Source organism: Streptomyces sp. NPDC052687 (assembly GCF_040678395.1).
Classification (GTDB): Bacteria; Actinomycetota; Actinomycetes; order Streptomycetales; family Streptomycetaceae; genus Streptomyces.
Window position 1 is genome coordinate 55,503 of the sequence record NZ_JBFATR010000010.1, and the last position, 95,982, is coordinate 151,484.

The 95,982-nt window shown below is 73.0% G+C and carries 84 protein-coding genes, 2 tRNA genes and 2 pseudogenes (1 of these 88 cut by a window edge); 34 read left to right on the top strand and 54 right to left on the bottom strand.

Annotated features, from left to right (window positions below):
* The 3 genes from aroA to AB0K92_RS12235 all read left to right on the top strand — a co-directional run.
* A protein-coding gene (gene aroA, locus AB0K92_RS12225; RefSeq protein ID WP_166002224.1) for a 3-phosphoshikimate 1-carboxyvinyltransferase crosses the window boundary here: on the top strand, positions 1 to 6 show its 3' end. 1,338 nt of this gene lie to the left of the window's left edge; 6 of the gene's 1,344 nt are visible here — the last part of the coding sequence; its start codon lies beyond the left edge, outside the window; the stop codon is at positions 4 to 6.
* A 16-nt stretch (positions 7 to 22) separates the two neighbouring features.
* A complete protein-coding gene (rsgA, locus tag AB0K92_RS12230) occupies positions 23 to 1,033 on the top strand; it encodes a ribosome small subunit-dependent GTPase A (RefSeq protein WP_365921931.1) in 1,011 nt (336 codons plus the stop codon).
* 145 nt (positions 1,034 to 1,178) lie between these two features.
* Positions 1,179 to 1,502 (top strand): multidrug efflux SMR transporter, encoded by a 324-nt coding sequence (locus tag AB0K92_RS12235; RefSeq protein ID WP_365921933.1) that lies wholly within the window; start codon positions 1,179 to 1,181, stop codon positions 1,500 to 1,502.
* Between the two features lie 7 nt (positions 1,503 to 1,509).
* Here AB0K92_RS12235 and AB0K92_RS12240 read toward each other — a convergent pair whose 3' ends face one another.
* Both AB0K92_RS12240 and AB0K92_RS12245 read right to left on the bottom strand, forming a co-directional pair.
* A complete protein-coding gene (locus AB0K92_RS12240; protein ID WP_365921935.1) occupies positions 1,510 to 2,136 on the bottom strand; it encodes a helix-turn-helix domain-containing protein in 627 nt (208 codons plus the stop codon).
* Between the two features lie 154 nt (positions 2,137 to 2,290).
* Positions 2,291 to 2,755, bottom strand: a complete 465-nt coding sequence (locus AB0K92_RS12245) for a hypothetical protein (protein WP_365921937.1) — start codon at positions 2,753 to 2,755, stop codon at positions 2,291 to 2,293.
* 77 nt (positions 2,756 to 2,832) lie between these two features.
* On the opposite strand from AB0K92_RS12245, the gene hisN reads away from it, so the two are divergent.
* Together hisN and AB0K92_RS12255 are read left to right on the top strand one after the other, a co-directional pair.
* Positions 2,833 to 3,633, top strand: coding sequence for a histidinol-phosphatase (hisN, locus tag AB0K92_RS12250; protein WP_365921939.1), 801 nt, complete (start codon positions 2,833 to 2,835; stop codon positions 3,631 to 3,633).
* Between the two features lie 134 nt (positions 3,634 to 3,767).
* Positions 3,768 to 4,178 carry a CBS domain-containing protein gene (locus AB0K92_RS12255; protein WP_166002219.1) on the top strand — a complete coding sequence of 137 codons (411 nt, stop codon included), beginning with the start codon at positions 3,768 to 3,770 and terminating at the stop codon, positions 4,176 to 4,178.
* 76 nt (positions 4,179 to 4,254) lie between these two features.
* Here the strand turns inward: AB0K92_RS12255 and AB0K92_RS12260 are convergent, their stop codons facing one another.
* A complete protein-coding gene (locus AB0K92_RS12260; RefSeq protein WP_365921942.1) occupies positions 4,255 to 5,709 on the bottom strand; it encodes a catalase in 1,455 nt (484 codons plus the stop codon).
* Positions 5,710 to 5,861: 152 nt separating this feature from the next.
* Here AB0K92_RS12260 and AB0K92_RS12265 point away from each other — a divergent pair, with 152 nt between their 5' ends.
* Positions 5,862 to 6,278: a Fur family transcriptional regulator gene (locus tag AB0K92_RS12265; RefSeq protein WP_166002217.1), complete on the top strand. Its 417-nt coding sequence runs from the start codon at positions 5,862 to 5,864 to the stop codon at positions 6,276 to 6,278.
* A 169-nt stretch (positions 6,279 to 6,447) separates the two neighbouring features.
* On the opposite strand, the gene AB0K92_RS12270 is transcribed toward AB0K92_RS12265, so the two are convergent.
* From AB0K92_RS12270 to AB0K92_RS12285, 4 genes are all read right to left on the bottom strand, one after another.
* Positions 6,448 to 6,521 (bottom strand) — tRNA-Met (locus tag AB0K92_RS12270).
* A 42-nt stretch (positions 6,522 to 6,563) separates the two neighbouring features.
* Positions 6,564 to 8,396, bottom strand: coding sequence for a tetratricopeptide repeat protein (locus AB0K92_RS12275; protein WP_365921944.1), 1,833 nt, complete (start codon positions 8,394 to 8,396; stop codon positions 6,564 to 6,566).
* 207 nt (positions 8,397 to 8,603) lie between these two features.
* Positions 8,604 to 8,677, bottom strand: a tRNA-Met gene (locus AB0K92_RS12280).
* A 43-nt stretch (positions 8,678 to 8,720) separates the two neighbouring features.
* Positions 8,721 to 11,711: a UPF0182 family protein gene (locus tag AB0K92_RS12285; RefSeq protein WP_365922059.1), complete on the bottom strand. Its 2,991-nt coding sequence runs from the start codon at positions 11,709 to 11,711 to the stop codon at positions 8,721 to 8,723.
* Positions 11,712 to 11,873: 162 nt separating this feature from the next.
* Here AB0K92_RS12285 and AB0K92_RS12290 point away from each other — a divergent pair, with 162 nt between their 5' ends.
* Positions 11,874 to 12,419: a PPA1309 family protein gene (locus AB0K92_RS12290; protein ID WP_166002215.1), complete on the top strand. Its 546-nt coding sequence runs from the start codon at positions 11,874 to 11,876 to the stop codon at positions 12,417 to 12,419.
* Between the two features lie 79 nt (positions 12,420 to 12,498).
* Here AB0K92_RS12290 and AB0K92_RS12295 read toward each other — a convergent pair whose 3' ends face one another.
* From AB0K92_RS12295 to AB0K92_RS12310, 4 genes are all read right to left on the bottom strand, one after another.
* Positions 12,499 to 13,593: a PDZ domain-containing protein gene (locus AB0K92_RS12295; RefSeq protein WP_365921947.1), complete on the bottom strand. Its 1,095-nt coding sequence runs from the start codon at positions 13,591 to 13,593 to the stop codon at positions 12,499 to 12,501.
* 55 nt (positions 13,594 to 13,648) lie between these two features.
* Positions 13,649 to 13,813: a hypothetical protein gene (locus AB0K92_RS12300; protein WP_166002213.1), complete on the bottom strand. Its 165-nt coding sequence runs from the start codon at positions 13,811 to 13,813 to the stop codon at positions 13,649 to 13,651.
* A 148-nt stretch (positions 13,814 to 13,961) separates the two neighbouring features.
* Positions 13,962 to 14,423, bottom strand: coding sequence for a molybdenum cofactor biosynthesis protein MoaE (locus AB0K92_RS12305; RefSeq protein WP_365921949.1), 462 nt, complete (start codon positions 14,421 to 14,423; stop codon positions 13,962 to 13,964).
* A 197-nt stretch (positions 14,424 to 14,620) separates the two neighbouring features.
* On the bottom strand, positions 14,621 to 15,733 hold the full coding sequence (locus AB0K92_RS12310) for an SDR family oxidoreductase (protein ID WP_365921951.1): 1,113 nt from the start codon (positions 15,731 to 15,733) through the stop codon (positions 14,621 to 14,623).
* Between the two features lie 194 nt (positions 15,734 to 15,927).
* On the opposite strand from AB0K92_RS12310, the gene AB0K92_RS12315 reads away from it, so the two are divergent.
* Positions 15,928 to 17,439, top strand: a complete 1,512-nt coding sequence (locus AB0K92_RS12315) for a zinc-dependent metalloprotease (RefSeq protein WP_365921953.1) — start codon at positions 15,928 to 15,930, stop codon at positions 17,437 to 17,439.
* A complete protein-coding gene (locus AB0K92_RS12320) occupies positions 17,436 to 17,975 on the top strand; it encodes an NUDIX domain-containing protein (protein ID WP_365921955.1) in 540 nt (179 codons plus the stop codon). The genes AB0K92_RS12315 and AB0K92_RS12320 overlap by 4 nt, the downstream gene beginning before the upstream one ends.
* Positions 17,976 to 18,030: 55 nt before the next feature.
* Here the strand turns inward: AB0K92_RS12320 and AB0K92_RS12325 are convergent, their stop codons facing one another.
* From AB0K92_RS12325 to AB0K92_RS12340, 4 genes are all read right to left on the bottom strand, one after another.
* Complete coding sequence (locus AB0K92_RS12325; RefSeq protein WP_365921957.1) at positions 18,031 to 18,786, bottom strand: AIM24 family protein; 756 nt, start codon at positions 18,784 to 18,786, stop codon at positions 18,031 to 18,033.
* 17 nt (positions 18,787 to 18,803) lie between these two features.
* Positions 18,804 to 19,484: an AIM24 family protein gene (locus tag AB0K92_RS12330; protein WP_166002207.1), complete on the bottom strand. Its 681-nt coding sequence runs from the start codon at positions 19,482 to 19,484 to the stop codon at positions 18,804 to 18,806.
* Between the two features lie 11 nt (positions 19,485 to 19,495).
* Positions 19,496 to 21,310, bottom strand: coding sequence for a TerD family protein (locus AB0K92_RS12335; protein WP_365921959.1), 1,815 nt, complete (start codon positions 21,308 to 21,310; stop codon positions 19,496 to 19,498).
* Between the two features lie 214 nt (positions 21,311 to 21,524).
* Positions 21,525 to 22,121, bottom strand: coding sequence for a M48 family metallopeptidase (locus AB0K92_RS12340; protein WP_365921961.1), 597 nt, complete (start codon positions 22,119 to 22,121; stop codon positions 21,525 to 21,527).
* Positions 22,122 to 22,430: 309 nt separating this feature from the next.
* Between AB0K92_RS12340 and AB0K92_RS12345 the strand changes: the two genes are divergently transcribed.
* Together AB0K92_RS12345 and AB0K92_RS12350 are read left to right on the top strand one after the other, a co-directional pair.
* On the top strand, positions 22,431 to 23,642 hold the full coding sequence (locus tag AB0K92_RS12345) for a TOMM precursor leader peptide-binding protein (RefSeq protein ID WP_365921963.1): 1,212 nt from the start codon (positions 22,431 to 22,433) through the stop codon (positions 23,640 to 23,642).
* Positions 23,635 to 25,002, top strand: a complete 1,368-nt coding sequence (locus AB0K92_RS12350) for an AarF/ABC1/UbiB kinase family protein (RefSeq protein WP_365921965.1) — start codon at positions 23,635 to 23,637, stop codon at positions 25,000 to 25,002. Before AB0K92_RS12345 ends, AB0K92_RS12350 begins: the two co-directional genes overlap by 8 nt.
* A 58-nt stretch (positions 25,003 to 25,060) precedes the next feature.
* On the opposite strand, the gene AB0K92_RS12355 is transcribed toward AB0K92_RS12350, so the two are convergent.
* The 5 genes from AB0K92_RS12355 to AB0K92_RS12375 all read right to left on the bottom strand — a co-directional run bounded on the left by AB0K92_RS12355 (position 25,061) and on the right by AB0K92_RS12375 (position 29,025).
* On the bottom strand, positions 25,061 to 25,270 hold the full coding sequence (locus tag AB0K92_RS12355) for a hypothetical protein (RefSeq protein ID WP_365921967.1): 210 nt from the start codon (positions 25,268 to 25,270) through the stop codon (positions 25,061 to 25,063).
* A gap of 137 nt (positions 25,271 to 25,407) precedes the next feature.
* The gene (locus AB0K92_RS12360) at positions 25,408 to 25,731 is read right to left on the bottom strand and encodes a hypothetical protein (RefSeq protein WP_365921969.1); all 324 of its coding nucleotides are present in this window, start codon (positions 25,729 to 25,731) and stop codon (positions 25,408 to 25,410) included.
* Complete coding sequence (locus tag AB0K92_RS12365; protein WP_019072119.1) at positions 25,728 to 26,096, bottom strand: WhiB family transcriptional regulator; 369 nt, start codon at positions 26,094 to 26,096, stop codon at positions 25,728 to 25,730. The genes AB0K92_RS12360 and AB0K92_RS12365 overlap by 4 nt, the downstream gene beginning before the upstream one ends.
* A 179-nt stretch (positions 26,097 to 26,275) precedes the next feature.
* Positions 26,276 to 26,602: a hypothetical protein gene (locus AB0K92_RS12370; protein ID WP_365921971.1), complete on the bottom strand. Its 327-nt coding sequence runs from the start codon at positions 26,600 to 26,602 to the stop codon at positions 26,276 to 26,278.
* 164 nt (positions 26,603 to 26,766) lie between these two features.
* Positions 26,767 to 29,025 (bottom strand): ATP-dependent DNA helicase UvrD2, encoded by a 2,259-nt coding sequence (locus AB0K92_RS12375; protein WP_365921973.1) that lies wholly within the window; start codon positions 29,023 to 29,025, stop codon positions 26,767 to 26,769.
* 110 nt (positions 29,026 to 29,135) lie between these two features.
* Here AB0K92_RS12375 and AB0K92_RS12380 point away from each other — a divergent pair, with 110 nt between their 5' ends.
* A complete protein-coding gene (locus tag AB0K92_RS12380; RefSeq protein WP_166002200.1) occupies positions 29,136 to 29,378 on the top strand; it encodes a mycoredoxin in 243 nt (80 codons plus the stop codon).
* 119 nt (positions 29,379 to 29,497) lie between these two features.
* Here AB0K92_RS12380 and nudC read toward each other — a convergent pair whose 3' ends face one another.
* From nudC to AB0K92_RS12405, 5 genes are all read right to left on the bottom strand, one after another.
* Positions 29,498 to 30,442: an NAD(+) diphosphatase gene (nudC, locus tag AB0K92_RS12385; protein WP_365921975.1), complete on the bottom strand. Its 945-nt coding sequence runs from the start codon at positions 30,440 to 30,442 to the stop codon at positions 29,498 to 29,500.
* 156 nt (positions 30,443 to 30,598) lie between these two features.
* On the bottom strand, positions 30,599 to 32,002 hold the full coding sequence (locus AB0K92_RS12390; RefSeq protein ID WP_365921977.1) for a dipeptidase: 1,404 nt from the start codon (positions 32,000 to 32,002) through the stop codon (positions 30,599 to 30,601).
* 10 nt (positions 32,003 to 32,012) lie between these two features.
* Positions 32,013 to 35,768: a UvrD-helicase domain-containing protein gene (locus AB0K92_RS12395; protein ID WP_365921979.1), complete on the bottom strand. Its 3,756-nt coding sequence runs from the start codon at positions 35,766 to 35,768 to the stop codon at positions 32,013 to 32,015.
* Positions 35,769 to 35,876: 108 nt separating this feature from the next.
* On the bottom strand, positions 35,877 to 39,533 hold the full coding sequence (locus AB0K92_RS12400; RefSeq protein WP_365921981.1) for an ATP-dependent DNA helicase: 3,657 nt from the start codon (positions 39,531 to 39,533) through the stop codon (positions 35,877 to 35,879).
* Positions 39,534 to 39,790: 257 nt separating this feature from the next.
* Complete coding sequence (locus tag AB0K92_RS12405) at positions 39,791 to 40,177, bottom strand: MGMT family protein (protein ID WP_365921983.1); 387 nt, start codon at positions 40,175 to 40,177, stop codon at positions 39,791 to 39,793.
* Positions 40,178 to 40,362: 185 nt separating this feature from the next.
* Between AB0K92_RS12405 and AB0K92_RS12410 the strand changes: the two genes are divergently transcribed.
* The 3 genes from AB0K92_RS12410 (at position 40,363) to AB0K92_RS12420 (ending at position 46,609) form a co-directional block, all read left to right on the top strand.
* Positions 40,363 to 43,278 carry a lysylphosphatidylglycerol synthase domain-containing protein gene (locus tag AB0K92_RS12410; protein WP_365921985.1) on the top strand — a complete coding sequence of 972 codons (2,916 nt, stop codon included), beginning with the start codon at positions 40,363 to 40,365 and terminating at the stop codon, positions 43,276 to 43,278.
* Positions 43,279 to 43,418: 140 nt separating this feature from the next.
* A complete protein-coding gene (locus AB0K92_RS12415; protein ID WP_365921987.1) occupies positions 43,419 to 44,963 on the top strand; it encodes an alpha/beta fold hydrolase in 1,545 nt (514 codons plus the stop codon).
* Between the two features lie 134 nt (positions 44,964 to 45,097).
* Positions 45,098 to 46,609 carry an alpha/beta hydrolase gene (locus AB0K92_RS12420; RefSeq protein ID WP_365921989.1) on the top strand — a complete coding sequence of 504 codons (1,512 nt, stop codon included), beginning with the start codon at positions 45,098 to 45,100 and terminating at the stop codon, positions 46,607 to 46,609.
* A gap of 310 nt (positions 46,610 to 46,919) precedes the next feature.
* Here the strand turns inward: AB0K92_RS12420 and AB0K92_RS12425 are convergent, their stop codons facing one another.
* The 9 genes from AB0K92_RS12425 to AB0K92_RS12465 form a co-directional block, all read right to left on the bottom strand.
* Positions 46,920 to 47,387 carry a DUF4240 domain-containing protein gene (locus tag AB0K92_RS12425; RefSeq protein WP_365922061.1) on the bottom strand — a complete coding sequence of 156 codons (468 nt, stop codon included), beginning with the start codon at positions 47,385 to 47,387 and terminating at the stop codon, positions 46,920 to 46,922.
* 149 nt (positions 47,388 to 47,536) lie between these two features.
* Complete coding sequence (gene moeZ / locus AB0K92_RS12430) at positions 47,537 to 48,715, bottom strand: adenylyltransferase/sulfurtransferase MoeZ (RefSeq protein WP_166002192.1); 1,179 nt, start codon at positions 48,713 to 48,715, stop codon at positions 47,537 to 47,539.
* 62 nt (positions 48,716 to 48,777) lie between these two features.
* Positions 48,778 to 49,527: a spherulation-specific family 4 protein gene (locus AB0K92_RS12435; RefSeq protein ID WP_365921991.1), complete on the bottom strand. Its 750-nt coding sequence runs from the start codon at positions 49,525 to 49,527 to the stop codon at positions 48,778 to 48,780.
* A complete protein-coding gene (locus AB0K92_RS12440) occupies positions 49,515 to 50,555 on the bottom strand; it encodes an NAD-dependent epimerase/dehydratase family protein (RefSeq protein WP_365921993.1) in 1,041 nt (346 codons plus the stop codon). Before AB0K92_RS12440 ends, AB0K92_RS12435 begins: the two co-directional genes overlap by 13 nt.
* Before the next feature lie 370 nt (positions 50,556 to 50,925).
* Positions 50,926 to 51,168 carry a hypothetical protein gene (locus tag AB0K92_RS12445; RefSeq protein ID WP_365921995.1) on the bottom strand — a complete coding sequence of 81 codons (243 nt, stop codon included), beginning with the start codon at positions 51,166 to 51,168 and terminating at the stop codon, positions 50,926 to 50,928.
* Positions 51,162 to 52,535, bottom strand: a complete 1,374-nt coding sequence (locus AB0K92_RS12450) for a hypothetical protein (protein WP_365921997.1) — start codon at positions 52,533 to 52,535, stop codon at positions 51,162 to 51,164. The genes AB0K92_RS12445 and AB0K92_RS12450 overlap by 7 nt, the downstream gene beginning before the upstream one ends.
* The gene (locus tag AB0K92_RS12455; RefSeq protein ID WP_365921999.1) at positions 52,532 to 54,496 is read right to left on the bottom strand and encodes a DUF3492 domain-containing protein; all 1,965 of its coding nucleotides are present in this window, start codon (positions 54,494 to 54,496) and stop codon (positions 52,532 to 52,534) included. The genes AB0K92_RS12450 and AB0K92_RS12455 overlap by 4 nt, the downstream gene beginning before the upstream one ends.
* Before the next feature lie 200 nt (positions 54,497 to 54,696).
* Positions 54,697 to 56,376, bottom strand: a complete 1,680-nt coding sequence (locus AB0K92_RS12460) for a DUF3152 domain-containing protein (protein WP_365922001.1) — start codon at positions 56,374 to 56,376, stop codon at positions 54,697 to 54,699.
* Positions 56,377 to 56,804: 428 nt separating this feature from the next.
* Positions 56,805 to 57,794, bottom strand: coding sequence for an alpha/beta hydrolase (locus tag AB0K92_RS12465; RefSeq protein ID WP_365922003.1), 990 nt, complete (start codon positions 57,792 to 57,794; stop codon positions 56,805 to 56,807).
* A 253-nt stretch (positions 57,795 to 58,047) separates the two neighbouring features.
* On the opposite strand from AB0K92_RS12465, the gene AB0K92_RS12470 reads away from it, so the two are divergent.
* The 4 genes from AB0K92_RS12470 to AB0K92_RS12485 all read left to right on the top strand — a co-directional run bounded on the left by AB0K92_RS12470 (position 58,048) and on the right by AB0K92_RS12485 (position 59,996).
* The gene (locus AB0K92_RS12470) at positions 58,048 to 58,272 is read left to right on the top strand and encodes a hypothetical protein (protein WP_166002185.1); all 225 of its coding nucleotides are present in this window, start codon (positions 58,048 to 58,050) and stop codon (positions 58,270 to 58,272) included.
* 197 nt (positions 58,273 to 58,469) lie between these two features.
* A complete protein-coding gene (locus AB0K92_RS12475; RefSeq protein ID WP_166002184.1) occupies positions 58,470 to 59,132 on the top strand; it encodes a TetR/AcrR family transcriptional regulator in 663 nt (220 codons plus the stop codon).
* 145 nt (positions 59,133 to 59,277) lie between these two features.
* Positions 59,278 to 59,505, top strand: a complete 228-nt coding sequence (locus AB0K92_RS12480; protein ID WP_073940165.1) for a DUF3107 domain-containing protein — start codon at positions 59,278 to 59,280, stop codon at positions 59,503 to 59,505.
* 221 nt (positions 59,506 to 59,726) lie between these two features.
* Positions 59,727 to 59,996, top strand: coding sequence for a hypothetical protein (locus AB0K92_RS12485; RefSeq protein ID WP_365922006.1), 270 nt, complete (start codon positions 59,727 to 59,729; stop codon positions 59,994 to 59,996).
* A 160-nt stretch (positions 59,997 to 60,156) separates the two neighbouring features.
* On the opposite strand, the gene AB0K92_RS12490 is transcribed toward AB0K92_RS12485, so the two are convergent.
* Positions 60,157 to 60,918, bottom strand: a complete 762-nt coding sequence (locus AB0K92_RS12490; RefSeq protein ID WP_166002182.1) for a ferritin-like fold-containing protein — start codon at positions 60,916 to 60,918, stop codon at positions 60,157 to 60,159.
* Positions 60,919 to 61,446: 528 nt separating this feature from the next.
* Here AB0K92_RS12490 and AB0K92_RS12495 point away from each other — a divergent pair.
* Together AB0K92_RS12495 and AB0K92_RS12500 are read left to right on the top strand one after the other, a co-directional pair.
* Positions 61,447 to 64,170: a DEAD/DEAH box helicase gene (locus AB0K92_RS12495; RefSeq protein ID WP_365922009.1), complete on the top strand. Its 2,724-nt coding sequence runs from the start codon at positions 61,447 to 61,449 to the stop codon at positions 64,168 to 64,170.
* A gap of 85 nt (positions 64,171 to 64,255) precedes the next feature.
* Positions 64,256 to 65,134, top strand: a complete 879-nt coding sequence (locus tag AB0K92_RS12500) for an alpha/beta hydrolase (protein WP_365922011.1) — start codon at positions 64,256 to 64,258, stop codon at positions 65,132 to 65,134.
* A 27-nt stretch (positions 65,135 to 65,161) separates the two neighbouring features.
* Here AB0K92_RS12500 and AB0K92_RS12505 read toward each other — a convergent pair whose 3' ends face one another.
* The gene (locus tag AB0K92_RS12505) at positions 65,162 to 66,067 is read right to left on the bottom strand and encodes an NYN domain-containing protein (RefSeq protein WP_365922013.1); all 906 of its coding nucleotides are present in this window, start codon (positions 66,065 to 66,067) and stop codon (positions 65,162 to 65,164) included.
* A gap of 227 nt (positions 66,068 to 66,294) precedes the next feature.
* Here AB0K92_RS12505 and AB0K92_RS12510 point away from each other — a divergent pair, with 227 nt between their 5' ends.
* Positions 66,295 to 66,447 (top strand): hypothetical protein, encoded by a 153-nt coding sequence (locus AB0K92_RS12510; protein ID WP_166002179.1) that lies wholly within the window; start codon positions 66,295 to 66,297, stop codon positions 66,445 to 66,447.
* Between the two features lie 117 nt (positions 66,448 to 66,564).
* Here AB0K92_RS12510 and AB0K92_RS12515 read toward each other — a convergent pair whose 3' ends face one another.
* The 4 genes from AB0K92_RS12515 to AB0K92_RS12530 form a co-directional block, all read right to left on the bottom strand.
* A complete protein-coding gene (locus tag AB0K92_RS12515) occupies positions 66,565 to 67,170 on the bottom strand; it encodes a MarC family protein (protein ID WP_166002176.1) in 606 nt (201 codons plus the stop codon).
* A 70-nt stretch (positions 67,171 to 67,240) separates the two neighbouring features.
* On the bottom strand, positions 67,241 to 68,101 hold the full coding sequence (locus tag AB0K92_RS12520) for a PHP domain-containing protein (RefSeq protein WP_365922016.1): 861 nt from the start codon (positions 68,099 to 68,101) through the stop codon (positions 67,241 to 67,243).
* A 180-nt stretch (positions 68,102 to 68,281) separates the two neighbouring features.
* Positions 68,282 to 68,935 carry a DUF6758 family protein gene (locus AB0K92_RS12525; RefSeq protein ID WP_365922018.1) on the bottom strand — a complete coding sequence of 218 codons (654 nt, stop codon included), beginning with the start codon at positions 68,933 to 68,935 and terminating at the stop codon, positions 68,282 to 68,284.
* A 238-nt stretch (positions 68,936 to 69,173) separates the two neighbouring features.
* Positions 69,174 to 69,758, bottom strand: a complete 585-nt coding sequence (locus AB0K92_RS12530) for a suppressor of fused domain protein (RefSeq protein WP_365922020.1) — start codon at positions 69,756 to 69,758, stop codon at positions 69,174 to 69,176.
* Between the two features lie 517 nt (positions 69,759 to 70,275).
* Here AB0K92_RS12530 and AB0K92_RS12535 point away from each other — a divergent pair.
* Both AB0K92_RS12535 and AB0K92_RS12540 read left to right on the top strand, forming a co-directional pair.
* Entirely contained in the window at positions 70,276 to 71,391 is a 1,116-nt protein-coding gene (locus AB0K92_RS12535) for a magnesium and cobalt transport protein CorA (protein ID WP_365922022.1), read from the top strand.
* A 37-nt stretch (positions 71,392 to 71,428) separates the two neighbouring features.
* Complete coding sequence (locus tag AB0K92_RS12540) at positions 71,429 to 71,941, top strand: hypothetical protein (RefSeq protein ID WP_365922024.1); 513 nt, start codon at positions 71,429 to 71,431, stop codon at positions 71,939 to 71,941.
* 71 nt (positions 71,942 to 72,012) lie between these two features.
* Here AB0K92_RS12540 and AB0K92_RS12545 read toward each other — a convergent pair whose 3' ends face one another.
* A complete protein-coding gene (locus tag AB0K92_RS12545) occupies positions 72,013 to 72,762 on the bottom strand; it encodes a hypothetical protein (RefSeq protein WP_365922026.1) in 750 nt (249 codons plus the stop codon).
* Between the two features lie 266 nt (positions 72,763 to 73,028).
* On the opposite strand from AB0K92_RS12545, the gene AB0K92_RS12550 reads away from it, so the two are divergent.
* The 3 genes and pseudogenes from AB0K92_RS12550 (at position 73,029) to AB0K92_RS12560 (ending at position 76,086) form a co-directional block, all read left to right on the top strand.
* Complete coding sequence (locus tag AB0K92_RS12550) at positions 73,029 to 74,312, top strand: CBS domain-containing protein (RefSeq protein WP_166002169.1); 1,284 nt, start codon at positions 73,029 to 73,031, stop codon at positions 74,310 to 74,312.
* A pseudogene (locus AB0K92_RS12555) lies at positions 74,302 to 74,909 on the top strand (DUF1003 domain-containing protein). The gene AB0K92_RS12550 and the pseudogene AB0K92_RS12555 overlap by 11 nt, the downstream one beginning before the upstream one ends.
* A 43-nt stretch (positions 74,910 to 74,952) precedes the next feature.
* The gene (locus AB0K92_RS12560; RefSeq protein WP_365922028.1) at positions 74,953 to 76,086 is read left to right on the top strand and encodes an Mrp/NBP35 family ATP-binding protein; all 1,134 of its coding nucleotides are present in this window, start codon (positions 74,953 to 74,955) and stop codon (positions 76,084 to 76,086) included.
* Positions 76,087 to 76,180: 94 nt separating this feature from the next.
* On the opposite strand, the gene AB0K92_RS12565 is transcribed toward AB0K92_RS12560, so the two are convergent.
* The 5 genes from AB0K92_RS12565 to sigE form a co-directional block, all read right to left on the bottom strand.
* On the bottom strand, positions 76,181 to 76,843 hold the full coding sequence (locus tag AB0K92_RS12565) for a hypothetical protein (RefSeq protein WP_365922030.1): 663 nt from the start codon (positions 76,841 to 76,843) through the stop codon (positions 76,181 to 76,183).
* A gap of 252 nt (positions 76,844 to 77,095) precedes the next feature.
* Positions 77,096 to 77,539 (bottom strand): sec-independent translocase, encoded by a 444-nt coding sequence (locus tag AB0K92_RS12570; RefSeq protein WP_365922032.1) that lies wholly within the window; start codon positions 77,537 to 77,539, stop codon positions 77,096 to 77,098.
* A 157-nt stretch (positions 77,540 to 77,696) separates the two neighbouring features.
* Positions 77,697 to 79,889, bottom strand: coding sequence for a trypsin-like peptidase domain-containing protein (locus AB0K92_RS12575; RefSeq protein ID WP_365922063.1), 2,193 nt, complete (start codon positions 79,887 to 79,889; stop codon positions 77,697 to 77,699).
* A 493-nt stretch (positions 79,890 to 80,382) separates the two neighbouring features.
* Positions 80,383 to 81,261 carry a zf-HC2 domain-containing protein gene (locus AB0K92_RS12580; RefSeq protein WP_365922065.1) on the bottom strand — a complete coding sequence of 293 codons (879 nt, stop codon included), beginning with the start codon at positions 81,259 to 81,261 and terminating at the stop codon, positions 80,383 to 80,385.
* Positions 81,262 to 81,329: 68 nt separating this feature from the next.
* Positions 81,330 to 82,040: an RNA polymerase sigma factor SigE gene (gene sigE, locus AB0K92_RS12585; protein ID WP_166005228.1), complete on the bottom strand. Its 711-nt coding sequence runs from the start codon at positions 82,038 to 82,040 to the stop codon at positions 81,330 to 81,332.
* Positions 82,041 to 82,275: 235 nt separating this feature from the next.
* Here sigE and AB0K92_RS12590 point away from each other — a divergent pair, with 235 nt between their 5' ends.
* Entirely contained in the window at positions 82,276 to 82,992 is a 717-nt protein-coding gene (locus tag AB0K92_RS12590; RefSeq protein WP_166005226.1) for an O-methyltransferase, read from the top strand.
* A 160-nt stretch (positions 82,993 to 83,152) separates the two neighbouring features.
* Here the strand turns inward: AB0K92_RS12590 and AB0K92_RS12595 are convergent, their stop codons facing one another.
* Positions 83,153 to 83,320, bottom strand: coding sequence for a DUF3117 domain-containing protein (locus tag AB0K92_RS12595; RefSeq protein ID WP_003966491.1), 168 nt, complete (start codon positions 83,318 to 83,320; stop codon positions 83,153 to 83,155).
* Between the two features lie 370 nt (positions 83,321 to 83,690).
* Between AB0K92_RS12595 and AB0K92_RS12600 the strand changes: the two genes are divergently transcribed.
* Positions 83,691 to 84,494, top strand: coding sequence for an enoyl-CoA hydratase-related protein (locus AB0K92_RS12600; protein WP_365922034.1), 804 nt, complete (start codon positions 83,691 to 83,693; stop codon positions 84,492 to 84,494).
* Between the two features lie 40 nt (positions 84,495 to 84,534).
* Here the strand turns inward: AB0K92_RS12600 and AB0K92_RS12605 are convergent, their stop codons facing one another.
* Together AB0K92_RS12605 and AB0K92_RS12610 are read right to left on the bottom strand one after the other, a co-directional pair.
* Positions 84,535 to 85,125: a DNA-3-methyladenine glycosylase I gene (locus tag AB0K92_RS12605; protein ID WP_365922036.1), complete on the bottom strand. Its 591-nt coding sequence runs from the start codon at positions 85,123 to 85,125 to the stop codon at positions 84,535 to 84,537.
* A complete protein-coding gene (locus tag AB0K92_RS12610; protein ID WP_365922068.1) occupies positions 85,122 to 85,541 on the bottom strand; it encodes a DivIVA domain-containing protein in 420 nt (139 codons plus the stop codon). Before AB0K92_RS12610 ends, AB0K92_RS12605 begins: the two co-directional genes overlap by 4 nt.
* Positions 85,542 to 85,695: 154 nt before the next feature.
* Between AB0K92_RS12610 and folP the strand changes: the two genes are divergently transcribed.
* Positions 85,696 to 86,556, top strand: a complete 861-nt coding sequence (folP, locus tag AB0K92_RS12615; RefSeq protein WP_365922038.1) for a dihydropteroate synthase — start codon at positions 85,696 to 85,698, stop codon at positions 86,554 to 86,556.
* Between the two features lie 42 nt (positions 86,557 to 86,598).
* On the opposite strand, the gene AB0K92_RS12620 is transcribed toward folP, so the two are convergent.
* Together AB0K92_RS12620 and dapE are read right to left on the bottom strand one after the other, a co-directional pair.
* A complete protein-coding gene (locus AB0K92_RS12620; protein WP_166002158.1) occupies positions 86,599 to 87,357 on the bottom strand; it encodes a TIGR00730 family Rossman fold protein in 759 nt (252 codons plus the stop codon).
* A 120-nt stretch (positions 87,358 to 87,477) separates the two neighbouring features.
* A complete protein-coding gene (dapE, locus tag AB0K92_RS12625; protein WP_365922041.1) occupies positions 87,478 to 88,557 on the bottom strand; it encodes a succinyl-diaminopimelate desuccinylase in 1,080 nt (359 codons plus the stop codon).
* A 124-nt stretch (positions 88,558 to 88,681) separates the two neighbouring features.
* On the opposite strand from dapE, the gene AB0K92_RS12630 reads away from it, so the two are divergent.
* Entirely contained in the window at positions 88,682 to 89,650 is a 969-nt protein-coding gene (locus AB0K92_RS12630; protein ID WP_365922043.1) for a heavy metal transporter, read from the top strand.
* A gap of 280 nt (positions 89,651 to 89,930) precedes the next feature.
* Positions 89,931 to 90,368: an ATP-binding protein gene (locus AB0K92_RS12635; RefSeq protein ID WP_365922045.1), complete on the top strand. Its 438-nt coding sequence runs from the start codon at positions 89,931 to 89,933 to the stop codon at positions 90,366 to 90,368.
* A gap of 81 nt (positions 90,369 to 90,449) precedes the next feature.
* Here the strand turns inward: AB0K92_RS12635 and AB0K92_RS12640 are convergent, their stop codons facing one another.
* Together AB0K92_RS12640 and fdxA are read right to left on the bottom strand one after the other, a co-directional pair.
* Entirely contained in the window at positions 90,450 to 91,547 is a 1,098-nt protein-coding gene (locus AB0K92_RS12640; protein ID WP_365922047.1) for a bifunctional succinyldiaminopimelate transaminase/glutamate-prephenate aminotransferase, read from the bottom strand.
* A 122-nt stretch (positions 91,548 to 91,669) separates the two neighbouring features.
* The gene (fdxA, locus tag AB0K92_RS12645) at positions 91,670 to 91,990 is read right to left on the bottom strand and encodes a ferredoxin (protein ID WP_043503874.1); all 321 of its coding nucleotides are present in this window, start codon (positions 91,988 to 91,990) and stop codon (positions 91,670 to 91,672) included.
* 140 nt (positions 91,991 to 92,130) lie between these two features.
* On the opposite strand from fdxA, the gene AB0K92_RS12650 reads away from it, so the two are divergent.
* The gene (locus AB0K92_RS12650) at positions 92,131 to 93,180 is read left to right on the top strand and encodes a GNAT family N-acetyltransferase (protein WP_365922049.1); all 1,050 of its coding nucleotides are present in this window, start codon (positions 92,131 to 92,133) and stop codon (positions 93,178 to 93,180) included.
* A gap of 16 nt (positions 93,181 to 93,196) precedes the next feature.
* Positions 93,197 to 94,048, top strand: coding sequence for a transglutaminase-like domain-containing protein (locus AB0K92_RS12655; RefSeq protein WP_365922070.1), 852 nt, complete (start codon positions 93,197 to 93,199; stop codon positions 94,046 to 94,048).
* Between the two features lie 280 nt (positions 94,049 to 94,328).
* Here the strand turns inward: AB0K92_RS12655 and AB0K92_RS12660 are convergent.
* A pseudogene (locus AB0K92_RS12660) lies at positions 94,329 to 95,885 on the bottom strand (hypothetical protein); the annotation flags it as partial.
* Positions 95,886 to 95,982 lie beyond the last annotated feature (97 nt).

Genomic DNA, 95,982 nt, shown 5'->3' on the forward strand with positions numbered 1-95,982 from the left:
GCGTAGGGACGCGGGGAAAGTCATGCGCCGCTACGGCAAGCACACCGACGAGGACGACATCCGCAGCCGCCCCAACCGCAAGGGGAACCGGCCGCGCACGCACATCCGGCCCAAGCACGAGGACGCCGCCGAGGGCATGGTCCTCACCGTCGACCGGGGCCGTCTGACCTGCCTGGTCGAGGACCGGACGGTCACGGCGATGAAGGCCCGCGAACTGGGCCGCAAGGCGGCCGTGGTCGGCGACCGGGTCGCCCTGGTCGGCGATCTGTCCGGCACGAAGGACACCCTCGCGCGGATCGTGCGGATCGAGCCGCGCACCTCGGTGCTGCGCCGCACGGCCGACGACGACGACCCGTACGAGCGGGTGGTCGTCGCCAACGCCGACCAGCTCGCCGTCGTCACCGCCCTGGCCGACCCCGAGCCGCGCCCGCGGCTGATCGACCGCTGCCTGGTCGCGGCGTACGACGGCGGCCTCACCCCGCTGCTGGTGCTGACGAAGTCGGACCTGGCCCCGCCGGACACACTGCTGGAGCTGTACGGCGACCTGGACATCCCGTACGTCGTGACCAGCCGTGAGGAGCTGGAGAACGGCGACGCGGCGGACCGGGTGCGCGAGCATCTGAACGGCAAGATCACCGCCTTCGTCGGCCACTCCGGTGTCGGCAAGACGACCCTGGTGAACGCGCTCGTCCCGCGGGACCGGCGGCGGCTGACCGGCCATGTGAACGCGGTGACGGGCCGCGGCCGGCACACCACGACCTCCGCGCTGGCGCTGCCCCTGTCCGGCGCCGACGGCTGGGTGGTCGACACCCCGGGCGTACGGTCCTTCGGCCTGGCCCACATCGATCCGTCGCGGGTGATCAACGCCTTCCCCGACCTGGTGCCGGGCACCGAGGGGTGTCCGCGCGCGTGCGGTCACGACGAGCCGGACTGCGCGCTGGACGACTGGGTCGCCCAGGGTCACGCCGACCCGGCGCGCCTGTACTCGCTGCGCCGGCTGCTCGCCACGCGGGAGCGGCGGGAAGGCGACTGACCTCCGCGTTGTTTGTCCGTGGGACGGTCCGGTAAGGGCATAATCGCACCGAGCCACCATCAAGCTTGGCCAAAGTCGAGCGAAGCGGTCACAGTGCGTAACGGGGATTGACGGGGATCCACGGGGACAAACGGGAGGACAGCACATGGCGTGGCTGCTGGTCATCGTGGCCGGATTGCTCGAAACCGGTTTCGCCGTCTGTCTCAAGCTGTCCCACGGTTTCACCCGGCTGTGGCCGACGATCGCCTTCGCCGCCTTCGCCCTGGGCAGCTTCGGTCTGCTCACCCTGTCCCTGAAGAAGCTCGACGTGGGCCCGGCGTACGCGGTGTGGACCGGGATCGGGGCGGCGGGCACCGCGATCTACGGGATGATCTTCCTCGGTGACATCGTGTCCACGCTGAAGATCGTCTCGATCAGTCTGGTGATCCTCGGTGTGATCGGGCTCCAGCTGTCCGGTTCGGCGCACTGACGCCTCCTTAGCCGGGCTGCCGGGGCAGCACATGACGCACCAGCTCGGCGATGCCGCCCTCCCCCGGCGGCGCGGCCACACAGGACAGCGCGACCCGGACCACCAGCTCGCAGCAACGGGCCAGCTCGCCGCTCTCCGCCTTGCCGTCGTCGTGGCCGGGCCCGTCGCCGGGCCCGGTGAGGACGGCGACGGCCCGGTCGCGGACCAGGGCCACGAAGTCGCCGGGTGACGGCAGCGGACCGTCCGCGCGCCGCTGCGCGGGCACGGCGGCGGTGGACGGTGCGGCGGCGAGGGCCGGCGCGGGCAGCCGCTCGCTCCAGCAGCCGGTGAGCAGAGCGCGGACCAGCGCGTTCTCCCGGGCGGCGGCCGCGATCCACTCGGCGGTGGCGGTCAGCCGCTCCGCGGTGTCCGCGGGGGCGGTGAGCGCGCGGTCGACGCCGGCCAGGCACGCGTCCGCCTCCCGCCGCACCAGTGCGCGGGCGAGTCCGTCCTTGCTGCCGAACTCGTTGTACAGCGTCTGCCGGGACACCCCGGCCGCCGCGGCCACGTCCACCATCCGCACCGCCGGCCACGGCCGGCGCGCGAGCGCCCGGTAAGCGGCGTCCAGCAGGGACTCCCGCGCTGCAGGCATCATCGCCTCCCTCGCCGACCGGCGGCCCTGCGCCCAGATTTGACGCGGTCAAAACCACTGTCAAGGGTCCACGCAGGCACAAAGGGCGCACGAGGGACCGCGTGCGCGGGGCGGCGGGACGGCGGGGCGGGGGCACGGGACGTACGGCGAGGTCAGGTCAGTCGTAGAAGAAGAGCTCCAGGTCCTCCACCGACCCGGGCCCGTACAGGAACCCCTCGGCCCGGGCCACCTCCGTCCCGGGCGGGGTCTCGCCGGCCGGGAGCCGCCGCATCCACAGCTCGCCCTGCTCGCCGACCGCGTAGATCCCGGAGAGCAGGACGGCCATGCCCGCGGGGCGCGGCGGGCGGCGCCCGGCGACGGGCGTGAGGTCCCAGCCTCCGGCGCGGGCGGCCAGCCGGAGCGCTCCTGCCCAATGGGCGATCCGCCCGAGCCGGACGGGCCAGAGGTCACCGGTGAAGGGGGGCAGCCGTCCGCCGTGGAGGGGGTTGGTCGCGGCTGCGACGTCCGCCATCACCTGCCGCTCCACGGCGTCGCGCGCCCAGTGCCCCTCCTGGGCGTCCTCGATCGCGGCGGACAGCCACTCCTCCGCGCTGTCGAGCCGCGCCGCGAACGTGTCGTGCATACCCGCAGCATCGCATCCCCCGCCAGCGGCCCGCCCCGTGTGGCCCCGCAGCGCGCACGCCGGATACCGTTCCTCACATGCCGGACTACCTCGACGACCTCCGCCTCGCCCACGTCCTCGCGGACGCCGCAGACGCCGCCACCATGGACCGCTTCAAGGCCATCGACCTCAAGGTCGAGACGAAGCCGGACATGACTCCGGTCAGCGAAGCGGACCAGGCCGCCGAGGAGCTCATCCGCGGCCAGCTGCAGCGCGCCCGGCCACGGGACGCGATCCTCGGCGAGGAGTACGGCGTCGAGGGCACCGGCCCGCGCCGCTGGGTGATCGACCCGATCGACGGGACCAAGAACTACGTGCGCGGCGTCCCCGTCTGGGCGACCCTGATCGCGCTGATGGAGGCCGGCGAGGGCGGCTACCAGCCCGTCGTCGGCGTGGTCTCCGCGCCCGCGCTCGGCCGCCGCTGGTGGGCGGCGAAGGGCCACGGCGCGTTCACCGGCCGCAGCCTGCAGAAGGCGACCCGGCTGCACGTCTCGCGGGTCTCGAAGCTGGCGGACGCCTCGTTCGCGTACTCCTCGCTCTCCGGCTGGGAGGAGCAGGGCCGGCTGAACGGCTTCCTGGACCTGACCCGCGAGGTGTGGCGCACGCGCGCGTACGGCGACTTCTGGCCGTACATGATGGTGGCCGAGGGGTCGGTCGACCTGTGCGCCGAGCCCGAGCTGTCGCTGTGGGACATGGCCGCGAACGCGATCATCGTCACCGAGGCGGGCGGCACCTTCACCGGCCTGGACGGCCGCCCGGGTCCGCACAGCGGCAACGCGGCGGCGTCGAACGGCCTGCTCCACGACGAGCTGCTGGGGTACCTGAACCGGCGTCACTGAGCTTCACGCGCCCCCTTGTTGGCCCTCTCTTTGCCTGCCACTCTGAGAGTCCCCCCACTTGTGCACTTGTGAATCCCTGAACAATCCCCACCCCGGGGATCGTCAGGGCTTCAGGAGGAGGTGGCTCCCAGCCCATGCTCGTCCGTGACGCCATGAGCACCGTGGTCCTGACCATCGGCCCCACGCACACCCTTCGTCAGGCCGCCGCCCTGATGGCCGCGCGCAGAATCGGCGCGGCCGTCGTCCACGACCCGGACGCCGGTGCATTCGGCATCCTCACCGAACGCGACATCCTCAACTCCGTCGGCCTCGGGCAGAACCCGGACACGGAGTGCGCGCACGCCCACACCACCAACAACGTCGTCTTCGCCACCCCGGCGTGGACCCTGGAGGACGCGGCCCGCGCCATGGCGCACGGCGGCTTCCGGCACCTCATCGTCCTCGACCGCGACGAGCCGGTCGGCATCGTCTCGGTGCGCGACATCATCCGCTGCTGGGCCCCGGCCCGGCCGCACGTCACCGCGGCGCCGGCCGTACCGGCGTAGCACGCACGGCGGGCCGGGCCCCCGAGGGGACCCGGCCCGCCGCCCACGGCAAGCGATCCAGTGCTGGTCGGATTGTTCAGCCGCGCAGGGCCTGGACCGCGGCCTCCAGCCGCTTGCCGAAGTCGGCGTCCGCGTTGCGGAAGTTGCCGATCGCGCGCTCGATGATGTCCTCGCGCGAGACCTTGGCGATGAAGCCCGCCAGGTTGCCGATCAGCCGCTCCTGCTCGTCCGCGCTCATCAGCCGGTAGAGGTTGCCCGCCTGGACGAAGTCGTCGTCCTCGGCGTGGCGCGGCGTCGGGTGGTTGCCGGTGCCGCCGGTGAACGTGTCGAACGGCTGCCACAGCGGCCGGCCGGTCTGCTGCGGACCGCCGAAGCTGTTCGGCTCGTAGTTCTTTGCGCCGCCGTGCCGGCCGTCGTAGAGGAAGCCGTCACGGGAGTTGGTGTGGGCGACCGTCGCGTGCGGGCGGTTCACCGGCAGGTGGTCGGCGTTGATGCCGACGCGGTAGCGGTGCGCGTCGCCGTAGGCGAACAGCCGGCCCTGGAGCATCTTGTCCGGCGAGGGACCGATGCCGGGCACGAAGTGCGCGGGCGAGAAGATCGACTGCTCGACCTCGGCGAAGATGTTCCGCGGGTTGCGGTTGAGCTCCAGCTTGCCGATCTCGATGACCGGGTAGTCCGCGTGCGGCCACACCTTGGTCAGGTCGAACGGGTTGAAGCGGTACGTCGCCGCCTCGGCCGCCGGCATGATCTGCACACCCACGGTCCAGCTCGGGAACTCGCCGCGCTCGATGGCCTCGCGCAGATCGCGCTGGTGGGAGTCGGGGTCCTCACCGGCGAGCCGGTTGGCCTCCTCCTGGGTGAGGTTCTTGATCCCCTGGTCGGTCTTGAAGTGGTACTTGACCCAGAAGACCTCGCCGGCCTCGTTGTTCCACTGGAAGGTGTGCGAGCCGAAGCCGTCCATGTGGCGGTACGAGGCGGGGATGCCGCGGTCGCCGAACAGCCAGGTCACCTGGTGCGTGGACTCCGGGCTCAGGCTCCAGAAGTCCCAGACGTTGTCCGCCTCCTGCGAGCCCGTGTACGGGTCGCGCTTCTGGGTGTGGATGAAGTCCGGGAACTTGATCGCGTCCCGGATGAAGAACACCGGGGTGTTGTTGCCGACGAGGTCGTAGTTGCCCTCCTCGGTGTAGAACTTCACCGCGAAACCGCGCGGGTCGCGGACGGCGTCCGCGGCGCCGAGGTTGCCGGCCACGGTGGAGAACCGCAGGAAGACCTCGGTCTGCTTGCCGACCTCGGAGAGGAACTTGGCCCGCGTGTACCTGGTGACGTCGGCGGTCACCGTGAAGGTGCCGTAGGCACCGGCGCCGCGGGCGTGCACGACACGCTCCGGGATGCGCTCACGGTTGAAGTGGGCCAGCTTCTCGAGCAGGAGCTGGTCCTGGACGAGCACCGGGCCACCGACGCCCGCCGTCTCGCTGTTCTGGTTGTCGGCTACCGGAGCACCGGCCTCGGTGGTGAGCGGTCCCTGAGTCACGGACGCACCTTCCTGTCTTCCCTGTCCCTTGTTCTAACGCCGATCTCGATCCTACAATAGACAATGTCTAAGTCAAGTAAGTCTCCAATTCAGGGGAGACTCCAACTTCACACCCATTCGGGACATAGGTCCCTTGCTGTTAGGCTGGTGCCATGAGCGACCTTCTTGATCGACTGCGCGGACGCGGATGGCGGATGACCGCGCAGCGGCGCGTTGTGGCCGAGGTCCTCGACGGCGAGCACGTTCACCTCACGGCCGACGAGGTCCACGCCCGAGCCGTCACGAAGCTGCCCGAGATCTCCCGGGCGACCGTCTACAACACCCTCGGCGAGCTGGTCTCCCTGGGCGAGGTCATCGAGGTCACCACCGACAAGCGGGCCAAGCGGTACGACCCGAACGCGCACCGGCCGCACCACCACCTGGTGTGCGCCCAGTGCGGCTCGATCCGCGACGTCCACCCCACCGGCAACCCGCTGGCCGACCTCCCCGACTCCGAGCGCTTCGGCTTCACGGTCTCGGACGTCGAGGTCACCTACCGCGGCATCTGCCCGAACTGCGCGTCGGCGTAGTCAGCGGTACGACCGGTACGGCAAGGCCCCGGCACCCATGGGTGCCGGGGCCTTCCGCATGCCCTGAAGCACGGGAACACGGAACACGAGACACGGGGACGCGGGGCGCGGGGACACGAGGAAACACCGAGGGCCGGAACCCTTCCGGATTCCGGCCCTCGATCTTCAGTAGCGGGGACAGGATTTGAACCTGCGACCTCTGGGTTATGAGCCCAGCGAGCTACCGAGCTGCTCCACCCCGCGTCGACGAATGCAACATTACGTCAACGTGCCGCCAGAGGCAAATCACGCCGACAGTTCCTCCCGCAGCGCGTCCCGCAGCCGCGCCGCCCGCTCGGCCACCTCCGCCGGCCCCAGGGACACCGCGAGGTCCGCCCAGCGCTGCCCTTCGTCCAGCTCACCGCGACGCGCGTAGACGAGGGCGAGCCGCAGCGCCGCCCGTCCGTGCCCGTCGTGGGCGGCCCGCTTCCACCACAGGACCGCCTCGGGCTCGCTCCCCTCCCGGGCCAGCAGCAGGCCCAGGTTGAACGCCCCGTTGCGGGATCCCGCCTCGGCCGCCTCCCGGTACCACCGCGCCGCCTCGACGACATCCCCGCGCGCCGCCGCCAGCATCCCCACCCGCACCTGTGCCCGCCGGTGCCCCTGCGACGCCGCCCGCTCGTACCACTCCTCGCACTCGGTCCGCCGGTGCACCGGCTCCCCCAGCTCCGGCCCGGCCCCCGCCGGCTGCCGCGCGTCGAGCACGGTCGCCAGCCGGTACGCCGCCTCCGCGCTCCCCCCGCCCGCCGCGCACCGCAGATGCCGCTCCGCCTCCAGCTCGTCGCCCTCCCGCAGGCGCGCGATCCCGACCTGGAGCGCCGCTTCGGTGTGCCCGGCCGCCGCCGCCCGCTCGTACCACCGCAGGGCGGCGTCCTCCTCCCCCCGGCCCGCGTAGAGAATGCCGAGGTTGAAGGCCGCGTCCACGCTCCCCGCCTCCGCGGCCTTGGAGAACCACGGCTCCGCCCCGGTCTCGTCCCCGCCCTGGAGCAGCAGGATCGCCAGCGCGTTCGCCGCCTCGCGGTGCCCGGCGTACGCCGCCCGCCGGTACCACTGCTCGGCCTGCGCGGTCCGCCCCTGCTCGGCGCAGAGCAGCCCGAGGTTGTACGCGCCGTTCACGTCCCCGGCGTCCATCGCCGCCCGGTACCAGCGTTCCGCGGTCTGCGTCTGCCCGCGCTCGGCGTGCAGCGCGCCGAGGGCGTTGGCCGCGTTGCCGTCGCCCTCCTGCGCGGCGCGCAGCCACCACACGGCGGCGCTCTCCTCGTCGCCGGCGTCGCGCAGCAGGAACCCGAGCGCGCACGCGGCCCGCGCCTCCCCGTCCTTCGCGGACGTCAGATACCAGCGCCCGGCCTCCTTCAGTTCGCCGCGCCGCTCCAGGATCGCCCCGAGGTACAGCGCGGCCCGGCGGTGCCCGCGCGCGGCGGCCTGCCGGTACCACTGCTCGGCCTCCTCCGCCGCTCCCACCGCTCCCCCGGTCCCACCGACACCGTTGTCACCGTCGGTGTCCCCCGCGGCGGCGGCTCTGCGGTCCAGCGCCCGCGCCAGCCGGTACGCCCCTTCGCGGTGCCCGCGCTCGGCGGCGGCCCGCAACCACTTCTCGGCCTCGGCGTCCCCGCGGTGCTCCAGCAGGTCGGCGAGCGCGTACGCGCCCAGCACATGGCCCTGCTCGGCGGACTGGCGCAGCCAGTACTCGGCGGCGGGCTCGTCCCCGCGCTCGCGGTAGTGGCGCCCGAGCGCGTGCGCCGCCGCGGCGGAACCGGCGACGGCGGCGATCCGCCACCATCCGGCCGCCTCGTCGGGGTACCCGCGCTGGTGCAGCAGGACGCCCAGGTTGTTCGCGGCGGCCCGGTCCCCGGCGGCGGTGGCGGCGCGCAGATGGGGCTCGGCTCCGTCGAGATCGCCACGGCGCAGCAGCATCGCCCCGAGAACGCTCATCGCCTCGATGTCACCGGCCTCCGCGGCGATGCGGTGCCGCGCCTCCTCGGCCGCCTCGGCGGCCTCGTCACGGGTTTCCTCCTGGCCGGTCGGCTGCACAAACCGCCCTGTCTCGAACAGAGTTGCCATGTCCCCCATAACGTCCATCGTCGCACCACCCGCAACCCGGGTACACCTCGTATACCGAAGCCAGTGAGGTCACTTCAGCGTTTTGTCGACATGCCCACAGAGAGACAAGTCAAACACAGATCGCCCAACTCCCCACGGCGGCACGGCGATGCGCCGCGTCGGCACATGAGTTCGCACACGACGAAGGCCCGGATCCTTGTGAGGATCCGGGCCTTCGTCTTTCAGTAGCGGGGACAGGATTTGAACCTGCGACCTCTGGGTTATGAGCCCAGCGAGCTACCGAGCTGCTCCACCCCGCGCCGTTGTTTCTCCACCGTATCACGGCGCGGGGGGAACACTTGATCAGCTGCTGGAGGCCGGCTTCGGACTGGGACTGGCGGAGGCGCCGCTGTCACCGCCGCCTTCTCCTCCGCCGTCACCGCCGGACTCCCCGCCGGAGCCACCGCCCCCGCCGGTCCGGTCGGCGCGCCCCTGGGCCTCCTCGGCTCGCTCGAGCGCGTCCTCCAGGTCCTGCTGCGCCCGGCCGTACGCCTCCCAGTCGCCCTTCTGCAGCGCCTCCTGGCCGGCGTCGAAGGCCTTCTGCGCGTCGGCGAGGGCCTCTTCGACGGTGGGATCACCGGTCGTCGGCGGAGTCGTGGTGTCGCCGTCGCCTTCACCGCCCTCGTCCTCGGGTGGCTGCGGCGCCGAACCCTCCGCGCCGAACACCTTGTTGAGGGCTTCCTCCAGGGTGTTCTCGAACGCGGTGTTGCCGCCGTAGGTCACCAGCACCTTGCGCAGCAGCGGGTACTTCAGCCCGCCACCGCGGACGTACACGGGCTCCACGTAGAGCAGTCCGCCGTCCAGCGGCACCGTGAGGAGGTTGCCGTACTCGACCTCCGAGTCGCCGCCTCGCAGCAGCCTGATGGACTCGGCGATGTCCTGTTCGGAGTTGAACTGGCTCTGCACCTGCTTGGGTCCGGAGACCGTGGTGCTCGTCGGCAGTTTCAGGATTCTGATCTGCCCGTAGCCGCTGGTGCCCGCTTCCGCGTCGACGGCCATGAACGCGCTCAGGTTGTCGCGGCCGTTGGGCGTGAAGGTGGTCGTCAGCGAGAACGCCTGTTCCTTCTGGTCGGGCATCTTCATGCTCAGGTAGTACGGCGGCACCGCGTCGCCCGTCCTGTTGGTCGGGTCGTCCGGCACCTGCCACACCTCGCTGCCGCTGAGGAACGTCGTAGCGTCCTTCACGTGGTAGCGGGTGAGCAGTTCGCGCTGCACCTTGAACAGGTCCTGCGGGTAGCGCAGATGGGCCATCAGCTCCTCGGAGATGGCGCTCTTGGGCTCCACCGTGTCCGGGAACGCCTTCATCCAGGTCTTCAGGACCGGGTCCTGGGTGTCCCACTGGTAGAGCTTGACCTCGCCGGTGTACGCGTCGACGGTCGCCTTCACCGAGTTGCGGATGTAGTTGACCTGGTTCTGCTGGGCGACCACCGCGCGCTGGTCGTTGGTCGCGGTCAGCGAGTCGGCGGTGGTGTCACCGAGGGTCGTACGGGAGGCGTACGGGTAGCCGTTGGTCGTCGTGTACGCGTCGACGATCCACTGGATCTTGCCGTTGACCACCGCCGGGTAGGCGTCGCCGTCGATGGTCAGCCACGGGGCGACCGCCTCGACGCGCTCCTTGGGCGTGCGGTTGTACAGGATCCGCGAGCCCTCGCCGATGGCGCCCGAGTAGAGGATCTGCGGCTCGTTGAACGCCACCGCGTACGCGGCCCGGTTGACCGGGCTGGAGAGGTTGACCCCGCTGTCCGCCTGGTAGCTGTAGGTCTTCTCGCCGCTGTCGTCGGAGTAGTCGATCTCCTTCTGGGGACCGCCGACGATCGAGTACGTGGTGGTCTTCTCGCCGTAGTAGATCCGCTGCTGGTACTCCGGCAGGTCACCCTTGGACGGCAGGTCCGACTCGGTGAAGACCGGGCGGCCCTCGGAGTCGGCGGTGGTGCCCTTGGCGGCGACCACGCCGTAGCCGTGGGTGTAGCGGAAGTGGTTGTTGATCCAGTTCTTCTTCGGGATGCCGGCCAGGTTCAGCTCGCGCAGACCGATGACCGTGTCCTGGTCCTTGCCGTCCTGGCTGTAGCGGTCGACGTCCAGGTTGGTCGGGAACGCGTAGTAGTTCCGCATCTGCTGGAGCTGCTGGAACGTCGGCGAGACGATGTTCGGGTCCATGATCCGGATGCTCGCCGCGCCGTCCGCGTCGTCCCGCAGCTGCGCCTTGTCCTCGGTCTTGCTGGTCCCCGGGTAGTCGCTGACCTTGGTCCCGTCGATGCCGTAGGCCTCACGCGTGGCCCTGAGGTTCTTCTCGACGTACGGCGCTTCCTTGGCCTGCTCGTTCGGCTGGACCTGGAACTTCTGGACGATCGCCGGGTACAGCCCGCCGATGAGGATCGCCGAGAGCACCATCAGGCCGAAGCCGATCAGCGGTAGCTGCCAGGTGCGGCGCCAGATGGTCGCGAAGAACAGCAGCGCGCAGATGACGGCGATGCAGAACAGGATCGTCTTGGCCGGCAGATAGGCGTTGGCGTCGACATACCTGAGGCCGGTCCAGTTGTCCGTCGCCTTGAAGTCGCTGGACTTCACCGCGAGGCCGTACCGGTCGAGCCAGTAGGCGACCGCCTTCAGGGCGACGAAGATGCCGATCAGCACCGACAGATGCCCGGTGGCGGCGGCCGTGGCGCGGGCGCCGGGGCTGGTGACGCGCAGTCCGCCGTACAGGTAGTGGGTGAGCGCGGCGGCGATCACGGAGAGGATCACGGCGGCGAAGCCGAAGCCGAGCAGGAACCGGTACCAGGGCAGGTCGAACGCGTAGAACTTGACGTCCAGGTGGAACTGCGGGTCCTTCTGGCCGAAGGGCACGCCGTTCACCCACATCAGCCAGGTGCGCCACTGGCCGGAGGCGGAGGCGCCGGCGATCAGGCCCACCAGGGCCGTGATCCCGAGCAGCAGCCACTTCTTGTACGGCGCGATGCCCATCCGGTAGCGGTCGAGGCTCTGCTGCTCCATCGACATCGCGCTCAGCGGCGGCCGCAGCCGGTGCGCCAGCCAGATGTTGAAGCCGACCGCCAGGGCCATGAGCAGGCCGAAGACGAAGAAGAGTCCGATCTTGGTCCACAGGGTGGTGGTGAAGACGGACGAGTAGTTCACCGACCGGTACCAGAGCCAGTCCGTCCAGAAGCCCGCGAACATGGTGAACGCCATGCCGAGGACGGCAAGGACGCCCAGTGTCATGAGGAGGGTCCGGACGCGCCGGGACGGGCGGCCCACTCTGATCCGTGGCCCCGTCGGGCCTCCGCCGCGGTCCGGCATCTGGAAAGCCAAGGTGGCACCTCGAAAGTCGCTGTTGGTCTGTCAGGCCCCCGATTTCGCGGGCCGTGGGAGGGCCCCGTGATCGTAGGCCCTCACCTATGCAACTTACTCACGCTTTACTCGGTTCCCGATTCCGGGCGGGAACGAGGCAGGATTGTGACCATGTCCAACACTCCCATGGCGGCGAGCCCGCTCACCCGGGCCGTACTCGAGATCGACGAGTACGCCTCCGGCCTCGGCTGGGACCAGCCCGCCCGCCTTTTCGCCCTCGTAGACACCGCGCGGCTGCGGGCCCAGGAACCCGCCCTCGCGGCGCAGCTCGGCCTGGGGGACGAGCAGGAGGCCGCCGCCGGCCTCACCCCGATCGAGCAGGACGAAGTGCCGACGGACAAGCCGCTCGACGAGTTCCTCGGCACCATCGCCTGGCCCGACGCGGTGGACGGCTGCGCGCTCACGGTGGAGCGCCTGATGCTGCCGCCGTCCGCGGAGGCCCAGGTTCCGCAGAACCTGGACGAGGCCGCGCTGACCAAGTGGGTGGCCGAGCACCCCGAGCGGCAGGAGGTGCGGATGACGGTGGCCGTGCTGCGCGACGGCTCCCGCGAGTCGGCCCTGCGGCTGCGCGAGAAGGACTCGCCGACCGAGGTGCTCACCGGCTCCGACCTGGTGCCGGGCCTGGCGGAGGCGCTGGCCGCGACGTTCGAGGACTGACCGGCACGACCACGGCTGGGGGCGCTCTCGCTGTGCGGAGCGCCCCCAGCCGTGTCCGCGCCGCTGCCGGCTCAGCCGCTCAGCCCGTGGCGCACTTCGGCAGGCCGGCGGTGTCGCCGTCGCGGATGTCCCGCAGGGCGCCGAGCGCGTCGTCGATGGTGTCCACCTTGACCAGGGTGAGGCCCTCGGGGGTGTCCTTCGCGGCGGCCGCGCAGTTGTCGGCGGGCGTCAGGAAGAACTCGGCGCCCTTGTCGCGCGCGCCGACGGTCTTCATCTCGACACCGCCGATCGGCCCGACCTTGCCGTCGTCGTCGATGGTCCCCGTGCCGGCCACGAAGCGGCCGCCGGTGAGGCTGCCCGGGGTGAGCTTGTCGTAGATGCCGAGCGCGAACATCAGCCCGGCGCTGGGGCCGCCGACGTCGGCGAGCTTGATGTCGATGGTGAACGGGAACGTGTGATCCGTACCGGCGGAGATGCCGACGATGGCACGCTTCTCGCCGCCGTCGTCGGAGGTCTTCGTGGTGATGGTGACCTGCTCGGTCCTGCGCGGCGCCCGCTTCTCCTTCTCCGCGGCGGCCTGCTCCTTGGCGGGCACGATCGTGAAGCGCACGTCCTCGCCCGGCTTGTGCTCGGTCACCAGCTCGGCGACGTCGGCGGGCTCCTTGACGGCCGTACCGTCGACCGCCTTGATCACATCGCCCGCGTGCAGCCTGCCCTCGGCCGGGGAGCCCTTCACGACGGTGGAGACGATCACCCAGGACCGCACCGGGATGTCCAGCTCCTTCAGGGCGGCGACCTTGGCGCTCTCCTGGGACTGGCTGAACTCCTCGGCGTTCTCCTGCGTGGACTCCTCTTCGGTCTTGCCGTCCGGGTAGAGGGTGTCGTGCGGCACGACCTTGTTGTCGTGCGCGAGCCAGCCGTAGACCGCCTCGACCAAGTTCATCCGGTAGTCGGCGCTGGTGACGCGGACGGTGGTCATGTTCAGGTGACCGTCGGTCGGATAGGTCTTGCGCCCGGAGATCTGCAGCACCGGTTCGCCGTCGTGCTCGCCCAGCGTGTTCACCGTCGGCCCCGGGGACATCTCCGCATACGGCACGGGGATGAGCACTCCCGCGCACAGGAGCGCGATCAGCATCAGGGTGGAGGCGAGCATCGTCGCAGTGCGGCGTGGCATGTCTCGACAGTACGGGACGCTTCTGTCAGCACACCGTCAGGGCGGCCTCTGCCGGTCAGCTGCCCGAGGTGGACTTCTCCATGGCCGCGCGGAAGCGGGCGTACCCGTCGAGCTCGGGTCCGTCACCACGCACCTTACGGGTCCTGTTGGCCCACACGCCCCACAGACCCGCGCCGATCGCAGCCACCAGCGGAATCAGCAACCAGGCGAGCGCCGCCATGCCGACCTCCCAACCCCGTACGAGCGTCCGCAACTGACTGATCAGCAGATTAACCATCCGCAGTGACAACGCTCACGCCGGGGGTGCGGTTACGCAAGCGGAGGGACGGCTTAACGGGGGGTCTGCGGAGCCTGTGCCGCCGCCGTGCTCAGCAGGCGCCGACCCACTCCTCGGTGCCGTCGGAGAACCGCTGGTGCTTCCAGATGGGCACCTCGTGCTTGAGGTCGTCGATCAGCTTGCGGCAGGCCTCGAAGGCCTCGCCGCGGTGCGGGCAGGAGACGGCGACGACGACGGCGAGGTCCCCGACCCGCAGGTCACCCACGCGGTGCACGGCCGCCAGCGCGCGCACCGGGAACTCGGCGACGACCTTCTCCGCGATCCGCCGCATCTCGGCCTCGGCGCTCGGGTGGCACGAATAGCCGAGCGCGTCGACATCCGCCCCGCCGTCGTGATTGCGCACCGTCCCCACGAACAGCGCCGTCCCTCCGGCGGAGTCGTCCCCGACCGCCCGGAACACCTCGTCCACGGAGAGCGGCGTCTCCCGGATGCCGATCAGCTTGACGGGATCCTGAGCGCGCTGCTCACCGGGATGATCGTTCGTGGCTGCCATGCCACCATCGTGCCTCACCCCACCGACAACCCGGAATACCCGTTTCCCCCGGCACCCCGGGCCCCGTCTTTGGATCCTCCTACAGTGCACTGCGCCGCGCGGTGACTGTGGAGGGGTCCAGGGGTGGAGCCCCGGTGGGGGCGGGTGGGGCGGAGCCCCCTCCGGAGGGGGACGGGTGCGGGCGGCCGTAACGGGCCTCAGATCCGCCGTCGCGCCTTCCGCGCCCGCCGTACCACCGCCGCCGCACCCAGCAGAGCCACCGTCGCCCCGGCCGCCCCGGCCGCCGTGGCGTCCTTGCGGCCCAGCCGGCGCCCGGCCACGGTGTGCCGTCCGGAGACCTCCTCCAGCAGCTCCGCGAGGACCTCCTCGTTGGTCCACTGCGGCCGCCACCCGGCGTCGTGCAGCCGGCTGCCGCTCACCACCCAGGGGTACATGGTGTAGGCCAGATCGCCCGCGGGCGACGGCGTGAGCCCGATCCGGTGCAGCCGGGCCGCCGCGCCGAGCGCGACCGCCGACGGCAGCTCCATGCGCCGGATCCCGCTCAGCTCCTCGACCTCCTCCTGCTCCAGCCACCCGTCGCACCCGACGGCCAGCTCGCCGTCGACCTTCTCCAGGACGGCGTACTCCAGAGCGCTGCACAGGTCCTCGACGTGGCAGAACTGCCACGCGGGGCGCGACCCGGCCACCACCAGCAGCCGAGGCGACTCGAAGTACCTGGTCAGCGCGGTGTCGGTGCCTCCGACCAGCACCGCCGGCCGCACCACGGTGACGTTCAGGCCGGGGTGCGCGCGGGGCGCCCGCCGCGCCAGCCGTTCGATCTCCAGCAGGTCACCGACACCGGTGGCCTCGGCCGTCGCGCGCAGCTCGGCGTCCTCCGACAGGGGCAGCTCGTTGTCCGGCAGCGCGCCGTAGACCATCGCGGAGGTGCACAGCACCACGCGGTGCACCCCGGCGGCCGCGGCGGCGGTCAGCACGGTCTGCGTCCCCCGCACGTTGTACGCCGTCCGGGCGGCGGGGTCGGTCTCCAGGTCGAGGTCGAGCGCGAGGTGGACGACGACGTCCGCCCCGCGCAGTTTCTCCGCGATGGCCGGATCGCGCACATCGAGGATGTGCCACTGCGCTTCCGCGCACTCACCGCGCCGCTCGTCGATGGCGATGACCTGCTTGATCTCCTCCGACGCGGCCAGCCGCGCGGTGAGCAGCGCGCCGACCCCGGACGCGGCACCGGTGACCGCGACGACGGGCCCGCGCGCGGCGGGAGAGGTTGAGTGGTTTCGCGCTGCGCGAACCTGCGGGTCTGGGGAACTCACCGGGCGTCTCCAGCGGTTGTCTTCAGTACGGACGCGGGTGACGCGTACGTACCAGGTGGCATCCATCCTGCCGCAGGCCTTCAGTCGGCGAAGCACCGAGGCCCGAACCGCCCCGGGTGTCTACGCTGGGTGGTGTTGTCGGGCAGTCGTGCCGTCGGGAAAAGAACCGGCGGCCTTACCAGCCGAGGAATCCCGTGAGTGACACCCCATTCGGATTCGGCCTTCCGCCGGAGGAGCCGGAGAACGGCGACGAGGGCAAGAAGAAGGACCAGCAGAGCGGTGGTGGGCAGGGACCGGCCAACCCGTTCGGTTTCGGGTCGCTGCCCGGCGCCGGAGGCTTTGGAGGCCCCGGGGCGGACAATCCGCTCGCTGCCATGTTCGGTTCCCTGAACCCCACCGACCTGGGCGCCGCGTTCCAGCAGCTGGGCCAGATGCTCTCGTACGAGGGCGGCCCGGTGAACTGGGACATGGCCAAGCAGATCGCCCGGCAGACGGTCGCCCAGGGCACCGCTGACGGCACCAAGGACGCGAGCGTCGGCCCCGCCGAGCGCACCGCCGTCCAGGAGGCCGTCCGCCTGGCCGATCTCTGGCTGGACGACGCGACCTCCCTGCCGTCCGGCGCCGGCTCCGCCGTGGCCTGGAGCCGCGCGGAGTGGGTGGAGGCCACCCTGCCCGCCTGGCGCGAGCTGGTCGACCCGGTCGCCGAGCGCGTCGGCAACGCGATGGGCGACGTCCTGCCGGAGGAGATGCAGGCCATGGCCGGCCCGCTGATCGGCATGATGCGCTCCATGGGCGGCGCCATGTTCGGCACCCAGATCGGCCAGGCCGTGGGCGTGCTCGCGGGCGAGGTCGTCGGCTCCACGGACATCGGCCTGCCGCTCGGCCCGGCCGGCAAGGCCGCGCTGCTGCCGGTGAACATCGAGACGTTCGGCAAGGACCTGGGCGTGCCCAAGGAGGAGGTGCGGCTGTATCTCGCCCTGCGCGAGGCCGCCCACCAGCGCCTCTTCGCGCACGTGCCGTGGCTGCGCTCGCACCTGTTCGGCGCGGTCGACGGGTACGCGCGCGGCATCAAGGTGGACACCGCGAAGCTGGAGGACGTGGTCGGCCAGTTCGACCCGCAGAACCCGGAGCAGCTTCAGGACGCCCTCCAGCAGGGCATGTTCCAGCCGGAGGACACGCCGGAGCAGAAGGCGGCCCTGGCCCGGCTGGAGACGGCGCTGGCGCTCGTCGAGGGCTGGGTGGACGCCGTGGTGCACGCCGCCGCCAAGCCCCGTCTGGGTTCCGCCGACGCGCTGCGCGAGACCCTGCGGCGCCGCCGCGCCTCGGGCGGGCCGGCCGAGCAGACGTTCGCCACGCTGATCGGTCTGGAGCTGCGTCCGCGGCGCCTGCGCGACGCCTCCCGCCTGTGGGCCTCGCTCACGGACGCGCGCGGGGTGGACGGCCGGGACGCCCTGTGGGCCCACCCGGACATGCTGCCGACGGCCACCGACCTGGACGACCCGGACGGTTTCGTGCACCGCGAGCAGATGGACTTCTCCGACTGGGACAAGATGCTCGGTGAGGCCGCGGACAAGCCCGACCTGCGCAAGAAGGGCCAGGACGAGGACCGGGCCCAGGACAAGGGCGAGGCCGACGCCGACGGCGAGGACACCGGCAAGGGCGAGGGCAAGGGCCAGAGCGAAGGCAAGGGCGACGGCACCGCGTGAGCCTGCACGACGACGCGGCCCTCGTGCTGAAGGAGTACGAGGGTCAGGACGAGCTGCGCCAGGCCTATCTGGACCACCTGGCGGCCCACCCGGACGGCGTGTGGAAGGCCTGCCACGCGGGTCACCTCACGGCGAGCGCCCTGGTGATCGACCCGGCGCGCGGGCGGGTGCTGCTCACGCTCCACCGCAAGCTGGGGATGTGGCTCCAGATGGGCGGGCACTGTGAGCCGGCGGACGCCACCCTGGCCGCCGCGGCCCTGCGGGAGGCCACGGAGGAGTCCGGCATCGCGGGGCTGGCCCTGCTGCCGGGCGGCCCGGTGCGGCTGGACCGGCATCCGATCCCGCCGCCGTGCCACGTCCACCTGGACGTGCAGTACGCGGCGCTGGCCCCGCGGGACGCCGTCCAGCAGATCAGTGACGAGTCCCTGGACCTGCGCTGGTTCGCCTACGACGAGGTGGCGGGCGTGGCCGACGAGTCGGTCGTACGGCTGCTGGAGGCCACCCGGGCGAGGCTGCGAACGGGCGCCGGGCTGTGAACGGGTAAGGGGTGGCCGCCATGGCGGTCACCCCTTACCCGTTGTCGCGGTGGGATCAGTTCCAGACGTTGCCCTGGTTCTGCCCGCGGGCCCCCTGCTGGCCCATCCCGTACTGCGCGGCGAGCCCGGAGCCGATCTGGGCGTTCTGCGGCGGCAGCATCTCACTCGGCTGGACCAGCGCGAACCCGGTGCCCATGAAGCTCAGCTCCCAGCCCTCACCGGTGCTGCCGCGGCGCCGCCAGACCCCGGACGAGTGCGTCTGGGCCTGCATCTGCACCCGCAGCGCGGTGGACCAGGCGACGATCGCGTCGGCGTCGCAGTTGACGTACTTGTCCGGCGTCACCTGAAGCATCAGCGGCATACCGGAGGTCATCAGCGCGACCTTGCCCCGGCCGGTGATGTTGAGCTGGTACTTCCCGGAGCCGGAGATGCCGTAGAGGCTGTCCACGGCGATGACCTCGTGGTGCAGCGAGGAGTCCATGGCGAGGACGTAGCTGCTGTCGACGGTGAGTCCGTCCTGGTCGACGTCCACCAGGTGGATGTGCTGCTTGAGGTTGGCGAGGTAGACCGTGCCCTGCCCGTGGCAGCGCATCAGGTCCAGGCCCTCACCGGTGCGGGCGCGGTCGCGCGACCGGCCGCTGCTCTGGAACTCGGCGTCGAACTCGACCATCCCCTGGTAGGCGACCATGGTGCCCTTGCGGGCCAGGATGTCGTCGTGGCCCTCCAGGGCGACGCGCAGCATCTGCTTGTTCTGCAGGCTCCAGCGCTCCTGGGTCTGCTGCTCGGCGTAGGCGAAAAGCGGACTCTGCATGTGTTTCTCGCTCCCCCTCAGCCCCGGACCCGAAGGCGGTCGGTGCTGTCCTCGCTGGGCTGGACGACGACGATGCCCTGGCCGGAGAAGGCCATCTGGTAGGCCTCCCCGCTGCCCCGGCCGATCAGCGACTGCGCCTTGAAGCTGCGCTTGCCCTTCACCTTGAGGTTCGGGGACCAGGCGACGAGGGCGTCCGGGTCGACGTACGTCTCGTCCTCGCCGCCGCCGCACTCGACGACGATCGGCTTGCCCCGGGAGGTCAGCGCGACCCAGCCCTGCCCGGAGATCTTCGTGTTCCACAGGCCCTGCCCGGCGAACTTCGCCAGTCCCTTGACCCGCTCCACGCCCCAGGTGAGGTGCGCGTCGAAGGCGAGCAGGTTGGTGGCGTTGACCGAGATGCCGTCGCCGTTGAGGTTGATCACGACGACGTTGGCGCCGTAGTCGGCGAGGTAGAGCAGGCCGTCGCCGGAGCACTTCATCAGGGGCGCGCCCTCGCCGGTGAGCCAGTCCTTGGCGATCTGGCGCACGGCGGGCGGGTTGGGCTCGTACTGGATGAAGCCTTCGTAGGCGACCATCGACCCCACGCGCGCGAGGAGGTCGTTCCCGGTCTGCATGGCGACCTTCAGCATGTGGTTGCCGTGGTTCTCCATGCGGGCGGTGACGGGTGCGGGGGCGTAGCCCGCGAGCGGCTGGTTCATGACGGGCTCCCTCAGACCTCGTACGGCTGGACGACGATGAAGTTGCCGGGTGCGCCCCGGAACTGGAGGTTGACGCTCTCCCCGGTGTCGCCGGGGTAGGCGTTGCGGCGCATGCGGACCTGGCTGGAGACGACCACCTGGGCGGCGGCCGACCAGGCGACCACGGCGTTGCAGTCGGCGAACGTGGTCGGCGTGACGGGCAGCACGACGGGCGTGCCGTGCGTCTTGACGACGATCGTGCCGGTGCCGGTGAACTGCATCGTGAACAGCGCGCCGCCGGGGATGCCGTGCCCCTCGATCCGGCGGACCTCGTACTGCAGGCTCTCGTCGAAGGCGAGCACGTTCTCGGCGGAGACGCAGATGCCGTCGCCCTGGAGCTCGATCGGGTGCAGCATCGTGGAGTCCTCGGCGAGGAAGACCTGGCCCTGGCCGGTGCAGCGCATCAGCTGCATCTCCTGGCCGGTGGCGTTGCCGACGATCCGGCCGGCGAAACCGGCGCCCTTGTAGCCGAAGTCGACCTTGCCCTGGTAGAGCACCATGCTGCCCTGGCGGGCGAGGACGGGCTGGCCGCCGATGCCGAGGTCGACGCGGACCATCTTCTTGTTCTGCTGCGTCCAGCGCTGCCCGGTGGGCGACTCCCGGAACTGCTGGAGCGCGGCGGCGACACCGGGGGCCTGCGGGGCGCCCTGGGGCATGCCCTGGGGCATGTGCTGCGGGGCAGCGTAAGGCGCGGGCTGGCCCGGGGCCTGCCCGAAGGGCGGCTGCTGGCCGTAGCCGGGGGGCGGCGTCGGGGCCTGGGGCATGTGGGGCGTGGGGGCCGCCGGGGGCTGGCCGTAGCCGGGCGGCAGCGGGGCGGTCGGGGCCGCGGCCTGGCCGTACGGCTGCTGCTGGGGCGACTGGCCGTAGGGGGCCTGCTGGGGCGGCTGGCCGTACGGCTGCTGCGGCGCGGGCTGACCGTACGGCGGGGTGGCGGCCGGCGCCGGCTGACCGTAGGACGGCGTCGGGGCCGGGGCCGGCGGCGGGACGGTGCCGCCGGGCGGCGTGATGGGCGCGGCGATGGTCGGCGCGGCGTGCACCTGCGGCTGGGGGGCGTGAGGCTGAGCCGCCTGCGGCTGGGGGGTCGGGGGTGGTGTGGCTCCCTGCGGGGGCGCGAAGCCCTGCGCGGGCGCGGGCGCCGGAGCGGGGGCGGGCGCGGCGGCCGGGGCGCCGAACGCGGGCGGGGCGGCGGCCTGGGCGGGCGGGGCGAAGCCGGGAGCGGCGGACGCGGCCTGGGCCTGCTGCGGCGCGGGGGTCTCCTCCTCCGCGACCTCGCCGCCGAAGTTCCTCAGCAGCGCCTCCAGACCGCCGTCGAAGCCCTGGCCGACGGCCGCGAACCGCCAGACGTCCTTGAGGTAGAAGTCGCCCAGCATCACGGCGCGCTCGGTGGAGAACTCCGAGCCGTTGAAGGAGTACCGGGCCACCTCCTCGCCGCCCGCGACGATCCGGATGTATCCGGGGCCGATCTGCGACATCTGCCCGGCACCGTCGATCGTCGCCGTGAACGACAGCTTCTGGATCTGCGGCGGAATCCGGTCGAGGGTGACCCGGAAGGACTCGGTGTCGCCCGCCTGGGCACCCAGCAGCTGGATGGCCTCCTCGGGGGACTTCGGCTGGTTGAAGAAGACGAAGTACCGGTCGTCAGAGAGCCGTTCGTCGGCGTCGAGGCCGAAGCAGCTGATGTCGAAGGTCAGTCCGGGGCCGGAGATCTGCACGCCTACGTACAGATCCGTGCCCGCGGTGAGGTCACTGATCCTGGCCTTGTGGCCGCGTTGGAATTCCCTGGCCATGCGTTACGACCGTCCCCCATCCCGAATGTGAGTGCGTCGCGCCAGGCTAACGGCAAAGTCCGACAACGGACGCGGCCGGTACAGACCCGGTACAGAACCTCCGCCGACCGGTGGCGAACCCGAGCATCGCAGCTCACGGACCGCGCGCGGAGCGTCACCGACCGCGCGGAGGATCATCGACCGCGCGGGAGGGGATCGCTGTCCGCGCGGGGGATCACTCTCCGCGCGCGCCGGGCAGGTGGGGCAGCCGCTCCGCCGCGACCACCCCTTCGAGGTAGCCCCGGGCGCGCTCGGTCCGCGGATACGCCTCCAGCAGCCGCCAGAACCGGGGCCCGTGGCCGGGCACCAGCAGATGGGCCAGCTCGTGGACGAGCACGTAGTCGACGACGTACTCGGGCATGCCCTGGAGCCGGTGGGAGAGCCGGATGCTGCCCTCGGCCGGGGTGCACGAACCCCAACGGTTGTTCTGGTTGGTGACCCAGCGGACCGAGGTGGGCCGCGCGCGGCCGTCGAGATACTGGGCCGACAGCCGCTCGGCGCGCGCGGCCAGCTCGGCGTCGCCGAGGGCGCGCTTGCTCTCCTGGGCGGCGAGTTTGTCGAGCATGACGCTCACCCAGCGCTGCTCCTCGGCCTCGGACATCCGGGCGGGGATGAGCACGACGGTGCGATCGCCCTCGCGGTACGCGGACACCGTCCGTCGCCGGCGGGCGCTCCTGCGTACCTCGATCGCGCTCGCCTGCGAGCCGCGGGGCGGCTGGCTCGTCGTGCTGCGCTGTGGGGTTCCGGCACGGTGCAGTGGGTCGGCGGGCACGCCCCGACGTTACCCGCTGCGTACGGGGAAGTCCCGAGTCCGGAACGGTTCTGCCGGGATGCCCCACCACGCGTTTGATCTGTACGACAATCATCCACCACCTGTGGACAACTCCCGACGCCCGCCATCCGCTCCGGGCATCCTGGCATGCGTCGAGGGAGCACGGACCGGCACGGACGAACGCCGATCGGGCGCCGATGACCAGAACGCACATCTGGCGCGAGCGAGACGAAATGGTCAGGTTTGCCTCTCCCCCGGCCAACAAGGCGTTGATACGAATACGACTTTCCTGGGCAACGGGGGCCTGTCATGCATCCGATGGTGAAGCCCGCGCTCCGGCGCGGCTGGCGCGATCTCCGCACCGTGCAGTTCGGGATGACTCCCGCGCACGCGATGACACTGGGCCCGTTGGACACCGCGACCGGCAGCTTCCTCGACCTCCTCAACGGCACCCGCGGACTGGACCTGCTACGGGGCGAGGGCCGGCGGATGGACCTGCCCGACGGCCATGTCGACGCGCTGGTGCGGCGGCTGACCGGAGCCGGGCTCCTCGACGACGCCCGGGGCGGCGGGCCTGCCGCGCAGGCGCTGCGCGAGAAACCGGAAGTCCTCGACCGGCTGCGTCCCGACCTGGCCACACTGTCGCTGACCACGTCGGAACCGGGCGAGGCCATCGAGCGGCTGGCCGCGCGCCGCGCCCTGCGCGTGCAGGTGCGCGGCGCCGGCCGGGTGGGCACCGCGCTGGCCGCGCTGCTGGCGGGGGCGGGCGTCGGCACGGTCGACGTGCGCGACGGCGGCCAGGTGGAGCCGTGGGACGTGAGCCCGGCCGGGCTGCCGGCCGACACCGTGGGCGCCCGCCGCGACGAGGCCGCCCGGCGGGTGGTGCGCACCGCCGCCCCGGGCCGCCCGCCCCGCCGCTCCCAGGCCCCCGCCGCCACGGCCGACCCCGGCTTCTCGCTGGTGATCCTCGCCCCGCGCGACGACGTGGCCGTCCATGCCCCCGACCCGGACACCGCCGCTCCCCTCATGGCCTCGGGCACCCCGCATCTGTACGCCGGGGTGGTGGAGGGAACCGGTATGGTCGGTCCGCTCGTCCTGCCCGGTGAGACCGGCTGCGCGGGCTGTCTGCACGAGGCGCGTGCCGAACGGGACCCGACCTGGCCCCGGCTGGTCGCTCAGTGGCGGTCCGGCCGGCAGCGGCAGGTACGGCCCTGCGATCTGGCGCTGGCCACCACGGTGGCCGGGCTGGCGGCCGCCCACGCGCTCGCCTTCCTCGACGGCCGGACGCCCTCCGCCACGGGCGCCCGCTGGGAGGTCTCGCTCCCCGGGCTCCAGTGGCACGCGAGGCCGGTTTGGGCACACTCCGCATGCCCGTGCGGGGCCGCCGGAAAAGCCGAAGGGACACAGGCCGCGGAGAATGCCGCCGCACACGAGACAATGACTGAGCAAGGGTCGTCAACGCGGGTACGCCGTCCGACAGGCGCGGCGCGGCCGGCTGGGACTTGGAGGGCGCATGTCTGATCTTCCCCGGAAGGCGGTCACCCGGACCGCCAAGCTCGCCGCGCTCCCGCTCGGCTTCGCCGGCCGGGCGACCTGGGGGCTGGGCAAGCGGATCGTCGGCGAGTCCGCGGAGATCGTCGGTCGTGAGCTGCAACAGCGCACGGCGGAGCAGCTGTTCAAGGTGCTCGGCGAGCTCAAGGGCGGCGCGATGAAGTTCGGGCAGGCGCTGTCCGTCTTCGAGTCGGCGCTGCCCGAGGAGGTCGCCGGCCCCTACCGCGCGGCGCTGACCAAGCTCCAGGAGGCGGCCCCGCCGATGCCCACGCGCACCGTGCACACGGTGCTCGCGGAGCGGCTGGGACCGGAGTGGCGGGAGCTGTTCCTGGAGTTCGAGGACAAGCCGTCGGCGGCCGCCTCGATCGGCCAGGTGCACCGGGCCGTCTGGCACGACGGCCGCGAGGTCGCGGTGAAGGTGCAGTACCCGGGCGCCGGCGAGGCCCTGCTGTCCGATCTGACCCAGCTCAGTCGCTTCGCCCGGCTGCTGGGACCCCTGGTCCCCGGCATGGACATCAAGCCCTTGATCACGGAGCTGAAGGACCGGGTCTCCGAGGAGCTGGACTACGGCCTGGAGGCGCAGGCCCAGCGAGCGCACGCCGAGGAGTTCGCCGACGACCCGGACGTACTGGTGCCCGCCGTGGTCCACCAGTGCGACCAGGTCCTCGTCACCGAGTGGATCGACGGCATCCCCCTGTCGGAGATCATCTCCGACGGCACCCCGGAACAGCGCGACCGGGCCGGCCAGCTGCTCGCCCGTTTCCTCTTCTCCGGCCCCGCCCGCACCGGCCTGCTGCACGCCGACCCGCACCCCGGCAACTTCCGGCTGCTGCCCGGCGGCCCGGAGGGCGAGGACGACTGGCGGCTGGGTGTGCTCGACTTCGGCACGGTCGACCGTCTGCCGGGCGGCCTGCCGGCCCCGATCGGGGAGTCGCTGCGCATGACCCTCGACGGCGAGGCCCAGGCCGTCTACGACCTGCTGTGCGCGGAGGGCTTCATCAAGGAGTCCATCGAGCTGGACCCCGACGCGGTGCTCGACTATCTCCTGCCGATCATCGAGCCGGCCCAGGTCGACGAGTTCACCTTCACCCGCGGCTGGATGCGCAGCCAGGCGGCCCGGATAGCCGACCCGCGCTCCCCCGCCTACCAGCTCGGCAAGCGGCTGAACCTGCCGCCGGCGTATCTCCTGATCCACCGCGTCACCCTCAGCACCATCGGTGTCCTGTGCCAGCTCGGCGCGACCGTCCGGCTGCGCGATGAGCTGGAGGAGTGGCTGCCGGGGTTCGTGCCGGAGGAGGAGCTGCCCGAGGAGTCCGCGGCGGAGGCCTGAGCCACGAGCGAGCCGCCCGTCCCGCGTGGCAGTGCGGGCGGGCGGCCGTGGCCGTGGCCTACCACCAGGCCGAGTCGAGGCGCCCTTCGATGGATCTGAGGTTCTCGCGGGAGCAGCTGTCGCAGAAGTACTGGCGGGTGCCGTTCTCCACGGAGCAGGTCCAGGTGGGCTGGGGCCCGTCCGCGACGGTGCCGCAGCGGGCGCACACGACGCGCCCGCGCCTCATGGCGGAACCGCCGCAGTCACTGCCTCCGGGAAGACTCGTCACCCGGCGACGATAACGCCGTCGCCGGGTGATCGCCGGGCACAACGCACCGCGGGGGCCGGTCCCTTCGACAGGACCGGCCCCCGCGGGAAAGCTCATGTCTCCCGGTGAGGGAGGCCGCCGCTTCGGGCGTGGTGGTGTTACTGCATGACGGCAAGGGCGAGCGCCCGGCGAGCGCGCAGCGAGGCGCGCTCGGCCCGGCGCTGCATCCGGCGAGCGGCCGCCAGGCTCATGGCCCGGCGCTCCCGCTGCGCCTCCTGCAGGCGGTCGTGCATATGCGCACGAGCCAGGGCTTCTGGGATGAGTTGCATCTCTCGGGTCCTGTTCTGACGCGAGTCGGTCGCGCCGGTGGTGGTGACGTCTGGGGTTGCGGAGCCGGTGGGCTCGTTGGTGGACGGCTTCATCGGGGCCTGCTTCTGGGGGTCGTGCGTGAGGGGACGGTCGATCGTTCCTGCGGTGTTCATGCCGTGACCGGGTTCTTCCGCGGGCGGCCACGCGGCCGCTTCCGGGCGACGACGACACCCTGGACGAACAGCTCGCCACCCCAGACGCCCCAGGGCTCACGCCGCTCCTTGGCGCCGGCGAGGCAGGCCTCGATCAGCGGGCAGGTGCGGCAGAGGGACTTGGCGTACTCCACGTCGGCCGGCGACTCGGCGAAGAAGACCTCCGGGTCGTAGGAGCGGCACGGGACGGGTACGCCCAGGTTCTCGATGGCGTCGTCGAGCGCGGTGAGCGCGGTGAGCGGGGTCAAGGTGGAGTCCTCCGTGAGGCCGGGCGGGGGGATCGTTTCGGAAGGCGGTACGGACGGGGCGTGCGCTTCGAGTTGCACGGTTTCGTCTTCCTCGTCTGGTCGTTCCGGTCGGGTGGACCGGTTGGCGGCTGGTACCGGGCTCTTTTGCTCTTGTCCCGAGGCCCCTTCGCTCTGTCGCCCACGTTCGTGGGCAAACAGAAGGGCCGCGGATCCCGGATGGGGTTCCGCGGCCCTGAAGGCGCCGGCCTGATCGCCGATCAGGCTGGATCACTCCAGGGTTCTGGCCCACGGAAGGCCCACATCAGGTGGTGCTGCGTCGTCTGCTTCCGGAATCCGGCACCGGTCGCCGTAAAGGCATAGGCCTGCGCCTGAGCCTCTACTGCCGCTTCCAGTGCCTTGGTCGGTCGCTCATTGCGCTCGCGGACGGGAAGACCCGCGAGAGCGACGGAGGACGCCGGACGGACGGCACGGATGCCGGACAGACCGGTGCCCTGGTCCAAAGAGCCGAGCATGCACAGGGAGGCGACGACCGAGCGATCGGTCATTTTGACGGTGCTGATGGAGCTGGCGTTGATGCTGATCACTGGACTCGCCTCCTCTCGGCGTCTTGGGGGACTGGGGTGAACCAGTCCGCGGATATGCAAGTACAACACGGAATCGGCGCCTCCGAGAAGGCCGCCGTTCCCACGCGTAAGAACCTATGGGGATTGCTGGGGCATGCGCAAACTATTTTTTCGACGAGTTCGTTTCAGTCGTCGTCTTCTCTTCCGGCGGGGTCCCGGCCCGCGCAGAGGGCCAGCACATCGGCTCCGTACCGCTTGAGTTTGCGGGCTCCGACGCCGGGGATCCGGGCCAGCTCGCCCGCGTCGTCGGGGACGGTCTCGGCGATCGCCATCAGTGTCTTGTCGGTGAAGACGCAGAACGCGGGCTGGCCGCTGAGCCGGGCCTGGTCCGCGCGCCACTCGCGCAGCCGCTCGTACAGGCCCTCGTCCATGTCGGAGGGGCAGTCCTCGCAGCGCAGCAGCTTCAGCTCGCCGCCGTCGGTGAGAGTACGGCCGCACACCCGGCAGCGGGCGGGGGTGCGCTGGGTGCGCCGGGGGGCCGCCTCGGTGCGGCCGGTGAAGCCCCGCTCGACACCGCCCGCGCCGCCGCCGGAGCCGGACCGGCCCGCGGCGGTGCCCGAGCCGGGGCGCAGTCCGTCGAGGAACCGGCTGGGGCGGCGGCCGGGGCGGCCGCCGGGCGAGCGGGCGAGCGCCCAGGAGACGTACAGATGGGAGCGGGCACGGGTGACCCCTACATACAGGAGGCGGCGCTCCTCCTCGATCTGCTCGTCGGTTCTGGCGTAGGTGATCGGCATCATCCCTTCGGCGACGCCGACCAGGAAGACGACCTCCCACTCCAGGCCCTTGGCCGAGTGCAGGGAGGCGAGGGTGACGCCCTGGACGGTCGGGGCGTGCTGGGCGTTCGCGCGTTCGTCGAGTTCGGCGACGAAGTCGGCGAGGCCGGCGCCGGGCTGCGCGGCGGCGAAGTCCTGCGCGAGGTTCACCAGTGCGGCCAGGGACTCCCAGCGTTCCCGGACGGCGCCGGAGCCGGCCGGGGGCTGCGGGGTCCAGCCGTCGGAGGAGAGGACGGCGCGGACTTGGGAGGGCAGGTCGACGGCTTCCTCCAGGGCGGCGTCGTTGCCGCCGAAGCGGGCGGCGCCGCGCAGGGCGATGCCCGCCTTGCGGACCTCGGGCCGGTCGAAGAACCGCTCGGCGCCGCGCAGCTGGTAGGGGATGCCGGCGTCGGCGAGGGCCTGCTCGTAGGTCTCGGACTGGGCGTTGGTGCGGAACAGGACGGCGATCTCGCTCGCCGGGATGCCGGCGTCGAGCAGCTCGCGGATCCGGCGGGCGGCGCCCTCGGCCTCGGCGGGTTCGTCGCCGTACTCCGTATAGACGGGTTCCGGGCCGGCGGGGCGCTGGGAGACGAGTTCCAGCCGGTGGTCGGCGGCGCGGCCGCGGGCCTGGGCGAGCAGCCCGTTGGCGAGGCGGACGACCTGGGGTGTGGAGCGGTAGTCGCGGACCAGTTTGACGACGGTGGCGCCCGGGTGCCGGACGCGGAAGTCGAGGAGGTGGTCGGGGGTCGCTCCCGTGAAGGAGTAGATCGTCTGGCTGGCGTCGCCGACGACGCACAGGTCGTCGCGGTCGCCGAGCCACAGCTCCAGCAGGCGCTGCTGGAGGGGGCTGACGTCCTGGTACTCGTCGACGACGAAGTGCTGGTACTGGGCGCGGACCTGTTCGGCGATGTCCTGGCGGTCCTGGAGGATCGCGACGGTCAGCAACAGGACGTCCTCGAAGTCGATGACCGCGCGGTCGCGCTTGAGGTCTTCGTAGGCCAAGTACAGCTGGGCGATCTCGGCCGGGTCGCGCGGGGTCTCGCGGCCGGCCTTCGCGGCGGCGAGGGCGTAGTCGGCGGGGACGGTCTGGGTGACCTTGGACCATTCGATCTCGGCGGTGACGTCCCGCAGCTCGCCCCGGTCGAGGCGGATGCGGCAGGCGGCGGCCGCGTCGGCGACGAGCTGGACCTTGCGGTCGACGAGCCGGGGCATGGAGCCGCCGATCGCTTTCGGCCAGAAGTACTGGAGCTGTCGCAGGGCGGCGGAGTGGAAGGTGCGGGCCTGGACTCCGGTGGCGCCGAGCTGGCGGAGGCGGCCGCGCATCTCCCCGGCCGCGCGGTTGGTGAAGGTGACGGCGAGCACGCTGGAGGGCTGGAGGATGCCGGCGCGCACGCCGTAGGCGATGCGGTGGGTGATCGCCCGCGTCTTGCCCGTACCGGCTCCGGCGAGCACGCACACCGGGCCGTGCAGCGCGGTGGCGACCTCGCGCTGTTCGGGGTCGAGCCCTTCGAGCACCGCGTCGGCCGAGTCCGGTACCTGCGGGAAGAGGGTGGAGTGCGTTGCTGCTGTCACACAGCCATGCTGCCAGGTCGCCGGAGACCGCTGAGCCGGTTGTCCACAGGCGGGGCCCATTAGTCATACTCGTCACGCCCGAGGTGGGCCGGGTGCGGGAATGGTGGCCGTTTCACGTACGTTCCCCCTCTGCGAGCACCGTCCCCGACCGTCGAAGGAGCGCGAAACAGATGCTGGGCACTGTGACGATGTACAGCACCACGTGGTGCGGCTACTGCCGCCGGCTGAAGAGCCAGCTGGACCGTGAGGGCATCGCGTACACCGAGATCAACATCGAGCAGGACCCGGAGTCCGCCGCGTTCGTGGAGAAGGCGAACGGCGGGAACCAGACCGTTCCGACCGTGCTGTTCCCGGACGGGACCACGCTGACGAACCCGTCGCTGGCCCAGGTCAAGCAGAAGATCGGCGTCTGAGGACGACGGCCCGCGCCGCCGTGTGAAGCGCAGGAAGGCGGCCCCCCGGAGATCCGGGGGGCCGCCTTCTCGTTCGAGGCCGGCTTGTCGTCTGCCGGCCGGATGACCGCGTTCGCCGCTCAGATGACGCCGCGGGTCGGCAGCGGCTTGCCGTACCACAGCTCGATCAGGCGGGCCGCGATGGAGATGCCGTACGGCGGCATCACCTCGCCACTGTCGAAGGCGGCGCCCAGTTCGTCGCGGGAGAACCAGCGGGCCTCGTGGATCTCGTCGCCGTCGACGTCGATGTCGGTCGAGGTGGCGCGCGCCATGAAGCCGAGCATCAGGCTGGACGGGAAGGGCCAGGGCTGGCTGGCGATGTACTCGACCTGTCCGACGGTGACGCCCGCCTCCTCGTAGACCTCGCGGCGCACGGCCTGCTCGATGGACTCACCGGGCTCGACGAAGCCGGCGAGTGTCGAGAAGCGGCCCTCGGGCCAGTGGACCTGGCGGCCGAGGAGGATGCGGTCGTCCTCGTCGGTCACGGCCATGATCACCGCGGGGTCGGTGCGCGGGTAGTGCTCGGCGCCGCAGGCGGGGCAGCGGCGGATGTGGCCGGCCGCCGCGATCACGGTGCGCTCGCCGCAGCGCGAGCAGAAGCGGTGGGTGCGCTGCCAGTTCTCCAGACCGACGGCGTGCACCATGAGCCCGGCGTCGCGCGGGGACAGCAGCAGGCCGGCCTCGCGCAGGCCCGCCGGGCGGGCGGACTGGTCGATCCGGCCCGGGAGGGAGTCCTTCTGGAGGGCGAAGTAGCTGACGCCGTCCTCGTCGATGCCCAGGAAGTAGCGGTGGGCCTCGGTGAGCGGGGCCTCGAAGGACGGGGTCATGACGAGTTCGGTACGGCCGTCCGGTGTCTCGTCGATGAGGACCTGGCCGCCGGAGACCACGAAACAGCGCGTCGTCGGGTGGCTCCACGCCGCGGCGAGCCAGGCCTCGTCGAGCCGGTGGTGCGCGGCCCGGTCGATGCCGCTCGGCGCGGTGAGCGAGATGGGGCGGTCGGCGGTGTGGTCGGTCCAGGTGGTCACGGGTGCTTCCAACTCCCCCGGTGCAAGCGGTTGGGTTCGGCGGGCGGTTCGGCGGGTCGTCCGGGCGGAAGGCCACCGGCGCCGGCCGGGCTCGGTGAGACGGGCGGCCCTTCCAGTGTGCCCCGCGCGGTACGGGGCCCCGGACGGCCGGCGGGCTCAGGGGGCATGGCGCCAGGTCGCCGCGAGATCGCCCCACAGGTAGGCGCCGGTCTCGGCGCCCTTGAGGAGCAGATCCAGCTCCACCTTCTCGTTGGGGGCGTGCCAGCCGTCGGACGGGACGGAGATGCCCAGGAAGAGGACGGGTGCGCCGAGGACGTCCTGGAGGTCGGCAGCCGGTCCGGAGCCGCCCTCGCGGGTGAAGCGGACCTCGGTGCCGAACGCGCGACCCATGGCGCGGGCGACGGACCGCAGGGCCGGGTGGTCCAGCGGGGTCAGACACGGGCGGGTGCCCGCGGAGAAGGTGATCCCGTGGCGGATGCCGGCGGGCAGCCGGTCGGCGGCCCACGCGCGGACCACCCGCTCGACGTGGTCCAGGTCCTGGCCCGCGACCAGGCGGAACGAGAGCTTCACCATGGCCGTGGACGGGATGATCGTCTTGCTGCCGGCACCCTGGTAGCCGCCGCCGATGCCGTTGACCTCGGCCGTCGGGCGGGCCCAGACGCGTTCCAGTGTGGTGTAGCCGGCCTCGCCCTGGGCGGCGTACGACTTGGCGGTGCGCAGCCAGCGCGCCTCGTCGAAGGGCAGCTCGGCGAACAGCTCGCGCTCACGGTCGGTGAGTTCGACCACACCGTCGTAGAAGCCGGGGATCGCCACGCGTCCCTGCTCGTCGTGGAGGGCGGCGACCAGGCGGGCGACGGCGGTGGCGGGGTTGGGCACGGCGCCGCCGAAGGAGCCGGAGTGGATGTCCTGGTCGGGGCCGTAGAGCCGGATCTCGCACTCGGCGAGGCCGCGCATGCCGGTGCAGACCGTGGGGGTGTCCTCGGACCACATGCCGGTGTCGGAGACGATCACGGCGTCCGCGGCGAGCCGGGCGGCGTGCTCCTCGACGAGGGCCCGGAAGTGCGGGGAGCCGGACTCCTCCTCGCCTTCGATCAGCAGCTTCAGGTGGACGGCCGGGACGGTGCGGCCGGTCGCCGCGAGGTGGGCGCGCACGCCGAGGGTGTGGAAGAACACCTGGCCCTTGTCGTCGGCCGCCCCGCGCGCGTAGAGCCGGTTCTCGCGGATGACGGGCTCGAAGGGCTCGCTGTCCCAGCCGTCCTCCCGCGCGGCGGGCTGCACGTCGTGGTGGCCGTAGACCAGGACCGTCGGCGCCGCCGGATCGTCGGACGGCCACTCCGCGTAGACGGCGGGGGCGCCCGGCGTCTGCCAGACCTCGGCGGTCGGGAAGCCGGTCTCCTTGAGCTTGCCGGCGAGCCAGTCGGCGCTGCGCCGCACGTCCGCCGCGTGGTGCGGCTGGGCGGACACCGACGGTATGCGCAGCCACTCCGCGAGGTCGTCGAGGAAGGCGGCACGGTGCTGGTCGATGTACGCGCGGACGGCGCTGTCCGGGGTCTGGCTCATGGTCACGAGCCTATCGGCCCGCACCGACAGCCCGGTCGTGCTGTTCGTCACCGCTCGGCTCCTCGCGCAGCAGCCGCTCCAGCGCCTCCCGGCCGGGCAGGTCCCCGGGTCGGACGACATCGCCGCTGCGTACGTACACGAACGCGGCCGTGACCCGCTCCGGCGGGATGCGCTGCTGCTCGGCCCAGGCGAGCCGGTACAGGGCGAGCTGGAGGGGGTCGGCGCTCTGGTCACGGCCGGTCTTCCAGTCGACGATCTCGTACGTGGCGTCCTCGCCGTCGCCCTCCCGGTAGACGGCGTCGATACGGCCGCGTACGACCCGGCCGGCGATGGTGATCTGGAAGGGGGCCTCCACGCGGTACGGCGTGCGGTGGGCGTACTCGGTGCGTTCGAAGGCGTCCTTCAGCGCTTCCAGGTCGCGTTCGTCGGCGATCTCGGCCTCGCTGCCGGGCAGCTCCTCGGGCTCCAGCATGGGCAGGGTCAGGGCCTCGAAACGGGCCTCGACCCACGCGTGGAAGCGGGTGCCGCGGCGGGCGGCGGGCTGCGGCGGGCGGGGCATGGGGCGGGCCAGCTCCCGCGCGAAGCCGTCCGGGTCGTCGGCCAGCCACAGCAGCTGGGTCGCCGTGAGGGACGCGGGCAGGGGGACCTCCGTCACGCTCTCCCGCGCGCGCAGCAGTTCTCCGGCGAGGGCGTCGAGGTCGCGGTCCCAGGAGGCGACGACGCGGGCCTCCTCCGGGGTGAGGCGGCGTTCCTCGGGGGTGTCCGCGCGGGGGGCGGTGTCCGAGTGGGGGGCCATGTCCGCGCGGGGAGCGGTGTCCGCGCGGGAGGCGGTGTCCGCGCGGGAAGCGGTGTCCGCGCGGGAAGCGGTGTCCGCGCGGGAGGCGGTGTCCGCGCGGGAGGCCGTTGCCTGGTGGGGGACGGTCGGGCGGTGGCCGGTGCGGGAGTCCCAGCCGGCCGGGTCCTGGGCGGGGACGGAGGCGGGAGGTTCGCCGACGGGCGGCTCGTCAGCGGGGGCGTGCTCCTCGGGGAGGGCGTTTTCGCCCGCGTAGGGATCGTCGGCGTAGGCGTCGTCGGCGTACGGATCGTCGGCGAAGGGGTCGTCGGCGTACGGCCCCGCTTCGAACGGGATTTCGTCGTCCGGAATCTCCTCGTACGAGGGCTCGTCGTGCGGGAAGTCGTCCTCCTCCGGGGGCGCGGGCCACTCCGGGTCCTCGTAGGTGTCGGGGTCGTGTGCGGCCGCCGGGTGGCCGGCGTCGGCGGCGGTGGCGAGGGCGTCGAGGTGGGCGAGGACCGTGTCGGCGGCCGCGCGGCGGCGGGCCAGGGCCGTGCCGTCCAGGGGCAGCGGCCAGACCTGGTCGGCGGTGGCCTGGTGCAGGGCCGGGTTCTCCTCGTCCTCGGCGGGCTTGTCCGCCCAGACCTCGATCTCGCCGTGACCGGCGGCGCAGTGGTCGTGGAGGGCGAGGAGGAAGTCGGACGGGCCGCGGGGCTTCTTCTGGGTGGGGCCCCACCAGTGGCCGGAACCGAGGAGCAGGGAGCGGGGGCGGGTGAAGGTGACGTATCCGAGGCGCAGTTCCTCGGTGTGCTGGTGCTCCTTCATCGCCTCGTGGAAGGCCTTCATGCCGCGCGAGTCCCACGCTTCGATGTCGGGCAGGGTGTCGGCGTCGCCGCGCAGCTCGTGCGGCAGCACCTTGGCCTGCGCGGTCCACTTCTCCCGGCCCTGGGCGCTCGGGAAGGTGCCGGTGACCAGACCGGGGACGGCGACGACGTCCCATTCCAGGCCCTTGGACTTGTGCGCGGTGAGCACCTTGACGGTGTTCTCGCCGCCGGGCAGGGCGTTGTCGAGGCCCTTCTCGTACTGGGCGGCGGTGCGCAGGAAGCCCAGGAAGGCCAGCAGACTGGCCTGGCTCTCGTGGGCGGCGAACGACGCGGCGATGTCCAGGAAGTTCGACAGGGTCTCGCGGCGGCGGGCGGCCAGCGCGTGCGGGGACGCGGACAGCTCGACCTCCAGGCCGGTGACCGCGAGGACGCGGTGGAGGACGTCCATGAGCGGGTCGGCGAGCGAGCGGCGCAGGTCGCGCAGTTCGGCGGCGAGGCGGGCGAAGCGCACCCGCGCGTCCGGTGAGAAGGGCAGTCCGTCGTCGTCCCCGCCGCCCTCCAGCGGGGTCTCCAGGAAGGTGTCGAGGGCGTCGGCGAGGGAGATCACCTCGGCCGGGTCGACGCCCTCGACGGCCTCGGCGAGCCGCCGGTCGGGGTCGTCGCCGGTGTCCACGCGCGCGTGCGCGACGAGTTGCCGGGCGCGCCGGCCGAGCAGGGCGAGGTCGCGCGGGCCGATGCGCCAGCGGGGGCCGGTGAGCAGCCGGACGAGGGCGGCGTTGGCGCCCGGGTCCTGGAGAACCTCGCAGACGGCGACCAGGTCGGCGACCTCGGGCAGGTGCAGCAGCCCGGAGAGGCCGACCACCTCGACGGGAATGTCCCGCGCGACGAGGGCGGCCTGGATCTCGGCGAAGTCGGTGGCCGTACGGCACAGGACGGCGATCTCGCCCGGCGCCTTGCCGGTGTTCAGGAGGTGGGCGATCGAGTCGGCGATCCAGTCGATCTCCTCCGCGTGGGTGCGCAGCAGCGCGCAGCGGACCAGGCCGTCGCGTTCGGCGCCGGGGGCCGGGCGCAGGGCCTCCACACCCGCGTGCATGGCGCGCAGCGGCTCGGCGAGGCCGTTGGCGAGGTCGAGGAGCCGGCCGCCGCTGCGGCGGTTCTCGCTGAGCGCCTGGCGGGTGGCGGGGCGGCCGTCCGCGTGGGCGAAGTGCTGCGGGAAGTCGTCGAGGTTGGCGACGGAGGCGCCGCGCCAGCCGTAGATCGCCTGGCAGGGGTCACCGACGGCGGTCACCGGGTGGCCCGTGCCGCCGCCGAAGAGGCCGGCGAGGAGGACGCGCTGGGCGACCGAGGTGTCCTGGTACTCGTCGAGGAGCACCACGCGGAACTCGTCCCGCAGGATGCGGCCCACCTCGGGCAGCTGGGCGAGGCGGGCGGCGAGGGCGATCTGGTCGCCGAAGTCGAGCAGGTCCCGCTCGCGTTTGGCGGCCCGGTAGCGCACCACCAGGTCGGCCAGTTCGCGGCGCGCGGCGGCGGTCTCGGGGACCTTGCGCAGGTCGGCGTTGGTGAGCTTGGCGCCCTCCAGGGTGCGCAGCAGGCCGGCGTCCCACGCGCGCAGGTCCTCGGGGTCTACGAGGTGTTCGGCCAGCTCCGAGTCGAGGGTGAGCAGGTCGCTGACCAGGTCGGCGAAGGAGCGGGTCAGCGCGGGGTAGGGCCCGGGGGCTTCGCGCAGCACCCGCGCGGCCAGCTGGTAGCGGGTGGCGTCGGCGAGCAGGCGGGAGGACGGCTCCAGGCCGATGCGCAGGCCGTGGTCGGTCAGCAGGCGGCCGGCGAAGGCGTGGTACGTGGAGATGACCGGCTCGCCCGGCGGGTTGTCCGGGTCGATGACGTCGGGGTCGGTGACGCCCGCCTTGATCAGAGCCTTGCGGACGCGCTCGGCCAGCTCGCCGGCGGCCTTGTTGGTGAAGGTCAGGCCGAGCACTTGTTCGGGTGCGACCTGGCCGGTGCCGACCAGCCACACCACGCGGGCCGCCATCACGGTGGTCTTGCCGGAGCCCGCTCCGGCCACGATCACCTGCGGGGCGGGCGGCGCGGTGATGCAGGCCGTCTGCTCCGGGGTGAACGGGATGCCGAGGAGCTCCTTGAGCTGCTCGGGGTCGGTGATTCGTGCGGGCACCTCAGAGAGGCTAGCGGCGGCCACTGACAGCGGATGCCCCAGTCACCATCCGCGGCGGGAGAAGCGCAGGTCAGACGCTGTGGTGCCACGCGTCACACCCTGGGTCGGTCACTCCACGACGTGGCGGCCCTCGGGGCGGGCGCTGCACGAGGCCCGGAAGGCGCAGTGCGTGCAGTGCTGGCCAGTGGTCGGGGTGAACCGCTCGTCGAGGACCTTGCCGGCGGCCGTGGCCAGCAGCTCGCCGACCCACTCCCCCGCCGCCCCCTCCAGGGCTTCCTGCGCCTGGACCTTGGGCAGCGTCTCCCCGCCGTCCCGCTTGGCGGCACCCTGCCGCAGGTGGACCAGTTCGGCCCCGCCCGGCTCGGGGCGTATCCCGTCGAAGAGGTCGTCCACGGCGCCCTCGCGGACGGCGAGCTGGTAGACGGCGAGCTGCGGGTGGCGGGCCACCTCGGCGGCGCTGGGCGCCTGCTTGCCGGTCTTGAAGTCGACGACGTACGCGCGGCCCTCGCCGTCCGCCTCCACGCGGTCCATCTGACCGCGGATGCGGACTTCGTAGTCGCCCGCCTCCAGGGTGACGTCGAAGTCGTGCTCGCTGGCCACCGGGGTGCGCCCGGTGCGGTCCATGACGTGCCACTTCAGGAACCGTTCGAGCGCCACGCGCGCGTGCTCCTTCTCCTGCGCCGACTTCCACGGCGCGTCGAAGGCCAGCGCGTCCCACACGGAGTCGAGGCGTTCCATGAGCACGTCGAGGTCGGCCGGAGTGCGTCCGGAGGCGACCTCGTCGGCGAGCACGTGCACCACGTTGCCGAAGCCCTGGGCGGCGGTGGCGGGCGCGTCGGCCTTCACCTCGCGGCTGAGGAACCACTGGAGGGAGCAGGTGTTGGCGAGCTGGTCGAGTGCGCTGCCGGACAGCACGAGGGGCTGGTCGCGGTGGCGCAGCGGCACCTTGCTCTCGGTCGGCTCGAACATGCCCCACCAGCGGTAGGGGTGGGCGGCGGGCACCAGGGGCCGGCCGTCCTCGTCGGCGAGCGCGGCGAGCCGGGCCAGCCGGCGCGCGGCGGCCTCCCGCAGCGCGTCCGACACACGCGGGTCGACGACCGTCGCGCGCAGCTCGGCGACGAGCGCGGCGACCGACAGGGGGCGGCGCGGGCGGCCGGTGACGTCCTTGGGTTCGACGCCGAGTTCGGTGAGGAAACGGGAGGGCTGGTCGCCGTCGTCCGCGGGGGCCTTGACCGCGGTGACGACGAGCCGGTCCCGCGCGCGCGTGGCGGCCACGTAGAACAGGCGGCGCTCCTCGGCGAGCAGGGCGCCGGGGGTGAGTGGTTCGGCGAGTCCGTCGCGGCCGATGCGGTCGGCCTCCAGGAGGGAGCCACGGCGGCGCAGGTCCGGCCACAGGCCCTCCTGGACACCGGCCACGACCACGAGCCGCCATTCCAGGCCCTTCGCGCGGTGCGCGGTCATCAGACGCACCGCGTCGGGGCGCAGGGCGCGCCGCGTGAGGGTGTCCGCGGCGATGTCCTCGGCCTCGAGCTGCTCCAGGAAGTTAAGGGCGCCCCGCCCGCCGGTGCGCTCCTCCGCGCGGGCGGCCGTCGCGAACAGCGCGCACACGGCGTCCAGGTCCCGGTCGGCGTTGCGGCCGGCCGCGCCGCCGCGCCGGGCGGCGCGCTCCAGCCGCGCGGGCCAGGGCGTGCCCGACCAGAGGTCCCACAGCGCCTCCTCGGCCGTACCGCCACGCGCCAGGCGCTCGCGCGCCGTGCGCAACAACGCGCCGAGGCGCTGGGCTCCGCGCGCGTACGCCGGGTCGTGCGCGACCAGGCGCTCCGGTTCGGCGAGCGCCCGGGCGAGCAGTACGTCCGACGGCGGCGGTACGGGGTTGCCCGCGGCGCGCTCCTCCTCGCGCAGGGCACGCCCCAGGCGCCGCAGGTCGGCGGCGTCCATGCCGGCGAGGGGGGAGGCAAGGAGGGTGAGGGCAGTCTCAGTGTCGAGCCAGCAGGGGTCGGGGGCGTCCGGGGTGGTGTCCGTTGGGGCGGTCTGCGTCGGGGCGGGTTGCGCCGGGGCGGTGCCCTGCGAGTCCGCGTCGGCCGGGTCGAGATCCTGCGGGTTGGTGCCCTGCGGGTCGGAGCCCTGCCGGTCTGTGTCGGCCGGGTCGAGGGCCTGCTGGTCGAGGGAATGCTGGTTGAGGACCTGCTGGTCGAGGACCTGCTGGTCGGTGTCGGCCGGGTCGACGTCCTGCGGATCGGAGTCCTGCCGGTCGATGTCCTGACGATCGGTGTGCTGCGAGCCGCTGTTCTGCGCGCCGCTGTTCTGCGCGCCGGTCTCCTCGGGAGTGCTCCGCTCCGAGCCGGCCTCCTCGGACGCGGCCGCGGTCCCCGCCTCCGCCGTCGCCACCGCCCGCAGCGCGGTCAGCAGGGGCGCCACCGCCGGCTCGTGCCGCAGCGGCAGGTCGTCGCCGTCGATGTCGAGCGGGACGCCCGCAGCGGTGAGGGCGCGGCGGACCGCCGGGATGGTCCGGGAGCCCGCGCGCACGAGGACGGCCATGTCGCGCCAGGGGACGCCGTCCTCCAGGTGGGCGCGGCGCAGGATGTCGGCGATGTTGTCCAGCTCGGTGCCGGGCGTCGGGTAGGTGTACACCTCCACGCGCCCGCCGTCGCGCACCGGGGTCAGCTCCCGGTGGGCGCGCACCTTCTCGGCCGGGAGCCGGGTCAGCGGCATGCGCTGGGTGAGCAGCCGGGTCGCGGCCAGCAGCGTCGCGCCGGAGCGGCGGGAGGTGCGCAGGACCTGGACGGGGGCGGGGCGGCCGTCGGCGCGCGGGAAGGTGTGCGGGAAGTCGAGGATGCCGTTCACGTCGGCGCCGCGGAAGGCGTAGATCGACTGGTCGGGGTCGCCGAACGCGACGAGGGTGCGCCCACCGCCGGCGAGGGCGTGCAGCAGCCGTACCTGCGCCGGGTCGGTGTCCTGGTACTCGTCCACGTACACCGCGTCGTACTGCCCGGCGAGCCATGTGGCCACCTCGGGGCGCTGGGCGAGCAGCACCGCGCGGTGGACGAGTTCGGCGTAGTCGATGACCCCGTGCAGGTCGAGCACGTCGAGGTATTCGGCGAGGAAGGCGGCCGCCGCGCGCCAGTCCGGGCGGCCGATGCTCCGGGCGAAGGCGTCGAGGGCGTCCGGGCCGAGGCCCAGCTCGCGGGTGCGGGCGAGGACCGCGCGGACCTCGTCGGCGAAGCCGCGGGTGGTCAGGCAGGCGCGCAGCTCGTCCGGCCAGCGCACGTGGGCCAGACCGCTCCGCTCCAGTTCGCGCTGGCCGGCGAGCAGCTCCCGGACGGCGACGTCCTGCTCGGGACCGGACAGCAGCCGCAGCGGCTCGACGAACAGGTCGCTGTCCTGGTGGGCGCGGACCAGCGCGTAGCCGAACGAGTGGAAGGTGGTCGCCCGGGGCGCGCGGGCGGCGCCCATGCGCAGGGCCATGCGGTCGCGCAGGTCGACGGCCGCCTTGCGGCTGAAGGTGAGCACGAGGATGCGTTCGGGGTCGGCTCCGCGGGCGATCCGCGCGGCCACCGACTCGACCAGCGTGGTCGTCTTGCCGGTGCCCGGCCCGGCGAGGACGAGCAGCGGACCGGACCGGTGGTCAACCACGGAGCGCTGTGCGGCGTCCAGATCAGGGGGATCCGGTCGGGCCGGAGGGGTACGGACGAGCCGGTAAGCGCCACGGTTCCCCTGTCGCACCGCGGGGTGCGACAGGCGCCTGGTGGAGAAAGAGGAGCTCACGTGGTTCGCCGGTCCTGGTGGGTGTGCTGGTGTGCCGATCGCCGTGCGGGGACGGCGGTGGCCGGGAGATGAGGGGGACGCGCGGAGCCGACGCTACGCCGACACCTGAGCCGGAAGCAGGGCTTCCGGTTGTTCCCTCCCGGCTCAGTGGAACCGTACGTCCCTTTCCTCTCGAACGTACGTCATGTCACGGGAGTGCCCAGCCTCCCCCGTACGGATCACGCGTCACCCACGGCCTTCGCCGATGGCGGAAGCTGTCAGGTGTGACCCTTCGCGCGTTCGCCGCCGTCCCACCGCGCCCGTCGCATGTCGACCCGTGGCAGGTGGTCCTCGGCGGCCCGGCTCGCCTCCTTCACGGGCGTGCCCTCCGCGCGGTACCGGGCCATGGCCTCCTGTTCGTGGCCGGGGAGCAGGACGCCGTCCGCGCGGACGACCCGCCACCAGGGCACGGCACCGCCGTAGAGCGCCATCACCCGGCCGACCTGACGCGGACCGCCCTCCTCCAGCCACTCGGCGACGTCGCCGTAGGTCATGACACGCCCCGGCGGGATCATCTCCGCGACGTCGAGGACCCGCTCGGCGTATTCCGGCAGGGCGTCGGAGTACTCCACGCGGGCGACCTCGGGAAGGCTCTCCTCACTCATTCGTCCCATCCTGCCGCATGCCACCGACAATGTGACGCGCTCGTGACCATGCGTGACCCTCGCCCCGAGCGGTGCTTCGGGCAGACTGTGCGCCCCCGCATGTGCACCCTGATGCCCGCGTGTGTCGGTGGAGCATGCCACCATCGTGCGGGCGGTGACTGGTGATACGAGACCAAGAAGAGACGATGAAGCAGCAGGGTGTGCACCCGGAGGACGCGGACAGCACCTCTGATGCGTCGTCGCGCCCGGACACCGCCGACACGGCCGGCGAGGGTGCCCAGGAGCCGGGTGAGGGCGGGGCGCCACAGGCGGCCGAGGCGCAGGCCGAGGCCGAGGCCGGACAGGAACCGCGCGAGGACCCGGCGGCAGCGGGCGATCAGGATCCGCAAGCGGGCGAGCACGTCCCGCGTGGAGCCACACCTGCGGACGCGTCCGGCGGCAACACCGGCGGCACCGGCCGCGACGCCCCGACCGACCCCCACGCCCCCGCCGACCCCGACGCCCCGACCGACGCCGTCGAAGGCGACGAACCGCTCCTCCCCGCGCGCGTGCACCGCCCCTCGGATCTGATGCGGTTCCTGGTGGGCGTGCTCGCGGTCATCGTGCTGCTCGCCATCGCCGCGTTCGCGCACGGCACCACCTCGGGCCTCGAACAGGACATCACCAAGGGCACCGGCCAGGCCCCCGACCTGCTCATCAAGATCGCGGGACTGGCCTCCAGCATCGCGATCCTCCTCGTGCCGGTCGCCTTCGCGATCGAACGGCTGATCAAACGGGACGGGCTGCGGATCGCCGACGGCGTGCTCGCGGCCGTCCTCGCCCACGGTGTGACCCTCGCCACCGACCTCTGGGTCGCCCGTGCCGCCCCGGACTCCATCCAGGAGGCCCTGACCCAGCCCTCCCCCGGCGACCTCAGCGCCCTCACCGACCCGGTGCACGGCTACCTCGCGCCCGTCATCGCGTACATGACGGCCGTCGGCATGTCCCGCAGGCCACGCTGGCGCGCGGTGCTGTGGATCGTGCTGCTCCTCGACGCGTTCTCGATGCTGGTCACGGGTTACACGACACCGTTCTCGATCATCCTGACGGTGCTGATCGGCTGGACCGTGGCCTACGGCACGCTGTACGCGGTCGGCTCGCCCAACGTCCGGCCCACCGGGCGGACCCTGATGGCGGGCCTGCGGACCGTCGGGTTCCGCCCGGTGAGCGCGGCCCGCGAGGACACCGGGGACACCCCCGACAGCGGCGACCGCGGCCGGCGCTACTTCGTCACCCTGGAGGACGGCCCGCCCCTCGACGTCACGGTCGTCGACCGCGAGCAGCAGGCCCAGGGCTTCTTCTACCGGGTGTGGCGCAATCTGACCCTGCGCGGCTTCGCCACCCGCCGCAGCCTCCAGTCGCTGCGCCAGGCCCTGGAGCAGGAGGCGCTGCTCGCCTACGCGGCCATCGCGGCCGGCGCCAACGCCCCGAAGCTGATCGCGACCTCCGAGCTGGGACCGGACGCCGTGATGCTCGTCTACGAGCACACCGGCGGGCGCACCCTGGACTCGCTGGCCGACGAGGAGATCACGGACGAGCTGCTGCGCAACACCTGGCACCAGGTGCGCGCCCTGCAGTCGCGGCGGATCGCGCACCGCAGGCTCGCCGGGGACGCCATCCTGGTGGATCGTTCCAGCAGGGTGATCCTCACGGATCTGCGCGGCGGCGAGATCGCGGCCGGTGATCTGCTGCTGCGCATGGACGTCGCCCAGCTGATGACGACGCTCGCGCTGCGGGTGGGCGCCGAGCGCGCGGTGGCCTCGGCGGTCGGCGTGCTCGGGCCCGACGCGGTGGCGGACTGCCTCCCGATGCTCCAGCCCATCGCGCTGACCCGCTCCACGCGGGCGACCCTGCGCCGGCTGGCCCGGGAGCGGGCCGAACGGGAGCGCGAGGCGGTCCTGGAGGCGTCCCGGCTGGCAAAAACCGCCCGCGCGGAGGCCGCCGACGGCGAGGAGGTCCCGGCGGCCCCGGAGAAGCCGGGCAAGAAGGCCGTACGCGCGCAGGCGCGGGCCGAGAAGCGGGCCATCGACGAGGCGCTGGAGGAGGCGCGCGAGGAGGATCTGCTCACCCAGATCCGCCACGAGGTGCTTCGGATCAGGCCGCAGGCGCCCGTCGAGCCCGCCCGCCTGGAGCGGATCCGGCCGCGCACGCTGATCAGTTTCATCGCCGGCGCCATCGCCGCGTACTTCCTGCTGACGCAGCTCACGCACATCGAGTTCGGTCCGCTCGTCGCCAACGCCGAGTGGGGCTGGGTGGCGGCGGCGGTGCTGTTCTCGGCGCTGAGCTATGTGGCCGCGGCGATGAGCCTGCTGGGGTTCGTGCCGGAGCGGGTGCCGTTCCTGCGGACCGTGGCGGCCCAGGTCGCCGGGTCCTTCGTGAAGATCGTGGCACCGGCCGCGGTCGGCGGCGTGGCCCTGAACACGCGGTTCCTCCAGCGCGCGGGCGTACGTCCGGTCCTGGCGGTGGCCAGTGTCGGCGCCTCGCAGCTGTTCGGCCTCGGCTGCCACATCCTCATGCTGCTGTCCTTCGGCTATCTGACCGGTACCGAGAAGACGCCCTCGCTGTCGCCGTCCCGGACGGTCATCGCGGGTCTGCTCACGGTGGCGGTGTTGGTGCTCGTGGTGACCTCGGTGCCGTTCCTGCGGAAGTTCGTCGTCACGCGCGTGAGGTCGCTGTTCGCGGGCGTCGTGCCGCGCATGCTGGACGTGCTGCAGCGGCCCCAGAAGCTGCTCACCGGCATCGGCGGCATGCTGCTGCTCACGGCCTGCTTCGTGATGTGCCTGGACGCGTCCATCCGGGCCTTCGGCAACGAGACGACCTCCATCAGCCTCGCGAGCGTGGCCGTCGTGTTCCTCGCGGGCAACGCGCTGGGGTCCGCGGCGCCCACGCCGGGTGGTGTCGGCGCGGTCGACGTGACCCTGACGGTCGGTCTGATCGCCGTCGGCCTGCCCAGCGAGGTCGCCGCCCCGTCCGTCCTGCTGTTCCGGATGCTCACGCTGTGGCTGCCGGTGCTGCCGGGCTGGATCGCCTTCAACCACCTCACCCGCAAGGGCGCCCTCTAGCCCGCCGGAGCACGCGTGCGTACGCGTGCGTAGCCTGGCGTGCGTACGCGGTCCCCTCGGCGTACGCGGCCCCCACGCACGCGTACCTCGTACGGCTCGTGCCCCGCGCGCCCAGTCCGGTGCCGCCGCAGGATGGGGGCATGCCGAACCCCTCCCCGCTGCGCGCCGCCGCCGTGACCGCCTCCGCCCTGCTGCTGACGTCGCTGCTGGCGGGATGCGGCGACGACGGCGCCGAGGACGAGGACCTGACGCGGCAGAAGCTCAGCTGGGAGGACTGCCCGGCGCCGTCGCAGGCGCAGGGCGGCGGGAACTCCCCGTCGCCGCTGCCCAACGGCGGGGAGTGGCAGTGCGCCACCATGAAGGCGCCCCGCGACTGGGACGACCCCCAGGGCGACACGATCGAGCTGGCGCTGATCCGCGCGGAGGCCACCGGCACCGGCCGGCGCATCGGCTCCCTGATCTTCAACTTCGGCGGCCCGGGCGGCTCCGGCGTCGCCGCGCTGCCCGCCTTCGGCAACGACTACGAGAAGCTGCGCACCCGCTACGACCTGGTCAGCTTCGACCCGCGCGGAGTGGGGCGCAGCGCGCCCGTGCGGTGTTTCAGCGACCAGCGGCTCGACGCGTACTTCCAGCAGGACGCGACCCCCGACGACGCGGCCGAGCGCACGGAACTGCTGGAGGACGTCGAGGACTTCAACGCGGCCTGCGAGAAGAACTCCGCGACGATGCTGCCGCATGTGCTCACCGCCGACGCGGCCCGCGACATGGACCTGATGCGCCAGGTCCTCGGCGACGACAAACTGCACTACTTCGGCATCTCCTACGGCACCGAACTGGGCGGCGTCTACGCCCACCTGTTCCCCAGGAACGTCGGCCGCGCCGTCTTCGACGCCGTGGTGGACCCGACCCAGACGCCCGAGCAGGGCTCGCTCGGACAGGCCAAGGGCTTCCAGCGCGCGCTCGGCAACTTCGCCGAGAACTGTGTGTCGAAGACGGAGGAGTGCCCGATCGGGGACAGCGCGCAGGACGTCGAGGACCGCATCGCCAGGCTGCTGACGGACCTCGACAGCAAGCCCATCCCCGGCGTCTTCCCGCGCGAACTGACCCAGACCGCCGCGACCGGCGGCATCGCGCAGGCCCTGTACTCGCAGGAGTTCTGGGACTACCTGACGGAGGGCCTGGACCAGGCCTACGACGGCAACGGGCAGATCCTGATGCTGCTGTCCGACACGTTGAACGGACGCAGGACCAACGGCGAGTACAGCAACCTCGTCGCGGCCAACACGGCCATCACCTGCGCCGACGACAAGCCGCGGTACGACGTCGCGCACGTGGAGCGCCGGCTGCCCGCGTTCCGGGCCGCCTCGCCGCTGTTCGGGGAGTACCTCGCCTGGGGCATGCTCGGCTGCACCGACTGGCCGGTGCCGGGCGCCGCCGACCATCCCGACGTGAGCGCGCCGGGAGCGGCGCCGATCCTGGTCATCGGCAACACCGGCGACCCGGCCACCCCGTACGAGGGCGCGCGCAGGATGGTGCGGGCGCTGGGCGAGGAGGTCGGTGTGGAGCTGACGTACAAGGGCCAGGGGCACGGCGCGTACGACAGCAAGAACAGGTGCGTGCAGGACGCCGTGCACGGCTATCTGCTGGACGGAAGGCTGCCGAGGGCCGGCACCGTCTGCTCCTAACCACGCGAGCTTGCCGGGAAAGCGCAGGTCAGAAGGTTATCCACAGGCTCGGACAGGCTCGGCGGGTTACGCCTACCATGGCGTGACAGCCATCCGCGGAACGGACGCGGAGGCCTGCGAGGGGGGATGTGTCCATGGCGCGATTCGTACGGTGGGCGGCGCTGGGTGCCGCGGCCGCGCTGCTGGTGTCGGGCTGCGACTCGGCCGGTGACGGCCGGTCCGGGGACGGCGGGGAGCGGTCGTCGGGCTCGTCGTCGGCCTCGCAGAAGCTCGACTGGGGCCGCTGCGAGGCCACCGCGGACGCTCCCGCCCCCGGCAGCGAGTGGCAGTGCGCGACGCTCCGGGCGCCGCTGGACTGGTCGAAGCCCGACGGCGAGACGATCGGGATAGCGCTGATCCGCGCCAAGGCGACCGGCGACGACCGCATCGGCTCCCTGCTGTTCAACTTCGGCGGTCCCGGCGGCTCGGGTGTGTCGATGATGCCGTCGTACGCCTCCGCCGTCTCGTCGCTGCGCGAGCGGTACGACCTGGTCAGCTTCGACCCGCGCGGGGTGGCGGCCAGCGAGGGCGTGCGCTGCCGCGACGACCAGGAGATCCAGGCCGCCGAGGCGAAGGTGGACGCCACCCCGGACACCCCGGCCGAGGAGAAGACGTACCTCAAGGACGCGGCGGACTTCGGCCGCGGCTGCCGGCAGGCCGCCGGCAAGCTGCTCAAGCACGTGTCCACCACCGACACGGCCCGCGACATGGACCTGATGCGCCAGGCCCTCGGCGACGACAAGCTGCACTACTTCGGCATCTCCTACGGCACCGAACTGGGCGGCGTCTACGCCCACCTGTTCCCGAAGAACGTCGGCCGGATGGTGCTGGACGCGGTCGTCGACCCGAGCGCCGACACGATCGGGCACGCCAAGAACCAGACCCTCGGTTTCCAGCGCGCGCTCGACGACTATCTGAAGTCGACGGGCCGGGACCCCGAGCAGGGCACGCGCGAGATCGCGGACCTGCTGAAGCGCATCGACGCCGAGCCGCTGCCCACCTCCACCCCCGGCCGCGAGCTCACCCAAACCCTCGCCCTGACCGGCATCGTGCTCCCGCTGTACGGCAAGGACAGCTGGCCCACGCTGACCAGCGCCCTGAAGGCCGCCGAGGAGGGCGACGGCTCGGAGCTGCTGGCCCTCGCCGACGGCTACAACGAGCGCGACACATCCGGCCGCTACGGCACGACGACCCACTCGCAGCGGGTCATATCGTGCCTCGACGACCGGCAGCGGCCCACCGCCGAACAGACCAAGGCGCTGCTGCCCGAGTTCGAGAAGATCTCCCCCGTGTTCGGCGCCTTCCTGGGCTGGGACACCGCGGGCTGGTGCCACGACTGGCCGGTGCCCGGCCTGCACGACACCCCGGACGTGAGTGCCCCCGGCGCGGCCCCCATCCTCACGGTCGGCAACACCGGCGACCCGGCGACCCCGGTCGAGGGTGCCCGCCGGATGGCCGACGAACTGGGCAAGGGCGTAGGCGTGGTCCTCACCTGGAACGGCGACGGCCACGGCGCCTACGGCAGCGGCAGCTCCTGCGTCGACTCGACGGTGAACGCCTACCTGCTGGACGGCACGGTCCCGAAGGACGGCAAGGTCTGCGACTGACATCAGACGGGGATCCACTCGGGCCACTGTGGCGGGGCGTTGCTCGCGGGGCAGAGGCCCGAGTCTCCGGGACAGCCGTCCAGGGTGCCGCGGGTCGCGAAGAACCACCATGCCAACCATGCCGTCGCCATCATCACCATCAGCGGCGGCACCGCGACACGAACCGCCGCCGGCGCGCGAAGCACCAGCCGCCTACCGACGGCCCGCGCCATGAGCCCGAGGAGGGCTTCGGTCACCACCACCGGCAGCAGAAAGTGAGCTCGAATCGCCCACCGGCGTCGTAACCGCCTCCCGCTCGCCTGCCCCAGGCTCAGCTCTGCAGGTGCGGCCAGCCGTCCTTGTTGGAGAAGGTCTCGAAGCAGTAGCGAGTCGAGCGATCCCACTCCTTGCCGGTGGCCAGCTCGTATGCCTGATCCGGCACGTAGAGCAGCCACTCAGCGTCGTACTGGGTAGACGTGAACGGAGCGAACTTGTCGACGTCGAAGAAGACGCTTTCCCAGACGGTTCGGCCTGCCGCGACCACAGCGCAGCGTGTGTAGAGGAACTGATCGGCCGACTGCGGGAACGGGCTTCCGTCTCGGCACGTCAGGTCAGCGACCGGGAGCGTGCCGAACTTCTCCTGGTCCAGCCGGTAAAGCGCTTCGGCGTGGCGTTCGGCGAAGCCGAAGATGTCTTCCACCGGGCGTCGGCTCAGCTCTTCGGCGAGGCGTCGGCAGCCGGCTTCGGTCGCCTCGCCATTCAACATGTCTATCAGCGCCCAGAAGTCGGCCCACGTCATCGTCACAGTGCCAGGATGACAGGTCGGGCCGGGCCTTCCGCAGGCCGTGCCGGGTCCCCGGCGCCACCTGGCGACGACGGAGACCCACGGCATCTGAACCGGTCAGAGCCGTGGGCCTCTTCAGTCGTGCTGATCGACCGGCAGGGTGCTCAGTAGACCGGCTTGTGCGGTTCGATCTGGTTGACCCAGCCGATGACGCCGCCGCCGACGTGGACGGCGTCCGCGAAGCCGGCGGACTTGAGGACCGCGAGGACTTCCGCACTGCGGACACCCGTCTTGCAGTGCAAGACGATCTTCTTGTCCTGGGGGAGGGTCTCCAGGGCGGTGCCCATGAGGAACTCGTTCTTCGGGATCAGGCGGGCGCCGGGGATCGAGACGATCTCGTACTCGTTGACCTCGCGGACGTCGATGATCTCGATGTTCTCGCCGTCGTCGATCCACTCCTTCAGCTGTTTGGGAGTGATCGTCGAGTCGGCGGCCGCCGCCTGGGCCTCCTCGGAGACGACGCCGCAGAAGGCCTCGTAGTCGATGAGTTCGGTGACCGTGGGGTTCTCGCCGCAGACCGCGCAGTCGGGGTCCTTGCGGACCTTGACCTGGCGGTACTGCATCTCCAGGGCGTCGTAGATCATCAGCCGGCCGACCAGCGGCTCACCGGTGCCGGTGAGGACCTTGATCGCCTCGGTGACCTGGATGGAGCCGATGGACGCGCACAGCACGCCCAGCACGCCGCCCTCGGCGCAGGAGGGGACCATGCCGGGGGGCGGGGGCTCCGGGTAGAGGCAGCGGTAGCAGGGACCGTGCTCGGACCAGAAGACGGAGGCCTGGCCGTCGAAGCGGTAGATCGAGCCCCAGACGTACGGCTTGTTCAGTAGCACGCAGGCGTCGTTGACCAGGTAACGGGTCGCGAAGTTGTCCGTGCCGTCGACGATCAGGTCGTACTGGCTGAAGATGTCCATCACGTTGTCGGCCTCGAGCCGCTCCTCGTGAAGGACCACGTTCACGTACGGGTTGATCCCCAGGACGCTGTCCCGCGCGGACTCGGCCTTGGAGCGGCCGATGTCGGCCTGGCTGTGGATGATCTGGCGCTGCAGGTTCGACTCGTCGACCTCGTCGAACTCCACGATGCCGAGCGTGCCCACGCCCGCCGCGGCCAGGTACATCAGGGCCGGCGAGCCCAGGCCGCCGGCGCCCACACAGAGCACCTTCGCGTTCTTCAGCCGCTTCTGCCCGTCCATCCCCACGTCGGGGATGATCAGGTGGCGGGAGTACCTGCGGACCTCGTCTACGGTGAGCTCGGCAGCCGGCTCGACCAGGGGTGGCAGCGACACGGGGACTCCGTTGGTCGGTCAATCAGTACGGTTGTTCACCCGTAACACTGCCACGGCCTTTTTCATTCCGAGACACCTGTTCCGATACGCGAGACGATATCGTCCCAGTAGCCGGGCAGGGCCTCCCAGGGGTCGGTGCGGCCGCCCGCGCCCGTGCGGTCGGTGAACCAGATCGTCGCCGCGCCCTGCCAGCGGGCCACGCGCAGCGCTTCGTCCAGGTGACCTCGGGGAACGCCGTGCACCAAGTGACAGAACCGTTCGGGCGGATGGTCGGCGGTCCACTCCGCCGCCTGCGACCAGCGGTAGTCGCTCCAGGGACCGTTGAAGGTGACCAGCTGGTCGGCGGTGTCGGCGTAGCCGGGGTACGGGTGGGTGCCGTGGCCCAGGACGATGTGGGCATCGTCACGCAGCGCGCGGAGCGTGGTGGCGATACGGCGTGTCTCGGGCAGCGAGACGCGGTCGGACGGACAGCGGTCCAGCAGGAAGCCGTCGACCCGGTACCAGTCGAGGTAGCGGTGCGCGTCGGAGATCACCTCCCCGAACCAGCGGGCGCCGTAGGTCAGGTCCAGGTGGCCGAGGACGCGGACGCCCGCCGCGCGCAGGTGGACGGCCGCCTGGAGGCAGTGCGGGTCGGGGCGGGTGCCCAGCCCCTGGGCGACGTTCAGGACCGCCCACTGCACGGGCGTACCCGGGCGGGTCAGCTCGCCCCACTCGGTCGGGGCGAGCAGCGGGTGGGCGTAGCCGGGCGCGCCGAGCCCGGTGCGGACGCCGGTGCCCGCGGCGGGGACCGGCCGGCTGGTCAGATGCGGCATGCCGCCTCCATCCAGATGTCGGCCAGGGACTCCTCGAGGTTGATGCGGGGCCGCCAGCCGAGCCGGTCGCGGGCGGTGCGGACGTCCGCCTGCTGCCAGCTGCCGCAGCCGTCCGGGTAGGGGTAGGCGACCGGGGCGGTGTGCGGCGGGTGGTCGGCGTCGCCGCGGTGGTGGCCCAGGGCTTCGCCCCGGTGGTGGGCGAGGAGCTCGCCGCGGTGGTGGCCGAGGACTTCGGGGCGCGGGTGCCCGATGGACGGGCGGTGCGGGCCGGGCGGGCCGTCCAGTTCGTGCAGGGCGCCGCCGTAGCCTGCCACGCGCGCGAGCGTCGCGGCGGCGTCGCGCAGCCGTACGGCACGGCCGGAGCCGATGTTGATGATGCCCTGCGCGGCGGAGAGCGAGGCGGCGTGCACCGCGCGGGCGACGTCCCGTACGTCGACGAAGTCCCGCTGGACGCCCAGGCCGCCGAGTTTGAGGTCGCCGTCGCCGGTCTGCATCGCCCGGCGCATGGCCTCGGCGAGGCGGCCGAGCGGTGATCCGGCGGGGGTGCCGGGCCCGGCGGGCGAGAAGACGCGCAGGACGACCGCGTCCAGGCCGGAGCCGAGGACGAGTTCGGTGGCGGCGAGCTTGCTGACGCCGTACGGGCCGCCGGGGCGCGGAACGGCGTCCTCCGCGGTGGAGGAGCCGGGCTGGCTGGGGCCGTACTCGGCGGAACAGCCGATCTGCACCAGGCGGGCCCCGCAGCCGCTGCGCCGCAGCGCCTCGCAGACGGTGGCGACGGCGACGGTGTTGTGCCGGGTGAGTTCCCGCGCTCCGCCCCGGGTGGCTCCCGCGCAGTTGATCACGACGCCGGGGTGGACCGCGTCGAGGAAGCGGGTGAGCGCGCCGGGGCTGCCGGACGCGAGGTCGAAGCGGACGTCGGCGTCGTCACCGCGGCCGAGGGCGGTGAGCTGCACGGCCGGGTCGGCGAGCAGGCGGTCGGCGACGAAGCGGCCGATGTAGCCGTTGGCTCCGATCAGCAGGACCCTCATCGGGCGCCTCCCCGGGTGAGCGTGGCGGAGGCGAGGGTTCCGGCTGCCGCCGACGGCCTCGGGGCGCCGCCGGGTCCGCCGTGCGCTACGGCGACTCCGCCGCCGCCTGTGACGGCTCCGGCGGTCACGGTGACACGGCGGGTCACGGCGACTTCGCCGGTCATGGCGACTCCGCCGGTCACTGTGACACCGCGGGTCACGGTCACACCACGGGTCACGGTGACACGGCGGGTCACGGCGACTCCGCCGGTCACGGCAGGTCCGCCGGCTGTGGCGGCTCCGCCGGCTACGGCAGGTCCGCTCGCTCCTGAGGGAACGCCGAACGCGCCGGTGGCTCCGGGCGCTCCGGGGTGTCCGGGTCGGGAGGTGGTCATCTGGTGTTCTCCTTCGAGGGGGTGGTGCGGTTGCCTGCGGCGGCCTGGCCGGGCGCCGGGGCGGCGGATGGATGGTTCGGGGTGGCGGCACGGCCGCGTGGCCGGTGCGGCGCCGGACGCGGGACGGCCGAGGCGGAGGCGGCCGAGGCGGAGGCGGCCGAGGCGGAGGCGGCCGAGGCGGCCGAGGCGGCGGAGGCGGCGGCCATGGCTACGGCGTCGGCGTCGACAGCGGTCAGCATCGGTCGTCCCGTACGACCGGAGCAGGCGCCGGCGCCTGCGCCACGGCGTGCGCCGAGGCGCGGGTGAGCCTGCGGCCCGCGTGGATCAGCAAGGTGAGAGCACCGGCGCCGCAGACGAGGACCGGGACACTGTCCGCGCCCCAGCCGTCCAGGAGGCCGCGCACGGGCAGCGCGAGGAATCCGCAGCCCGGCAGGCGGGCGGCGAACAGCGCGGCGACGGCCAGCGCCTCGGCCGCCGCCGCGACGCCCAGGACCAGCGCCGGAGCGTGGCGGAAGCCGTGCACGATGAGGAGGCGGGCGAGCAGCAGCAGGGCGCCAAGGGTGAGGGTCCGGGCGTGGTCGGCGGGCTCCTCCAGGACGGCGGCCGTGAGGGCGTGGAGCGTGGCCAGGGCCGTCAGGTACAGCGCGAACGCGCCGAGCAGCAGCGGCCGTACGGCGGTGGCGAACTCCTCCAGGCCACGGCTGGCCGTGAGTCTGCGGCGCGCGCCGGCCGTCAGCAGGTGCGCGCTCCAGGCGGCGGGGGCGCAGGAGAGGGCGAGGGCCGGCAGGACGGCCGTGTCGACCGGCCAGGAGGAGTCCGGGGTGCCGGTGGGCGGGCTGTCGGGGCCACCGGTGGCGGCGGCGGTCAGCAGGCCGTCGCCTAAGACGGCGTAGGCGAGGAGCCAGCAGGTCCACACGCGCGGGCCGGTGGCCGGGGGTGGGGACGCCGGGCGGGTACGGTGCGCGCTCAGCGGTCCCCGGGTCAGGGCGGCGCGTACGGCGAGCGCGAGGGCCGCCACGCCCACGGCGGCCACGACGAGGCGCACCTGCCCGTCGGTGAGGCGCAGCCCGGCGAGGGTGGCGACGCCCGCGGCACCGGGCAGCAGGCTGCGGACGATCCACTCCGCGCGCCCCCGTGGCGGGTCGGCCGCGACCGGGCGCTTTGCCGGCGCGTCGGCGGCGCGCGGGACGCGCGCGAACATCTCCTCGGCGAGGGAGAAGACGTCCCGGTGGCGGAACCGGGCGGCGGTCCGGTCGGTGATGCCGTGCGCTTCCAGACCGGCCGCGATCTCCAGCGGGTCCACGGCCCGCTCGCACAGCTCCCGGTGACGGTGCATCAGAGCCTTGACGGGGTCGGCGGGCCCGCGGCGGGGAGGTACGGCGGGCTCACGGCCACCCGCGCGGCCCGGACGGCCGTCCGCGGCCACACCCCCGTAGACAGCGGAACCGGACGCAGCACCAGGGCGCGGACCGACGGGCGCGTCACCGGCGCCATCCGCCGGCCGGTCCGCCTCCACGCCCCCCACCGCCAGCCACTGCTCCGAACGGGCGTCCCACGCTCCGGGGCTCTCGGGCGTCCCGGGCCGGTTCAGGTCGACGTCCCTCATCGGCCCACCTCCACGCCAGGCACGGCCGCCCCACCCGCGACCACCGACGACTGCGACACCGAAGACACGGCAGACACCGCAGATACGGCCGACACCGCGGGCACGCCAGATACGGCCGCCACCGCGCCCCGCACCGGCGCCCACTCCCTCGCCCACCGGGGCCCACGCGCCCCCACGCCGCGCGCCCTGGCGCCCTGCGCCCCCGCGCCCTGCGTCCCCACACCCCGCGCCTCTGCCCCGGAACCCGCCCCCGCCCCGGCTCCCGCTCCCGACCCAGCTCCCAACCCGGGTCCCGCCCCGGCCCCGGCCCCAACCCCAGCCCTCGCTCCCGCTTCCCGCGCCACCACCCCGGTCGTCCATCTCCCCGCCACCCGCGCCTCCGCGGGCACGGCGAACGGCAGGGGCTCCCCGCTGTCGTCGACGACGATCCGGCGGACCGGGCACTGCGCGACGATCTCCAGGTAGATGCCGTGGAAGGCGGCGATGTTCTGCTCGACGGTGAAGAGTTCGAGCGCCCGGGCGCGCGCCGCGGCCCCGAGGCGCGCACGGCGCTCGGGGTCGCGCAGCAGCGCCACGCACGCCTCCGCGAGCGCCCTGGGGTTGCGCGGCGGCACCACGAGCCCCGTGCCGCCGATGACTTCCACCACCGCGCCGACGTCGGTGGAGACGGTCGCGCGGGCGCAGAACATGGCCTCCACGAGGCCGACCGGGAAGCCCTCGACGACGCTGGACAGCACGACCACCGCGCCGGAGGCGTACGCCTCGGCGCGCGTCGGGACCTCCGGGTCACCGATCTCCTCGAAGGAGACGGGGTTGTCGCCGACGGCGTGCGGCCCGTCGGCCTCGTCGGGGAAGAGCTGCGCGGCGAGCGCCCGGCAGTGGGCGAGATAGGCGGCGCCCTCGGCTCCGGCGGCCGCGCCGATGATCCTCAGCCGGGTCTTCGGCTCCTCCCTGCGCACCTCGGCGAAGGCGTGCAGCAGCGAGACGAGGTCCTTGGCCGGTTCTATCCGGCCCACCCAGACCAGCGTGCCGGGGCCGGCGGCCTCCGGTGCCTCGCCCACCTCGGCGAAGGGGGCGGCGTCCATGCCGGGGTAGACGGTGCGCAGCTTGGCCCGGTCGGCGCCGCAGCGTTCCTGCCAGCGGCGGGCGTGCGCGTTGCCGGGTGTGATGCGTTCGGCCCGCCGGTAGATCTCGGCGGCGAGCCGGCCGTGGAAGGCGGCGGCCAGGGCGCGCACGGCCGGGGTGTGGTGGCCGGCGTCCAGGTAGTGGCTCCGCAGCCGCACGCCGTACTCGGTCACGAGCAGCGGTACGCCGTGGAAGTGCCGGGCGAGGAGTCCGGGCAGGGCGGCGGCACCGCCGGAGGCGGCGTGGCAGAGGTCGACCGAGCCGAGCCCGTCGTCCTCGTACCAGTCGAGCGAGAGGGGGCGCAGGGCGCGTTCGAGGTGTGCGGCGACGGCAAGCAGATCCGGTACGCGCGCCGCTCGCGCCGCGCGGGGTGCGCCGGGCGCGCGACAGGCGCGCTCCAGCGCGCGGACGGCGGTCTCCGAGCGGAGCGCGCGGGCCAGTCCGCCCTCCTCGCGGGCCAGCTCGGCGAGCCCGTACAGAGCATTGGCGAAACGGTCCGCCTCAACGGCGGAGGCGTCCTGCGTCAGCCCCACCGTCTCCGCGGAACCGGCGCACAGCGCGACGGCCAGCTCGCCGTACGCCTCCGAGAAGCGCCGGCGCGCGCGTCGGCCGTGAACGACCCCGTCGTCCTCCACCGTCCACAGCGGTGCCGTCCGCACCCGGGCGACCTGGGACGGGAGCGGGACCCAGCCCTCGTCCTCCTGGCGTTCGCTGCGGCTGAGCGCGTACACGTCGAACTCGTGCTGCCCGAGTCCGCGCACCAGCCGGTCGCACCAGATCCTGGCATCACCGCTCACATACGGATAGCCACCCTCGGTCAGCAGTCCGATGCGCACGAGTGCACCCCCGATCTCCCGTTTGGGGAGCCGCCGTCGGCCGGCGGCTCGCAGCGGGACGAACGTATGCGGACAAGCCGGTGGCGCGACGGACGGTTGTCCATCGCGCCACCAAAAGGGGTGAACGGTCGTAACTTTCCCGTGCGGACCGCGTTCTGTCGCGCTAAGACATCACACGCGTACGGAAGGTCACGTGTGCGTCAACTTCGCGGATACGGCCAGGGGTTGGGCCGGCACCGGATGCCGTCGTGTTCCAGGAACTTGGTCTGCTGCTGCATGACCGGGGCGAGATCGCCGTCCTTGTCGCAGGTCACGTGCGAGTAGCCGAGCCGGTGGCCGACCTCGTGGTTGATCAGCATCTGGCGGTAGGCGTGGATCTCGTCGCCGTACGTCGGCGAGCCCTGCGCCCAGCGGTAGGCGTTGATCATCACGCGTTCGGTGGCCGCGGAGTCGCACGAGACGTTGTCGATCGTCGTGTCGAGTCCCGACTTGGCGCACCAGTCGGCGGTCGTACCCGGGCTGGCGAGGGTGATCACGAAGTCGACCTCGCCGGAGTAAACGCGTTCGAAGGTGCGGCCGCCGTTGTGCGCCCAGCTGCGGTCGTCGTTGAGGGTCCGCTGCACGGCCTGCGCGAACAGCTCGCCGTCCAGCCCGAGGCCTTCCTCGACGTCCACCCGGTAGGTGTACTTCTCACCCGTCCCCGGCGCCTTGTCGATGCCGGGGATCGCCTCGAACTTCCCGGAGCCCACCAGCGACGGGCTCAGCGGGTACTTCCGGGCCATCTTCTGCTCGTACGTCAGCGGCACCGGGGTCGGTGTGCCGGACGGCGTCGGCCGGCCGTCGCCCCGCGAGGCGGAGTCGTGGTCCGCCCGCGCCTTGTCGGCTCCGGCCTGCGAGCGTACGGCGCCGCCCTCCTGCCCGTCGGCGACCTGCCCCGCGACCACCACGGCGAGCACGGTGGTCACCGCCGCGGCGGCGACTCCGGCGAACGCCCGCCCCTTGCCGCCCCGCCCGCGCGCGGACGCGTCGGTGGGCGGGGTGCCGTCACCGCCGGAGCCGTCCCGGCGAGCGGTGGAGGCGTACGGCTCCGCGCCGTCCGCGCGTTCCGCCGGCTCGGCCGGGCCCGCCGCGTGCGTACGGTCCGTACGGTGCGTACGGCGGCTGAAGACGTCGTCGGCCGCCTCGTCCGCGGCGAAGGCGTCGAGGTAGTCCTGCCGCGGCCTGCCACCGGCGGCACCCGGCGCGCTTCCCGCCGCCCCGGCACGACTCGCCCGACCTGCCTTGCCTGCCTGGCCCGCCTGGCCCGCCTGGCCCGCCTGGCCCGCCTGGCCCATGCTCGGCCGCTGTGGCGGTATCCCGGCATCGTGCGCCCCGGGACCTGCCACCTCGCCCCAGCCTCCGCCGCCTTCCCGCTGCTCGGGGTGCCCGCCGCGCACATGGGGGACCCCGCGCGCGGGGGTGCCACCGGAGCGACGGGGCGTGCCGTGCGCGGGGGTGCCGTCCGGGACGCGGGGCACACCCCGCGCCGGCGTCCCGTCAGGAAGGCGGGGCACACCGCGCGGAGGCGTCCCGTCAGCGAAGCGAGGGACACCACGCGGGGGCGTCCCCTCAGGGAAGCGGGGCACACCACGCGCGGGCGTCCCCTCCGCAAGCCTCGGGACACCGTGCGCCGGTGTCCCGTCAGGGAACCCGGGGACACCGCGTGCCGGCGTTCCGTCGGAGAACCGCGCCCCGCCCTGCGCCGACGACGTCCCGCCGGGGAAACGCGGCGCACCACGCCCGGGGGCCTCGTCGGCGAACCTCGGGACGCCGTGCGCCGGCGTTTCGTCGGACAGCCTCGGTACGCCATGAGCGGGCGTCCCCTCGACAAAGCGCGGCACGCCCTGCCCGGGCGTGCCGACGGAGAATCCGGGTACACCACGAGGCGGCGTCCCGTCAGGGAAACCGGGCCTCACCGCCCTTGCTCTCCCCGCGGCTCCCGCAGCCCCTGCTGCCCCCGGCGCTCCCGGGGAGGCGCCGCTTGCCGGGGCACCGGAAGCGCCGGCGGCACCGGCAACCCCCAAGCCCTCCGCAGACACGGACTGCCCCGCCTGGCCCGAGTGGCCCGCATGCCCCCCGTGCCCCGCAGGTCCCAAACCCCCCGCAGGCCCCGCGGGCCCCGCTTCCCCCGCAGGCGCGGCCTCGGCCGCCGCCCCCGCGGCTCTCCGTCGTCCCGTCCCCCTGGCGCTGGCGCCGGTGGTCCCGGTGGTCCCGGTGGTCCCGTCCTTGGGGGCCGGCCCCCGGCGGCTGTGGCGTCCCACGTCGCGTCTCAGCTCCCCGCGTTCGCGGACTCGGTGGTGTCACGGGCGGCCTGTTCGGCCAGCAGGTCGCGCACCGCGCCGGCGACCGTCTCCGGATACTCCATCATCGCCACGTGTCCGGCCTCCGGCAGGGTGACGAGGCGGGAGTCGCGGAACGCGCGGGCCGCCTTCTGGGCCATGCGGAAGCCGACGAGCTGGTCGCGCCCGCCGTAGACGAGGAGCGTCGGCGCGAGCACCCGCTCGGCCTGGCGCCACAGGCCGTGCTGCCCGCCGAGGGTGTAGGCGTTGACGATGCCCCGCGCGGAGCGCGCCATCGCGTCCCAGAAGTACGGCAGCCGCAGCCGCCGCTCCATCTCCTCGACCGCGTTGCGGAAGCCCTCCGGCGACACCCGCGTGGGATCGCCGTAGCAGAGCGCGGTGACGCCGCGCACGCGCTGCTCGGCCGTCCACCCCCGGGTGTACCGGGTGAACAGCGCGGCCACTCCCGGCACCGCCAGCAGCGCCGTGGGGACGGCGCTGCGCTGGACCCGCAGCTCGGGCAGCGCGGGCGAGACGAGGGTCAGGGTCCGGACGAGGTCGGGCCGTACCGCGGCGACGCGGGTGGCGATCGCGCCGCCGAGGGAGTTGCCGAAGAGGTGGACGGGCCCGCGGCCGGCGGAGTCCAGATAGCGGATGACCGCGCGGGCGTGCCCGGTGACCGAGTAGTCGCCGTCGTCCGGTGGCGGCGAGTCGCCGAAGCCCGGCAGGTCGACGGCCTCGCTGTCCACGACGTCGTCCAGCAGCGGCATGAGCGCCGACCAGTTCAGCGAGGAACCGCCGAGGCCGTGGACGTAGAGCGCGGGCGGCAGCCCTTCGCGCGCGGGCGGCCGGGAACGGACCGAGAGGGTGATCCCCGGCAGCCGGACCGACCTGAGCCGTTCGCCCTCCGCGACCCGGACGGGCGCCACCTTCGGGAGCACGTTGGCGGGCGGCACGAAGGCGGGCTCGGTCGAAGACATGCGGCAATGTTACGAGGTGATCACGTCGTGGTTCATGTGTTCGCCGTCACAGGGTGCAGAGTCGTTTCAGCGCCGCCTCGGGACACCCGGTTTCACCGAGATCCGGCGAATGGGGCCAGATGAATGACGCGCGGTGTGACGATACGGACGCGGATCGCATAGCGTCCTGATCGAGTGTCTCCTAGGCTCGTACAGAGGGCACCCGCGTGTGGCCCCTGCTTTCCCAGGGACGTTCGTAGGAAGGGAGCCCATCATGGCCGTAGACCCCACCGACCCCGAGACCTTCGACAACGGCGAGGCGGAGGAAGCCCCGCAGTTCGGCGTCGAGGCCCCCGAGGTCGACGCGGCGGAGCAGCACGCGGAAGTGAAGCCGGACCGCGACGACCCGCTGACCGGGGTGATCCCCGACCGGGCGAACGAGGCGGATCTCGTCGAGCAGGCCCGTGTGGTCTCCCTCGACGAGGACGACTACCGGTGACCCGCGCGGCCGCGCGGCACCGCTGACCAGGAACGGGGCCGATTTTTGCCCGCTCCGCATCTGTTTGAAACCTCTTGTGCCGTTTTCGCCACCGTCCGGTACGTGAAATTCTGCGTGCGCACCGCGCACGTCACGGTTACCGAAAAGTACGATGGCGGCGCGGCGCACACCGCATGTGGACGACTTTGGGAGGCGGCGTGACAGCCATCGAGCAGACAGAGGCGGCACGCCCGCGGGGTACGCGCCTGCCGCGCCGTGCCCGACGGAATCAGCTGCTGGGCGCCGCCCAGGAAGTCTTCGTGGCGCAGGGGTACCACGCGGCCGCGATGGACGACATCGCCGAGCGGGCCGGCGTCAGCAAGCCGGTGCTCTACCAGCACTTCCCGGGCAAGCTCGACCTCTATCTCGCACTGCTGGACCAGCACTGCGAGTCCCTGATCCAGGCCGTGCGCAACGCTCTGGCGTCGACCACCGACAACAAGCAGCGCGTACGGGCGACGATGGACGCGTACTTCGCGTACGTCGAGGACGACGGCGGTGCCTTCCGCCTGGTCTTCGAGTCGGACCTGACCAACGAGCCCGCCGTGCGCGAGCGCGTCGACAAGGTCACCAACGACTGCGCGGAGGCCATCTGCGACGTCATCGCCGAGGACACCGGGCTCTCCCGCGCGGAGTCGATGCTGCTCGCCTCGGGGCTGGGCGGCCTCGCCCAGGTGGTGGCCCGGTCGTGGCTGCACAGCGACCGCAGCGTGCCGCGCGACCAGGCGGTGCAGCTGCTGGCGTCACTCGCCTGGCGGGGCATCGCCGGCTTCCCGCTGCACCACAGCGAACAGCACCACGGCGAGCAGCCGCACCACTGACGCCACGGGTGGGGCGCGTTTGTTCCCGTCCGCTGTTCGCTCCTGGCGTTCTCGCGCGGAGCGTGCGCGTCCCCTCACCGGGCTAATGTGTGCTGGGTACGGCGCGGACGCCCGCGCAACACTGACCGTTCGGAGGGACATAGCCGTGGAGGTCAAGATCGGCGTGCAGCACGCGCCCCGCGAGATCGTTCTGGAGAGCGGTCAGAGTGCCGAGGAGGTCGAGCGCGTGGTGGCCGAGGCACTGGCCGGCAAGTCGCAGCTGCTGAGTCTCGTGGACGAGCACGGCCGCAAGGTCCTGGTCCCGGCCGACCGCCTCGCGTACGTGGAGCTGGGCGAGCCGGCGCCGCGCAAGGTCGGCTTCGGCGCGCTGTAGGGCGCAGTCGGCTTCGGCGCGCTGCAGGCAGCGCGGACGCGACAGACCGCGACAGACAACGGCAAGGGCCCGTCGGGTGTCACCCCGGCGGGCCCTCGTCGTGCGCCCGCTTCTTCGCGGGAGGCACACATACCCTCCACAGAGTGGATTGCATTCCGCAGGTCAGGGGTAAGACCGGCTGTGACCGTTAGGGCAGGACGGCCACGTGGGAGGACCCCTACATGCTCTTGGAAGCCTTCAGCTCCGCGATCCTCGGCCTGGTCCTGGCGTGGGCGTACGTCCACCGGCTGCCGCACCGACTGCCGGCCCGCCCCCTGGTGCTGTCGACCGGTGCGGCCGGGGGCCTCTTCGGCGCGTTCCTCGCGCGCGGCGCCCTCGACACCGGAGGTTTCCTGCTCACCCTGATCGGCGCGGCCGTGGTCGCCGTCGCCTCCCTGTCACTGCTGCTGCGCCCCGCGGGAAGACTCCGCCGTCACTCGGCGACGGCCTGAGCCGCCGCCGCGCGGCCCCGCGCCCGCACGCGGCCGCACGCCTGCGCGCGGGACGGCGACGGCGCGACGGACGACGACGGCCCGACGGAGATGCCGGCTAGCGGAACCGGCCGGCGGAAAGAAGGGGCGCGGGGAACCACGCCCGCGCCCGGGCGCCGGCTCAGGCCGCCAGCCCCAGCGCGGCCATCCGCTTGGTGTGCGCCTCGGTGATCCGCGAAAACATCCGCCCGACCTCGGCGAGGTCGAACCCGTCCGCGACACCCCCCACGAGCATCGTCGACAGCGCGTCGCGCTCCGCGACCACCCGCTGCGACTGCGACAGCGCCTCCCCCATCAGCCGCCGCGCCCACAGCGCGAGCCGCCCGCCCACGCGCGGGTCTGCGTCGATCGCCGCGCGCACCTTCTCCACGGCGAAGTCCGCGTGCCCGGTGTCGTCGAGCACGGCGAGCACCAGCTCGCGGGTGTCGGAGTCCAGCCGGGCCGCGACCTCGCGGTAGAAGTCGCTGGCGATGGAGTCGCCGACGTAGGCCTTGACGAGACCTTCCAGCCAGTCCGAGGGCGCCGTCTGCTTGTGGAAGCCGTCCAGCGCGGCGACGAACGGCTCCATGGCCGCGGTCGGCTCCGCGCCGATCTCCGTGAGCCGGGCGCGCAGCCGCTCGAAGTGGTGGAACTCGGCCGACGCCATCTTCGCCAGTTCCGCCTTGTCCTCCAGGGTCGGCGCCAGCTTGGCGTCCTCCGCGAGCCGTTCGAACGCGGCGAGCTCCCCGTACGCGAGCGCGCCCAGCAGGTCCACGACCGCGGCCCGGTACTGCGGGTCGGCGGCGGCCGTCGCCCAGTCCTGGGCGGCGACGCCGGTGTGAGCGGCGGCTTCGGGGGTGTCGGCGGCGTGCGCAGGCTTGTCAGAGCTCGTCATGAAGCGCACAATAGCCCGCCCACCGCTGCGGGGAAGTCCCTGGTCATTCAGTGTGACAACGACGACCCGCGGGACCACCTGACTGACCGCGTGATTCGGTGTGACGACGACTACGTGACCGAATCGGCCATCGCATGTGCGCGAATCCGGGGTATGGTGGTAATGCGCCTGCTGGCACGTCGGCTGATTTCGATGTGTCTCGACAGGCCGCACGTATGAGGATGCCCGGTCGGTGGCCCGATCGGCTCCGACCCGACAGCTCTCCCTGACCGTACGGCACCACGCGTACGACGATCGGAGGGAACCCTCAGCGGTACGAGCGCTAGAGCGTCGGCGCGGTCCCGTGCCCCACGGCCCGCCCGTAAAGGCAGCCGACGTCCCCGGCACGGTCTGACACGACCCCCCGCGCTCGCCTCGCACCGCCCACACAGAAGAGGCAGCACCCTGACTACGACGTTCCGAGAGCTCGGGATCCTTCCCGAGACCGCCGAGGCCCTGGAGGCCGTCGGCATCGTCACCCCGTTCCCCATCCAGGAGATGACCCTCCCCGTCGCCCTCGCCGGCACGGACGTCATCGGCCAGGCCAAGACCGGCACCGGCAAGACGCTGGGCTTCGGCCTTCCGCTCCTCGAGCGCGTCACCGTCCCCGCCGACGTGGAGGCCGGGCGCGCCCGGCCCGAGGACCTGACCGACGCCCCGCAGGCGCTCGTCGTGGTCCCCACCCGCGAGCTGTGCACCCAGGTCACCAACGACCTGCTGACCGCGGGCAAGGTCCGTAACGTACGCGTCCTCGCGATCTACGGCGGCCGGGCCTACGAGCCGCAGGTGGAAGCCCTGAAGAAGGGCGTCGACGTGGTCGTCGGCACCCCGGGGCGGCTGCTCGACCTCGCGGGCCAGAAGAAGCTCAACCTGAACCACATCAAGTCGCTCGTCCTCGACGAGGCCGACGAGATGCTCGACCTGGGCTTCCTGCCCGACGTCGAGAAGATCATCAACATGCTCCCGGCCAGGCGCCAGACCATGCTGTTCTCGGCGACCATGCCGGGCGCGGTCATCGGCCTGGCCCGCCGGTACATGAACCGGCCCACCCACATCCGCGCCACGGCGCCGGACGACGAGGGCGCGACGGTCGCGAACATCAAGCAGTTCGTCTACCGCGGGCACTCCATGGACAAGCCGGAGATGATCGCCCGCATCCTGCAGGCCGAGGGCCGCGGCCTGGCGATGATCTTCTGCCGGACCAAGCGCACCGCCGCCGACATCGCCGAGCAGCTCCAGCGCCGCGGCTTCGCGGCCGGCGCGGTCCACGGCGACCTCGGCCAGGGCGCCCGCGAGCAGGCGCTGCGCGCCTTCCGCAACGGCAAGGTCGACGTCCTCGTCTGCACCGACGTCGCCGCCCGCGGCATCGACGTCGAGGGCGTCACCCACGTCATCAACTACCAGTCCCCGGAGGACGAGAAGACGTACCTGCACCGCGTGGGCCGCACCGGCCGCGCGGGCGCCAAGGGTACGGCGATCACGTTCGTCGACTGGGACGACATCCCGCGCTGGCAGCTGATCAACAAGGCGCTGGACCTGGACTTCCACGACCCCGTGGAGACGTACTCCACGTCCCCGCACCTGTTCGAGGACCTCGGCATCCCGCCGGGCACCAAGGGCGTCCTGCCGCGCGCCGAGCGCACCCGCGCCGGACTCGACGCGGAGGAGCTGGAGGACCTGGGCGAGCCGGGCGGCCGCGGCCGCGGGCGCACCGCCCGAGGCGGTCGCCGTGACGGCCGCGATGGCCGCGATGGCCGCGATGGCCGCGACGAGTCCCGTCCGGCCGAGCGGGAGCGTGCGGAGCGCGGTGAGCGCACGCCGCGCCGCCGTCGTCGTACGCGCGGCGGAGCCCCCCTCGACGCGACGGCCCCGGCGCCGTCCGCCGGCACCACCTCGGAGGCCCCGGAGGCGGCCGGCTCCGCCGAGGCGGTCACCGCGCCGCGTACGCCGCGCCGCCGTCGCCGTACCCGCGGCGGTGCCCCGGCCGGACAGGCCGCCCCGGCCGCCACGGTCGAGGCGACGGCTTCCGCCGCCGAGGCCGCGGTGACCACCGCGGAGGGCCCGAGCACCGACGTGGACGCCTCCGAAGCGCCGGCCAAGCCGCGCCGCCGCCGCACCCGCCGGTCCGCCGAGTCGGCGACGCCGGTCGAGACCGCCGCCCCGGCCGTCGAGACCGCGGCGCCCGTCGAGCCGGTGGCCGCGGTGACCGAGCCGGAGCAGCGGGAGACCACCGCTCAGGCGACGGTCGACACCGCCGAGGCCACGGAGACCAAGCCGAGGACCCGCACCCGCACCCGCAAGACCGCCGCGGCGGCCGAGACGGCGACCGACACCACCGAGGCGACCGAGGGCACCGAGGCCAAGCCGAAGACCCGCCGTACGCGGAAGGCCGCCGAGCCCGCCGTCACGACGGAGGCCCCGGTCGCGGCGGAGGCTCCGGAGGCCGAGGCGAAGCCGAAGCGCACCCGCAAGACCGCCGCCACGGCCGAGACGGCAGTGGAGACCGCCGAGGGTGCCGAGGCCAAGCCGAAGACCCGCCGCACGCGGAAGGCCGCCGAGCCCGCCGCGACGACGGAGGCTGCGGAGGCCGAGGCCAAGCCGAAGCGCACCCGCAAGACCGCCGCCACGGCCGAAACGGCGACCGACACCGCCGAGGGCACCGAGGCCAAGCCGAAGACCCGCCGTACCCGCAAGGCCGCCGAGCCCGCCGCAGCGGCTGCGACCGCGTCCGCGGAGATCCCCGCGCAGGCCACCGCGGAGGCCGAGGCGAAGCCGAAGCGCACCCGCAAGACGGCCGCCACGGCCGAGACGGCGGTCGAGACCGCCGAGGGTGCCGAGGCCAAGCCGAAGACCCGCCGCACGCGGAAGGCCGCCGAGCCCGCCGCGACGACGGAGGCTGCGGAGGCCGAGGCGAAGCCGAAGCGCACCCGCAAGACCGCTGCCGCGGCCGAGACGGCGGCCGACGCCGCCGAGGCCAAGCCGAAGCGCACCCGCAAGACGGCCGCCACGGCCGAGACGGCGGCCGACACCGCCGAGGGTGCCGAGGCCAAGCCGAAGACCCGCCGCACGCGGAAGGCCGCCGAGCCCGCCGCACCGGCTGCGACCGCGTCCGCGGAGATCCCCGCGCAGGCCGCCGCCGAGCCGGAGGCCAAGCCGAAGGCCCGCCGCACCCGCAAGGCCACCGCGGCCACTGCGGCCGCCGCGGAGCCCGTGGAGAGCTGACCGGCGCCGACAGGCACCGCGTTCGACGGCCCGGCCCACCTCGCGTGGGACCGGGCCGTCGGCGTACCCGCGCTAGTCTCCCCCCGTGACCAGCCCCGCCCCCCTCGCCCCTCCCCCCGGCGCCCGCGCCTACCCGCTCCGTACCGCCCGCGGGGAGTTCGCCGTCGTGGACGCGCCCGTCGCGCCGGATGCCGAGCCGCGCGGTGTCGCCCTGCTGCTCCCCGGGTTCACCGGCAGCAAGGAGGACTTCCACCTCATGCACGAGCCGCTGGCCGCGCGCGGGTACCGGACGGTCGCCGTGGACGGGCGCGGACAGTTCGAGTCGAAGGGTCCGGCGGACGACGAGACGGCGTACGCCCAGGGCCAGTTGGCGCGCGATGTGCTGGCGCAGGCCGAGGCGCTGGGCGCGGACGCGCCGGTGCATCTGCTGGGGCACTCGCTGGGCGGGCAGATCGCCCGCGCGGCCGTTCTCCTCGACCACTCCCCCTTCGCCTCGCTCACCCTCGTCTCCTCGGGCCCGGCGGAGATCTCCACGGCGCAGCAGGCGCGGGTGAAGCTGCTGCGCGACGCGCTGGCCGTGCTGCCGATGGCGGAGGTGTGGGAGGCGATCCTCGCGATGGGCGCGCCGGAGGACGTCGGCGGTCCGGCGCGCGGGCTGGGCGGTCCGGAGCAGCTGCGCCGCCGCTGGCTGGGCCACTCGCCCGCGCAGCTCGTCGCGACGGGGCAGCAGTTGTGCGCGGAGCCGGACCGCGTCGGTGAGCTGGCCGCCGTACCGCTGCCGTGCCATGTGCTGTCCGGCACCCGGGACGAGACCTGGCCGGTGCCGCTGCTCGACGAGATGGCGCGCCGGCTGGGCGCGCGCCGCACGGTCGTACCGGGCGCGGAGCACTCGCCGAACCTGGACCAGCCGCTGCCGACGGCCCTCGCGGTGGCCGGTTTCTGGGACGAGCACCCGGCGCGCTGATCCCGCCGGCGCCGGCCGGGACGGGCGCTAGTACAGCGTCTGGAGGTGCTCCCAGAAGCCGTCCCGCAGCGCCCGCCGCAGATCGGCCTGGCCGCGCAGGGAGTACTGGAGCATGCCCTCCGCCTCGACCAGCAGGTCCTGGTCGACCGAGCCGGGGAGGTAGGGGTGGCCGGGCAGCAGTTCGACCAGTGCGTCGCGGCCGCGCGAGGACAGCCACTTCGCGGCGATCTGCGCGCCGACGAAGCGGACGTCCTCCCGTGCGGGCCGGGCGGCGGTACTGGCGTCGTAGGCCGCGGCGGTGCGGCGGGAGACGTACGGCTTGAAGAAGTCGAGGTCGAGGGTGCGCTGGCTGTCGACCTCCCAGAGCAGCGGCTCGGCCTGGTTGCGGCCCTCGGGTGCCTCGATGCCCCACAGGTGCACCCGGGCCCCGTAGCCCTGGGCCGCCTCGACGGCCGACACCAGGTCCTCGTCGCCGCCGAGCAGGGCGGCGTCGCTGATGGCGCGGTGCCGGGCCAGGGACTCCAGGTCGGTCCGGATGAGGGAGTCGACGCCCTTCTGCTGGTTGTTGGCGTTGAGGTTGCCGAGGCGGACCTTGACGTCGGGCAGCTCGGCGATGGTCTGCTGCTCGGCGGTGTGGATACGGCGGCGGGCGCCGTCGTACCAGTACACGCGCAGCAGGCGGCTGTCGGCGAAGACGGTGCGGGCCCGGTCGATCAGGGCGTCGATCAGACCTTCGGCGTCCAGGTCGAACGCGCGCCGGTCCTCGGTGCCGGCGACGAGGCGTCCCGCGGCCGCGTAGAGGTACCCGGCGTCCACGAAGATCGCATGCGTCGAGGGCGTCTTGGCCACCTCGGCGAGCATGCGCTCCAGCAGCTCGTTGGTCCGGTCGAGACGGGCGGCCATGGCCGAAAGGTCGTCGTTCATTGTCTCCATTGTCCGCGCCGTCACACTGTGAACACAACTGGTCCCGATCAGTCTCGATCCGTAAGCAACAGAAAGCTTACGAGCCAGTAATTAGTTCTTCGAAAAATTTCTTTAGCGTAGGGAATGTTTGTAGCACCCATCGCGTTGCACCCGTCAGGAACAGGGTGCACCGTCGCACCGTGGGCCACCCACCAGTAGTTCTCCTCCGGGAGGATGACCAGACGAAGGGAGAAGCCATGCGCTTCGAGATTCTGCGCCTCGACGACGTCGACGGTACGCCCGTGGACACCACCGTCGTGGACGCCGCCTCCGTCAACCGGATCGTTCAGCAGGCCGCCGCGATCGGTCAGCGCCTGTGGATCCGTCCGGCCGACACCCCGGCCTCGTAACCCACATGCTTGAGAGCCCCGTACGGCGTGACGGCCGTACGGGGCTCTGTTGCGTCCGGACCACGCACTGCCGCCGCGCCCGGACCAGCTGCCCTGAGCGGCGAGGGACAGCCCTGCTCAGCTGCCCTGGATCACCTGGGTGACGCCGTTGATGATCTGCTGCACGGCGATCGCGGACAGCATCATGCCCGCGAGCCGGGTCACGAGCACCACCCCGCCGTCCTTGATGACCCGGATGATCAGCAGCGAGTACCGCATGACCAGCCACAGCACGACGTGGATGGCGAGGATCGCCGACCACACCGACAGCTGGAGGCTCACGCTGTCGGCCTTCTGCACGGCGAGGATGACGGAGACGATCGCGCCGGGGCCGGCCAGCAGCGGCATGCCCAGCGGGACGAGGGCGACGTTGACGTCCTTGGTCTGCTTGGGCTCGTCGGTCTTGCCGGTGAGCAGGTCCAGGGCGATCAGCAGGAGCAGCAGCCCGCCGGCGATCATCAGCGCCGGCACGGACACATGCAGGTAGTCGAGGATCTGGTGCCCGAGCACACCGAAGACGGTGATCACACCGCCGGCGACGCAGACGGCCTGGAAGGCCATCCGCCGCTGCACCTTGACGGGCCGCCCCGCGGTCAGGGCGAGGAAGATCGGGGTGATCCCAGGGGGATCCATGATGACAAAAAGGGTGAGGAACAGAGAGCCGAAGACGGCGATGTCGAACATGGGTGAGCTACAGGCCTTGCACTGAAGGAAAGAGGGGGGACGTGAGGGATCAGGCGGCCGCTCGGACCGCTCAGACCGCTCCACCGGCGCCCGGCACCGGGAACGCACCGGTCGCCCGCCGGGTGATCTCCCCGTACACCTCGGGGTCGGTCGTGTACTCGCCGAGCACACAGGTCTTCCGGCTGCCGTGGTAGTCGCTGGAGCCGGTCACGAGCAGCCCCAGCTCCTTGGCCAGGCCACGCAGCCGCGCCCGGGTGTCCGGGTCGTGGTCCATGTGGTCGACCTCGATGCCGTCGAGGCCCGCGGCGGCCATCTCGGCGATCGCGGACTCCGGCACCGTACGGCCGCGCTTGGCGGCGCCGGGGTGAGCGAACACGGTGACCCCGCCCGCGCCCTTGACCAGCCGGATCGCCTCGAAGGGGTCGGTCTCGTGCTTCTCGACGAAGGCCCGGCCGCCGTCGGCGAGCCAGTCCTGGGTGAACGCGTCGCTCACAGAGCCGACGACACCCAGCTCGACCAGCGCGGACGCCACATGCGGCCGCCCCACGGACCCGTCCCCGGCAATGCGCGCCACCTGCTCCCAGGTGACCGGCACGCCCAGCTCGTTCAGCTTGGCGATCATGCCCTTGGCCCGCGGCACCCGGTCGTCGCGCACCAGCTCGCGCTCGGCGAGCAGGGCGGGCTCCTCGGGGTCGAACAGGTAGGCCAGCATGTGCATGCTGATCCCGTCGATCCGGCAGGACAGCTCGGCGCCGGTGACGAGGGTCAGCCCCGGCGGCAGCGCGGCGACGGCCTCGGCGTGTCCGCGGGTGGTGTCGTGGTCGGTCAGCGCGACCACGTCCAGACCGGCCGCGGCGGCGTTGCGCACCAGCTCGGCGGGGGTGTCCGTACCGTCGGACGCGGTGGAGTGGGTGTGCAGGTCTATGCGCACGACGCGTACTCCAAGCGGGTGACGACACGGAAGGGGACACCCAAGGATAGCCGCACTCGAACACCCGCCGTCACACCCGCTACCGGCGTGCGCCCTTTACACGCGCGTCACGCGGACGCCCTGCGTCGGCCGACCGCGCCCACCCGCGCACGCCGCCGGCACCCGTATCCTCCGCCCCGGTCACCCTTCCGGATCGGGCGACAGCAAGCGCGGGGACAGCGCCCCGCACGGCACCAGCTCCATCTCGGCCCCCGCGTCCCGCAGGTCCGTCAGCACCAGCTCGTCGTACATCAGCAGCCCCGACTGCTCGGGCCACACCACGGCCCACAGCCACAGCCCGCGCGCCTCGCCCGCGAAGACCGCCCGGTCGTCCGGGGTACCGGAGACATGCCACAGCGGGGTGGGCCGGCCGGCGGCGAGCACCTTGGCCTGCGGCGGCTTCTCGACGTCCACGTACGGCCCCGGGTCCGGGCCTTCGATGCCCGCGTACCGCGCGCCGAGCCCGACGCCCAGCTCCTCGGCGATCAGGACCAGCTCGCCGACGCCGCCGAGCGGGCTGGGTCCCGAGCAGGCCAGCGCCGTGGCCCGGCCGCCACTGCGGTCGTCGCCGGCGCAGAGCACACCCGTGTAGAGCCAGCCGATCGGCAGCGGCCACGGCATCCACACCGGCACCTGGGCGCGACGTACCACGACGGCGAGGGCCTCGACGCTGGGCGGCACCACGGGTTGCAGCGGATGGACCGCGCCATGCACATCGCACTGCCACGAGTCGGCGAAGAGTCCGGGCGCCCTGACCCGGCCACCGCACTTCGGGCAACTGGGTTCGCCCCTCATAGGGCTCCACGGTCCTACCCGCGCCGCGTCACGTCAAGGACGATCACCCGTCCGGACGGAAAAGGGGACAAGGGCGGGGTGACGCGCCGCCAGGAGGGCAGACGGGCCGGCCGGCAGCACAGCGTTCACATGTTCGACGGCTCGGCAACTGACGGGCACCGGGCGGGCGTTGGTGAGACGCGACGCCGGTGTTCGTGCGACGCGGGCGTTGGTGAGACGCGCGTGTTCGTGCAACCGGTCACCCGAGCGGGACGGACGCGCGCAGCGGATCGCGCAGGTCCGTGCCCTGGCTCAGCCAGCGCTCCCGCAGCGCCTGGGCGCCGTGCACCCGCTTCCAGGCGGCCTCGTTCGCCGTCATCGGCAGCAGCGGCAGGAACCGTACGGCGTCCATCGGCGGGTCAAGCTCCAGGTCCTCGACCAGGCCGCCCGGCTCGGCGACCAGCACCGAGGAGAACGGGGCGCCCGGCCACAGCGGCTCCCCCACGTCCAGGGACGCGCCCGGGGCCACGACCACGCCCTCCACCTGGGGTGACGCGGCGAGCACGGCCAGCGGGCGGAGCACCTTGTCGGTGTCGGCGAGCCCGGCGCGCACCGACAGGACCAGCTCGGCGCGCGGGCCCTTGACCGGGTCGGCGAGCACCGCGGTCGGGTCGGCCATGGGCTGGGCGGACATGCCGAGCGTGGCGTAGCGGACGATGTCCCCCTCGTGGAAGCGCAGCACCTCGATGCGGTCCGTGCCGAGGAAGGTGACCGCGGCGCGGGCGTCGGGCTCGCCGAGCGCGGTACACAACCGGGCTTCGACCAAAGGGAGAACATCAGCCATGCGGCGAGCATAGAACTCGTCAGGACCGGGCAAAGCAACGCCTTGACACTTCAGTCGGCTGATACTCTTGGCCGGTGGTCGGGCAGCACGCGGCAAGCGTGCGGGTGAAGTCCCGACGCCACGGGAACCCTCTAGGGGGTTGGGATCGTCCCTCAGCAGGGACCGGCCGGAGGAGGTGGGGCTGTCATGGATCGAAGTCGACCGTGCAGTAGCACCCGCTCTTCCGGTCTCTGATGTAGCTGCTCTCGCTCTGGCTGGTTGCCGCCTTTCGCATGCGCGCCTTCATCCGGGTCACCCGGAAGAGCACGTCGTTTCGCTCTACCTGATCTGTCTGTTCTGTCTGGTCTGTCTGGTCTGCATCAGCAGCTGACTCAGTAGCGAACTCGCCACCGCGACGGTGCGGTGCTCCCCGCTTTGTGGACGTGCCAAACATCCGCAGTCGAGAAGACGTCCTCATTCCGGGTAGTTCCACCCGTCGTCGGCGGTCTTTCGTTGCCCGTTGCGAAGGAGCCTGCCCATGTCGATGATCCGCGACCTGCGCGCCGCCGTCCGCCCGTCCCGCCCCGCGCTGCGCAAGGACACCGGGAGTTACGACACCACCCGTGACCCCGCGACCGCCTCGGCCGTCGTCGACTGCGCCGTCTACCGCGACGGTGCGCGCGTGGCCAGCTCCCGGCCGCTGACGCCGCAGGAGGCGATGCGCCAGGTGCGCCGCGACGGAGGGTTCGCCTGGATCGGGCTGCACGAGCCGACCGAGGCCGAATTCGCCGGTATCGCCGGGGAGTTCGGGCTGCACCCGCTGGCCGTGGAGGACGCCGTCCAGGCCCACCAGCGGCCCAAGCTGGAGCGTTACGACGACTCGCTCTTCACCGTCTTCAAGACCATCCACTACGTCGAGCACGACGAGCTGACCGCCAACAGCCAGGTCGTCGAGACCGGCGAGGTGATGTGCTTCACCGGCGAGAACTTCTTCATCACCGTCCGGCACGGCGGGCAGGGCTCGCTGCGCGGGCTGCGGCACCGGCTGGAGGACGACCCGGAGCTGCTGGCGAAGGGCCCCTCGGCGGTGCTGCACGCGATCGCCGACCACGTCGTCGACGGGTACATCGCGGTCGCCGACGCGGTGCAGGACGACATCGACGAGGTGGAGACCGAGGTGTTCTCGCCGGGGCGCAAGGGCACCCCGCGCGGCACGGACGCCGGGCAGATCTACCAACTCAAGCGTGAGGTCCTGGAGTTCAAGCGCGCGGTGTCGCCGCTGGTGCGGCCGATGCAGCTGCTGAGCGAGCGGCCGATGCGGCTGATCGACCCGGACATCCAGAAGTACTTCCGGGACGTCGCCGACCACCTGGCCCGGGTGCAGGAGCAGGTCATGGGCTTCGACGAGCTGCTGAACTCCATCCTCCAGGCCAATCTCGCGCAGGCGTCCGTGGCGCAGAACGAGGACATGCGGAAGATCACCTCGTGGGCGGCGATCATCGCCGTGCCGACGATGGTGTGCGGTGTGTACGGGATGAACTTCGACTACATGCCGGAGCTGCGGTGGAGGTTCGGCTACCCGATGGTGCTCGGGATCACCGCGATGATCTGTTTCGGGATCCACCGCACGCTGAAGCGCAACGGCTGGCTCTGACCCGGGCCGGGCGCGAGGGCCTGGATAGGCTGGGCCCATGACAAGCGAGCTGCTCGACCGGGCCCTCGTCGAGGAGGCCACGAAGAAGTCCGGGCTCATCTGGGTGAAGGGTCCCGAGGTGCCCGCCCGCGCGCTGTGGCACGCCTGGCACGAGGGCGCGGCCTGCGTGGTCGGTGACGGACCGGGCGAGCAGCCGCTGCCGGGGCTCACCGACGGGGCCACCGCCGAGGTGACGGTGCGCAGCAAGGACAAGGGCGGCCGGGTGGTGTCGTGGACGGCGACGGTCGTGGAGCTGGCCCCGCGGTCCGAGGCGTGGGAGGCCGCCGTCGCCGAGCTGAAGGGCAAGCGGCTGAACGCGCCCGACGGGGAGGCGATGCCCGAGCGCTGGCGCCGCGAGTGCCGGGTGCTGCGCCTGGAGCCGACGGGTGTCACGCTGCCGCTGCCCGAGGACTCCCAGGCACAGGCGCCGCTGCCCAGCCCGGCGACGACCCGGCGCCCGATCCCGGCGGCCCTGCCGCGGCTGCTGCTGAAGCGCCGCAAGCGGACGTAGCCCCCGGAGGTCTGCTGCGCGGACGTAGCCCCCGGAGGTCTGCTGCGCGGACGTAGCGCCCCGGAGGCCCGCTACGACGTCGGCAGCTGCGGGCCGTAGTCGACCGTCTCGCTCTTGTCCGGCTCGGTGAGGGGGAAGTCCTTGCCCCAGGCGGAGAAGGTCAGGGTGCCCGCGTCGCCGCCGCGGACCAGGCGCAGCGGGTAGGGCTTGCCCTCCAGGGAGACGTCGAGGGTGCCGCCGGAGCCCTGGTCGCCGGTGATGCGGATGGTGCGGACGCCGGCCCGCTTGTGGCGGCCGTCGGTCTCCAGGGTGCCGTGCAGGGTGAGCAGGCTCTCCAGGAGGACGTCCTTGTCGGTGAAGCCGCTGAACCGCTTGTAGGAGGGGTCGCCCTCGGGGACCTTGACGTACTTGCCGTCGAGCTTGTCCGCGGCGGCCGCGTCGCCGCCGCCCTTGCCGCCCTCCGGGTTCCAGAACGCGCTGTCCGCCTTCAGGTACAGCTGGTCCCCGACCCGCAGCAGCTCGAAGGCGGCGCCCTCCGCGGTGACCGACCCGGTGCCGCCGTCGCCCTTGAGCCGCATGTCCAGCTTGTAGGTGCGGCCGCTGGTCACCACGGTCCCGGAGAGCCGCACCGCGGCCGCGGACTCCGCGGCGGCCAGGGTCTTCGCCTGGATCTTCTCCGGGGACAGCTTGCCCACCCCGTTGGTGCCCGCGTCCGGGTCCTCGCTGCTGCACCCCGTCAGCCCCGCGCCGCTCACCACCAGCGCGCACAGCGCGCTCGTCAGCGTGGCCCGACGGATACGGCCCTGGGGAATCGCGGTCACAGGTGGGGCTGCCTTTCTACGGGGGTCCGGTCGGCGTACCGCAGAGTACCGGGGTGCGCGGGGTCCGGCGGAGCCAGTCCGACCGGACCGCTCACCAGGGCGTATCCGATCCGGACGGGCTAGCCTGAAGCCCACCCGAACGGGCAATCCGGATAACACGCGCGGTACACCGAAACAGCACGGAAGCGGCACGGCGGCCGTACGGAGCGCACCGGCCGTACGACGGCGGAGCGCGGCAGCGGCACGGAAGCGGAGGTGTGGAGAGCATGGCAGCGGGCGCCCCCCGGATCTTCGTCTCGCACCTCGCCGGCATCGCCGTCTTCGACCCCAACGGCGACCAGGTGGGGCGGGTGCGCGACCTCGTCGTGATGCTGCGCGTCGCCCGCCGGCCGCCGCGGCTGCTCGGCCTGGTGGTCGAACTGGCCACCCGGCGCCGGATCTTCCTGCCCATGACCCGGGTCACCGGCATCGAGTCCGGCCAGGTCATCACCACCGGCGTGCTCAACGTCCGGCGCTTCGAGCAGCGCCCCACCGAGCGGCTGGTCTTCGGCGAGCTGCTGGACCGCCGGGTCACCCTCGTCGAGACCGGCGAGGAGGTCACCGTCCTCGACCTGTCGGTGCAGCAGCTCCCGGCCCGCCGCGACTGGGAGATCGACCGGGTGTTCGTGCGCAAGGGGAGGAAGGGCGGCGCCTTCCGCCGCGCCAAGGGCGAGACCCTGACCGTCGAGTGGTCGCAGGTCACCGGCTTCTCGCTGGAGGAGCACGGGCAGGGCGCCGAGAACCTGCTCGCCACCTTCGAGCAGCTGCGCGCCGCCGACCTGGCGAACGTGCTGCACCACCTCTCCCCCAAGCGCCGCGCCGAGGTCGCCGCCGCCCTCGACGACGACCGGCTCGCCGACGTCCTGGAGGAGCTGCCGGAGGACGACCAGATCGAGATCCTCGGCAAGCTGCAGGGCGAGCGCGCCGCCGACGTCCTGGAGGCCATGGACCCGGACGACGCGGCCGACCTGCTCGCCGAGCTGCCGAAGGAGGAGCAGGAGCGGCTGCTGGGCCTGATGCAGCCCGACGACGCGGCCGAGATGCGCCGCCTGATGTCGTACGAGGAGCACACCGCCGGCGGTCTGATGACCACCGAGCCGATCGTGCTGCGTCCGGACGCCACCGTCGCCGACGCGCTCGCCCGGGTCCGCAACCCCGACCTGTCCCCCGCGCTCGCCGCGCAGGTCTACGTCTGCCGCCCGCCCGACGAGACCCCCACCGGCAAGTACCTGGGCACGGTCCACTTCCAGCGCCTGCTGCGCGACCCGCCGTACACCCTGGTCAGCTCGCTCGTCGACGACGACCTCCAGCCGCTCGCGCCGGACGCCGCGCTGCCGCTGGTCGCCGGGTTCTTCGCGACGTACGACATGGTCGCGGCGCCCGTGGTCGACGAGTCCGGGTCGCTGCTGGGCGCGGTCACCGTGGACGACGTACTGGACCACATGCTGCCGGAGGACTGGCGGGAGACCGAGTTCCACCTCGACGAGGGGACGGCCGCCCATGGCGCCTGAGCGGGACAGCGCGCGCGAGCGGACACCGGCCGGGGCGACGGCGACCGGCCGCCCCCGCGCCCGCCTCGACCAGCCGGCCCCGCCGCGGCGCCGCTATCTGCCCGAGTACGACCCGGAGGCCTTCGGGCGGCTGTCGGAGCGGGTCGCCCGGTTCATCGGCACCGGGCGGTTCCTGGTCTGGATGACGGTGACGATCATCTGCTGGGTCGCCTGGAACACCCTGATGCCGCAGTCCGTGCGGTTCGACGAGTATCCGTTCATCTTCCTGACCCTGGCGCTGTCGCTCCAGGCCTCCTACGCCGCCCCGCTGATCCTGCTCGCGCAGAACCGGCAGGACGACCGCGACCGGGTCAATCTCGAACAGGACCGCAAGCAGAACGAGCGGTCCATCGCGGACACCGAGTACCTGACCCGCGAGGTCGCCGCGCTGCGCATGGGCCTCGGCGAGGTCGCCACCCGCGACTGGATCCGCTCCGAGCTGCACGACCTCGTCAGAGAGCTGGAGCAGCGGCGGGACGGCCACCGCTCCGAGGCGGTCGTGTTCCCGGCGGATTCCCGGCGGAACGGTCGCACGGACGTGACGTAGACGACCGCTGACAGCCTTTCCGAGGGGCGGCTACCGGGCCGTACCATCGTCCTTATGGCTACGGAAGACGCGGTGCGCGAAGCACTGGCGACGGTGAACGACCCCGAGATCAACCGCCCCATCACCGAACTCGGGATGGTCAAGTCGGTGGACATCGGGGCGGACGGAGCGGTCGCCGTCACCGTGTACCTGACGGTCTCGGGCTGCCCCATGCGGGACACGATCACCCAGCGGGTGACCGAGGCGGTCTCCCGCGTCGAGGGCGTCACCCGCGTCGCCGTCACGCTGGACGTGATGAGCGACGAGCAGCGCAAGGAGCTGGCGGCGGCGCTGCGCGGCGGCCAGACCGAGCGCGAGGTCCCGTTCGCCAAGCCCGGCAACCTGACCCGCGTCTACGCGGTCGCCTCCGGCAAGGGCGGCGTCGGCAAGTCGTCCGTGACGGTCAACCTGGCCGCCGCGATGGCCGCCGACGGCCTGAAGGTGGGCGTCGTCGACGCCGACATCTACGGCCACTCGGTGCCCCGGATGCTGGGCGCCGACGGCCGTCCCACCCAGGTCGAGAACATGATCATGCCGCCGTCGGCGAACGGCGTGAAGGTCATCTCCATCGGCATGTTCACGCCGGGCAACGCGCCGGTCGTCTGGCGCGGCCCGATGCTGCACCGCGCGCTCCAGCAGTTCCTGGCGGACGTCTACTGGGGCGACCTCGACGTCCTCCTGCTCGACCTGCCGCCCGGCACCGGCGACATCGCGATCTCCATCGCCCAGCTGATCCCGAACGCCGAGATCCTGGTCGTGACGACCCCGCAGCAGGCCGCCGCCGAGGTGGCCGAGCGGGCCGGCTCGATCGCCGTGCAGACCCACCAGAAGATCGTCGGCGTGGTCGAGAACATGTCCGGCCTGCCCTGCCCGCACTGCGGCGAGATGGTCGACGTCTTCGGCACGGGCGGCGGCCAGACGGTCGCCGACGGCCTCACCCGTACGACGGGCACGAGCGTCCCCGTCCTCGGCTCCATCCCGATCGACGTCCGCCTGCGCGAGGGCGGCGACGAGGGCAAGCCGGTCGTCCTGACCGACCCGGAGTCCCCGGCGGGCGCGGCGCTGCGGGCCATCGCGGGCAAGCTGGGCGGACGGCAGCGGGGCCTGTCGGGACTGTCCCTGGGGATCACCCCGAAGAACAAGTTCTGAGGACCGCGCTTTTCCCGCTCCCGCGTGTCACGAAAGGGGCGCCGCACAGCAGCGGCGCCCCTTCTTGCGTGGTCTCGCGTCTCCGTGCGTGGCTCTACTCGTACGCGGCGATGTCCTTGATCGCGGCGAAGCCGAGGCCGTACGCACTCATGCCGCGGCCGTACGCCCCGACGTGGACGCCCTGCTGCGTCGACCCGGCGAGGACCCAGCCGTACTCGGACTCCCGGTAGTGGAACGGCGTCGGCACCCCGTCCACCGGGAGGCTCAGCGTCGACCACTCGGGCCCGTCCAGGTCGTCGGCGAGCTCCCACGCGGTCTCGGTCTGCTGCTCCAGCCAGTCGTCGCGCAGGCTGTGGTCCATCTGCCCCGGCCAGGTGAAGGACAGCAGTCCCACCCCGGCCAGCCAGGCCGCCGAGGACACCGTCGTGGCCTCCAACAGGCCCGTGCCGTCGGCGCTCCGGCGGGAGGGGTTCGCCGCGACGGTCACGACGACCGCGAACCGCTCCCGGCTGTCCTCCGGCCCCACGTCCCCGCGTACCGAGGGCTCGTCACCGTGTCCGATCGAACCGTGCTCCACGGCTCCGTCGGCCGCCGTACCGACCTGCATCAGCCAACGCGGCCCCGTGAACGCCTCGTCGAGGCCGTACCACGGGAAGGACGCTCGCAGGTAGCCGTCGACCGCCCGCCGGGCGGCGGGGACCTGTTGTCCACCCTCCGCGGCCGGCGTCTGCGCGACTGACCGACTCGTCGTCTCCATGTACCCGGACGCCTCCTCGCTCTCGTCGGACCGGTCGCCCGCCCCCCTTCGGGCGGCGTTGCTTATTTGCGTACGGTCCGCACAACAACTCGGCAGCATATCCACACCGCTCGGGGCAGCAGGGAATGCGCCCGGCGCGTGGGTCGCCCGAGGGCGGGGTTCACGCCGTGCGCGGGGGCGTGCGAAGCGGCGCGCGTGGGGTCACAGCGAGCGCGCCGTGCAGGAGCAGGGGCCCGTGCCGTGCGGCGGGCCTCAGGTGGCGTCGGCGTCGAACGGCGGGCGGGTGTCCGCGGGCTCGGGCTTCTTGCTCATGTCGACGCGCGCACCGGAGGACGAGGACGTAGAGGACGCAGAGGACGCCGAGGAGTCGGTGTCGCGGCCGTGGACCGCGTCCGTGACCTCGGCCATCTCCTTCTTCAGGTCGAAGGTGTTGCGGATCTCCTTGAGCCCCAGGTCGTCGTTGTCCAGCTGCTTGCGGATGAACGTCTTGGGGTTGAGGTCCTCGAACTCGAAGTCCTTGAACTCCGGTCCGAGTTCCTGCCGGATGTCCTGCTTGGCGCTCTCCGAGAACTCACGGATCTTCCGGATCGTCCGCGTCACGTCCTGGATGACCTTCGGGAGCTTGTCCGGACCGAACACGAGCACGGCGAGGACGATGAGCGTCACCAGCTCGAGCGGTCCTATGTCATTGAACACCTGAAGCTCCTTGCGATGTCCTCCCGCGGTCCCGGGCCGCATCCACGGTACCCGTCGATCCTGTCCGACCGGTACCGTCCCGTGACCCCCGAGTGTGTGTATGTGAGCGGTTTCTCGGTTCCGTCCTCGATCGCCTCCCCGGTCGGCCGTGCGCCGGTCAGTCCTCCGAGGAGCCGAGGACCAGGGAGACCGTCCGCTCCTCGCCGTCGCGTACGACGGTCAGTTCCAGGCGGTCTCCGGGGCGGTGGGCGCGGGTCTTGACGATCAGTTCCTCGCCGGAGTGCACGCGCTGACCGTCGACTTCCGTGACGACGTCACCGGGTTCGATGCCGGCCCGGTCGCCGGGGCCGCCCGGAGTGACGGCGGAGCCGCCGTCGCTGCCCTTGGTGCCGACGCGGGCGCCGTCCCCGGTGTAGCTCATGTCCAGGGTGACGCCGATGACCGGGTGGGTGGCCTTGCCGGTGTTGATCAGCTCCTCGGCGACCCGCTTGCCCTGGTTGATGGGGATGGCGAAGCCGAGGCCGATGGAGCCGGACTGGCCGCCGTCCAGGTCCGCGCCGCTGTCGGCGGAGCGGATCGCGGAGTTGATGCCGATGACGCGGGCCCGCGCGTCGAGGAGGGGGCCGCCGGAGTTGCCCGGGTTGATGGGCGCGTCGGTCTGCAGGGCGTCGACGTAACTCACGTCACTGCCATCCCCCTTCTCGCCGCCGGCCGTGATGGGCCGCTCCTTGGCGGAGATGATCCCGGAGGTGACGGTGCCGGCCAGGTCGAAGGGCGCGCCGATGGCCACGACCGGGTCGCCGACCTGGACGTTGTCGGAGTTGCCGAGCGGCAGCGGCTTCAGCCCGCTGACGCCGCGGACCCGGACGACGGCGAGGTCGTAGCCGCTGTCCCGGCCGACCACCTCGGCCTTCGCGGTGTCGCCGCTGTTGAAGGTGACCGTTATCTCGCCGTCGGCGCCGGCGGGCTCGACGACGTGGTTGTTGGTGAGGATGTGGCCGCGGGTGTCGAGCACGAAGCCGGTGCCGGTGCCGGACTCGTCCCCGCCGGAGACATGCAGGGTGACCACGCTGGGCAGGGCGCGGGCCGCGATCCCGGCGACGGTGCCCGCGGCCCGCTCCGTGCTCTCCTTCCCGGCCTGCGGCAGCTCCACCCGCCCGACGCCGCCGTTGCGCTCCAGGTACGCCCCCACGAGGCCGCCGACCCCGCCGGACACCAGGGCCAGCAGTACCGCCGCGCCGATCAGTGCCTTCCTGGTCCGCGTCCGGCGCTGCCGCTGGGTCGGCACCGCGGCGCCGGTCTGCTGCAGCGGCCCGGCGGAGGCGGCTGCCGCCGCCCAGGGGTCGTAGCGCCGCCACGGGTCGGCGGGGGGTGTGGAGGCGGAACCGCCGGGCGCGGGCGCGGAGGCACCGGGGGCGCCCGCCACGCCCCCACCGCCCTCACCGTGCGCCGCGACGGCCCCGTGCGCGGGGGCGATCGGAGACGTGGCGGGGTGCGCCACGGAGGGCGCGGACGGCATGGACGGCGTAGACGGGGTGGACGGGGTGGACGGCGTGGAGGGAGCGACCGGGGGCGGTGTGGGGTGCGCGGAGGGGCCGGGCACGGGGGTCGCGGGGTGGGGCGCGGCAGCCGCTGGGTGCGAGGCGGGCTGGGGCGCGGCGGGCGTCGCCGGGTGTGCGGTCGGCACCGCCGGGTGAGGGGCGGCGAGGGGGCCCGCGGCGTGCGGCGGTGTCATGGGTATCGCCGTGCCCTGAGCGGGCGTCACCGCCGGGTGCTGTACGGGCGGGGCGGGTGCCCAGGGGCCCGGTTCGCCGTAGGGAGGGGTGCTGTAGGGGTCGGGGTCGTGGAGGGGCTTCACGGCGTCGGCGGAGGGGGCGGCGGGCAGGGCACGGGGCTGCGCGGCTGTGCCGGACGCCTCGGCGGCCTCGGAGGTCTCGGAAGTCTCGGAGGTCTCGGAGGTCTCGGAGGTCTCGGAAGTCTCGAACGTCTCGGCGGTCTCGGAGGTCTCTGGGGGCGCCGCTTCGACGCCCGCGCCCGCAGCCGCTCCCCCGGCGGAGCCCGAGGCATCGACGGCCCGTGACTCGGCGCCGGGAGACCCGACGAGGTGCCGGCTCGCGGCGGTAGCCGGCTCCGCAGGGACCGCGTCCACGTCCGGGAGCGCCACAGCTTCCCCGGCGGAGCCCGCTGCGGCGGCGGCCGGGAAGTCCCCGTCGGCGGGCCCGGCCGGGCCCCGGCGCACGGCGGCACCAGGCTCGGCGGCGCTGCCGGCCACGTCGAGCGCAGCCCCCGTACCGGCGGCGGCCGTGCCGGCCGCGCTCGCCGGGTCCACCGGCTGCTCCGGGCGCCGCAGCTCGAAGTCACCGTCACCGTCGGCGGAGGCCGTACCGGCGCCCGCAGCGGCCTCACCGCCACCCGCGTCACCGTCTGCCCCGGCAGGAGAGCCCTCACCGAGCGCCCCCGCAGATGCGCTCAACCCCGAGTCGCCGTTCGCCTCGGACGCCTCCCCGGCAGGGGAACCAGCACCGTGCACCCGCGCAGACGCACCCGGATAGGACTCGTCGCCGCGCGCCCCCGCGGGAGCGTCCAGTTCGAAGTCGCCGTCGGGCTCGGGGCGCCGGGTGGGGGCGCTGACGGGCTTTGGCGTGGTCGCCTGCGGTGTCGCCTCGTCCGGGCGGCCCGAAGGGCTCTGCGTGGGCTTCCCCTCGTTCATGCTCTCCCCCACAGCTGGCCGCGGCCCGGCTCGTCGGTGGTGGCCGCGATGTGTCGACTCCGCGCCCCGGTGTGGCGGGGCGCGGTCCATCCCGGGATTCAACCAGGTTCGCGGGCCGGTCCGCAGAGGCCGGTCAGCGAGTGGGGCGGGTGCCGCTCGGGTCGGGTGTGGGGGAAGCCGCGAGCAGGCCGGGCGTGGTCAGCTCGTGCGCCATGGACCAGCCCGTCAGGCTGACCGGCGGTGTGGCGGTGAGCGGGCGTATCAGCGGGGACAGGGTCGCCGCGCCGACCGCCGGCGGGGTGGTGAGCGCGTGTGCGGACTGGGAGGTGACGCCGGGCAGCAGTGGTGCCGACACTCCCGTCGACGCCGCCGGTGTCTCGCCCAGTGCGCGGCCGCCCTGGACCTGTGCCAGCAGGGGGGCCACCGCGCGCCGCCGCTGGTTGTCCGGCGCCGTGGCGGTGCCCGTGCCCGGTGTGCGCATCGGCGTCACATTGCTGCCGGAGCCGCCCCGCGTCTCGGGGTCACCGGGCGCCCCGGTGGTGACGCCGCCCAGTGCGATCGCGGCCAGGGACACCGCCCCGGCGGCGACGAACGCGAACCGCCGCCCGCGTGAGGCGCGCTCGCCGTCGGAGCGGCCGACGTCGTGGATGCGGAAGCCGCGCTGCGCGGCGGCCGGGAGGACGGAGGTGTGCGTGCGGGCCGGAAGGTAGTCCAGGTCGAAGCGCTCACCGCCCCGCCTCAGCCCGAACACACCCCCGGCGCCGGGACGCCCCGCCAGGCCGCCGGGCAGTGCGCTCCCGCCGAACGGCGCGTCACCGCCGTCCAGGCCGCTTCCCCCCGGCAGTCCCTGGAGCCGGGCCAGGAAGCTCTCGGAGGGCGGCGGCGGGGCCGCTTCCGCGAAGACGTTCTTCAGGCGGCGCTGCGCGTCCACCTCCGCCTTGCACTTCGGGCAGGTCGCCACGTGCGCCAGCACGCGCTCTCGCGCGTCATGACCGAGCTCACCGTCGACCAGCGCGGCGAGTCGGTCTCCCAGGTGCTGCTCTGCGAGGTGTCCCTCGGCAGGTTTCGGCCGTGATCCACTCACGCGGACGCGCCCCCTCCCCCCAGCGCTGGGACACGGGCCAGGAAGGAGCGGCGCTCGGCGCGCGCCTCCGGAGACCGGTGCGCGAGAGCCTTGCGCAGCTGGGAGCGGCCGCGGTGGATCCGGGAGCGGACGGTGCCGAGCTTCACGCCGAGGGTCGCGGCGATCTCCTCGTACGACAGCCCTTCGATGTCGCACAGGACGACCGCGGCGCGGAACTCGGGCGCGAGGGTGTCGAGGGCCTGCTGGACGTCGGCGTCGAAGTGCGCGTCGTTGAGGACCTGCTGCGGGGAGGGGTCACGGCTGGGCAGGCGCTCCGCCGCGTCCTCGCCGAGGGCGTCGAAGCGGATGCGCTGCTTGCGCCGCACCATGTCCAGGAACAGGTTGGTGGTGATGCGGTGCAGCCAGCCCTCGAAGGTGCCCGGGGTGTACGTCGACAGGGAGCGGAAGACGCGGACGAAGACCTCCTGGGTGAGGTCCTCGGCGTCGTGCTGGTTGCCGGTCAGGCGGTACGCCAGGCGGTAGACGCGTCCGCTGTGCATGCTGACGATCTCCTCCCAGGTGGGCGGAGTCCACGCCTGCCCGTCCGCGTCGGTGGAGAAGGTCGCGGTCTGGGCAGGGCCGACGGCGTGGCCGGCGGCGTGGCTGTGGTCAGCGGTGTCGTTCACGGATTTCGGCCTGCCTGCCGACCCGAGGAAGCGCCGGAGCACTCCTCCCCGGTCCACAGGCGCAGCCGCACCTCCCCTGTCGGCTCTGGTGGTGTCCAGTGGAGCCCCTACCATAGCCACCTCGTCCGTTAGCTCCGGATAAGCGGTTTTACGAGAATTTGATCTGGGCTGCCACGGCTCATACGGCTGCGTCAGCACTTGCTCCGCGCACCGCTCCTCTTCGTGATCCAACTGTGTCCCCCGCTCTCGTCTCCCACCCCTCTAAACGCCCGGTCCCATCTGCGGGTTCCCGGCGCCAACGGATACAGTCACGCCGAGGCAACCGTGGGGACAGGAGAGGGTCATTACCGGCAACCGGCAGACGAGCTGGGCGTTCGCCGACGCCTATGTCGCCGAGGACGAAACGCTGCGCTGGGCCCGTGACCGGGCCCGTGAGGCGGGGCTGCGCTCGGTGTCGCCCGGCGCGGGCGCCGCGCTGCGGTTGCTGGCCGCCTCCGTGGACGCCAAGGCGGTCGCGGAGATCGGCACCGGAACCGGGGTGTCCGGCATCCACCTGCTGCACGGGATGCGCCCCGACGGCGTGCTGACCACCGTGGACCCCGAGCCGGAGCACCAGCAGTTCGCCCGGCAGGCGTTCCGCGCGTCCGGGTTCGCGAGCAACCGGGCCCGGTTCATCCCGGGCCGGGCGCTGGACGTGCTGCCCCGGCTCGCGGACGCCGGTTATGACCTGGTCTTCTGCGACGGTGACCGGCTGGAGGTGCTGGAGTACCTCGCTGAATCGTTGCGCCTGCTGCGGCCGGGCGGGCTGGTGGTCTTCGAGGGCGTCTTCGCGCACGGGCGCACGGTGGACTCCGGGCCCCAGCCCACGGAGGTCGTACGCCTGCGCGAGCTGCTGCGCACGGTGCGCGAGAGCCAGGAGCTGGTGCCGTCCCTGCTGCCGGTGGGCGACGGCCTGCTGTGCGCGGTCAAGCGCCCGGACACCGCGCGCCCGTAAGCCGTGCGGCGCGCGGGAGAGCCGTCGTGGCCCCGTGGACCGGCCGGCCGGCCGGGGACCCGTGGACCGGCCGTGGAACCCGTGGATCGGGGGAACGCAGCCGCCCCGGCACCATGTGCGGTGCCGGGGCGGCCGAAAGGGTATGGTCGCTTGCGCGCGTTCAGCCCACGACCTTCTTGAGGGCGTCGCCGAGCGCGTCGGCCTCGTCCGGGGTCAGCTCGACGACGAGCCGACCGCCGCCTTCGAGCGGAACGCGCATGACGATGCCCCGCCCCTCCTTGGTCACCTCGAGCGGGCCGTCACCCGTTCGCGGCTTCATGGCCGCCATGCTCGTTCCCCTTCCTGAAACCAGCTCATCGTCAAAGCCGACGGCCCACTGGGGGGCACGCGCGCTCCGTGAGCGGGACACGCGACACCGGCATCGAACACATTGCTTCCAGGCCATTATCCCGCATCGCACGACCCGATGACCAACATCGGTCGGCATCGCTTGGGCAACGCGCGCGAGCAAAACCACTCAATTCGGCGATGTGACTGCGATACTGCGCCGCCGCCGGTCGTTCCGGCGAGCGGAAACCGGTCCGCATTCTTTGACGCAGGTCACACGACGTCGTCCGTGATCTCCGCCATGCTGTCCTTCGTACCCGGGGCCGCACACAGGGCCCCGTACACAGAACCCGTACCGGAGGGGAAACGCCATGGCCGACACCGTGCTCTACGAGGTGACCGACGGACTCGCGACGATCACGCTGAACCGCCCGGAGGCGATGAACGCGCTGAACATCGAGACCAAGGTCGCCCTCCGGGAGGCGGTGCGGTCCGCGGCGGACGACGACGCCGTCCGGGCGGTGCTGCTCACCGCCGCCGGGGACCGGGCGTTCTGCGTGGGCCAGGACCTCAAGGAGCACATCGGGCTGCTGGCCGCCGACCGGGAGGCCGGCGAGGGGCAGACCATGAGCACCGTGCGGGAGCACTACAACCCGATCGCGCGGGCGCTGGTCGGGATGCGCAAGCCCGTGGTCGCGGGCGTGAACGGCGTGGCCGCCGGGGCCGGGTTCGGGTTCGCGCTGGCCGCGGACTACCGGGTGGTGGCGGACACCGCCGCCTTCAACACCTCCTTCGCCGGGGTCGCGCTCACCGCCGACTCGGGCATCTCCTGGACCCTGCCGCGGATCATCGGCCCGGGCCGCGCCGCCGACCTGCTGCTCTTCCCGCGCAGCGTCAAGGCGCAGGAGGCCTACGAGCTGGGCATCGCCAACCGGGTGGTGCCGGCGGCGGAGCTGCGCGCCGAGGCGGAGAAGGTGGCCCGTGAGCTGGCCGAGGGTCCGACGGTGGCGTACGCGGCGCTGAAGGAGTCCCTGGCGTACGCGCTCACCCACACCTTCGAGGAGGCCCTGGAGAAGGAGGACGAGCTCCAGACGCGGGCGGGGGCCTCCGAGGACCACGCCATCGCGGTGCGGGCCTTCGTGAACAAGGAGAAGCCCAAGTACCTGGGCCGGTAGCCGGCAACCGGCGGCGCGGACCCGGCGACCGGCGGCCGGGTCAGGCGGGGGCGCGGCGCGCGGTGCAGCCGGCGAGGTGGTCGTCGACCAGGCCGCACGCCTGCATCAGCGCGTACGCCGTCGTGGGCCCGACGAAGCGCAGGCCCCGCTTCTTCAGCGCCTTGGACAGGGCCGTCGACTCGGGGGTGATCGCGGGGACGTCCGCGAGGGTCTTGGGGACCGGGCGGCCGGCCGGGTCGGGGGCGTGGGACCAGATCAGCTCGTCCAGCTCGCCCGGGGCCCACTCGGCCAGCAACCGCGCGTTGGCGAGGGTGGCGTCGATCTTGGCGCGGTTGCGGATGATGCCGGGGTCGGCGAGGAGGCGGGTGCGGTCCTCGTCGGTGAAGGCGGCGACCGAGGCGATCTCGAAGCCGGCGAAGGCGGCGCGGAAGCCGGGGCGGCGGCGCAGGATGGTGATCCAGGACAGGCCGGACTGGAAGGCCTCCAGGCAGAGGCGTTCGAAGAGCGCGTCGTCGCCGTGGACCGGACGGCCCCACTCCTCGTCGTGGTACGCGACGTACTCCGGCGCGGACAGCGCCCAGGGGCAGCGCAGCGCGCCGTCCGGGCCCTTCAGGGGCGCGCCGTCGGTCATTTCCCGCCGTCCTCTCCGAAGCGGCCGGGCCCGTCGGGCTTCTCCATGGAGACCCGGTCGTCCCGGCCGCCGGCGGTGCCGGAGGTCGTGGCGGCCCCGGCGGCCCCCGAGGTCCCGCCGGTCCGGGCGCCGGTCAGGGCGGTCTCCAGGTCGGCGATCCGGGCGTCGCGCTCGGCGAGTTCGGCGGCGAGGCGGTTCAGGGCGTCGTCGACGTCGCTCATCCGGTAGCCGCGGGCGGCGAGGGGGAAGCGCAGGGCGTCGACGTCCGCGCGGCTGACCGGGCGGTCCGGCGGCAGCGGGTCGTACAGTCGTTCGGGCGCGGCCTCCGGCAGCGGCGCCTGGTCGCCGCCGCCCACGACGGCGAGCGTCACCGCGGCGACCACGACGGCGAGCGCGACGACCAGGAACAAGAACATCACCATCGCTGGGCCCCCACGGTCGGGTAGGTCGAGTCGGTCGAATCGAGTCGGACGTGTCAGGGTCCGATCGTGCCATGCGAGTCTGACAGTTAAGGTCGCAGGCGGTCGAAAGGCCACCGCTCGCACGAGGCACGAGGAGAGGTCACAGGGGATGCTCAGGCTGGGCAGGCGTGAATTCGGCACGCACGAGCCGGTGATCATGGCGATCGTGAACCGGACCCCGGACTCCTTCTACGACCAGGGCGCGACGTTCCGCGACGAGCCGGCCCTCGCGCGGGTGGAGCAGGCGGTGGCCGAGGGCGCCGAGATCATCGACATCGGCGGGGTGAAGGCCGGGCCGGGCGAAGAGGTGACGGCCGAGGAGGAGGCGCGGCGCACGGTCGGGTTCGTGGCCGAGGTGCGGCGGCGCTTCCCGGACGTGGTGATCAGCGTGGACACCTGGCGGGCGGAGGTCGGCGAGGCCGTCTGCGAGGCGGGCGCGGATCTGCTGAACGACGCGTGGGGCGGTGTCGACCCGCGGCTGGCCGAGGTCGCGGCCCGCTACGGGGTGGGCCTGGTGTGCACGCACGCGGGCGGGGCCGAGCCGCGGACGCGTCCGCACCGGGTGACGTACGACGACGTCATGGCCGACATCCTGCGGGTGACGCTCGGGCTCGCCGAGCGGGCCGTGGCGCTCGGGGTGCCGCGCGAGTCGGTGCTGATCGATCCCGGGCACGACTTCGGCAAGAACACCCGGCACAGCCTGGAGGCGACGCGGCGGCTCGGCGAGATGGTGGAGACCGGGTGGCCGGTGCTGGTGTCGCTGTCCAACAAGGACTTCGTCGGGGAGACGCTGGACCGCCCGGTCAAGGAGCGGGTCGTCGGCACGCTCGCGACGACCGCGGTGTCCGCGTGGCTGGGCGCGCGGGTGTACCGGGTCCACGAGGTCGCCGAGACCCGCCAGGTGCTGGACATGGTGGCCTCCATCGCCGGTCACCGCCCGCCGGCGGTGGCCCGCCGCGGCCTGGCCTGACGCGGGCCGGGCACCAGGCCGGGCGTTCCCGGAGGGCGGCTGCTAGCGGCCCGCCTCCTTCGACACGAGGGCGACCGCCTCGTCGACGTCGTCGGTGAGGTGGAACAGGGTGAGGTCCTTCTCGGCGGCCTTGCCCTGGGCGATCAGCGTGTTCTTCAGCCAGTCGACCAGCCCGCCCCAGTACTCGGTGCCGAACAGCACGATCGGGAACTGGGTGACCTTCTGGGTCTGCACGAGCGTCAGGGCCTCGAAGAGTTCGTCGAGGGTGCCCAGTCCGCCGGGCAGGACGACGAAGCCCTGCGCGTACTTGACGAACATCATCTTCCGCACGAAGAAGTAGCGGAAGTTCAGGCCGATGTCGACATACGGGTTGAGCCCCTGCTCGAAGGGCAGTTCGATGCCGAGGCCGACCGAGATGCCGCCCGCCTCGCAGGCGCCCTTGTTGGCGGCCTCCATCGCACCGGGCCCGCCGCCGGTGATGACGGCGAACCCCGCCTCGACCAGCCCGCGGCCCAGCCGCACCCCCGCCTCGTACTCCGGGGAGTCCGCCGGGGTGCGCGCCGAGCCGAACACGCTGATGGCGGGCGGGAGTTCGGCGAGGGTGCCGAAGCCCTCGATGAACTCCGACTGGATGCGCAGGACCCGCCACGGGTCGGTGTGCACCCAGTCGGACGGGGCCCGCTCGTCCAGCAGCCGCTGGTCCGTGGTGCTCGTCTGCACCTGATCCCGCCTCCGGAGGACCGGTCCCAGGCGCCGCTCCTCCGGCGGCTGCTTGCTGCCCTCAGGGTTGCCGGTAGCCATGTGCGCTCCCTCCGGTTGCCACGTCTTTCGGTCTTCAGCGTAGATCTACGCGGGTTACGGAGGGGGGACGCGCGCGTGTCCGCCGTCGAGCGTCCCGGGGCACACCGCCGGAATGCGGGCTCAGGCGGTCAGCCAGGCGCGCAGCCGCTCCTCCGCCGCGAGGATCTTCGATGTCTCTACCCGCTCGTCCCGCTTGTGTGCCAAGAGCGGATTGCCGGGCCCGTAGTTGACCGCGGGGACGCCGAGCGCGGAGAAGCGGGAGACGTCCGTCCAGCCGTACTTGGGCTTCGGGGTGCCGCCGACCGCCTCGATGAAGGCCGCGGCGGCCGGGTGGGACAGGCCGGGTAGCGCGCCGGGGCTGTGGTCGTCGACCACGAACTCCGTCACCCCGCAGTCCGCGAACACCTCGCGGACGTGGGCGATCGCCTCCTCGGGCGTACGGTCGGGCGCGTAGCGGAAGTTGACCGTCACCACGCACTCGTCGGGGATCACGTTCCCCGCGACGCCGCCGGAGACGAAGACCGCGTTGAGGCCCTCGCGGTACTCCAGCCCGTCGATCACCGGCCGGCGGGGCTCGTACTCGGCCAGGCGCCCGAGGATCGGCGCCGCCGCGTGGATGGCGTTGGAGCCCATCCAGCCGCGCGCCGAGTGGGCCCGCTCGCCGGTCGTCCTCAGCAGCATCCGCAAGGTGCCCTGGCAGCCGCCCTCGACCTGGCCGTCGGACGGCTCCAGCAGCACCGCGAAATCGCCCTCCAGCCAATCGGGGTGGGCCTCGCAGACGTGCTTGAGTCCGTTGAGGTCCGCCGCGACCTCCTCGTTGTCGTAGAAGACGAACGTCAGGTCGCGGCTGGGGGCGGGGACGGTGGCCGCGATCCGCAGCTGGACGGCCACGCCCGACTTCATGTCGCAGGTGCCGCAGCCCCACAGCACACCGTCCTCGTCCAGCCGGGACGGCACGTTGTCCGCGATCGGCACGGTGTCGATGTGCCCGGCGAGGATCACGCGCTCCGGCCGGCCCAGGTTCGTGCGGGCCACGACGTTGTTGCCGAAGCGGTCGACCGTGAGGTGCGGCAGGGCGCGCAGCGCGGTCTCGATGGCGTCCGCGAGCGGCTTCTCGCCGCCGCTCACCGAGGGGAAGTCGACGAGCCGCGCGGTCAGCCGCGCGGCGTCCAGCGTGAGATCAAGCGGGGTATCGGCCATGCCCCCGACCCTAGCGCCCGCACCGCGCCCACCGGCCGGGCCGAGGCTCCCGCGGGGACGTGACCTGCGAAGCAATGGCCCCACCCGGCGCCGGGTGTCCGACGGGCTCCAGTACCTTGTACGCGTGCCAGAGCCGTCCCCTTCTCCCAAGCGTCGCGGCCGTCTCCTGCGTTGCGGGGCGGCCTTCGTGGTCCTGCTCGCGGTCGCGGGGTACCTCGCGGTGCAGTACGTCACCGGCGGGGCAGGCGGTCCGGGCTGCAAGGTCGTCTCCGGCAAGGGCGACGGGGCGACCTACGAGTTCTCGCCGGAGCAGGCGGTGAACGCCGCGACGATCACGGCCGTGGGCACCGCGCGCGGGCTGCCCGAGCGGGCGGTGACGATCGCGCTGGCCACGGCGCTGCAGGAGTCCGCGCTGCGCAACATCGACCACGGCGACCGCGACTCGCTCGGCCTGTTCCAGCAGCGGCCCTCGCAGGGCTGGGGCACCGAGCGGCAGATCATGGACCCCATCTACTCGGCGGGCATGTTCTACGACCACCTGGTCGAGGTGCCCGGCTACACCCGGCTGCCGCTCACCGTGGCCGCCCAGCGGGTGCAGCGCAGCGGCTTCCCGCAGGCGTACGCCAAGCACGAGCCGGACGCCACGCTGCTCGCCGCCGCCCTCACCGGCCGCGCCGAGGCCACCCTGACCTGTGAGGGGCGGCCCGACGCCACCCGGGCCACCGGGCCGGACGCGGTGCGCTCGGCGCTGGTGCGGGACTTCGGGCAGGACGCGATGCAGCAGACCGGCGCCGAGGTGAACGGCGACGCGGCGGCCCCGCGGCCGGCCGTGACCGCCGAGACCAGCGGGCGGACCGTGACCGTGCCGGTCGAGGAGGGCTCCGGGGACGGGCGGGCGGCCCGGGAGCGCGGCTGGCAGCTGGCGCACTGGGCGGTGGCCAACGCCTCCGCGCTGCACATCGAGCGGGTCTCGTACGCGGGCCGCGAGTGGGTGGCCGGTACCACCGGCAGCACGTGGCGTGCGGCCGGGGACGCGGCCGGCGGGAAGAACGGCGAGGGCGCCGACGCGGTGCGGATCCGCACTGCGCAGTAGTGCGGACGTTCACCCGCAGGGGTTAATACCGGCGCCGCGCGTCCGGCGGTGTGCGCAGGTTTTCGCCCGGTCACCCCGGCAGCCGCTGAATCCCTTGGGGACAAAGGGCTGTAAGGATTCCGCAGACTTTCGGACCGGCAGCCCTTTGTCCCTTTTTATCCACAGCCGATAATGCGACGCATTGCCAACTCTTTACGTTTGCCGTGCGCAACCTCGGCGGGGGGTCGAGCGGTAGTCACGGCGCACGTCTTTTCACGTTCCATCCCGTCGAAGGAGCAACATGTCCCTCCCCCTGACCCGCCGGATCGCCCGTGCCGCGCTGCTCACCGCAGCGGGAGCGGCCTCCGTGGTCGGTGCGACCGGCTCCGCCAACGCGGCTCCCGACCTGCCGGCCGCGCAGAACCTCGGCGGGCTGTCCGCCGTGGACGCCGCGAGCGTCGGCACCACCGTCGACGGCGCCGCCACCAAGGTCACCGACCTCGCGGGCGAGACCGGCGGCAAGGCGGTCAAGCAGTCCGGCAAGACCACCGGCAAGGCCGCGAAGAAGGCGACGCCGGCCGCGCAGAAGGCCGCCGGGGACGTGGCCGGTTCCGCCGGGGACATCGTCGGCGACACCGCGAAGACCGCCACCAAGGGCGGGCTGCCCACCGACTCGCTCACCAAGGGCGGCGGGCTGCCGACGCAGCAGCTGCCGACCAAGGGCCTCCCGCTCGGCTGACGCCCGGCCGGCACGGCGCGAAGGGGTCCGGGGAGACACTCCCCGGACCCCTTCGTCGTCCTCCCGGAAGAGGCCGGCCGGCTAGCGCGCCAGCCGCTCCACCGCCGCCCGCACCCGCTCGTCCGTGGCGGTCAGGGCCACGCGGACGAAGCGGTCGCCGGCCGGGCCGTAGAAGTCGCCCGGCGCGACCAGGACGCCCCGCTCGGCGAGGTGCGCCACGGTGTCCCAGCAGGACTCGTCGCGGGTGGCCCACAGGTAGAGGCCGGCCTCGCTGTGCTCGATGCGGAAGCCGTGGCCCAGCAGGGCCTCGCGCAGGGCGGTGCGGCGGGCGGCGTAGCGCTCGCGCTGCACGCGCACGTGCTCGTCGTCGCCGAGGGCCGCCACGACGGCCGCCTGGGTCGGCGCGGAGGTCATCATGCCGCCGTGCTTGCGGATCTCCAGCAGCGGGCCCAGGACGGCCGGGTCGCCGGCGGCGAAGGCCGCGCGGTAGCCCGCCAGGTTGGAGCGCTTGGAGAGGGAGTGGACGGCCACGATGCCGTCGTACGAGCCGCCGTTGACGTCCGGGTGCAGCACCGAGACCGGGTCGGCCTCCCAGCCCAGTTCGAGGTAGCACTCGTCGGAGACGAGCAGCACGCCGTGCTCGCGGGCCCAGGCGACGATCCGGGTCAGCTCCTCCTTCGGCAGCACCTTGCCGGTCGGGTTGGACGGCGAGTTCAGCCACAGCAGCCTCAGGCCCGCCGGGTCCAGCCCGGTCGGGTCGTCGTACACCTCGTACCCGGCGCGCGCGAGGCGGGCGCCGACCTCGTAGGTCGGGTAGGCCAGGCGCGGGTAGGCGACCCGGTCGCCGGGGCCGAGGCCCAGCTGGGTGGGGAGCCAGGCGACGAGTTCCTTGGAGCCGACCACCGGCAGCACATGGTGGTGGGTGACCCCGCGGGCGCCCAGGCGGCGCTCCAGCCAGCCGGTGATCGCGTCCCGCAGCTCCGGCGTGCCCCACACCGTCGGGTAGCCCGGCGTGTCCGCCGCGGCGACCAGCGCCTTCTGGATCAGCTCGGGCACCGGGTCGACCGGCGTGCCCACGGACAGGTCGACGATGCCGTCCGGGTGCGCGGCGGCCGTCTTCTTGTAGGGCGCGAGCTTGTCCCAGGGAAAGGTGGGAAGACGGTCGGAGACTGCGGACACGGTTTCTCGCTCACTCTCTTCGATACGGCAAACGCCTCGGTCCCGTGCGGCGATCAGGGGCGATCAGACCGTACGGGACCGAGGCGGCGCGGATGGCGGGCCGCTGGACGCGGACGCGGGTGTTACTCGCCCTGCGGCGGCAGACCGGCGACGAACGGGTGGTCGCGCTCGATCAGGCCGAGCTTGCTGGCGCCGCCGGGCGAACCCAGCTCGTCGAAGAACTCGACGTTCGCCTTGTAGTAGTCCTTCCACTCCTCCGGCACGTCGTCCTCGTAGAAGATGGCCTCCACCGGGCAGACCGGCTCACAGGCACCGCAGTCGACGCATTCGTCCGGGTGGATGTACAAGGACCGCTGGCCCTCGTAGATGCAGTCGACCGGGCACTCCTCGATGCACGCCTTGTCCTTGACGTCGACACAAGGCTGCGCGATGACGTAGGTCACGCTGTCGTTCCTCCTCGATAGGGCGCTGGCGGGCCTCCTCAGGCTCCGCCGCCTGGCGCGCGGGAGCGCGGCGTCGTCGATGCCCGCACCTAGTATCTCCGTTCTTGGGCATGATCCGAACAGGAGGGGTGAACCGACCTGTGGAAATCTCTGCGGCAGGGCGCCTTGAGGTCCGTATCACCGCTGCTGACGTGGGCAAACGCGTCTCCGTACGGCGCTGGAGCAACACTAGTCCCAGCGCGGTGACGGACGGGAAATTCACCGACACGGTCGGCGTTCTCACATCCTGGGACGAGGGTGTGCTGGTGATCACACGGCGGGACGGCGAAGTCGTCCGCATCCCGGAATCCTCGCTGGTGGCGGGCAAGGTCGTGCCCGCCGCGCCGGCGCGCCGCCGGGGTCCCGCCGCCTCCTTTCCCGAGCTGGCGCGGGTCGCCGCGCGGGCGTGGCGGCCGCTGGAGAGCGAAGCGCTCGGCGAGTGGGAGCTGCGGGCCGCCGGCGGCTTCACCCGGCGGGCCAACTCGGCGCTGGCGCTGGGCGACCCGGGGATGGCGCTGGACGACGCGCTGAGCGCCGTACGGCGCTGGTACGGCGCGCGGGGCCTGCCCGCCTACGTCCAGGCCGCCACCGGGGCCGAAGGGACCCAGGAGGCGCTGTGCGCCGCGCTGAGCGAGCGCGGGTGGGTGCGTGAGGTGACCGCCGAGCTGTGGACGGGCTCCCTCGCGCCGCTCGCCGACCGGGAGCCGGCCGTTGAGGTGCGGCTGTCCCGGGAGGCCGACGAGGCGTGGCTGGCCCGCTACCGGCGCAAGGGGCTGAGCGAGGTGGCGCTGCGGGTGCTGGCCGGCGGACCGTCCGTGTGGTTCGCGACCGTGCCGGGCGAGAGCGCGGGTGCGGCCGCGGGGGCGCCGCCCGCCGCGATCGGGCGGCTGGTGGTCGACGGGCGGTGGGCCGGGTTCGCCGCCGTCGAGGTCGATCCGGCGCGGCGCCGGAGCGGGCTGGCCACCGCGGTGATGGCCGCGCTCGCCGGGCGTGCCCTGGAGGAGGGGGCCTCCGCCGGCTGGCTCCAGGTCGAGACGGACAACGCGGGCGCGCGGGCGCTGTACGGCGGTCTGGGCTTCGCCGCGCACCACGCGTACCACCACTACCGGGAGCCGGAGGCGCGGGGCGCGTCCGGCGCCGGGCGAGGCTGAGGGGGTGCCTGCCGTGCTGCGTCCTCCCTTCCCGCCGCCGCCCGAGCGGGCCGCCGAGCTGCGGCGGCGCTTCGCCGACGAGGCGCGGGCCGAGCGGCCCGACCTGTCGCTGCTGTGCCTGCTGGTGGCCGCCGCCGGGGACGCCGCGCTGGACGAACCGGGCATCGTCGGCGCCCAGATGGAGCTGGACCGGCTGGCCGGGCTGCTGCCGTACCGGCCCGGCGGGCCGCGCGAGTGGGCCGAGGCGACCCGGGAGCTGCTGGGCGAGCGGCTGGGCTTCCACGGCACGCCCGGCGACTACCGGCGGCTGGAGTCGTCGCTGCTGCACGAGGTGCTGCGGCGGCGCCGGGGGCTGCCGATCCTGCTGTCCGTGGTGTGGATGGAGGTCGCGCGGCGGGCGGGGGCGCCGGTGTACGGCGTCGCGCTGCCCGGCCACTTCGTCGTGGGGTTCGGCTCCGCCGAGGAGCGGGTGCTGGCGGATCCGTTCGACGGCGGGCGGGTGCTGGCCGGGATGGACGCGGAGCTGCTGGTGGTCGGCGCCACGGGGGCGCCGCTCGATCCCTCGGTGCTGTCGCCCGCGCCGACGGGGGAGGTCGTGCTGCGCGTCCTGAACAACATCAGGGCGTGGGCCGCGGCCCGGCCGGAGCGGTCGGATGTGTCGCTGTGGGCGGTCGACCTGTCGCTGCTGCTGCCGGCGCATCCGGCGCGGCTGCGGTACGAGCGGGCGCGGCTGCTGGTGCAGCGGGGCGAGTTCGCGGCGGGGGCGCGGGAGCTGGAGGCGTACGCGGATGTCGTCGCCGCGGTGGACGCCGCCGCCGGGGAGCGGGTGCTGGGGGAGGCGCGGGCGGCTCGGGCGTTGTTGAACTAGGGGGTGTCCGCAAAGTCGCGTCGTCCGCCCGGAGGGCGGGTCTCGCGGCGTCTGGTGCGTGCTCTCGGCGTGCCGGGCGGACGCCCGCGTACTGGTCGTACTCGGGTGTTCGCCCGGTGCGGCGAGAGGGCGTGCCAGGCGTCGCGAGACAGGCGCGACTTTGCGGACACCCCCTAGCGCTTCACCGTGCGGGGTGCTGTTCGATCGCGGGTGCGGGTGCGTCGTGGTCGACCGGGCCGGGGGCACCCCGTGTGTGCGGGGTGCCCCTCGTTCCGGGTCGTCAGCTCGGGTCGGTTTCGATCACCGCGGTCCTGTTCGTCTCGCTCATCAGGGCCGTGCGCAGGGCGCCGTAGACGTCCTGCGGGGTCACCGGGGTCTTCTCGCCGGTGGCGCGGGTGATGAGGACGCCGTCGAAGGTGCTGCCGTAGAGCTTCTCCAGGGCGGCGAGGTCGGGGCTGTCGACCAGCTTGCCGTCGACGGCCTTGACCCGCAGGAAGCGCCAGAGGGAGTTCTCCGGGCTGAACTTGATCGAGTGCGCCGCGTCCGTGCGGACCGTGACGAAGCCGGACATCGCGGGCTGCGCGAACTCCTTCATCATCCGGTCGACCTCGGCGTCGGAGACCGTCGGCTGCCGGGTGGTGGTCGGCAGGGCGACCGTCTCGGCGGTGCCGGTCTCCACCTGGGCGCGGTAGGCGGCGGCGACCGCGTCGGTGGCGCCGTCGACGTCCACGCCCTTGCCCGGCTTGCCGTACACCGGGACGGCCTTGCCGGAGACGAACCTGATGGTGCCGTCGCTCGCGGTGCCCGCGCCGCCCGCCGCCTTCTCCAGGGCGGCGTGCAGCTTCTCCTCGTCGACCGGCATGACGGGCTCGACGACCCGCTGCTCGCCGAAGAGCGAGCCGATCACGGAGACCGGGTTGTAGTCGCTGGTCGCGGCCTCGCGGACGGTGGACTGGGTGTCGAGGGACAGGCCCGCCTGGTCCGGCCGGAGGGTGACCGGGTCCCCGCCGACGGTCAGCTTGATCGGGTCGTCGACGCGGTCGCCCAGGGCCTCGTCGAGCTTCTTGACGGCGTCGTCGCGGGTGCCGCCGCCGATGTCCACCCCGAGCACGGTGGTGCCCTTGGGCACGTCGGAGTGGTTCATCAGCAGGCCGGCGCCGTAGGCGACACCGGCGAGCGCGATCACGCCGCCGCCGAGCAGCACCAGCTTGCTGCGGCCCTTCTTCTTGCGGGGCGCGGCGGCCGGGGCGCTCTGCCGGGCGGGCGCCGCCGGGGCGGCGGGGCCGGCCGGGGGGAACCCGGCGTCGCGGTCGGGGTCCGGGACGACCGGGATGCCGCTGGTGACCGTGTGCCCGGAGACGTTGTCGTGCGGCGGGGTGCGGAAGCCGGCGCCGGGCGGGGGCTCGGGGACCTGCTTCTGCGGGGTGAGGACGGCGGTGTCGTCGCTGAGGCCGCCGCCGGGGCCGGGGGCGCCCGTGGGCGCGGTGCCGGGGCCGGGGGCGCCCGTGGGGGCGGTGCCGGGGCCGGCGGGGGCGCCCGGGGCTCCGGGCACGGCGGGCGGGGCCAGGGGGCCGTCACCGGTGACCGGGCCGCCGGTGGGGCCGGCCGGGCCGCCGGAGGAGCCGGCGTATCCGGCTTGCGGGTTCTGCCCGTTCCGGCCGTTGTGTCCGCCGGGCGCGGACGTGGACGGCCGGCCGTCCCGCTCGTTCTCCGGGCCGTACGGCAGGTCGCCGCGGCGCGGTTCGGCGGCGCGGCCGCCGTTGCCGAGCGGGCCCGCCGCGAGGGCCTCGGTGACGTCGAAGGAGCCGGTGCCGCCGCCGTGGCCGGGCGCGACCGGGTCGACAGCTCCATGTAGCTGATGGCGCCGGCGGTCTGCTTGACCTGCTGGGCGACACCGGAGGAGCCCGCGGCGGACTGGCCGCCCTTGGCCTGCC

Excerpts from the sequence above, each read along its gene's own strand:
- rsgA (WP_365921931.1), top strand. The coding sequence starts at position 23 with ATGCGCCGCTACGGCAAGCACACCGACGAGGACGACATCCGCAGCCGC.
- AB0K92_RS12235 (WP_365921933.1), top strand. The coding sequence starts at position 1,179 with ATGGCGTGGCTGCTGGTCATCGTGGCCGGATTGCTCGAAACCGGTTTC.
- AB0K92_RS12240 (WP_365921935.1), bottom strand. The coding sequence starts at position 2,136 with ATGATGCCTGCAGCGCGGGAGTCCCTGCTGGACGCCGCTTACCGGGCG.
- AB0K92_RS12245 (WP_365921937.1), bottom strand. The coding sequence starts at position 2,755 with ATGCACGACACGTTCGCGGCGCGGCTCGACAGCGCGGAGGAGTGGCTG.
- hisN (WP_365921939.1), top strand. The coding sequence starts at position 2,833 with ATGCCGGACTACCTCGACGACCTCCGCCTCGCCCACGTCCTCGCGGAC.
- AB0K92_RS12255 (WP_166002219.1), top strand. The coding sequence starts at position 3,768 with ATGCTCGTCCGTGACGCCATGAGCACCGTGGTCCTGACCATCGGCCCC.
- AB0K92_RS12265 (WP_166002217.1), top strand. The coding sequence starts at position 5,862 with ATGAGCGACCTTCTTGATCGACTGCGCGGACGCGGATGGCGGATGACC.
- AB0K92_RS12275 (WP_365921944.1), bottom strand. The coding sequence starts at position 8,396 with ATGGACGTTATGGGGGACATGGCAACTCTGTTCGAGACAGGGCGGTTT.
- AB0K92_RS12285 (WP_365922059.1), bottom strand. The coding sequence starts at position 11,711 with ATGCCGGACCGCGGCGGAGGCCCGACGGGGCCACGGATCAGAGTGGGC.
- AB0K92_RS12290 (WP_166002215.1), top strand. The coding sequence starts at position 11,874 with ATGTCCAACACTCCCATGGCGGCGAGCCCGCTCACCCGGGCCGTACTC.
- AB0K92_RS12295 (WP_365921947.1), bottom strand. The coding sequence starts at position 13,593 with ATGCCACGCCGCACTGCGACGATGCTCGCCTCCACCCTGATGCTGATC.
- AB0K92_RS12300 (WP_166002213.1), bottom strand. The coding sequence starts at position 13,813 with ATGGCGGCGCTCGCCTGGTTGCTGATTCCGCTGGTGGCTGCGATCGGC.
- AB0K92_RS12305 (WP_365921949.1), bottom strand. The coding sequence starts at position 14,423 with ATGGCAGCCACGAACGATCATCCCGGTGAGCAGCGCGCTCAGGATCCC.
- AB0K92_RS12325 (WP_365921957.1), bottom strand. The coding sequence starts at position 18,786 with ATGCAGAGTCCGCTTTTCGCCTACGCCGAGCAGCAGACCCAGGAGCGC.
- AB0K92_RS12330 (WP_166002207.1), bottom strand. The coding sequence starts at position 19,484 with ATGAACCAGCCGCTCGCGGGCTACGCCCCCGCACCCGTCACCGCCCGC.
- AB0K92_RS12335 (WP_365921959.1), bottom strand. The coding sequence starts at position 21,310 with ATGGCCAGGGAATTCCAACGCGGCCACAAGGCCAGGATCAGTGACCTC.
- AB0K92_RS12345 (WP_365921963.1), top strand. The coding sequence starts at position 22,431 with ATGCATCCGATGGTGAAGCCCGCGCTCCGGCGCGGCTGGCGCGATCTC.
- AB0K92_RS12350 (WP_365921965.1), top strand. The coding sequence starts at position 23,635 with ATGTCTGATCTTCCCCGGAAGGCGGTCACCCGGACCGCCAAGCTCGCC.
- AB0K92_RS12360 (WP_365921969.1), bottom strand. The coding sequence starts at position 25,731 with ATGAACACCGCAGGAACGATCGACCGTCCCCTCACGCACGACCCCCAG.
- AB0K92_RS12375 (WP_365921973.1), bottom strand. The coding sequence starts at position 29,025 with ATGGGCCCCGCCTGTGGACAACCGGCTCAGCGGTCTCCGGCGACCTGG.
- AB0K92_RS12380 (WP_166002200.1), top strand. The coding sequence starts at position 29,136 with ATGCTGGGCACTGTGACGATGTACAGCACCACGTGGTGCGGCTACTGC.
- AB0K92_RS12390 (WP_365921977.1), bottom strand. The coding sequence starts at position 32,002 with ATGAGCCAGACCCCGGACAGCGCCGTCCGCGCGTACATCGACCAGCAC.
- AB0K92_RS12405 (WP_365921983.1), bottom strand. The coding sequence starts at position 40,177 with ATGAGTGAGGAGAGCCTTCCCGAGGTCGCCCGCGTGGAGTACTCCGAC.
- AB0K92_RS12410 (WP_365921985.1), top strand. The coding sequence starts at position 40,363 with ATGAAGCAGCAGGGTGTGCACCCGGAGGACGCGGACAGCACCTCTGAT.
- AB0K92_RS12415 (WP_365921987.1), top strand. The coding sequence starts at position 43,419 with ATGCCGAACCCCTCCCCGCTGCGCGCCGCCGCCGTGACCGCCTCCGCC.
- AB0K92_RS12420 (WP_365921989.1), top strand. The coding sequence starts at position 45,098 with ATGGCGCGATTCGTACGGTGGGCGGCGCTGGGTGCCGCGGCCGCGCTG.
- AB0K92_RS12425 (WP_365922061.1), bottom strand. The coding sequence starts at position 47,387 with ATGACGTGGGCCGACTTCTGGGCGCTGATAGACATGTTGAATGGCGAG.
- AB0K92_RS12435 (WP_365921991.1), bottom strand. The coding sequence starts at position 49,527 with ATGCCGCATCTGACCAGCCGGCCGGTCCCCGCCGCGGGCACCGGCGTC.
- AB0K92_RS12440 (WP_365921993.1), bottom strand. The coding sequence starts at position 50,555 with ATGAGGGTCCTGCTGATCGGAGCCAACGGCTACATCGGCCGCTTCGTC.
- AB0K92_RS12445 (WP_365921995.1), bottom strand. The coding sequence starts at position 51,168 with ATGCTGACCGCTGTCGACGCCGACGCCGTAGCCATGGCCGCCGCCTCC.
- AB0K92_RS12450 (WP_365921997.1), bottom strand. The coding sequence starts at position 52,535 with ATGAGGGACGTCGACCTGAACCGGCCCGGGACGCCCGAGAGCCCCGGA.
- AB0K92_RS12465 (WP_365922003.1), bottom strand. The coding sequence starts at position 57,794 with ATGTCTTCGACCGAGCCCGCCTTCGTGCCGCCCGCCAACGTGCTCCCG.
- AB0K92_RS12470 (WP_166002185.1), top strand. The coding sequence starts at position 58,048 with ATGGCCGTAGACCCCACCGACCCCGAGACCTTCGACAACGGCGAGGCG.
- AB0K92_RS12485 (WP_365922006.1), top strand. The coding sequence starts at position 59,727 with ATGCTCTTGGAAGCCTTCAGCTCCGCGATCCTCGGCCTGGTCCTGGCG.
- AB0K92_RS12495 (WP_365922009.1), top strand. The coding sequence starts at position 61,447 with ATGACCCTCCCCGTCGCCCTCGCCGGCACGGACGTCATCGGCCAGGCC.
- AB0K92_RS12505 (WP_365922013.1), bottom strand. The coding sequence starts at position 66,067 with ATGGAGACAATGAACGACGACCTTTCGGCCATGGCCGCCCGTCTCGAC.
- AB0K92_RS12510 (WP_166002179.1), top strand. The coding sequence starts at position 66,295 with ATGCGCTTCGAGATTCTGCGCCTCGACGACGTCGACGGTACGCCCGTG.
- AB0K92_RS12515 (WP_166002176.1), bottom strand. The coding sequence starts at position 67,170 with ATGTTCGACATCGCCGTCTTCGGCTCTCTGTTCCTCACCCTTTTTGTC.
- AB0K92_RS12525 (WP_365922018.1), bottom strand. The coding sequence starts at position 68,935 with ATGAGGGGCGAACCCAGTTGCCCGAAGTGCGGTGGCCGGGTCAGGGCG.
- AB0K92_RS12530 (WP_365922020.1), bottom strand. The coding sequence starts at position 69,758 with ATGGCTGATGTTCTCCCTTTGGTCGAAGCCCGGTTGTGTACCGCGCTC.
- AB0K92_RS12535 (WP_365922022.1), top strand. The coding sequence starts at position 70,276 with ATGTCGATGATCCGCGACCTGCGCGCCGCCGTCCGCCCGTCCCGCCCC.
- AB0K92_RS12540 (WP_365922024.1), top strand. The coding sequence starts at position 71,429 with ATGACAAGCGAGCTGCTCGACCGGGCCCTCGTCGAGGAGGCCACGAAG.
- AB0K92_RS12550 (WP_166002169.1), top strand. The coding sequence starts at position 73,029 with ATGGCAGCGGGCGCCCCCCGGATCTTCGTCTCGCACCTCGCCGGCATC.
- AB0K92_RS12560 (WP_365922028.1), top strand. The coding sequence starts at position 74,953 with ATGGCTACGGAAGACGCGGTGCGCGAAGCACTGGCGACGGTGAACGAC.
- AB0K92_RS12565 (WP_365922030.1), bottom strand. The coding sequence starts at position 76,843 with ATGGAGACGACGAGTCGGTCAGTCGCGCAGACGCCGGCCGCGGAGGGT.
- AB0K92_RS12595 (WP_003966491.1), bottom strand. The coding sequence starts at position 83,320 with ATGGCGGCCATGAAGCCGCGAACGGGTGACGGCCCGCTCGAGGTGACC.
- AB0K92_RS12600 (WP_365922034.1), top strand. The coding sequence starts at position 83,691 with ATGGCCGACACCGTGCTCTACGAGGTGACCGACGGACTCGCGACGATC.
- AB0K92_RS12605 (WP_365922036.1), bottom strand. The coding sequence starts at position 85,125 with ATGACCGACGGCGCGCCCCTGAAGGGCCCGGACGGCGCGCTGCGCTGC.
- AB0K92_RS12610 (WP_365922068.1), bottom strand. The coding sequence starts at position 85,541 with ATGTTCTTGTTCCTGGTCGTCGCGCTCGCCGTCGTGGTCGCCGCGGTG.
- folP (WP_365922038.1), top strand. The coding sequence starts at position 85,696 with ATGCTCAGGCTGGGCAGGCGTGAATTCGGCACGCACGAGCCGGTGATC.
- AB0K92_RS12620 (WP_166002158.1), bottom strand. The coding sequence starts at position 87,357 with ATGGCTACCGGCAACCCTGAGGGCAGCAAGCAGCCGCCGGAGGAGCGG.
- dapE (WP_365922041.1), bottom strand. The coding sequence starts at position 88,557 with ATGGCCGATACCCCGCTTGATCTCACGCTGGACGCCGCGCGGCTGACC.
- AB0K92_RS12635 (WP_365922045.1), top strand. The coding sequence starts at position 89,931 with ATGTCCCTCCCCCTGACCCGCCGGATCGCCCGTGCCGCGCTGCTCACC.